Consider the following 115343-nt stretch of genomic DNA (forward strand, 5'->3'; position numbering starts at 1 on the left):
CATCACACGAATCCAGTCACGCGCCTGCTTGGACGACAGGGGCGCGCGGCGCAGTTCCGCGGTCATGTTCTCGAACTCCGACGCAGGGAATGCGTAGATGCAGTGCTCTTGTCCGCGAGTGAGGACGATTCCGCCCTCCATGTCCTCGCGAAAGCGCGCGGGCAGGAACATGCGACCCTTGTCGTCGAGCTTGGGCTCGTACGTACCGAGGAACATGTCACCGCCCTCCCCTGTTCGGAACTCTCCCCCACTTTAACCCACCAAACCCCATATTTACGCAGGAACTTACGGCGTGGCGCGAGATACATCGAGGAAAAATGGCGGAATTGCAGCGAAAAAATCAGGTGGAGAAAAGTGGGGAAATCTTGCACACACTCGGTGAGTCGCACCATCATGGACGACGGCTGTCAGAGACGATAACGAGATGCAAAACAGGTGCAATTCGTTGCTATTACAGCGTTTTCACGAGGCATGGGAGCGTTTGGAGGGCACCGGTGCCACTCTCGGGGAGGACAGTGGGGAGGGAGGTGGGGAATCCCAGGGAGCGCAGTGGGGAGCACAGTGGGGAGCACAGTGGGGAGCACAGTGGGGAGCACAGTGGGGAGCACAGTGGGGAGCACAGTGGGGAGCGCAGTGGGGAGCGCAGTGGGGAGCGCAGTGGGGAGCGCAGTGGGGAGCGCAGTGGGGAGCGCAGTGGGGAGCGCAGTGGGGAGCGCAGTGGGGAGCGCAGTGGGGAGCGCAGTGAAGCGGGGCGAGCCGGCTAAACCGGCTCGCCCCGCTTCATCAGTCGGATGGAACGCCTAGTCGTTGTCTCGACGGTCGTCCCAGCGGCGTTCCTGATCCTGGATGAAGGAACTCCATCCGCTGCTCTTGTCTACGCCACGCGCGGACGATTCGTCGGCCGACTCTGACGACGATGCCCCCGGGCGCGACAGGGCGTAGAGGATACCGGCGACCGTCAGCGCGAAACCGGCGACCCCCAGGAGGATCGAGAGGATCGAGTAGCCCAGCGACACGGCAGCGACCAGGACGACCATGCCCAGGACCGCTCCGGTCAGGCCCAGCGCGATGCGACGCGGCGCGCGCGGTCCGTGAGCCGGCTCGGGGTCCTCTTCGACCGCGGGGGCGGACATCTGGGAGGCCAACGCCGGGTCTTCCTCGCGCAGGGATGCTTCCATCTGCTCGAGGATCTTCTTCTCGTACTCGGTGAGAGCCATTGGGTGCCCCTTTCGGACGGTAGTGTCCTCAGCTTAGCGCGTGTGACATGCCGGAGACGAACTGGCCTTACAGGAGCGTTCCCTGTGTGGGCTCTTCGTTTCCGGGGTCATTCCCCTGCCCGTGCGCCGAAGCGTTGGAACCGGCGGGAGGAGCCCCGGCCTCGTTGCTATCCCCACCGAAGGAGCGCCTGCCCGGCACCTTCTTACCCAGGAGCGTGGCAGGGGCGAGGGCGCCCGCGCCGAACTTGTCACGGATCTGATCCATCGCGCGCTCGGAGGCGGCGGGCCTCTCATCGCGGTCGAGCGTGACGGCGACGCCGCCCGAGCGCGCCTGCAGCCCCTCTACGCGCACGCCGAAGAGCCGCACTCCCCCGATCGGCATGTTCTCGCGGGCAAACAGGCCCTGTGCCGCCTGCGCAATATCGCGCCCCGTATCGGTGGGGGCCACGAGGCTCACGCTGCGTGTGATCGTATGAAAATCGGTGCCGCGCATCTTGATGCCCACAGTCCACCCCACAACCCCTCCGGCGCGCAGCCTGCGGGCGCAGTCGTGCGAGGCCGCCAGGATGAAGTCTTCAATGTCGGCCCGCGAGCGCACGTCCTCCTCGAAGGTTCGTTCCATGCCGACCGATTTCTCCGCGCGTGTGGGGGCGACGGGACGCGGGTCGATGCCCCACGACAGGTCGTGCAAGTGGTGGGCTGAGGCGACGCCAAGGAGCTTGGTGAGGCGTGTGAGTGGGGCGTTGGCCAGGTCCCCGATCGTGTCGATCCCCTCCCGATCGAGGATCGCCGCGGTCTTTCCCCCGACTCCCCACAGTGCTCCAACGGGCAGTCCGTGGAGGAAGTCGACCGTGGCCGCCTGCGGGATGAGGAGCAGGCCGTCGGGCTTGGCGTGCGAGGAGGCAATTTTGGCAACCGACTTGGTGGCGGCGATTCCGACGGATGCGGGCAGCCCGACGGCTTCGCGGATACGCGTACGAATGAGTCGAGCGATCCGGGTGGGCGATCCCAGCCTGCGGCGCGCCCCGGAGACGTCGAGGAAGGCCTCGTCGATGGAGACCTGCTCGAGGTCGGGGGTAACGGTGGCGAGAATCGCCATCACCTGGCGGGAGTAGCGTTGATAGAGGCCGTGGTTGCCGGGGATGAAAGCGGCGCCTGGGCACAGGGCGCGGGCGCGCGAGGTGGGCATGCCGGCGCGCACGCCCAGGGCACGGGCCTCGTAGGTGGCGGAAGTGACGACTCCGCGCCCGGACGTGCCGCCCACGATGATGGGGCGGCCGACGAGGCTCGGGTCCTCGCGCATTTCGACCTGCGCGAAGAAGGAGTCCATGTCGACGTGCAGGATCGGCGTGGCGCTATCGTCCGATCCCCAGTCGCGTTTGGCGCGCGCGTCCCTGGGAGCGTTTGACATGTCACCTCCTGTGCCCGTGGGCGTCGTCCATGGTTACAGTGTCCACCATGGCACGCTCATCTTCGTCACGCGACGTCTCCTTCGACACGGATTTCGGTCCGGCCCGTATCCGCTGGGACGGTCCGCGCGCGACGCTGTTCCTAGGCGACGTCGAATCGTCCGCGGTCGACACGTCGGACCCCACGTACTTGGAGTTCGAGTACATGCAGCACATGGACGCCGTCGTGTCGTCCCTGTGGGGTCCCCAGGATCGTTTCCGCGCACTCCACGTGGGCGGCGCGGCCTGCGCACTTGCGTGCGCCTGGTCCTCGTCTCGCCCGAATTCGCGCCACGTCGCAGTAGAGGTCGACCGTCTTTTGGCCGAGCAGGTGCGTGAACATTTCCCCATTCCCAAGGCCCCGCAGGTCAAGATCCGCGTTGGTGACGGGCGCGCGGTCCTCGACGAGGCACGAGAGGGTTCTTTCGACGTCATCGTGCGCGACGCCTTCGCGTCGGGCGTGACTCCCGATCATCTGCGCACGGTGGAGTGCGCCGACCGGGCACGGCGCACCCTCACGGCCTCGGGGGTGTACCTCGTCAATTGCGCGCACGGAGGACCTGCCAACGCGCGCCAGGACGTGGCCGCCCTGCAGGAGGTGTTCCCCTTTGTGGCATCCATCCAGGACCCGAAGGTGGGGCGAGGGGGACGGCGCGGCAACGTCGTCGCCCTGGCGAGCGCCGCCGACGTCGTGGACGTTGATCAGATCGATCGGGCCCTGCGCACCCTGCCTCTCCCAGCCCGCATTACGAGGCCGGCCGACCTGACACGCTGGGTCGCGGGCACGCCGGCGCTGACAGACTCACTGGTGGGCTACCCGCAGGCCGACTGACTCTCCCGGCACGCGCGGGTGAATTCACGCGCACGGGCGAGCCCAGGTGCGTGGATAGAGCTCAGGCGCGGTGGCGCGGAGCCGAGGGACCCGGGCCCTGTCCATTGCGACGCGCCTCGATGCGTGCAAGCACGTCCTCGATCGTGTCGGGCTTGGAAGCTTCCACGGTTTCCTCAGTGCGCGGGGCACGCTGAACGGACTCGATCTCCTCGTCCTGGGCGCGCGAGACCTGCGCCAGATAGGCCTCGATGACGTCACCGATATCCTTCGGGGTCTTCTCCTCGCCGCCCGCCGACGGGCGCTGACCGAGTCCGGGCAGCGGGATCGCACCCTCCCCTCCGGTCCACGCGTCGAAGTGCTCCTCGAGGTTGGAGACCGTGTGGGAGATGTCGGGGTTCCCCTCCACGAGCTTGGCGATGTTCTCCTGGTCCTGCGCGGCCCCCTGTTCGAGATCACCGACGGGCAGAGACAGGTCAGCGAACTTCGCGAAGGAAGTGAGCAGGGCCGACGAGGCCGCCGGGTAGCCGGTGTCCGCCATGTAGTACGGGACCGCGCCGAGCAGCGCCAGCCCGCCAATGCCTCGTTGCCCCATGCGGATCTGCATGAAGGTGGACAGCGGCGAAGGGAACTGCATGTGATTCGAGATCGCGCCAGACCCCGGGGGAAGCAGCGACGCGTCGGTGGCCTGCACGTGCACAGGCGTCGGTCGCGTGTGCGGCACACCCGAGGGCACCCCGTGCAGCGAGAAGGTGATCTCCACGCCGGCGCGCTCACACAGCTCGTTGATCGCGTTCGTGAACGACTCCCAGTGCGCATCCGGCTCCGCGCCGTGCAGGACCAGGATCGGGTTGCCCATGTCGTCTTCGACGAGGTCAAGGACAGTCTGAGGCATCACCATGTCCGGGGAGGAGACCCAGTTGTCCACGGTCACAATCGGGCGGTGCGAACGGTAGTCCATGAGCGTGTCCGCATCGAAGGTCGCGACCCGCTCGTTGTGCAGGGAGCGCAGGAGCTGGCCAATCGCCATGCGCCCTGCGGCGCCGGCGTCAATCGCCCCATCAAAGTGGATGAGGAGAATCTTCGCCTTCGCACCGGCGGCGGGACCGTCGGCATACAGGTCAGTGGCGTTGATACTCACGTCTCCTCCTCATGCTGATTCTTCTGCCTCGCGTCTAACGTACCCGGGCAGCGCCCACCTCGTCACGCGGGAGATGGTTTTGAGCTTGCGGCGAAGTCGCGTACACACCGCACATAGAAGAGCACGCGAGACGAAAGTAGGGAACAATGGAAGGCCCATAATCGAGGAGGACCCATGGCCACGAACGAGCACCGCGAGTCGTCGACCGACCTTCCGTTGCCCGAACAGGATTTCGTGGACAGCGCCTACGAACGCCTGGACGCGCTGCGCGCGTCCTATCGGGATCGTCAGGGGCGCGTCCACTCGACCCACGGCGTCGGCAACGCCCAGGGATGGACCGAGCGCGAGGCCCTGTCGGCCCACCTCGGTGAAATGGCCGCGCGCCTCGAAGGCGTCGAGGAACGCCTCGTGTTCGGGCGCCTCGACATGGCTGATCGTTCAACCCGCCACGTGGGTCGTCTCTCCCTGTCACACGAGGACGGCACTCCCCTGCTCGTTGACTGGCGCGCACCCGCCGCGCGCCCCTTCTACCAGGCCACCTCCGCTGAGCCGGACGGCGTCGTGCGCCGCCGCCACATTTCCACCCGCGACCGACGCGTCACCGGCCTCGAAGACGAGCTGCTGGACGCCTCCCGCGCTTCCGGGCTGGAACTCCAGGGCGAGGGCGCCCTCATGCACGCCCTTAGCGAGGCCCGCGACGGCCGCATGGGCGACATCGTTGCCACCATCCAGTCCGAGCAGGACCGCATCATTCGCGCGTCCGACAAGGGCCTCCTGGTCGTCCAGGGCGGCCCCGGCACCGGCAAGACGGCCGTCGCCCTCCACCGCATCGCGTACCTGCTCTACGCCCACCGCGAGCGCCTCGAACGCTCGGGTGTTCTCCTCGTCGGTCCCTCGCGCCTGTTCCTGCGCTACATCGAGCAGGTCCTGCCGTCGCTCGGCGAGACGGGCGTCGTCTCGGTGACGCTGGGCGACCTGGTCCCGGGAGTGAACGCTCGCGGCAGCGAGGACGAGGTCGTAGCGCGGATCAAGGGCCTTCCCGCGTGGGCGAAGATCGTCAAGGAAGCCGTACGGGCGCTGGCCAAGCTCCCCGACGGCGACCAGGTGCTGCGCGTATGGAACCGCGAGGTGACGCTCACCCGCGCCGACGTGGAGAGCGCAAGGCGCCGGGCGAAGCGCTCGGGCCGCGCGCACAACGTGGCGCGAGAGTCCTTCGCGCGCGAACTCATGGACGTTTTGGCCCTGCGCTTGGCGCGCGAGGCCGGGGACGCGGACTCCGAGGGCGGCGTCGATCCCGAGGTCAAGCGCTCCTGGCTCATCGAAATCCGCGATTCCGTGGACTGCCGACGTGCGATCAACACGGCGTGGATGCCGACGAGCGCACAGACGCTGCTGCGCCGCCTCTACGCTCGCCCCGAGGTGCTTGCGGCGGCAAACCGCAAGGCCGGCTCCCCCCTGCGTCCCGACGAGCTTGCTACCCTCGTGCGCCCCCGCTCGGCGCCGTGGACGGTCTCGGACGTGCCGATCCTGGACGAGTGCGAGGAGCTGCTCGGCCCCATGCCGTCGTCTTCCTCCTCGTCGCGCGAGGCCGACGAGGGAGCGATCGAGCGCGCCCGCGAGGCGATCGAGGCCCAGAACCTGGGCGGCGGCATCGTGACCGCCCAGATGCTCGCCGAGCAGGTGGCCGGGCAGGACACCTGGACGCCGCTGTCCGAGCGCGCCGCCAAGGACCGCACATGGGCGTACGGCCACATCGTCGTCGACGAGGCGCAGGAGCTCTCTCCCATGGCGTGGCGCGCCCTGCTGCGCCGCTGCCCCTCCCGTTCGTTCACGGTCGTGGGCGACCTCGACCAGCGTCGCGGCTCCAAGCGCCCGCCCACGTGGGAAAAGGCTCTCGGGCCTGCGGCCCGCGCCCTGGCGGCCGAGTACGCGCTGACAGTCTCCTACCGCACGCCCGCGACCCTCACGACCCTCGCCGAAGGCGTCGTCGCGCGCGCCGGCGTCCCCGTCCTCTACCCGATGACGGCCGTGCGCGACGTCGAGGATTGCTACCGCGTCACCCACGTGGATGCGCCCGAGGACACCCCGGCCTCGCCGAAGGAGAACAGCCCCCTGTGGCGCGCCGTCACCCGGGCCCAGCGCGAGGCCGAGGAACGCCTCGATCGCGAGGCGGGGACCGCCCGCGGCCGCATCGCCCTCATTGTCGGCAACGAGCGTGCCCGCGCGTGGGGAGCCGACGTGGACGGCGAGACGGCCCTCTCCGAGCGCGTCAGCCTCCTGTCGGCCGTGGCCTCCAAGGGCCTCGAGTTCGACTCGGTCATCCTCGTCGAACCCGCGGAGATCCTCGGCGACGGCGTCGGCGACCTTTTCGTCGCCCTCACCCGCGCCACCCACGACGTGCACGTCGTCCACTGCGCTCCCCTGCCCACCGGCATGGAAGAGTGGTAGGAGCAACCACACCCTGACACCTTGTGTCCCTTTCCGCTCCCGTCTGCCATGATGGGGGCATGACACGCGCACTGCTCCTGGAAAACCCGCACGACGTCGCCGACGATATTTTCGCCAAGTTCGGCATCGAGGTCACCCGCGTGACGGGCGCCCTGTCCGAGGACGACCTCATCGACGCGCTCGAAGGCATGGACTACCTGGGCCTGCGGTCCAAGACCGAGGTCACCGAGCGAGTGCTGCGCGCGCGCCCCGAACTCAAGGCCATCGGAGCCTTCTGCATCGGCACGAACCAGATCGACCTGGCCACCGCCACCGAGATGGGCGTCGCCGTGTTCAACGCCCCCTACTCCAACACGCGCTCCGTCGTCGAGCTCGCAATCGGCGAGATCATCGACCTCTCGCGCCGCGTCACCGTCAAAAACTCGCGTCTGCACCGCGGCGTGTGGGACAAGAGCGCGGACGGCGCCCACGAGGTGCGCGGGCACACCCTGGGCATCATCGGCTACGGCAACATCGGTACCCAGCTCTCCGTCCTCGCCGAGGCCATGGGCCTCAACGTCATCTTCTACGACGCCGCTGAGCGCCTCGCCCTGGGCAACGCCACGCAGATGCCGACCATGGAGGCCGTCCTGCGTGAAGCCGACATCATCTCCGTGCACGTGGACGGCCAGGAATCCAACACGAACCTCATCGGTCGCGTCGAGTTCGAGCTCATGAAGCCCGGTGCCCTGTTCATCAACCTGTCGCGCGGGCACGTCGTCGACGTCGACGCGCTGCACGCGGCGCTCGTCTCGGGCCACCTGGGCGGAGCGGCCATCGACGTGTTCCCGGAGGAGCCGCGCGCCAACGGCGACCCCTTCGACTCGCCCCTGGCGACCCTCGACAACGTCATCCTCACACCCCACATCGGCGGGTCGACAGAGGAAGCGCAATACGACATCGGTCGCTTCGTGGCCGCCAAGATCGGCGAATACCAGGCCAGCGGCTCGACCGACATGAGCGTGAACCTGCCGAACCTGACGATGAACATCGGCAAGCGCTCGCGCTACCGTGTGCGCCTCATCCACCGCAACGTGCCCGGCGTCATGGCGCGCGTCAACCAGATCTTCGCCTCCTCCGAGGCCAACGTCGACGCCCAGATCCTGGCCACCGTCGACGAGGTCGGCTACGTGCTCACCGACATTTCGGCGGGCCTGGGACGCGAAGCGCTCGAGGAACTGAGCCACCTGCCCGAAACTGTCCGACTGATCGCCACGCCGCTGTAAAACTGTCGCATTCATCGCGTTCCCAGCTGGTCAAACGAGGCATAACTTACGGTATCGTAGGGGCATCGTTCCCAAAGGAGGACAGATGGATCTCACGACGAAGCTGCGCGAGCTGTACGCACCGGGAGTCGCCTACAACATCGCGATTCCCGACCGTCCGATCCCGGACATGGTCCTGGAAGTCGCCTCCCGCTACCCGGGGCGCGCCGCGATTGACTTTTTCGCGCGCCAGCTTACATACGCGGAACTTGTTCAGGAGATGCGTCAGGCCGCGGGAGCCCTCCATCAGGCGGGCGTGCGCCCCGGAGACCGCGTCGCCCTCGTCATGCCGAACTGCCCGCAGCACGCCGTCGCCGTCCTGGGCACGATGCTCCTCGGCGCCGTCGTCGTCGAACATAATCCGCTTGCCCCCGCGGGCGAGCTGGAAGGCGAGTACGAGCGCCACGGCGCTCGCGTCACCATCGCCTGGTCGAAGTCCCTGGAGAAACTCACCTTCCTCGGGCGCGGCCACACTACCTTCTGCATGGACCTGACGACGGCTCTTCCCGCCGCCTCGCGTATGGCGCTCAAGCTTCCCGTCAAGGCGGCCCGCGAGAAGCGCGAACAGCTCTCCAGCCCGCGCCCGAGCTGGGCTCGCTCCTGGACGCGCGCAATGCGCACCGCAACCCCGTGGCGCGGCGACTGCCCGTCAGCAATGGAGGACGTCGCTCTCCTCATTCACACGGGCGGCACGACCGGTGTCCCGAAGGCCGCCGCTCTCACGCACGCCAACCTCATGGCGAACGTCGAGGAATCGATCGCGTGGGTCCCCGTCCTCCACGAGGGCGCGGAGGTCTTCTACTGCATCCTGCCCCTCTTCCACGCCTTCGGGTTCACGATTGGTTTCCTGGCAGGCCTGCGCATGGGAGCAACGATCGCGATGTTCCCCAAATTCGACACTGCGCTGGTGCTGGCAGCTCAGCGCCGCCTGCCGTGCACGTTCTTCCTGGGTGTGCCGCCCATGTACGAGCGCCTGCTCGCGGCGGCGGAGGGCACGAACGCGGACTTGTCCTCGATCCACTTCTCGCTCTCGGGCGCAATGCCTCTCTCGGCGCCGCTGGCCGACCAGTGGGAGCAGGCCACCGGCGGCCTCATGATCGAGGGCTACGGCATGACGGAGGCCTCCCCGATCATCTTGGGATCACCCCTCGCCTCCTCGCGAGCACGCGGGGCGCTCGGCATCCCCTTCCCCTCCACCCAGGTGCGTATCGTCGATCCGGAGAATCCCTCCCGCGAGGTTGCCGATGGCGAGGTCGGTGAGCTCATTGCCCGCGGACCGCAGGTGTTTTCCGGCTACTGGAACCAGGACGATGAGACCGCCGAAGTGTTCACCGAGGATGGATGGCTGCGCACGGGCGACCTCGTTCAGGTGCGCGACGGCTTCATCTACATGGCGGATCGGCGCAAGGAGATGATCAACGCCTCCGGATTCAACGTCTACCCCACGCAGGTGGAAAACGCCGTACGTTCGATGCCCGGTGTTCTCGATGTCGCTGCAGTCGGCGTGCCGGCTGGCGAGTCCGGCGAGGACGTCGTCGCCGCCGTCGTCCTCGAAGCGGGCGCCTCCGTCACGCTCGCAGACCTGCGCAAGTGGGCGGAAAAGTCCCTAGCCCACTACGCGCTCCCCCGGCAGATCGTCGTCATGACGGAGCTGCCTCGCTCTCAGCTGGGCAAGGTCATGCGTAAGAAGGTCCGCGAGCAGATCATGGGTGCCCAGGCTGCCGCAACCGACGCGGTTGCCGGTGCACGCGAGGCTGTCGCCGGTGCGCGCGGCGCCGTCTCCGAGGCCGTGGCCGAGGCACGCGAGTCCATGTCCGAGAGGGTCGCCGGGGCACGCGAGGCTGTCGCCGGTGCGCGCGGCGCCGTCTCCGAGGCCGTGGCCGAGGCACGCGAGTCCGTATCGGAGAAGATGGCGGGTGCCCGAGAGACCGCCTCCGAGGCGATGGCCGGAGCACGCGATTCCGTCGCCGAGGCGATGGCTGGCGCGCGGGAGACGGTCGCCGAGGCCGTCGCCGGGGTTCGCGCTTCCTCCTCCGAGCAGCCTTCCGCGCCCACCGACGCATCTGACGCACCGGCACAGCGCCACGAGGAGACGGACGAGGAGTAGTCGTCCCACCACCGTCACAACGATGATGCCCGGCCCCTTCGCGGGACCGGGCATCATTCGTGCACGTTGATTAGTCGTCTCCCAGCAGCGTCGGGGCGTTGGAGACGGAGCGCTTGCGCGCAGCACGCGCCTTGCGAGGCTTCTTCGCGGGCGCGGGAGCCGCGGGTTCGGCGTCCGCGTGAGCACCGGCCTCGGACACCGCGTCACCGCCCTGCGCACGCTCACGCAGCGCCTGAATGGCCTGCTCGAAATCATCAAGGGTGTCGAACTGCCGATAGACGGAGGCGAAGCGCAAGTAGGCGATCACGTCGAGGTCACGCAGGAACGGGAGGATGGCTTTGCCAACTTCGTTCGTCGACACGTTGGAGACGCCGGTTGAGCGCAGCTGCTCCTCGACCTGCTGAGCAAGAATCGCGAGCTGATCATCCGAGACCGGCCGCCCCTGACAGGCCTTCTTGACACCCGACACAACCTTGTTACGGGAGAAAGACTCGACGACGCCGGAGCGCTTGACGACCTGGAACGAGGACGTTTCGAGGGTCGTAAAACGCTTCTTGCAGTGCGTGCACTCACGCCGACGCCGGATCGAGGCGCCGTCGTCCGCGATGCGCGTATCAACGACGCGCGAATCCGGGTTATGACAGAAAGGGCAGTGCACCCCTCAACGGTACACGCTCAGACCCCCATCTGTCACAGGAGTCCCACGCGTCACCATCAGCGAACGGGCACGAGAACCCGCTGCCCGGGCTGCAGGGCCCCCTGCACATCATTCATGCGCTCAATATCAGCGACAACCTGCTCGAGCGGACGATCCGTCTTGACATTCTGAGCCAGCGACCACACGGAATCACCGCTGACGACTGCCTTCGTCACCGTCGGGCCATCGTAGGCTGCGGGCTGGATGGCGAGACCGAGGGCGCCGGCCCCCACGGAGAGAACGACCGTCGCAAGTGCGCCAGCGATAATGCCGCGACGAGAGGAGCGGGTGCGACGACGCGGAGCTGCAGGAGCCCGCAGGTACGAAGGATCATCAACGCGCTGAGCCTCAACGCGACGACGCGCGGACGGAGCGGTGGAGATATCACGAACGGTCGCCAGCGGCGCATCCTCCACGGCGCGAAGCGGGTGGCGACGCGCGGGGAACGAGACGGCAGTCTGCGTTGCAACGGGAACACTCATGAGAACCTCCAGAACACTTTCATCGAACATCTGTTCGTCGAACACTTGTACGATAGCACGCTCCGTGACCAATGTCGAGACCCACTCGAACATATGTTTCATTTTGCGCGAAATCGGCTTATCCTTGACGTATCTAGTGGACGCCCACCCATGCACATTTGCGTCCACCCCGATGCGAAGGAGAGCCATGACCGAGCGTTCGATCAGCGATCGACACCGCGCGATCTTGCGAGTTATCAACGAAAAGCTGGCATCCAGCGGCTTCCCTCCGTCTGTGCGCGAGATCGCATCTGCAGTCGGTTTGGCGTCACCCTCGACGGTGAAACATCACCTTGACGCACTTGAGGACGACGGATACCTGGTCCGCGAGCCCGGCCTTCCTCGCGCCCTCGACCTCACTGATCGGGCGCGCGCCGAGCTCGGCATCACCCCTTCGTCGCAGCCGTCTGAGAAGGTCGTTCGCATCGAGGTCCCCGTCTCCCACGTGGAAGAGGAAGGAACGGCAATTCCGCTCGTTGGACGCATCGCTGCGGGTGCCCCCATCACGGCTGAGCAGCACGTGGAGGACGTTTTCCGTCTTCCCACATCCATGACCGGACACGGCGATCTGTTCATGCTCGAGGTGAGCGGCGAGTCGATGGTCGATGCGGGCATCTTCGACGGGGACTACGTTGTCATCCGCTCGCAGAACGAGGCCCGCAACGGTGAGTTCGTCGCTGCCATGATCGACGGCGAAGCGACGGTGAAGGAACTGTCCATCACGGGCGGTCACGTCTGGCTCCTGCCCCACAACGCGGACTACTCCCCCATCCCGGGCGACGAAGCCACCATCCTCGGCAAGGTCGTCACCGTCATTCGTTCACTCTGACGCACCACATAAGCGAGTGGCGCCACCCCGGAGGGTGGCGCCACTCGCTTATGTGGAGGAGACTCAGAAGCCCAGGTCGCGGGCAACCTGACGCAGACGCTGTGCCGATGCGGTCAGGCCGTCGCGCTCGTTGAGCGTGAGCGGCGGGTTGAGGACGCGCCCGGCGCCGTCGCGGCCCACGATCGTCGGGGCAGCCATGACGACATCCGAGATGCCCTCCCAATCCTCGAGCAGGGTCGAGATGGTGAGGACTCGCTGCTCGTCACGCAGGACAGCGCCCGCGATGTTCGCGGCAGACAGGCCGATCGCGTAGTTCGTCGCGCCCTTTCCCTCGATGATCTTGTAGGCGCTCTGGACGACCTCCTGCGCGATGGAGTTGCGCAGGGCCGAGTCGAAGACGCCACCGGACAGGGTCGGTCCCCACTGCGACAACGGAACGTTGCCGATCTCGGCGCTAGACCACAGGGCAACCTCGGAATCGCCGTGCTCGCCCGCCACGTAGGCGTGGATGTTCTGGGTGGCCACGCCGGTCTCGCGCGAGACCAGGTAGCGCAGACGCGAGGTGTCGAGCACAGTGCCCGAACCGAAGACCTGGTTGCGGGGCAGGCCCGTGAGCTTCAGCGCCACGTAGGTGACGACGTCGACGGGGTTCGTGACGAACATGAAGCGGGCGTCCGGAGCCACATTCTGCAGGTTCGGGACGATCTTCTTCATGAGGTTGACGGTCGAACCGGCCAGCTCCAGGCGGGACTGCCCGGGCTGCTGCTTCGCCCCAGCCGTCACGATGATCAGGTCGGCACCACGAACGATCTCAACGTCGTCCGAGCCTTCGATCGAGCCGGCGGGCGTGAACTGGATGCCGTGGGCCATGTCGAGGGCCTCGGCCTCCACCTTGGCCTTGTTGATGTCCTGAAGGACGATCGAGCGAGCATCGCCGCGCATCGCGCAGGCGTACGCGACGGCCGTACCGACGGCACCGGCACCGATGATGGCGATCTTGGAGGGACGTCCGGAGGACTTTGACGGGTACAGGGTCTGGGCTTTATTTTCCACGAGTGTCTCCTACGGTCTGCGGGCACCCCCATTGTCTCAGATAGGGGCTTGTCCGCGCCCGTTATCTGCACGACGTTTTACGTGCCCGTGGAGCGCTCGTCCCTACTGGTCAGAACCCTTCGCGAGGCGTCGCAGGGCACCGCGAACAACCTCCGGATCCGTCGTCGGCCACATGGCGGGTAGGGAACGCATGATGAAGCCGCCGTAGCGCTTGATCACCACGCGCGGATCGAGAATCGCCACGACTCCCCGGTCGTCGGTCGAACGCAGGAGGCGCCCCACGCCCTGGGCCATCATGAGCGCCGCGTGCGTGAGGGAGACCGACACGAAGCCGTTCCCTCCCCTGCGCTCGACGTCCATCGAGCGGGCACGCGAGACGGGATCATCCGGGCGCGGGAACGGGATTTTGTCGATGACGACGAGGCGGCAGGCATCCCCCGCGACGTCGACGCCCTGCCACAGGGACATCGTGCCCACCAGGCACGAGTCGCGTTCCTCCCGGAACCGCTGGATCAGCTGCGCCAGGGTCTCTTCGCCCTGCAGGTAGACGGTCAGGTCCGTGCGCTCACGCAGGGCCTGCGCTCCCGCCATCGCCCCGCGTCGCGACGCGAAGAGGGCGAGCACCCCACCGCCCGAGGCCTGCGCCAGCTCCACGAGCTCATCAAGCAGCTCCTCGGAGGGGCCGTCTCGTCCCGGCAGCGGTAGATGGGTCGCCACGTAGCGGATGCCCTGGCGACCGTGATCGAAGGGAGATCCGACGTCGATGCCGTGCCACGGCACCCCGGAGACGGCCATGCCGGCCTGGGCAGCCATGAAGTCGAAGTTTCCGCCGAGCGCGAGGGTCGCCGAGGTGAGGATCGCGGGTCGCTCGCCGATGCCGGTCCCACCGATCGCAGCCGACACGTCAAGAGGCCCGACGGTCAAGCGCGCGTTGTCCGATTCGTCCTTCGTGATGTAGGCAATCGACTGGTCGGGATCACGCCCCCACGCGTCGAGAGCGCCGATCAGCTCGTCGATAGCCGCGCGGGCAAGGAGCTTGGCGGCGGGTTCTCCCTGCGCCTCGGACACCTCGTGGCTGGCGCGACGGGCAGTGCCGTCCAGCACGATCATCGCGTCGACGAGGGCGCTCGGACGATACTCGAGGAGCCCCGCCTCCAGGGGAGCCATGGCCGCACCCAACCCGGCCCCGGCCTCGTCCAGGTCGGTGGAATCGATCGAGAGATTCGAGCGCAGGGAGCGGGCCACGCGGCTCACGCGGGCAACCGTCAGGTCGGCCGCAGCCTGGGAGCGCACGCGGTCGGCCAGCTCATGGGCCTCGTCGATGACGACGGCATCGTACTCGCCGAAGAGTTCACCCTCGCCGCACGCGTTGATACCAAACAACGAATGGTTCGTGACAACGACATCCGCGTCCGCGGCCTCCTGGCGAGCGGCCTGCGCGAAGCACTCGTCGATGAGCGGGCAGTGCTTGCCCAGGCACTCGGGTTTGGCGACCGAGGCGTGGTGCCAGGCTCGATCCGAGACGCCCGGAACCAGGTCGTCACGGTCCCCCGTCGTGGTCTCGCTGATCCACTCGCGGATACGCAGGATCTCCTTACCGAGCTCGCCCGTCGGGCCAACGCTCACGTCCTGATCCTCAAACAGCGTGCCCTCAGTGGGGTACCCGCCGTCCAGCTTGTGCAGGCACGCGTAGTTCGACCAGCCCTTAAGCACCGCAACCTTCAGGCGCGCGCCCGTGACCGAGGCGACCGCGTCGACGACCACCGGAGCGTCCTTGACGAGGATCTGGCGCTGCAGCGCGAGCGTCGCCGTCGAGACCACCCCGCGCACGCCGTTCGTCGCGCAGTACGTCAGCAGAGGCACGAGGTAGCCCACGGACTTTCCCGTGCCCGTGCCCGCCTGCACGAGGAGATGCTGGCGGTCCTCCAGGGCCGCGGCGCCTTCGGCGACCATCGAGGCCTGCCCCTCGCGCGGGGACCCACCCATCTGGGCGACGACCACGTCCAGGACGCGACCCGAGGCCTCGACCAGGTCCGCGCTCACGCTCCGCTCACCGCCGCATCGCCCACGGTGCCGCCCACCGCTTCGCGGGCGATGACGGCGGCCAGGGCCTCGTCGACGCGAGCCACGATGCGCGTGCCCATCTCGACGTATTCCTCGCGCTCGACGTCGCCCTCCTCGTGGATACGGTGCACGAGGGAGCCTGCCGAGTACGGCAGGATCGCGTCGACGGCGACGCGAGGCCGGGGCAGCATGTCTTCGAGGGCGGCGCGCAGCGCCTCCACGCCCCAGCCCGTGTGTGCGCTCAGCGGCACAGCGTTCGGGAAGACCGTGCGCAGCAGGGCGATCTGCTCGGGCGAGGCCAGGTCGGCCTTGTTCAGCGCGATCAGCTCCGGGATCTCCGAGGCTCCCTCGATGGTGTCGATGACCGAGCGGACGGCCTGCACCTGGGAGACCGGGTCGGGGTGCGCGGCGTCCACGACGTGCAAGATGACGTCGGCCTGGCCGACCTCCTCCAGGGTTGAGCGGAAGGCCTCGACCAGCTGGGTGGGCAGGTTGCGCACGAAGCCGACCGTGTCGGTGAGGGTGTACTCGCGACCGTCTGCGGCGCGCGCACGGCGCACCGTCGGGTCCAGCGTTGCAAACAGCGCGTCCTGGACGAGGACGCCCGCGTCGGTCAAGCGATTGAGCAGCGTCGACTTACCCGCGTTCGTGTACCCGGCGATGGCCACCGACGGCACTGCCCCGCGGCGGCGCGAATTGCGCTGGGTGCGGCGGGCGGGTTCCATGCGCGCGATGTCCGCGCGTAGCTTCGCCATGCGCGTGCGGATGCGGCGACGGTCCAGCTCGATCTTGGTCTCACCGGGGCCGCGAGAGCCGATACCAGCGCCGCCCGCGACGCGGCCGCCGGCCTGACGGGACATCGACTCGCCCCAGCCGCGCAGACGCGGCAGCAGGTACTCGAGCTGCGCGAGCTCCACCTGCGCCTTGCCCTCACGGGACTTGGCGTGCTGGGCGAAAATGTCGAGAATGAGGGCCGTGCGGTCGACGACCTTCGCGTCGACGACGTCCTCCAGCCCACGACGCTGGGAGGGGGCCAGCTCCTCGTCAACGATGACGGTGTCGGCCTCGACGCTGCGTACGATGTCGGCCAGCTCTCGGGCCTTGCCAGACCCCAGGTAGGTTGCGGGGTCGGGCTTCATGCGGCGCTGGATGATGCCGTCAAGCACGCGCGAACCGGCGGTCTCCGCGAGCGCGGCCAGCTCACGCAGCGAGTTCTCGGCTTCCTCTTCGCTCTGCGTGGTACGCAGGCCCACGAGCACGACCTTTTCGAGTCGGACCTGGCGGTATTCGACCTCGGAGATGTCCTCACGGTCGGAGGCGCCCGTGTCGACGCGGCGCGTGCCCGCGCGGGCCTCGCGCTCGAGGGCACCGGCGTCCTGGGAGGTGTCCTGACCCGTCGTCGATGCGAGCGCCGTTCCCGAGCGCGCGAGGATACGCGCGACAACGTCGTTGACGCGCTGGTCGCGCTCTTCGTTCGAAGAGTCCGCACCTGTGTGGGTCGTGTCCATAACCATCCTTTTCGTGGGGGCTTCTAGTGTCGCACGCGCCGCCCCCATCTGCGCCTGCGCGCGCGGGCGCGATAGGCTTTCTTCCGTGGACGAACAGTATTTCACCGACTCTTCCCCTGCGAGCGCGGAGGAGATCCGCACGATCGAGGTGAGCGCGCGCGGCTTCGACCTGTCGATGCGCGTGTCGTCGCGCGTGTTCTCGGGTTCTAAGCTCGATCTGGGCACACGCCAGCTCCTGGAGATCGCCCCAGATTTGCCCGAGGACGGGACTTTCCTGGACCTGGGCTGCGGATGGGGCCCGATCGCGACGATCATGTCGTTGGAGTCCCCGAATGCCGACGTGTGGGCGGTGGACGTGAACTCTCGCGCGGTGGATCTGACGCAGCGCAACGCCCAGTCCAACGGGGCAAAGGGCGTGCGCGCGCTCAAAGCGGAGGAGGCGCTGACCTCTTCTCAGGAGTCGGATGCCCGATTCGACGTCATCTGGTCGAACCCGCCCGTGCGCATCGGCAAGGACGCGATGCACGAGATGCTGCTGGCATGGCTGGGCAGGCTTGCCCCCACCGGCGTCGCCTATCTCGTCGTCCAGCGCAACCTGGGCGCCGATTCGCTGATCACGTGGCTGAACGGCCAGGGCTTCCAGGCCTCGAAGTACGCGTCCAAGAAGGGCTTCCGCATCATCGAGGTCCGCCCCGCCTGACGCCTTCCTCTTCCTCGACGAGGCCTGGGCCTCGTCGCGCTCTCCGGCCCCGTTGTCTGGGAGCCGGGCTCAGGGCAGGCGGATCTCGGCGACTCGGGTCGCGGGACCGGTGAGGAACACCGAGGCGTCCGTGATCCGGGGGCTCTCCCCCGACCAATCGATGACGCCGTCGAGGCCGACGATGACCGTTCCGCCCGGAATGTCGACGACCCACTGGGTGGGCGTACCGGGACCGCGACGCAGAGCCGTGGCGAGGGCCGCCGCGCAGCATCCGGTGCCGCACGCCTGGGTCTCCCCCACGCCTCGTTCCAGCACGCGCATCGCGATGTGCCCACGCTCCCCGCCCGGCTCGGTCAGGTCGACGACCAGCTCGAGGTTCGTCCCCGCCTGGGGCGCCGGCTCGTAAGAGGGGCGCTGTGCCTGCGGGATCTGGGACACGTCAACGGTGGGCAGGAAAACCTCGCGCAGGGTCTCCTCGTCGGCAAGCTCGACGACCGTGTGCGGGTTGGGCATATCCACCCAGATACCGCCGAGCACGCCGTCGATTCCCGGAACGGTCACCGTGATCGTCTCGCGCGCCGGAGAGGCCGCCGGCCCCATGTCGACGCGGTAGCTCGCTCCCTGCCCCTCGTCCTCGGATTCGGGGGTCACGCGCTTGATGCCGCCGCGCGTGGCCACATCCAGCGTCTGCCCAACCGGCAGATCCACGAGGCCCTCGCGGCGCAGGTGATCGACGAAGACGCGCACGCCATTACCGCACATCTCAGCCTTCGAGCCGTCTGCGTTGCGGTAGTCCATGAACCACAGGCCGTCGCGTTCGACGGCCCGGATGAAGCCATCCGCGCCGATCCCGAAGGCAGGCGAGCACAGCGTCGCGACCTCAGCCTCGCTGGGGTCGTAGTCGTCGTATTGGTCCGTGGCGACAACGAAGGAATTACCGGCACCGTGGGCCTTGACGACGCGGGCGTGGGCGGGCAGCTGCGTGTTCATCATGGCTCCACCGTAGCCCCCGACTCCAGTGCGCGCAGGCCCCGCCCGTGTTACGAGCGTCCCAGGGCGGCCTCTGCCTCGCGCTGCGTCAGCTCGACAACGTGGCGCACCACGGCCTCGTTCGAGTCGAAATTCTCCACGTCCAGCCAGTGCACGCGAGGATCCGGTCGCAGCCACTTGACCTGGCGGCGCGCCAGCTGACGCGTGGCCAGCGCGATAGACTCCACGGCCTCGTCCTCACTCATCTGTCCGTCGATGACCGCGAGCGCCTGGGCGTATCCCGTGGCACGGGACGCGGTCTTCGCCTCGCGCAGGCCCACATCGATGAGGCCGCGCACTTCCTCGATGAGTCCGCCGTCCATCATGGCGCGGGTACGCACCGCAATGCGCTCGTCCAGCTCCTCCATCGGGCGACGCAGCGCCACCATGAGCGAGGGCGCCACGAACTCGTGGCGAGGCATGGACGCCGAATAGGGGCGCCCGGTCAGCTCGATGACCTCGAGGGCGCGGATGATCCGGCGGGCGTTGTGCGGGTCGATGCGTTCGGCCGAGACCGGGTCGAGCTGGGTGAGGCGATCATGCAGGCCGCGCGAGCCCATCGGGCCCTCGGCTTCTTCTTCGAGTCGGGCGCGCACTGCCGGGTCCGTGCCCGGGAATTCGATGACGTCCAGGAGGGCGCGCTGGTACAGGCCTGAGCCTCCCGCGACCACCGCGACGCCCCCGCGCTCGTGAATACCAGCCACATCGGCTCGCGCGTGCTTCTGGTAGGCGGCCACCGAGGCCTCGTCGCGAACCTCCAGCACATCGATCTGGTGATGGGCGATCCCGCGGCGTTCCTCCACCGGGGTCTTAGCCGTTCCCACGTCCATGCCTCGGTAGAGCTGCAGGGCGTCCGCGGAGACGATCTCGCCCGCGCCGCTCGCGCCCAGCGCACCCGGAAGCACGCAGGCCAGCTCCAGGGCCAGATCCGACTTGCCCGAGGCCGTGGGCCCCACAACCGCGCACACGACGTCCGACGCGCGCCTCACCGATGTCTCCATGGCCACCAGTGTACGGGTGCCTCCCGCAGATACCACCCAACAACGGCTAGGCTTAAGACCATGAGCACAACTGACACTCTCCCGGTCACCCTCGACCGGATCACCCAAGCGGTCGAGGCCGTGGGGCTTATCCCCTTCGTGTCCAACACCGGCCAGGTCGCGGCCATCCTGCCGAACCGCACCGTCCGCATCGCTGTCCCCGAGGGCCACCCCGCCCAGGGCGTCGCCGACTACCCGCGTTTCTTCGATCCCTCGCACGCCGATCAGATCGCTTCCACGGTGCGTCGCCTCAACGCCTCCACCTACCTGCCGAAGGTCACCTCCGGCACAACCGAGACCGGGGCGATCGCCCTGCACCTGCAGCACACCTTCAACTGGGTCGTGGGTGCGACGGATGACCAGGTCGCCGCCGAGGTCTCCCAGTTCATCATGGCCGCCGTGGCGATGATGAACCAGCTCGACATCATGTTCCCCGACCAGTGGACCAAGGAGGGCACCAATGCCTGAGTGGAAGAGCTCTACCTTCGGCGAGGGCGGCGAGGCCGTTCCCGAGGCCACGCCCGCCCCCGCAGCCCCCTCCCCCGCGATGGAAGCCGACGAATACGCCGCCAAGTGGGGCACCGAGGTCGCCGAGGTGAGCATCGCTCGCATCGAGAACGTCCTCGAAGGTGACGGACTGCCGCACGGGTCGAGCGAGTTCATCGCCGTCACCCAGCTGGAGGACGTGCGTTTCCAGATTCACCGCGAGCCGGTCGACGCCCCCTGGCTGCAGATCGAAACCCGCATCGAACCCGAGGGCGAGGGCCACACCGAGCTGTCCCTCCAGGCGGTCGCCAACCGCTGGAACACCGAACACCTGCAGCCCACCGTCATCCCGATCGAAGACAAGGGCAAGTGGGTCCTGGTGGCCGCCTCGCGTTTCTTCGTGGGCGAGGGCCTCTCGGACCGTCAGATCCACGCGATGCTGCGCCGCGGCCTCATCATCGGCCTGTCGGCGGCTCAGGAGCTGCCCGGCCTGCTGGCAGAGTCTGCCAAGTAACGCCAGCCGCGCATCCAACGAATAGTGCCCCGTTCCTCCGTCTGGGAGGAGCGGGGCACTCTCGGTGGAGTGTGCGCCGACTACATGCGAAGGCGCGGCGCGTACCGCGTACGCGGGGAGGCCACGGGTCGCATAGGGGGGGGGCTCGAATCGACCCGCACTACCGAGAGTGCTCCCGCATGTCGATCGCCTCGTCATCGTGACGATCGCCACGACACAAAAGTAACGCAGGAGTCGTGGGTCACATGCGCATTTCAATGAGACATTTTCTCGCTTGTCACTGAGACAAACGATCAAACGTGCAGCACCCGTCGCGCGCGCCACCTCTGCAGACGTGAGCCTCCCCGGGCACATTGCCCGGGGAGGCTCACATCAGCGCAGATCAGGGTCAGCTCGGGGCGCCCACGCGCAGCGTGGGGATACCCAGCGACACCGTGTTGTCGGGTTCGTCCGAGGCCTGGCGCGCCTCCCATGCGTCACCGGCGCGCGTGCGGCGCACCTCGAACAGGCCGCCCTGTGCGCCCGAGTCGGCGATCAGGTGGTGCGGCGCGCCGTAGGTGACGGTCGCACGGATCATGTCGCCCGGGCGCGGACGATCCGCCTCGGCCATACCCTCGGGCAGGGCGACGTGCACGAGACGGTTGTCGCGGGCGCGTCCCGAAATACGGTGTGTGGCACCATCCTTGCGGCCATCCCCCTCGGAGACGAGGACCTCGACCTCGGTGCCCGCCAGCGCGGCGTTATCCTCGGCACAGATGCGCTCCTGAAGCTTGATGAGGCGCTGGTAGCGTTCGAGCGCCACATCATCGGGCACCTGATCCTCGCGGTCCGCGGCGGGCGTACCCGGGCGCGGAGAGTACAGGAATGTGAAGGCGGAGGAGAAACGAGCCTGCTCGACGACGTCGAGGGTCGCCTGGAAGTCTTCCTCAGTCTCTCCCGGGAAGCCAACGATGATGTCGGTCGTAATCGCAGCCTCCGGAATAGCCGCGCGCACGCGCTCCAGGATGCCCATGAAACGCTCACGACGGTAGGAGCGGCGCATCTGACGCAGGATCGCGTCCGACCCGGACTGCAGGGGCATGTGCAGGCTCGGCATGACAGTGGGGGTCTCCGCCATCGCGGCGATCACGTCATCCGTGAAGGCTGCGGGGTGGGGCGAGGTGAAGCGCACGCGCTCGATGCCCTCGACGCGGCCCACGGCGCGCAGCAGGTCGGCGAAGGCGCCGCGCTCACCGAATCCGACACCGTAGGAGTTGACGTTCTGGCCCAGCAGGGTCACCTCGATAGCGCCCTGCGAGGCGACGGCCTCCACCTCGGCGAGAATGTCGCCGGGGCGACGGTCGCGTTCCTTGCCGCGCAGGTGCGGGACGATGCAGAACGTGCAGGTGTTGTTGCAACCCACGGAGATGGACACCCATGCGGCGTACGCGCTCTCGCGGTGTGTGGGCAAGGTCGACGGGAAGACCTTGAGGGATTCCTCGATCTCGACGGCGGCCGCGCGGTTATGCTCGGCGCGGCGCAGGAGGGCCGGGAGCACGTCGATGTTGTGCGTGCCGAAGACGGCATCCACCCACGGAGCCTTCTCAACGATGCCGTCACGCATCTGCTGGGCGAGACAGCCACCGACCGCAATCTGCATGCCGGGACGCGCACGCTTGACGGAAGCGAGCTGACCGAGGTTACCGAAAAGGCGGGTCGCTGCGTTCTCGCGGACGGAGCAGGTGTTGATGACGATGACGTCGGCGCCCATGTCGCCGGCGTCGGTCGCGCGGGCGGCAGCCTCGGGGACCTGCTCAACGGGGACGAGGCCGGCCTGCTCCAGCAGACCCGCCATTCGTTCGGAGTCGTGTTCATTCATCTGGCAGCCGAGCGTGCGCACCGCGTAGGTGCGGGGCAGCGCGGTGCCGTCCTGCGTCATCGTATTCATCGCAGTGAAGTCTAGTCGCCCACCTGCACACCGGCGAAGTCGAGCACGTCACGCACCAGGGCGATAGCCGCGTCGATCGCACCCGCACGAACGGCCGCTCGATCACCGTCGAGGTGTAGGAGGCGGTGCTCCTCCCCCGCCGGGTGAACGCAGGCGATGTGGACGGTTCCCGCGGGGAAACCGTCGGCGGGGCCCGGACCAGCGACCCCGGTCGTCGATACGCCAATGTCTGCGCGGAACAGCTCGCGCGCCCCTCGGGCCATCTGGCGAGCAACCTGCTCATCCACCGGACCCGTCAACGCCAACTGGCTCTCCGAAACGCCCAGCACCGAGGCCTTGGTATCGACCGCGTAGGTGCACGCACCCCCGCGCACGACATGAGAGGCGCCGGGCACGTCCACAAGGCGCGCGACGAGGCCACCTCCGGTCAGCGATTCCGCCGTCGCGATCGTCAGACCGCGCTGCGTCAGATCCGCTATCAGATCGGCGAGCGCCTCATCGCTTACTGCGGTCACAGTCCCCACTGCCAGGCCTCCTCGGTACCGCTCTCCTCGTCGCCCCACGTGTCGAGGGCGTCGCGCACGGCGGCAGACGCGACAGACGGCGAATACCCCTTGCGTGCGAGCATGGAACTCAGTCTACGGTAGGCGGTCTCGCGCGGGACGCCCGCAAGGGAGCGACGTTTGCGAGCCACCAGCTGTGCCGCGCGCTCCGCCTCGTCGTCCCGATCGATCTGAGACAGGGCACGCTCGATCGTCGAGGAGTCCAGTCCCTTGCGCACGAGAACCTCGCGCAGTGCACGACCGGACGCTCCGGTCCCCGAAAAACGGGAGCGGACGAGCGCGTCCGCATACGCCTGATCATCGACGAGACCAACGGCCTCAAGACGGTCGACGACCTCGACGGCGATCTCGGCGCTGAAGCCTCGTCCTTCGATCGCGCTGGTCAACTCCGAGCGGGAACACGCGCGCGCGTCGAGCTTGCGCAGGGCGACCTCGCGCGCGGCCTCGATCGCCGCCGTGCCCGTCAGGGCCGCATTGCGTTCGCGGGCGCGCGCGAGCCTCTCGCCCGGGGAGGAACGCCGGCGACGCTCCTCCCCCAGCTCGGGATGATCTTCAGGATCCAGGTAGCGGACCACGACTCAGAAGCCCGCGTCCTCATCAGGATCGATGTCGGGCACGTCCTGGGACGCCTGGTCCGGATCCGGGGCCTCACCGATGCCCAGCGAGACGAGGATCTTCTGTTCGATCTCGTTGGCCAACTCGGGGTTGTCCACGAGGAACTGACGCACGTTCTCCTTGCCCTGTCCCAGCTGGTCGTCCCCGTAGGTGAACCAGGAGCCGGACTTACGCACGATACCGGCCTCGACGCCCATGTCGATGATCGAGCCCTCGCGCGAAATGCCCTTGCCGTAGACGATGTCGAACTCGGCCTGCTTGAAGGGCGGGGCCATCTTGTTCTTGACGACCTTGGCGCGCGTGCGGTTACCGACGGGGGCGCCGGCCTCCTTGAGGGTCTCGATGCGACGCACGTCGATGCGCACGGATGCGTAGAACTTCAGGGCCTTGCCGCCCGTCGTGGTCTCCGGGGAGCCGAAGAAGACGCCGATCTTTTCGCGCAGCTGGTTGATGAAGATCGCGGTCGTGCCGGTCGCGGACAGGGCGCCCGTAATCTTACGCAGGGCCTGGCTCATGAGGCGGGCCTGCAGGCCGACGTGAGAGTCACCCATCTCGCCTTCGATTTCTGCCTTGGGAACGAGCGCCGCGACCGAGTCGATGACGATGATGTCGATGCCGCCAGAACGGATCAGCATGTCGGCAATCTCGAGGGCCTGCTCACCCGTGTCGGGCTGGGAGACCAGGAGGGAGTCCGTGTCGACGCCCAGGGCACGGGCGTAGACGGGGTCGAGGGCATGCTCAGCGTCGATGAAGGCCGCGTTGCCGCCGGCCTTCTGGGCGTTGGCGACAGCGTGCAGGGCGACCGTGGTCTTACCGGAGGACTCGGGGCCGTAGACCTCGATGACTCGGCCGCGCGGAAGGCCACCGATACCGAGGGCGACATCGAGAGCAAGGGAACCCGTGGGGATCACCTGAACAGGCGGGCGGTTGTCATCGCCCAGGCGCATGACAGAGCCCTTGCCGAACTGCTTATCAATCTGCGACAGGGCGACTTCGAGAGCCTTATTGCGATCGTTGGTCGCGGGCTTTGCGGCGGGTGCTTTACGGGCTGCCATGGTGATCCTTTCGTCTGCGGCCTCTCCGGCCTGCGGGTGTCCTGGCCTGGAATGCCACCCCTCTCCGAGGCGACATGACGAGTATGCGACCGGCCATCGTCATCTGCGTCCCGCGCGCATCACCCCTGTGGATGACACGCGTCGGAACGTCGTCGCCCACAAGCTTAAATGGAACACATGTTCGACCGCCGATCGACACGCCGCCCACCGATCAGACGGGCATCGATCACACTGGCGACGCCAGTCGCTCAGCGCCCCCGCTCACGCGGATCGACGCGATGAATCCAGCGCGCATCCTCGCGCCCAGTTTCCTCGCACAGGGTCGCCCAGACCTCGTCGGGATTCACGCCGGCGGACAGTGCATCGCGCGCGGTCGCCCCCAGCGAGGCGAGGTAAAGATCGGAAACATACGAGCGGCCGAGGGCGGACCCGAAGGTCGCCTCGACCGCCTCGTAAAACTCAGAGTGCTTCACGCGTCAGGAAATCAGCGTGACGGGCACGATGTCATCGGGCACCGCGTCGGGAATGACCGCGCCATCGATAATCGCCATGCGCTCGGAAACCTCGCGAAGCACGAACCACAGCGGTACGCGCAGAGCCGAGGTGATCGCCTCGAGCAGCTCCGACGAGGCCTCCTTCTGGCCGCGCTCGACCTCGGACAGGTAGCCGAGGGAGACCTGGGCCTCCGAAGAGACCTCGCGCAGGGTTCGACCCTGGCGCTGGCGGATGCCGCGCAGGACATCGCCCAGTTCGCTGCGCAGCAGCGGGGTTTCGCTCAGTGTCTTTTCCATACTGTTACTGTAGCCGTTCTGTTTCGAGGGGCGCATCGTTAGTTCGCGCATCGAAACGTTGTGACGTTCCGCTTTCATTCCTCGCGTTGCATTCATACCCGTACAACGCGGGCACTTTCAGGCTTATTCCACCGACGAGTTGACTTCGATATGGGTTGCGTCACCCACGCTCAACTCTGGACGTGCTGGCCCGCAGTGCCGCGGCGTGACGGCGCGGGCTCCTCCGGAGCATCGTTGTCGCGCGAGTCCGCCACGGCCTCGCCAGCGCTCGCTCCGCGCATAAGGCGCACGCCATCGATGACGTACATGAAGCCCGAGTAGAGCGTCAGCGCGAGCGCAACGCCCGCGAAAATCTGCCCGAGGCGGATGAGAAGGACCACCCATCCCTCGTTGGCCTCATTCAACGCCGTGAAGTGCGCCCACGGGATCAGCAGGGTCCCCAGGGCCACCATCTGCATGAAGGTCTTCAGCTTGCCCGCCTGATTCGCGGACACGACGACGCCGCGGCGCAGGAAGAAGGCGCGCATCGCGGTGATGCCCAGCTCGCGCACGGCGATGAGGATCGTCAACCACCAGGGCAGATATCCCTGGTAGGACAGCAGGCCGAAGCCGCACAGGGTCAGGGCCTTGTCGGCGATGGGATCGGCGATGCGACCGAAGTCGGTGATCTGCCCCCACGAGCGCGCGAGCTCGCCGTCGAAGCGGTCCGTGATCGCGGCGACGGAGAACACGACAAAGGCCGCCCACAGTGCGGTCCACGACTGACTTTGCAGGCCCAGAACGACGAATACCGGAACGAGGACCAGACGCAAAACGGTCAGCGCGTTAGGCAGGTTCACCACGGGAACCTTGCTGTCTCGCTGCACGCGCGACACGTTCTCGCTCATGACCGTTTCCTTCCCGCTCAGCGGCCCGTGAGCTGCCAAGCGTCCTCGTTGTCCTCGGGCTCCTCGTCGACCCAGTCGGGCGAGGACCCACCAAAGTTATGACCAGAGTACGGGTCAACCCCACTGCCGCGCGAATCGCTGGCAGATGCCGTGCCCATTTCGTAACCGGAAGCGGGTGATTGAGCAGGAGCGGACGAGGCCGGCGCCCCCTCCGCGACCCCCGCCGCAGCACCGATGGCCGGGCTGGGCGCCCCCTCGGGAGCGACCGAAGCGGGCGCGGGGGCGGGCTCAGGCTCGGACTCGGCGATGCCAGCTGACTCCCCGCGCAGCATGGCGAGGACCTCGGGCAGCTGTTCGGGGGTGACGAGCACCTGGCGCGCCTTGGATCCTTCGGAGGGGCCGACGATTTCGCGCGACTCGAGCAGGTCCATGAGGCGACCGGCGCGGGCGAAGCCGACGCGCAGCTTGCGCTGGAGCATCGAGGTGGAACCGAGCTGGGTGGAGACGACAAGCTCGGCGGCCTGCAGCAGGTCTTCGAGATCGTCTCCGATGTCTTCGGCGACCTTAGCTTCCTTCTTTTCGGGCACGACGTCGTCGCGGTAGTGCGTCTCCATCTGGCTCTTGACGTGGGCGACGATCTGGTGGATCTCGGATTCGGAGACCCAGGCACCCTGGACGCGCATGGGCTTGGAGGCACCCGCGGGCAGGTAGAGGGCGTCACCCTGCCCGATGAGCTTTTCGGCGCCGGGCTGGTCGAGGATCGTGCGCGAGTCGGTGAGCGAGGAGGTCGCGAACGCGAGGCGCGAGGGGATGTTGGCCTTGATAAGGCCGGTGACGACGTCGACGGAGGGGCGCTGCGTGGCCAGGACCAGGTGGATGCCGGCGGCGCGCGCCAGCTGCGTGATGCGCTGAATCGACGCCTCGACGTCGCGCGGGGCGACCATCATGAGGTCGGCGAGCTCGTCGACGACCACGAGCAGGTACGGGTAGGGGTGCAGCGTGCGCTCCAGCCCGGGCTTGGCCTGAACCTGTCCGGCGGCCACCGCCTTGTTGAAGTCGTCGATGTGCTTGAAGCCGTAGTCCGACAGATCGTCGTAGCGCGCATCCATCTCCTTGACGACCCATTCGAGGGCCTCGGCGGCCTTCTTGGCGTCGGTGATGATGGGCGAGATGAGGTGCGGGATGCCCTCGTAGATCGTGAGTTCCACGCGCTTGGGGTCGACGAGGATCATGCGCACCTGCTGGGGCGTCGCACGCATCATGATCGACGTGATCATGGAGTTGACGAAGGAGGACTTACCGGAACCGGTCTGGCCGGCCACCAGCATGTGCGGGGTCTTGGCCAGGTTGGTGACGACGTAGCCGCCTTCGACGTCCTTGCCGACGCCGACGACGAGCGGGTGCTGGTTGCGGCGCGCGGCCGCGGAACGCAGGACGTCGCCGAGGGCCACGTTTTCGCGGTCGGCGTTGGGGATCTCGATGCCGATGGCACTCTTGCCGGGGATCGGCGCGAGGATACGCACGTCGGCGGAGGCCACCGCATAGGCGATGTTCTTCGACAGGTTAGTGAGCTTGTCAACCTTGACGCCGGCGCCGAGGACGACCTCGTAGCGGGTGACTGTCGGGCCTCGGGAGAATCCGGTGACGCGCGCGTCGACGTTGAAGTCCGCGAAGACCTGCCCCAGGGCCGCGACGACCTGGTCGTTGACGGCGGATCGGGTCATGTGGGGCGGGCCGGAGACGAGGAGGTCCTCCGACGGCAGCGTGTAGCTGATCGAGTCGTCGAGGTTGGGCTGGAAGGCCCCCTCGGGCTCGTCGGTGATCGGCGGGGGCGCCGGCTCGTCCTCGGGCTCCGGTTCGGGCTCTGGCACGTGCGCGGGCACCTGGACGGGCGCGGGGGCCACGGCGGGACGCATCTGGGTGAGCATCTCGGTGGGCGCGTCGGGCGTCGTGGCACGAGGCCGGGGCGCGGGAGTCGGGGCGGGCGCGGGGGCCGCGATGGCTCCGGATTCCAGGAGGCGGGTCTCCCCCACGGATTCCGTGTCGGTCGCCTTGCGGAAGGACTCGTCGCCGTCGTATTCGTCGAGGAAGGCGTCGTCTCCCGCTGCGAGGTCTTTGCGCGCCTTGCGGCGGGCTTCCTTGGCGGGATCGCCACCGGCCTGATCGGAGGCCTCGGCGTCGCCCTCGGGGCGCTCACCGCTGAGGTGGGCGGCGAGGTCGCGCAGGCGCGCGGGGACGTCTGCGACGGCCGTACGCGTGGCGAGCAGGATCGAGTAGGCCAGGAGCAGGATCATGAGGGCACCCGCACCCCAGCCGGAGAGCAGCAGGGCGAGGGGGCGTGCGACGAACCAGCCGAGCAGGCCACCGGCCGCCTCAATGCCGGGTTCGGTGCCCATCGCGGGGTTTCCACGCGAGATGTGGACCAGGCCGGTGAGCGCTGCGGTGATACCGATGCCGCCTGCCACGTGGTGGGGCAGCGCGGATCGCCCGGATCGCGCGGAGACGAGCTCGACGGCCAGGGCGATCAGGACGAGGGGCAGGACGACCGAGAAGATGCCGAACAGGCCGGCGGAGGCGTGGTGGATCGCGTCCCCGGCCTCGCCGGAAATCTGGAACCACTCGCGCAGCGCGATAACGATGGCCGCGGCGACAGCGACGAAGGCCGCAGCGTCACGCTTGACCTGCGAATCGGTCGCCTTCCACGCGCGCACGGCACCGACACCGGCGCGGCCGAGCGCGGAAAAGAAGCGGGCCAGGAAGCCTGGCTGCGTTGCTTCGGGCTGGGGCGCTTGGGCGGACTTGTTCGAGCCTCCCTTGGCGCGCGGGCGCGCGGGAGCCTTACCGGACGACGAGCGTGGAGACGATTGTGCCATGATCCTTCCACCATATCGCCCGCCGCGGCCCCACTCTGCCAGGCGCGCCGCGCGAGATCAGCGCAGGATGTTCGTAACAACCCCGGTTTCGAGCACATTTTCAACCTGCTCGCGCGTGGGAACGGGCAGAGCCGACTCGTGGGAGATAGCCAGCGCGGCACCCGCGTTCGCCATAAGGCACGCGGTCTCCAGGTCGTAGCCCATGACCAGGCCCGCGCACATCTCTCCGATGTGGGTATCGCCCACGCCCGCAGTGTCCGCGATACGCGACTGGAACGCGGGAATCGAGATGACCGGAGCATCCGCGACCTTCTGCAGCTCGCAGCCCCGCTCCCCCACGCGGCGAACCGTGGCCGCGTCCGGGCGCATGTAGGTGCGGATCGTGGAGCCGTGACGGTTGGCGTCGAGAATACCGGCGAGAGTGGCAGCCTCCCAGCTGCTCATTGTCACGACGTCGGCACGGGGGAAGATCACCTCCCACGCTTCAACGGGAACCTGGGCAACTGCGGGAGACACCGAGACGACGAGCGTCACGAAGGGCGGCAGGGACGCGGCCCACTCGCTCAGCTCGGAAGCCGCGTGCGCGCTCGTCATGTCTGAGGCGGCCACGTGGACCACATCCCCCTCGCGCAGCTCGATCCCCTCAAGGGAAGCGCGCGACGGCTCCGATTCGACACCGGCCGTCACGACCGAACGCATCGACCCGTCTTCGACGATGAGCTGAATGACGACGCCGATATCACCCACCAGTTCGGGGGTCAGGACCTCGACGCCGGCCTCGACCAGCTGCTGACGAACGGCGAAAGAGTTCGGACCCGTGCCGAGCGGCGACGCGGCTGCCGTCGGCACGCCCATGGCCGCAGCGGCGCACAGGGTCGTGAAGCCGCCGCCCGGGCGCGAGCTGGCGGCATCCGCATGAACGGATCCGCCGCGCTCCGGCACGTATGCGATGTGCATCGGCAACACGAGCGCAACAGAGTGCGTCGAAATAAAACGACCCGACACGTAGATTCCTTCCTTCAAGCGCACGCTACCGCCCAGCGCGCCAGGGCCTCCTCAATGAAGACTGCCAGACTACTGCTCGGTAACGACCGGAACGATCATAGGACGACGACGCAAGCGTCGCGCAACCCAGCGTCCGATCACGCGGCGCATCGCCTGCTGCAGGACGTAGGGGTCCTGCCCGCCGGGAGCAGCCGCGTCCTTGAGCGCCTGCGTGACGTCGGGGAGAATCTCCTCGAACACCGAGTCGTCCTCGGCCATGCCGATCGCGCGAATCTCCGGGCCGGCCAGGACCATGCCCGAATCGTGCTCGACGACCGCGAAGATCGAGATGAAGCCCTCCGACCCCAGGGTGCGCCGGGTCTCCAGCTCATCCTCGGAGATCTCGCCGATCGAGCGGCCGTCCACATACACGTACTCGCAGGGCACGATGCCCGACACGCGCGCGACGCCGTCCTTGAGGTCGACCGTCACGCCGTCCTCGGCCAGGACCACGTTCTGCGGGTCGATACCCGTCTTGACGGCCAGCTGACCGTTGCCTACCAGGTGACGGACCTCGCCGTGGATCGGCATGACGTTCTTGGGCTGAACAATGTTGTAGCAGTAGATGAGCTCACCGGCGCTCGCGTGACCGGACACGTGCACCTTGGCGTTCTCCTTCGACACGACGCGCGCGCCCAGGCGGGTCAGGTCGTTGATGACGCGGTAGACGGAGTTCTCGTTGCCAGGAATCAGCGAGGAGGCCAGCACGACCATGTCGCCCGGCTCAATCGTCACGGTGCGGTGCGAACCCACCGACATGCGCGACAGCGCGGCCATCGGCTCACCCTGCGAACCGGTCGCCATGTAGACGCGCTCGGAGGGCGGCAGCTCGCCGATGCCCTTGAGATCCACGATGAGGCCCTCGGGGATCGACAGGTAGCCCTTTTCTTCCGCGATGCGCATGTTGCGTTCCATCGAGCGGCCCACGAAGGCCACGCGACGCCCGTGGTGGGCGGCCGCGTTGATGACCTGCTGGACGCGGTGCACGTGCGAGGCGAAGGAGGCGACGACGATCTGGCCCGTGGCCTCTCCAAACACCTGGTCGAGGACCGGGCCGATCTCGCGCTCGGGCGTGATGAATCCGGGCACCAGGGCGTTCGTGGAGTCCACCATGAACAGGTCGACGCCCTCCTCGCCCATGCGGGCGAAGGCGCGCAGGTCGGTGAGGCGGCGGTCCAGCGGCAGCTGATCCATCTTGAAGTCACCCGTGATGAGGACGTTGCCCGCATCCGTACGGACGAAGACCGCGAGCGCGTCGGGGATCGAGTGGGTGACGGAGACGAACTCGAGGTCGAAGGGACCGACGGTGAGGCGGTCGCCCTCGGCGACGACGTTGAGGCTCGGGTCGGGCAGGCGGTGTTCGCGCAGCTTGGGGGCGACGAAGGCCAGGGTCAGGTCAGAGCCGTAGACCGGGATGTCGCTGCGCAGCTTGAACAGGTAGGGCACGGCGCCGATGTGGTCCTCGTGGCCGTGGGTCAGGACGAGACCGACGACGTCGTCCATCCGATCCTCAATCCAGGAGAAATCCGGCAGGATCAGATCGACGCCGGGCTGGCTCTCCTCGGGGAAGAGAACGCCACAGTCCACGACCAGGAGCTTGCCCCGGTATTCGAGGACGTTCATGTTGCGGCCGACCTCGCCGAGACCTCCCAGCGGGATCACTCGCAGTGCGCCATCTTCCAGGGGCGCGGGTTCGCTGAGGTTCTCGTACAAAGACTTCATGGTGCCAGTCTGCCACGTTGGCACCGCTTTGCCCGCATCGGGAGACATGTTGGGCAGGTCGGCCCTCTCACATTTGATGCGTTCGGAGGGCGCTGAGCTACTCGCTCGCGCGCAGATGGCCGTCCTCCATGACGTAGCTGCGGTCCGCGAAGCGCTGCGCCTCGGCCTCGTGGGAGACGACGAGGACGGCCGTTCCCCGGTCGGCGGCATCGCGCAGGAGGGTGAGGACGGCGGTCGCGTTCGCACTATCGAGGCCGGCGGTCGGCTCGTCTGCGACAACGACGGCCGGGTCCATGAGGAGGGCACGCGCGATCGCCATGCGCCGCAGCTCACCGCCCGACAGCTCGGTGGGCGCAGCATCGGTGAGGTCGCCCAAGCCCACGGCGGCCAGCAGCTCGCGGGCACGATCCGCGGGCGCCTCGTCCTTGGTGTAGAGGATCGAGGGGAGCAAGACATTGTCGAGGACCGTCAGGGCTCGCAGGGCCGTGTGCCCCTGGGGGACGAGGCCGATGCGCTCATTGCGCAGGCGCGAGAGTTCCTCGTCGCGCAGCGAGTACAGGTCCGTGCCGTCCAGTCGTACGTGTCCCGCCGTCGGCGTGAGGATGCCGGCGAGCATGTTCGCCAGGGTGCTCTTGCCGCTGCCGGAGTGCCCGGAGACGAGGGTCAGCTGCTGTTCCTCCAGGCCGATATCCAGCGGGTGGACGGCCGTGAAGAGGCGCTTTCCCCCGCGGGCTCGGGCGAATTCTTTCGTGAGTCCCGTTGCCTCGATGATCATGTCATTCCCCTTCCTTGAGGGCCAGGCTGGCGTCCATTGTCGTCACGTACCGTAGCGCTATCCACGAGGACACGAGGGCGACGAGGCCCACCGACGCGAGCGCTCCCAGCGCGAGCAGCGCCAGAGTGGGCAGCGACGGGACGAGGAATCCCCCTCCCAGGCTTTGGCGTACGAGGCCGGAGAAGGACACGAGGAGCACACCGGAAACGACGATGCCGCCAATGCCGCCGAGCGCGTTGACCGCAAGCGCCTCGCGAATGATGATGCGCGAAATCAGACGACGGTGGGCACCGGCGGCGATAAGGGTCGCGAATTCTCTCCTGCGCTCGACAATCATCAGGACGAACATGAGGGTGATCATGAGCAAGCCGGCTCCCCACGCGACCGCGATGAGGGTGGTGACCGTGCGCGACGTCGTTTCCAAGGACTGGGCGATACCGCTGACCAGCTTCGTCGAGGTGGCGACCGACACGCCGGGTACCTGCTCACGGATCTGCGCGGCCACGGCCTCGGCGTCGTATCCGGGTGCCACCTTGACCATGACCGAGGAGATGATGCGGTCGGTTTCGAGCGTCGAGTACTTGTTGAGTCCCTTGCGCAGCGAAGAGTCGATGACCTTCTTTGCGGTCTCGAAGTTCATGTAGACCGCATTGTCGAGGGTCGATCCGGTCGGGTCAAATTGGCCGACGACCCGCAGGGTGTTGTCGAAGAGCTGGAAGTTCTCCGGGTCGTTGGCGAGCACGTTGGCGCCGACGATCACCTCATTCTCCCCCAGCTGCGCCTGCCCGACGGCGTCGTTCATCCACGGCTGGATCGTGAAGTCGGTGGTCGGATCGTAGGCGATCACCTGGTAGCGGCCCGAGCAGCAGCTCGCCCTCGCCGAGGCGAGGAAGAGCTGGGAGGAGGCGGCCTCGACGCCGTCGACGGCTGCAACTGCCTCGCGCGTGGACGCATCCATGTAGAAGTACGACGGTTCGGCGTTGACAAGGAAGGTCTGCGCATCGAAGTCGGTGTCGGCCTCGTCGGGCGTCACCATAATGTCGGCTCCGAGGCGCGACTGGGTCGTGCGCAGGCCGTGTTCGATACCTTGGACGACCAGCGTTCCACCGAAGATCGTCATCGTCATAAGCATGGAGAAGAAGATCAGGGTCCCCGTCCGCACGGGGTAGCCGCGCAGGTTCATCCACGGTAGTCGCGACAGCGACAGCATTGCGTCATTCCTCCTTGACCGTTGTCCCTACACCAGGACAGATTTGTTCCCCGTGGCCGCCCGGCTGACCCGAGCGAGCGCGAGGCGCGTTCCGACGACGCCGACGCAGGTGACGGCGACTAGTGACAGGCCCGCGAGGGGCAGTGATGTCGCGGGGGTGGCGAGGGTTTTGACGAGGCTCCCGTCCCCCACGAATGGCATGGTCACGGCTGCGAGGCAAACTCCCACGAGGGCTCCAAACGCGTGAAGCAGGGACGATTCGCTCAGCATGACACGGCTCATGATGGAACGCGATGCCCCGATCGAGCGCCACACGGCCAGTTCCTGCATCCGTTCGTTCATGAGGCTCACCTGCACGACGATGAGGGCGCCCAGCAGGACGATCCAGGTCGCTCCCAGGACCCCGATTGCAACCCCGCGGTGCGCGCGAATGCCCGACGCAGCCCCGACGAGCGCCTCAGTGGCACGCACCGCACTGACCTTGCGCACGTAGAGGTTGATCCAATTGGTAACGCTCTCGATGGCATCGCTGTCCGAGGCACGCACGAGCGCCGCAGAGTAGTCGGTACGCGGGTCGAGGGAAGCGTCGATGTCCTCCCCCGCCGCGCGCGCGTCCGCCATCATGTCCGACAGGGTGTCCGTGGAAACGAAGACGGCGTCATCGAGCTCCGAGCCGGTGGTGAGGAGGTGAGCGCCGATCGGGCGCTCACGCCCGAAGACGGAGAGGCTCTGTCCGTCCGCGCCCGGGACGGCACTGCCGACAAGGACCGAGCCACGCGGCAGCGACGCCCCTTCCCCCTCGGCGATCCAAGGCGAGAGCGCGAAATCCGTCTCGGGTTCGAAACCAACGATCCACCGGGTGGACCCATCGGCGAGCGTCTCGGACACATAGAGCTGATAGGACACCGCGGCGATGTCCTCGTTGGACGACATGCGCGCCAGGGCCGAGCGCCGCTGGTGACAGCCCACGGGGGTCCCGAGCATGAGGAGGCGCTTCTTCTCCACCTGGTTCAGGCAGGTCGTCGGGTACACGACGAGGTCGGCGCCGAGCCTGCGCTCAGCGAGGGTGAGCTCCGCCCGCATCGCGCCCACGAGGATCAATCCACCGAACACACAGGCTGCCTGCGCGAGCGCAAGCACAGCGATGATGAGGGAACGGATGGGATGCGCGCGGATCGTCATGAGGGGAACGCGGCGCAGGGACAGCGCGTTGCTCATCGGCTCCCCTCACCGGCCCCTTCGACGTTGATCCACAGCGCGGGTCGCACCCCGTACTGCAGGTCGACGTTCGCTCCGCTGAGCGAGGGCACGCCCGTCGCGTCGACGAATTGCGTCGCGAAACCGTATGTTCCGGGAGAGCGCAGCCACCAGTCTGCCGTGCCGTCCTCGGAGACGCTCAGGGGTCCGGCGGCGGCGTGAACGCTGGCGGGCGCCGCTCCGATGTCACTACGCGCGGCGGGCGTATTGAGGTAGATGACGCTCTCGGTCTCACTGAGGGCAAAAACCCGATCGTCGGTCGCGGCTCCGCCGCTTGCGCCGGTGATCGACTGATCCGCATTCTCGTTGTGCACCGTCTCGATGAGCCCGCGCTGAACGGGGGTGAACGCACCCTCGTAGAAGTCGCCGTTCATCCACGCGCGCAGGTCGGAGTTCTCCCACGTGACCTCCTCGAAGGGCACGTGGTGGTACTGGCGCGCATCGAGGACGTCTGCGCTCAGGAGCAGGAGTTGGCCGTCGATCTTGTCGAGGACAATCCACTGAATCGGCTCGGGTCCATTCTGGGCGTTTCCGTCCTGCTCGTAGGCCCCGAACTCGACGGTGTCGCCCTTGGATACCGAGCGGTACGGCAGCGCGGGATCGGCTTCGACGAGGGCCTGCGCGCGCTGCGCCGCATCACTGTACCCGCCGAGCGCATGGAAGAGCTCGTACGCCCCCTGGGCGTCCCCGGCCTCGTCCAGGGCGACGGCCTCGCGATAGTGCACCGCGTTGCGCACGACGATCGCGAGAACGGCGACGAGGGATAGCACGAGGAGAACCGCGCCGATGCGCACGGTTTTCGATCGTCCTAGGGCCCTCACGCCGCCATTGTCTCCCATCCGGGGCGATACGTCAGGCGGAGGGCTTCGAATCCTTCTTCCATGACGCCACCAGCGCCCCAATGCCGCTGCCGGCGACCAGGACGCTCATGATGCGCACGAAGGGCTGGAAGACGGTGTGGCAGCGCATCGTCTTCATCGCGCACAGCGGGCAGATCCCGCCGGGAATGAAGAACACAACGACGCTGGCGATGACCGCGAGCGCGAGCAGGGCCAGGCGCGCGGGCTTGTTCTTGACGAGGGAGGAGGCGCCGTACAGCGCGATGAGGCCAACGGCGCTGCCGGCCACCATGTTCTGACACTGGTGACAGTGCATCCACGAGCCGTCGGCCCGTTGCTCGCACGCCGAAAAGACGGTCACGCCTCCGGCGAGCAGCAGGGCGCTGAGAGCGGCGGGGACCAGGGGAATGATGACGTCCTTCTTTGCCACGGTATCCATTCCTTGAAGACAACGATCAGTGTTGATGAGCTTTACCTAAGTATATTAAGCCTAACTTTCAACGCTCGTCAACGATCGGTAACACCACCACTGCACCCTGAACATACACCTCGCCCCCGCCGGGTCTCGACGGGGGCGAACTGTATGTCAGAGCAGGCCAGCGGTGCACAGGGCGCGACGCAGGGCCGACACCTCATCGTCACTGATGCCCACCATCGGCAGGCGCACGGCCGGGCTGTCGATAACGCCCTGGAGCCACAGGGCGTACTTCGCCATGACCGCTCCCTGTCCGCCGCCCATGATCGCGTGCACGAGGGGACGCAGCGAATAGGACAGCTCACGGGCCTCCCACACCTGGTCGCTGTCGAGCAGCTCGATCATGCGACGGTACTGGGCTGAGGCCACGTGCGTGACCACGGAAATGAAGCCCGAGGCGCCGCCCGTCATCCATGCGAAGTTCAGGCCGTCGTCGCCCGAGTAGTACTCCAGGCCCGTGCGGTGCATGCGCTCCACGCCGGTCTCCACGTCACCCGTCGCGTCCTTGACGCCCAGGATCCGCGGGTGCTGGGCGAGGATGTCGAGGGTCGCGTCTGAGAACGCGATGCCCGTGCGCCCCGGAATGTCGTAGAGCATGACGGGCAGGTCGGTCGCATCCGTCACGCTGCGCACGTGCGCGCGCAGGCCCTCCTGGGACGGGCGGTTGTAGTACGGGGACACGATCAGCAGACCGTCCGCGCCGTGCTCCTGGGCGCCCTCGCCGATGCGCACCGCGTGGGCGGTGTCGTTCGAACACGCGCCGCACAGGATGAACGCTCGATCCCCCACGGCCTCACGGACGGCGTCCGTCAGGTCGTTCTTCTCCGGCTGGTGAGTCGTCGGCGACTCTCCCGTCGTGCCGGACAGCAGAATCGTGTCGCACCCTTCGTCGACCAGCTTGATCGCCAGGCGCTGCGCGGAGGGCAGATCAATCTCACCGGTGTCGGTCATCGGCGTGACCATGGCGGCTGCGAGGGAACCGAAGCGGCGGGGAGGAATGTTGCTCATGCGTTCCATGATACGCACGCCCCTCGCAATGGGCGCACCGCGTCCCCGACGTGGACGGAGCACCACGCACGCACCCGCGTGGCGTCGCTCGCGCCGTGGGCTCTTAGTCGCGCTCCGCCCACCACATGTGCTGCGTGGGGCCATCGCCCAGCACTCGCACCGCGCCCGAGGGCGCAAAGCCCGCCGACGTGTAAAAGCGCTGGCGCTCCTCATCATTCACGCCAACCCACACGCGCAACTGGCCACTCGTCAGGTCCGCGACCGCCGACAGCAGGCGCGACGCATGCCCCGACCGGCGGAAGTTCTTATCCACCGTCAGCTCATACACCTGCGTCGCGGCCACCGCCGCCTCACCCGACTCAGCGTCGGGGGCCGAGGGCACCCCGGCCTCGTCGGGGCCGGCGAGCGCGAAACCCACGATCGTATTGCCGTGGAGGGCGACGAGGAGGGCGGTGCCGCCCGGCCGCGGAGAAGCCAGCGTCGCCTCCCACTGGGCGGCGAGCGCCTCCTCAGTGATGCCCTGAGCGTCGAGGGCGTCCTGCCCCATGAGGGAGCGCCAGGCCTCGCGCTGCAGGCGAGCGATCGCGCGCGCGTCACCGCTCTGAGCGGGGCGCACGGAGCGGTCCGGACCCGCGGCCGAGCTCACAGGCCCATCACCTGGTCGAGGCCAATGGTCAGGCCCGTGCGGCCGATCACGCGGCGCACGCCCAGCAGGACACCGGGCATGAAGGAGACACGATCGAAGGAGTCCGTGCGGATGACCAGCTGCTCGCCCGCGTTGCCCAGGAGGATCTCCTCCGAGGCGGTCAGGCCGCGCAGGCGCACGGCGTGGACGGGGATACCATCCACGCGGCCGCCGCGGCTGCCGAGCTCGTCGGTTTCAGTCGCGTCGGGCATCTCGCCCAGGCCGGCCTCGGCGCGCGCCTTCGCGATGCCGCGCGCGGTCGCCACGGCGGTGCCGGAGGGAGCGTCCACCTTGGCGGGGTGATGCATCTCGATGACCTCAGCGGACTCGAAGTAGGGGGCGGCCATAGCGGCGAACTTCATGGCGAGCACCGCGCCCATCGCGAAGTTCGGGGCGATCAGGACGGCACGCCCAGAGGCCTCGGCATGCTCGCGCACGCGCGCGTAGGACTCTTCCGTCCAGCCGGTCGTGCCCACGACGACGTCCACTCCCGCGTCGAGAAGCGCGTGTACGTTGGACTCGGTGACGCTGGGGATCGAGAAGTCGACGGCGACCTGCGCGCCATTCACGCTCTGCGGCGTGATCTCGTCGCCCGCATCGAAGAGGGCAACGACCTCCATGTCCGGGGCGTCCGTGACCGCCTGAACGACGGTCGAGCCCATGCGGCCCTTGGCTCCTGTCACTGCGACGCGAATCATTGCGCTCTCCTTCTTACGGTTATATGGCTGTCTTCAGGGTATTCCCACGTTCGGCGCGATGAGCGCGGATGGACAGGGGGTATCTCACGCCCCCGTTTCTTACTGTGCGGGCAGGACGAGGGCCCGGCAATCCAACTTCGCGATGAGGGACGCCGCCAGTGCGCGCACGTCGCCCGCCTGCACCGCGTCGAACTCGGCGAGGGACTCGTCGATGGGACGGTAACGTCCGATGATCTCCGAGCGGCCCAGTCGCATCATGCGAGACCAGTTGTCTTCGAGGCCCAGGACGACGCCGCCGCGCACCTGTCCACGCACGCGCGTCATCTCCTCCTCGGTCGGGCCGTCCGCGGCAAGGTCTTCCAGCTGAGCGCGCATGATGGCCTCAACTTCGTCGACCTTGTCGGGGCTACAGCCCGCGTACATGCCGAAGGTTCCGGTATCGGAGTAGGCGACGTCGAAGGCGTAGGTCGTATAGGCCAGTCCACGCTTTTCACGCACCTCCTGGAAGAGGCGCGACGACATAGAGCCGCCCAGCACCGACAGTAGGACACTCATGGTCGGACCCGCGGGATCCGTGGCCGACAGGCCCTCGCAGCCGATGATGACGTGCGCCTGGGTCACGTCGCGTCGGCGGGTGATGTCCTTGTCGTGGTCGGCAATCGGTGTCACGGTCGTGGATCGACGAGGCCGGGGTGAGGCCGCGCTGCCCGCGTCCCAGGGCGATCCCTCCAGGGCGGCCTGCACGCGCTCACACACTGATTCGTGGTCGACGTTGCCGGCGGCTGCAACGATGAGGGATGAGGGGCCGTAGTGGGCCTGGTAGTGCTCCCAGACGTCCGCGCGCTCGACCTCACGGATGGCCTGGGGCGTGCCGCCGACGGGGCGTCCGATCGGGCGGTCGCCGTGGACGGCTAGCTGGAAGGTGTCGTGGACCGTGTCCGTGGGCGAGTCCTCCCCCATCGCCAGTTCGTCGAGGATGACGCCGCGCTCCATCGAGAAATCTTCCTCGTCGAGGCGCGAGTCGGTGACCATGTCGGTCAGCGTCTCGATCGCCATGTCGAGGTCCGCGTCGCGCACGCGCGCCCAGTAGGCGGTGTGCTCGCGAGCGGTCTCCGCGTTCGACTCGCCGCCCACGCTGTCGAAGGCGACGGCGATGTCGAGGGCGGAACGCTTGTTCGTGCCTTTAAACAGAAGGTGCTCGAGGAAGTGGGTCGACCCAGCCGTACGCGGTCCCTCGTCGCGCGACCCCACAGGCACCCACAGGGACACGCCCGCGCTCTTCGTCGCCGGAATCGCCTGGGTCAGGACACGCGTCCCAGCTCCCAGGATCGTGCGTTCAATGCGGGTGTCGCCATCCTCGATGGACAGGCGGGCCTCGTCGAGCGGCAGCGGCTTGGGCGTCATACTTCTCCTCTTGCATCCCCCATGATCCGGGGGTTGGCACGAAACGTTCACAGTGTAGCCGTAAACGGGCCGGTGGCCGGGCGGAGCACACGCTCCATCCCGGCCACCGGTCCGATTCAGCTAACGGGAGCTACTCACTCCTCGGAAGCGCCGTCCTCGCGCTCGTCGTCACGGCGACGACGGGTGCGGGTACGGGGGCGACGCTCGCGACGCTCGGAGCGGTCGCGGCGCTCGCGACGCTGCTCGGTCTGCTCGCCCTCGGCGGCCTCGAGCTCGCCAGCCTCGCCGTCGATGACGGCGTGCAGGCTCAGCTTGCCGCGGTCGCCGATCTCAGCGATCTCGACCTCGACCTGCTGGCCGACCTGCAGGACGTCGTCCACGGAGTCGATGCGCTTGCCGCCCACGAGGCGACGGACCTGCGAGATGTGCAGGAGGCCATCCTTGCCGGGGGTCAGCGACACGAAGGCGCCGAACGAGGTGGTCTTGACGACCGTGCCGACGAAGCGCTCGCCGACCTCGGGCATCTGCGGGTTCGCGATCTGGTTGACCATCGTGCGGGCGGCCTCGGCGGAGGCGCCGTCGGAGGAGGCGATGTAGACGGTGCCGTCGTCCTCGATGGTGACGTCAGCGCCGGTCTCGTCCTGGATCTGGTTGATCATCTTGCCCTTGGGGCCGATGACCTCGCCGATCTTGTCGACGGGGACCTTGACGGTGATGATGCGAGGAGCGTTGGGGCTCATCTCATCCGGGCCGTCGATCGCCTGGTTGATCAGGTCGAGGATCGCCAGTCGGGCGTCGCGGGCCTGGGCCAGCGCGGCGCGCAGCACCTGGGAGTCGATGCCGTCGAGCTTGGTGTCCAGCTGCAGAGCCGTGATGAAGTCACGGGTACCGGCAACCTTGAAGTCCATGTCGCCGAAGCCGTCCTCGGCGCCCAGGATGTCGGTCAGGGTGACGGCCTTGAACTGGCCATCGACCTCACCGGTCATGAGGCCCATCGCGATGCCCGCGACGGGGGCGCGCAGCGGCACGCCGGCCTGGAGGAGGGACAGGGTCGAGGCGCAGACGGAGCCCATCGACGAGGAGCCGTTGGAGCCCATGGTCTCGGAGACCTGACGGATCGCGTAGGGGAAGTCCTCACGCGAGGGCAGGACGGGAACCAGGGCGCGCTCGGCCAGGTCACCATGGCCGATCTCGCGGCGCTTCGGGGAGCCGACGCGGCCGACCTCGCCCGTCGAGAACGGAGCGAAGTTGTACTGGTGCATGTAACGCTTAGCGTTGACAGGCGACAGGTTGTCGATCTGCTGCTCCATGCGCAGCATGGCCAGAGTGGTGATGCCCAGGATCTGGGTCTCGCCACGCTGGAACAGGGCGGAACCGTGCACGCGGGGCAGGACCTCGACCTCGGCGGACAGAGAACGGATCTGGCGCGGGGTACGGCCGTCCATGCGGATCTCTTCGCGCAGGGTGCGGTTACGGATCGTGGCCTTCTCGAGCGAGCGGAAGGCAGCCTTGAGGGCCTTCTCCGACTCGGGGAAGCGCTCGGCCAGGGCCTCAAGCATCTCTTCCTTGACGGCGTCAACGGCCTCGTCGCGGGCGAGCTTGCCCTCAGTCAGCAGGGCCTGGGCGACCTTCTCGGCCGCGTATTCCTCGACCGCCGCGTACTCTTCGTCGGTGTAGTCCAGGAACAGCGGGAACTCAACGGTCTCCTTGGAGGCCTTCTCGGCCACCTTGAGCTGGGCCTCGCACAGGACCTTGATGAAGGGCTTGGCGGCCTCGAGGCCGTCGGCCACGACGTCTTCGGTGGGGGCAGTGGCGCCAGCCTGAATGAGCTCCCACTGGTTCTTGCCGCCGCCGGCCTCGACCATCATGATCGCGACGTCTTCGGAGCCGTCTTCCTTGGTGACGATGCGACCCGCGACAACGATGTTGAACACGGAACGCTCGAGCTCGCTCCAGCGCGGGAACGCGACCCACTGGTCGTCGATGAGCGCCAGGCGGGTGCCGCCGATCGGGCCGGTGAAGGGCAAGCCGGCGATCTGGGTGGACATGGACGCGGCGTTAATCGCCAGAACGTCGTAGGCGTCGTCCGGATCGATCGTCAGGACGGTCTCGACGACCTGGACCTCGTTGCGCAGGCCCTTGACGAAGCCGGGGCGCAGCGGGCGGTCGATGAGGCGGGCGGCCAGGATGGCCTCGGTGCCCGCGCGGCCTTCGCGGCGGAAGAAGGAACCGGGGATGCGACCCGCGGCGTACTGACGCTCTTCAACGTCGACGGTCAGCGGGAAGAAGTCGAACTGGTCCTTGGGGTTCTTGCCCACCGTGGTGGCGGACAGAACGGTGGTGGAATCGTCCAGGTAGGCCAGGGCGGAGCCGGCGGCCTGCTTGGCGAGACGGCCGGTTTCGAAGCGCACGGTGCGCTTGCCAAAACGGCCGTTATCGATAATCGCCTCTGCGGCGATGATGTCGGAGCCTTCCATCATGGGGCGTTTCTCCTTGGTTTGTTGGTGTCGCGCTCCACTTCGGCCTTCGATCGAAGCCCACGGATAAACGCTCCGTAGGCCACTGTCGAAAACCGGCGGCTTTCGCGCGAGAATTAACGGTTTGCCCGAGGCGGGCGTGTGAAAACCGGCCCGTCTCCGCTACGGGAGGCGGGCCGGCCCAAAATCAGCGGCGCAGGCCGAGACGCTCGATGAGCGAGCGGTAACGCTCGATGTCGATGTCAGCCAGGTAACCCAGCAGGCGGCGACGACGGCCGACCAGCAGCAGCAGGCCACGACGGGAGTGGTGGTCGTGCGTGTGGGTCTTGAAGTGCTCGGTCAGATCCTTGATGCGGCGGGTCAGCAGCGCGATCTGCACCTCGGGGGAACCGGTGTCGCCCTCGTGGGTCGCGTACTCGGCGATGATCTGGTCCTTGACGTCCTTGCTCAGCGGCACAGGCTTCTCCTTTGTGTTCGTTGCGCGGGGCATCCGGGCTCTTCCCGGGTGCTGACAGTCCGCGGCCGGTGTACGGCCTTTCTACAGTAGCACGCCACCGGCATTATCCCCACAATGAGCGACCAAGCTAACGATTCTTCCTTCTCACGAGGACTTTCCCCTCTCCCCGCTCTGCGCTCCCCCGGCCTCGGGCTGGATGTGTGCCCCTGAAGCGCGGGGCCAGGCGAAGAGGATGGTGCCCTATCGGGCGGTGACGGAGTCCGGGTCGACGCGCCCGGCGACGCCAATGCCGAGGACGGAGGCCGTCTGGCGCAGGTCGTCGTCCATCTGGGTGAGCAGTTCGTCGAGGGAGTCGAAGGAGAGCATGGGGCGGATGCGCGATACGAAGGTCACCGCGATACGTTCGCCGTACAGGTTGAGGTCGGAGCGGCCCAGGACGTGGGCTTCGACGGTGCGTTCGACGCCGTTGAACTGGGGGTTGGTGCCCACGGAGATGGCGGCGGGGAGGAACTCGGCGGACTGGGTGCCGGGCACGGCGCGCACGACCCACCCGGCGTAGACGCCGTCGGCGGGGATGACGCCTTCGACGTCCTCGGACAGGTTTGCGGTCGGGAAGCCGAGGGTGCGGCCGCGCTTGAAGCCGTGGCACACGGTGCCGCGGATGCGGTGAAGGTGGCCGAGGACGCGGGCGGCACCGGACACGTCGCCGGCGGCGAGGAGCTCGCGCACCCACGAGGAGGACCAGCGGCGCCCCTCGGGGGCCTCGATGTCGGTGACCGTAATGACGTTGAAGCCGTAGCGGCGCCCGAGCTCGCGCAGCGTGTCGATGGTGCCCGCGTTGCCGCGTCCGAAACGGAAGTCTTCGCCGACGACGACTTCGCGCGCGCCGCAGCGCTCCACCAGGTATTCGTAGACGAACTCGTCGGCTTCGAGGCTGTAAACGCTCGCGTCGTAGTGGGCGACGAGCGTGGCGTCGAGTCCGGCGGCGGCCATCGCGTCGAGGCGGTCGCGCAGCGGGGAGATGAGCTGGAGGCCCACCTCGGGCTTGTGGACCTGGATGGGGTGCGGGTCGAAGGTGATGGCGACGGCGTCGACGCCGAGTTTGTGGGCGCGCTCGATGCAGGTGGAGATGACCTTCTTGTGTCCGTTGTGCATGCCATCGAAGTTGCCGATGGTGACGACGCTGGCCTCGTTGCCGGGAATGTCAGAGAGTGAATACCAAACGTTCATGAGTCTCTTTCTAGAAAACCAGGACGGTGCGCAGGCGAGCCGCATCAATGCGGAGCAGGCCAAGGACGGTGCCGTCGGGCGCGACGGCGGCGATCGGCGCGGCCTCCTCCTCGGGGTCGCTCTGCGGGCAGTAGGCTGCCTCGGCCGCCCACTGCGCCAACTCACCGCGAGAACGCCTCGGGGCCTGGCCGTGGGCGAACGCTCGGGCCTCGGCCTCGGTCATGAGCAGGGAGGGGAACATGGTGCGCGCAGCATCCCCAAGTGGGACGAGGGGTAGGACCGGTTCCGCGTCCGGCTCCCCTTCCGGACTGGCTGCCTCGACGGCGGCACTCAGTTCCTCGAGCGTCATCGCCGTCTCCAGGGGAACGTCGCCCACGCGCGTGCGGCGCAGCGCGGTCAGGTGGGCACCCACGCCGAGCGCCTCACCGGCGTCGCGCGCGAGGGCGCGCACATAGGTGCCCGAGGAGCACTCGACGACGACGTCAACATCGACCACGCGAACGGGGCCGGAGGGAACCTGTTCGTCGGGCGCATTGTCCGCGTCGGACTCCTCCAGCACGCACTCGACGGGGCGCGGGGGCGCGAGGACCTCCAGGCGCGAAATGCGCACCGGACGCGCCGCCAACTCGACGTCTTCACCGGCGCGGGCAAGCGCGTAGGCGCGCTTGCCGTTCACCTTGATCGCCGAGACGGTCGAGGGCACCTGCATGATGTCCCCGCGCAGCGGCGCAAGCGCAGCCTCAAGCTGCTCCTCGCTCAACGAGGCACAGCCAACGGCCGCGGTCGCGACCCCCTCGGCGTCGTCCGTATTGGTGGCGACGCCGAAGCGGATCGTCGCCCGATATTCCTTCGAATGACCGCTCACCCAGGTGAGCAGCTTCGTCGCCTTGCCGATGCCGATCACGAGGACTCCCGTGGCCATCGGGTCCAGGGTGCCGCCGTGCCCCACCTTGCGCGTGTGGGCCAGGCGTCGCACGCGCGAGACCACGTCGTGGCTGGTGAGCCCCTGCGGCTTGTCGATGACAAGCAGGCCGGGACGCGGATTATCGGGTCGACGAGCCATGAGGGTCAGGCCCAATCCTTCGCGTCAGCCTCGTCCTCTTCGTCGTCGTGACGGTAGGGGTCGGCGTCGCCGGCGTAGGTGGCCCCAGCAGACGCGGCAGCGATTGCCTCGTCCTTCGCCTTGGCCTTGGCCAGGGCGTCCTCGAGCGCGGCGGCGCTCTCGGGCAGGGCGTCGAGGATGAACTCCAGGGTCGGGGTCAGGCGCAGGCCCAGGGCCTTACCCACGCGGGAGCGGAAAAGACCCTGCGCGGACGCGAACGCGCGCGCGGCCTTCTCGCGCTGCTCGTCGTCGCCGAGCACCGTGTAGAAGATGGATGCGTGCTGCAGGTCGCCCGTCACGCGCACGTCCGTGATGGTGACGAGCTCCAGGCGGGGATCCTTCACGTGGCGTCCAATCATCGACGCGACGGTCTGCAGGATTCGCTCCTGCACCTTTCGAACGCGAGCTTCATCAGCCATCGCGCCCTCCTTTCGGGCGGTGTCGCCCTCTTAGAAACACTGGTGAGAGAAGATCGGGGTCCGAGCGTGCCCGGACCCCGATACTTCAAGCCATGCGATCAGTCACGAGCCTTCTCGCGCATCTCCCAGGTCTCAATGATGTCGCCTTCGGCGATGTCCTTGTGACCCAGCGTGATACCGCACTCGTAGCCCTCGCGGACCTCGGTGACGTCGTCCTTCTCGCGACGCAGGGACGCGATCTCGAGGTTATCGGCGACAACCACACCATCGCGCACCAGGCGAGCCTTGGTGCCACGCTTGATCGTGCCGGAGCGGACGATCGAACCGGCGATGTTGCCGAACTTGCCGGAGCGGAAGACCTGACGGATCTCCGCGGTACCCAGCTGGACCTCCTCGTAGATCGGCTTGAGCATGCCCTTAAGGGCAGCCTCAATGTCGTCAATCGCAGAGTAGATGACGTTGTAGTACTTGATCTCGACGCCTTCGGCATCCGCCATCTCGGCCACGCGCTCGGCGGGACGGACGTTGAAGCCGATGATGACCGCGTTGTCGACGGTCGCCAGGTTGACGTCGTTCTGCGTGATCGCACCGACGCCGCGGTGGATGATACGCAGCGCGACCTCATCGCCCACGTCGATGCGCAGCAGCGAGTCTTCCAGGGCCTCGACGGCACCGGACACGTCGCCCTTGATGACCAGGTTGAGGGTGTCGACCTCGCCCTCGGCCAGGACCTTGTCGAAGTCCTCCAGGGAGACGCGCTTGCGACGCTTAGCCAGCAGGGCCTGACGCTCGGCGGCCTCACGCTTATCGGCGATCTGGCGAGCCGTGCGGTCATCCGGCGCGACCAGGAAGGAGTCGCCGGCGCGCGGGACGGACGTGAGACCGAGGACCGCGACGGGCATCGACGGGCCGGCCTCGGAGACGTCGTTACCGGCGTCGTCGAACATGGCGCGCACGCGGCCGTAGGACGAGCCGACCACGAGGGAGTCGCCCACGTGGAGCGTGCCGCGCTGGACCAGCATGGTCGCGACGGCGCCGCGGCCCTTGTCCAGGTTCGCTTCGATGGCGACGCCACGCGCGTCGGTGTTCGGGTTGGCTTCAAGGGTCAGCGCCGCGTCGGCGGTCAGCAGGACAGCCTCGAGCAGCTCGCGGATACCCTTGCGCTGCTTGGCGGAGATGTTCACGAACATGACGTCGCCGCCGTACTCTTCCGCGACCAGGCCGTACTCGGTGAGCTGGGAGCGGATCTTCTCCGGGTTCGCCGTGTCCTTATCGACCTTGTTCACCGCGACGACGATCGGCACGCCAGCGGCCTGCGCGTGGTTGATAGCCTCAACCGTCTGGGGCATGACGCCGTCATCGGCAGCGACCACGAGGATCGCGATGTCGGTGACCTGGGCACCACGAGCACGCATGGCCGTGAAGGCCTCGTGACCGGGGGTATCGATGAAGGTGATCGGACGGGCGGTGCCGTCCTCAGCCTTGACCGTGACCTGGTAGGCGCCGATGTGCTGGGTGATGCCGCCGTGCTCGGTGTCGACGACGTCGGTGTGACGGATCGCGTCGAGCAGCTTGGTTTTACCGTGGTCGACGTGACCCATGACGGTGACGACCGGCGGACGGGGCACCATGTTCTCGGCGTCGTCGAGCTCTTCGGCTTCGAGGTCGATGTCGAAGGACTCGAGCAGCTCGCGGTCCTCGTCCTCGGGGGAGACGACCTTGACGTCGTAGCCGAGCTCCGCGCCCAGGGCCTCGAAGGTGTCCTGGTCGAGGGACTGCGTGGCGGTCGCCATCTCACCCAGGGCGAAGAGGACCGTCACGAGCGCTGCGGGATTGACGTCGATCTTCTCGGCGAGGTCAGCAAGGGATGCGCCCTGGCGGATGCGGATCTGCGCGCCGTTGCCGCGCGGGATCGACACGCCGCCGATAACGGGCGCGTTCTGCTGCTCGTACTCTTGACGCTTCGCGCGCTTCGACTTGCGTCCGCGCTGCGAGCGGCCGCCTCCGCGACCGAATGCGCCCGGCGTGGAGCCGCGACCGCCGCGGCCACCGCCGCGAGGACCGCCGAAGCCGCCGCCGTTGTTCTGGGGCGCGCCGCCGCCGGCACCTGCACCCGCACCGCCGGGACGTGCGCCGCCGCGACCGCGTCCACCGCGGCCGGTGCGCTCACCGCCGCCGTTACCGGAGGCAGCGTTACGTGCGAAGTTCGCCTGGCCGGGCATCATGCCCGGGTTCGGACGGTTGCCGCCGGGGCGCGGGGCGCCGGGACGCGGACCGCCGTTGCCGGAGGCACCCTGACGCGTGGCACCGGGGCGCGGGCCACCGTTGCCGGAGCCGCCCGGACGCGGGGCGCCGGGACGAGGGCCGCCGGAGCCGCCGGGGCGAGGCATGCCCTGCGAGGAGGCGTAGGGGTTGTTGCCCGGGCGCGGGCCACCGGGGCGCGGGCCGCCGGGGCGAGCCGGACGCGGGGCGTCAGCACGACGAGGCGCGGGCTTGGGGGCGCCGCCTTCCGCGCTCTTGCGGGTGGCGGGCTTGGGGGCGGCGTCGGCCTTCTTCGTACGAGGCTTGGGCGCGCCGGGCTTGGGCGCGTCGCCCTTGGGGGCCGCGGCCTTGGGGGCAGCGTCGGCAGCCGCCGCGGCGGGAGCCTCCGCCTTGGGGGCGGCGGGCTTCTTCGCAGCGGGCTTGGCCGCGCTGGGCTTGGGAGCCTTGGCGGCGGGCTTTGCGTCCGCCTTCTTGGTCTTGGGGGCCGTCGCGAACTTCTCGCGCATCTGCCGCACGACGGGCGGTTCGAGCGAGGACGACGACGACTTGACGAATTCACCTGCTTCCTTCAGGTGACCCATCAGTTCTTTGCTGGTGATTCCGAGCTCTTTGGCGAGCTCGTGGACACGCAACTTTGCCACATTTCTCCATTCCGGAAGCGTCTCCGGTCCGGAGACGCCTTACTGATATTGCTGGCAGCTCATCGCTGGGTACTCATCGGGTGCCCATCAGCTTCCAACCCGCTTCCATTTTCTCGGCGTTGATGGCGCGTGGCCATCACTGGTGGTTGATCAACTCCTCCACGTCGTCCCACACGCCGTCCGTAACGTTTCCCATTCGGAACGAGCGCGCAAGGCCGCGCCTGGCTCGGGCTTTCTGGACGCACCCCGCATCGGGGTGAATCCAGGCCCCTCGGCCCGGAAGAGTGGCCGTTCGGTCGAGGCGAATCGAACCGTCCGGCGAGCGAGCGATCCGCACGAGAGCGGATCGTTGCGCGTGTGCGCCGCATCCAATGCAGGTGCGCTGGGGCCCAGAGGTGGGCACTGGCGGCACAGAATACGACACAATCCCCTAGCTTAGTCCAGCTAAGGGATTGCTCGTCTCAGATTCTATGAGCGACTTGTCACGTCGTCGGGGGTCGAGACGCGCGAAGCAATCGCGTCGTCGCCGGTTTCCGTGTCGGCGTGGATGTCGATGTGGTAGTTCGTCAGGCGCGCGGCGAGGCGAGCATTCTGGCCTTCCTTGCCGATGGCGAGGGAGAGCTGGAAGTCGGGGACGATGGCCGTCGCCGTGCGGTTGTCCACGGAGTGGACGACGACGCGGGTAACGCGCGCGGGCGACAGCGAGTTCGCGACGAAGCGCGCCGGATCGTCGGAGTAGTCGACGATGTCGATTTTCTCCCCGCCCAACTCGGCCATGACGGAGCGCACGCGCGCGCCCATCGGGCCGATGCAGGCGCCCTTGGCGTTGATGCCTTCGCGGGTGGCGGCCACGGCGATCTTCGTGCGATGGCCGGCCTCGCGGGCGATGGCCTTGATCTTGACGAGGCCCTGCTGGATTTCGGGAACCTCACGCTGGAAGAGGCCGGCGACGAGGTTGGGGTGGGTGCGCGACAAGGTGATGCGCGGGCCGCGCTCGGTGCGCTCGACGCCCACGATATAGGCGCGGATGCGGTCGCCATGGCGGTAGGACTCGCCGGGGACCTTTTCACCGTCGGGCAGGACGGCCTCGAAGTCGTCGGAGACCTGGACCATCGTGGGGCGGCCGGGGCGCGGCGCCTGGACGGTGCCCGTGATGATCTGGCCTTCACGGCCAGCGAAGTCACCGAAGACGCGCTGGTCGTCGGCGTCACGCAGGCGCTGCATGATGACGGAGCGTGCGGTCGACTGGGCGATGCGGCCGAAGTTCTTCGGAGTGTCGTCGAACTCGCCGATCGGGTTGCCGTCCTCGTCCTCGTCCATGGCCATGACGGTGACGCGTCCGGTCTTCTTGTCGATTTCGATGCGGGCCTGGGAGATGGCGCCGGGCAGGTTGTGGTACGCCTTGAGCAGCGCCTCCTCGATGGCGTCGACGAGGGTTTCGAGGCTGACGCCCTTCTCGTTTTCCACCATCCGCAGAGCGGTCATATCGATTTCCATGGTCTCCTACTTCCCCGTTCCAAAGTCGACGCGGGAACGCGCCTTCCTCATGTCCTGATAGTCAATGGTAGTCGTTTCGCCGTCGACATCGATCGTTGCGCTGGTCTCGTTCGCGGCGATGACGCGTCCGGAGACGTAGCCGCCGGCTCGCAGCTTGATGCGCACGAGGCGTCCGATCTGCCGCATCCAGTGCCCGACCTTCGTGAGCTCGCGTTCGGCTCCCGGCGTGGAGACTTCGAGCAGGTATTCGCCGTCGATCGGGTCCGCAACGTCCAGGGCTTTCGAGACAGCGCGGGACACCTCGGCGAGGGTGTCCGAGTCAATTCCGTCGGCACCGATGGGCGCTTCGACGATGACCCGCAGGAGGGGCATCGCGTCGGAGCGTGAGCGGGTCACTGAGTCCAGTTCCAGTCCCGACTGTGCGACCACGGGAGCCAGCAGCTCCTCGAGCGGTCCCTCTGACGTGGACGATGCCATATGCGCCTATCTTTCTCTCGCGTACGCGGGTCAGTTCCCTATCCTACCCGGGGGTGTGGGATGATGCGGGTGTGCGTTTCGCAAAACTGACTTTGACCACACACCGCATCCCCGGCCTCGTCATGACGTCGGCTGCGGTTTTCGCGCTGTCCGCGTGCGGCGCGTCGTCACTGCCCACCCTGTCTGGTTTCGCGACGGTTCGCGACCAGGCAGCGCGCACGGAGGCCGCCGCTGCGGCTCGCGCGACCCAGCTGGCAGATATCGCGACGGATTGCGCGTCCTGTTCGTCCGCTCTACGCGACGCAGCTTCATCGTCGCAGGCTCGACTCGAGGCGCTCGGCGGACTGTGGGACCCGTGGGGCGGGGCGACACCCGAGGGCGAGTCCGCTCCGGCAGCCGTATCTGAGGCGCCTACCGACGTCTCGGCGTACGTGTCGTGGCTGGCGCGCACGGCCACGCGCGACCTTGAGATCGCCGCCAACCCGGACAAGACCTCGGCCGAAGAGGCACGCACGCTCGGCGCCTCCGCGCTCGGGCGCTACGCGAGCGCAGCGCGCCTCGCCTACGTCTACGGTATCGATCTCGAGGCCGGTGATGATGCGGCGCTGCTCATCAACGACCGCGTGAACATTGCGTCGCGTCAGGGCGTTCAGACCTGGGCGATTGACCTGTTCAATGAGTCGTCCATCTCCCCCACATTCGCCCCTTCCGGCAAGGATCTCGCTTCTTCGGCGGAGCTCTCGCAGGCTGTCGCCACGTGGGATTGCACCGCCTCGTCACTGCCGAAAGCGCAGGTGAGCGCGGGGACGCTGAGCGACGCGTACAGCGTGTCCGGCGAGTTGCTCGTCCGCGTCGATACCGCTTTGCGCGCTGGCGCTGCGGATACTCGCACGTCACGCTGCACGCTCGATGCGCTTGATGCCGCCTCTCTGGCCTCCAATCTGCTCGCGGCTGACGCCGCGATGCTCGCGAGCGACTCCGCCAACGTGCGCGCGGCGGGTGCCAGCGCCGCCCTCATCGATGTCGCGCAGTGGGCGTCACGCACTCCCCTGCCCGCCCTCATCGGCACGCGCTAACACGCGCTGCGAGGCCGCCACTCCAACAGATAGAACAACAGGGCCGCTCCCCATCCGGGGAGCGGCGCTCGTCGTACTAATGCCTCAGACCCTGGCTGCGATGTCGTCGCCGATCTGGGAGGTGGAGCGCACGAGCGGCGTTCCCGCCGCCGCGGCCTCGGCGCGCGCCGCCATGTCGGCGTCAATCGCCGCGCGCACACGCTCTGCTTCCTCGGCGAATCCCATGAAGTCGAGCATGAGCGCGACCGAGGAAATAGTCGCGGTCGGATCTGCCTTTCCCTGCCCCGCGATGTCGGGAGCGGATCCGTGCACGGGCTCGAACATGGAGGGGAACTCGCGCGAGGGATTCAGGTTGCCCGACGCGCTCAGGCCGATGCCGCCGGTGACTGCCCCGGCCTCGTCGGTGAGGATATCGCCGAAAAGGTTGTCGGTGACGATGACGTCGAAGCGGCCCGGGTCGGTGACCATGTAGATGGTGGCGGCATCGATGTGGCAGTAGTCGACGCTCACATCGGGGTATTCCTCCCCCACCTCGTCGACGATGCGGCGCCACATGTGTCCGGCGTTCACCAGGACGTTGTGCTTGTGGACGAGGGTGAGGTGCTTCTTGCGCGAGGCGGCCGCCTCGAAGGCGTAGCGCACGACGCGCTCGACGCCGTAGGCGGTGTTGACGCTGACCTCGGTCGCAATCTCATGCGGGGTGCCCACGCGCACAGCGCCACCGTTGCCGCAGTAGAGGCCCTCGGTGCCTTCGCGAACGACGACGAAGTCGATGTCGCCGGGGTTGCCCAGGGGGCTGGGCACGCCCTCGTAGTACTTGGAGGGGCGCAGGTTCACGTAGTGGTCGAGGGCGAAGCGCAGCTTGAGGAGCAGACCGCGCTCGAGGACGCCGGAGGGCACGGAGGGATCGCCGACCGCACCCAGAAGGATGACGTCGTGGCGCTTGATCGCCTCAAGGTCCTCGTCGGTCAGGGTGTCGCCGGTGGCATGCCAGCGCTCGGCACCCAGGTTGAAGTGGGTGGTGGAGTAGTCGATGCCCTTGTCCGCGAGGACGCGGTCCAGGACCTTCAGGCCTTCGGGGACGATTTCCTTGCCGATGCCGTCACCGGGGATTACTGCGATGTTCAGTGTCATGACTCCATCTTCCCCCGCGTCTACGCCGCGCGTCCGCACGGGTCCAACCCGTGGTCTCTTTGGGCCGTGACGTCCCCCATAGACGAGGCCGGGGCCGAGAGGGCATACACGCTCCCCCGGCCCCGGCCGCGATAGATATGGATCAGATCCACGCACCCGAAGATGCGAAGTAGTACCAGCGGCCGTCGATCATCTGCCAGCCGGTGACCATGTGGCCATCACCGGCGAAGTAGTACCAGGTGACGCCGATGTGCTGCCAGCCAGTGAGCATGGCGCCCGAGGGAGCCAGGTAGTACCAGCTGCCGGCGTGCTGCCAGCCGGTGAGCATCGCGCCGGAGGCGGAGAAGAGGTACCAGGTGCCGTCGACCTGCACCCAGCCGGTCGCCATAACGCCGGTCGCGGGATCCAGGTAGTACCAGGAACCGTCCTTGACCCAGCCGCTCACGCGAGCGCCGTAGGCGTTGTAGTAGCTCCACTTGCCGTCCTGGAGATCCCAGCCGGTGACCATCATGCCCGCCGAGTTGAAGCGGTAGGTGGCGTCACCGATCGTGATGGTCTGGTTGGTCGCGTAGCTGGAGTCCTCCAGCTGCCACTTCCAGCCCGAGCCGGTGTTCACCCAGTGCGCGGGAGTGACCGCGGGGGCGGGCTCAGGGGTGGGCTGCGGTTCCGGAGTCGGATCCGGGGTGGGCTGCGGCTCGGGAGTCGGATCCGGGGTCGGCTGCGGCTCGGGAGCGGGCTCCTCGCCGGGGTCGGTCAGGCCGAGGTAGGCGGCGTCCAGGCGCATGAACTCGATGTTCTTGTAGCCGCCGGACTCGTACAGCAGGCCCCAGGTGCCGTCACCGAGGGGGTGCAGCGTCGAGTAGGCCATCTCGCCGCTCTCGAATACCTTGCCATCGTTCCAGGTGAAGCCGTCGTCGTAGGAGACGCGGATGGTGCCGTTAGCGCGGGCGCTGGAGGAGTCAGCGTTCGAGAAGAGCAGGACGCGAGCGCGCGCGGAGCCCTCGGGGGCATCCGGGTAGGCGCGCACGATGGAGGCGTTGTTACGCGGGTCCGTCAGGTCCCAGTTGTGGCGGAAGGGACCCCAGGTCTGACCGCCGTCGTAGGAGATGGCTTCGAGGCGCTGGCCGGCGGTGCCCTGCGTGCGCGAGTTGAGCAGCAGGCGACCGTCGGAGAGCTCGACGACCTTGTTCTCGTCGGCGCTGCCCTCGGTGGGTGCGCCGGGCTTCCAGGTCTGGCCGTGGTCGTCGGAGTAGACGGAAACGGCCATGAGCGAGGTCGTGCCGGAGTTGGCGACGGCGTACTGCTGGATGAGGCGGCCGGCGTGGGCGCCGTAGCGCAGCTGGATGCCTTCACCGGAGGAGGCGAAGCGGGTGAACCACTGGCCCTCGTATCCAGCGGTCACCTGGTCGGTGATGGTGCGCGGGTTCACCCAGGTCTCGCCGTTGTCGTGGGACTCGACGACGTGGGCGTGCAGGATGTTACGCGCCGCAGGATCGGTGCCCAGCTGGGACTGGAAGAGGCCGGCGTCGTAGGACTTGACCGAGAACAGGAAGATCGTTCCGGTGGTGCGGTCCACGACGAAGGAGGGGTCGGAGTAGCCGATCTTCTGGGCGCCAGGGGTGCCGGCGAGGGCGGTCTTAATGGGGGTCCAGGACTTACCGCCATCCTTGGAGATGCGGTAGACGATGGAGTTGGCCTGAGGCGCGTCCTGACAGGTGTTGGGGCGACCGTCCCACGAGGCGATGATCCAGCCGTTGTTGGCGGTGGTCAGAGCGGGGATGCGGTGGCAGCTGAATCCGGCGAGGCCGGGGGACGCGAGGCGGACCTTGTCGCCGATCGCGTAGTCCTGCGGGGTCTCCAGCGGATCCGGGGCCGGGGGACGATCGCCCTGGGCGACGGTCACCGGGTCGGCGTTGGCGGTAATGCCACCGGCGATGACGTCGGTACCGTTGCGGTCACGGGTGGCCGCCCACGTGGTCATCGGGGTGAAAGTGCCGGCCGCTACGTCGTCAGCGGTCACGGTGTGCGTGGCGGTCGTGCACTGCTTGGTGGTGTGCGCGGCGAGGTTGTGCCAGCGGCAGTTCGGAGCGCCGGTGGTGAGGACGCCGGAGAGGTTCGAGTCCACCGGGAAGACGGTGAGCGCGCTGTCGGTGTTGTTGGTGTAGGTGACGGTGACGGTGATCAGGTCACCTTCGTACACCTTGTCTCCGTGGGAGTCGGTGCGCGTGACGGTGACGGTGATGGGGGCCGAACCTTCGTCGGTTGCCGAGGCCGCCACCGGAGCAGCTGCACCGGTGTCACTGGTCGGGGTCGCGAGCGCGGGAACCGAGAGAGTCGCGCAGAGCAGCACGGCTCCCGAGGCAGCCGCGAGGGCGCGCCCGTAGTGGCGGAGGGTCATCATTGGTCCTTCCGATATGGGTTGTCAATCAGCGGTCAGTGAGTCATGACTCACTATCCACGAGATTCATCATACAAATTTAGATGCTCGCTAACCAGTTATACGACAGACAACTTTTATCAACGTCTAGGACAATTACCGCAGAACTACGGAAAAATACACGCGCCTGCCAGACCTTCACCACCAAACTGGGCAACACGCACAGAACCCCCACGCCCACACCTCCCAACAGCAACATCCCCTCTCCTGTCAAACAACCCAGCCCACCAAGCAATGTGCCTCACCAGGACATAGTGACCGACATTGAACAATGGAACAGACCATAGCTAGTTGCTCAGCAAGCACTTACCTGTAAACTAGTCCTGTCAATCAGTCTTTCACAGTAAGGAATGAGCGTGCGCCCCTCCCGTCGAACTCTGACGCGCGTCGCGTCGGCAGCCGTCGCTTCCCTCGTGATCGTCGCACCGATCTCCACCGTCTCCAACGCGGATGCCCTCTCCCCCACTTCCCTTCCGTGGACGAACGGCGCGGACGAGGCACCGGCGAACTGACCCCGCGGAAACCCTGCCGAGCGTACCCACGCCTGTCAGCACAAAAGAGCCCCGGCCTCGTCCCATGTAGGAACGAGGCCGGGGCTTGAAGCTATCCGAAACGGAGCTCGAGATCAGCGCGCGGCACTGCCCTCGGTGTAGTCCTCGTCGGAGTCGGTCCAGCCGAAGGCCTTGCGCAGCTTCTGGCCGGTCTTCTCGATCGGGTGGGCCTCTTCCTCGGCGCGCAGCGCCTTGAACTCGAGGGCGCCGTTATCCTGATCGGCGATGAACTTGCGGGCGAAGGTGCCGTCCTGAATGTCGGCCAGAACAGCCTTCATGGCCTCCTTGGAGGACTCGTTGATGACGCGCGGGCCGGAGACGTAGTCGCCGTACTCAGCGGTGTCGGAGCAGGACCAGCGCTGCTTGGTGATGCCGCCCTCGTTGATGAGGTCGACGATCTGCTTCATCTCGTGGCAGACCTCGAAGTAGGCGATCTCGGGCTGGTAGCCAGCCTCGACCAGGGTCTCGAAGCCGGCCTGGATCAGGTGGGAGACGCCGCCACACAGGACAGCCTGCTCGCCGAACAGGTCGGTCTCGGTCTCTTCGGTGAAGGTCGTCTTGATGACGCCGGCGCGGGTGCCGCCAATGGCCTTCGCGTAGGACAGGACGAGGTCCCAGGCCTGGCCGGAGGCGTCCACCTCAACGGCGACGACGTCCGGGGTGCCCTTGCCCTGGGTGTAGGTCTCGCGGACCTTGTGGCCGGGGCCCTTGGGGGCGACCATGACGACATCGTGGCCCTCGGGGACCTCGATGTAGCCGTAGCGGATGTTGAAGCCGTGCGCGAAGAGGAGGGCGGCGCCTTCCTTCAGGTTGGGGGCAATCTGCTCGGCGTAGACGTAGCGCTGGACCTGGTCGGGCAGCAGCACGGAGACGACGTCGCCCTCGGCGACGGCCTCGGCCACGTCCTTGACCTCAAGGCCGGCAGCCTCAGCCTTGGCCCACGAGGAGGAACCGGGGCGCAGGCCGACGACCACGTCAACTCCGGAATCCTTCAGGTTCAGCGCGTGCGCGTGACCCTGCGAACCGTAACCAATGATGGCAACCTTCTTGGACTGGATCAGCGACAGGTCTGCGCCGTCGTCGTAGATGATTTCTGCCATTTTCATTTCTCCTTCAGTTGATCCGTGATCGAGCGCGACCCGCGGCCGATAGCCACGGCGCCCGACTGGACGAGTTCGGTGACGCCGTAGGGCTCCAGGGCCCGCAGCAGCGCCTCCAGCTTGGATAGGGAGCCGATCGATTCGATAACGACCGACTCGGGTTGCACGTCGACGACGTGTGCGCGGAAAAGGTCCACGATCTGCAGGACCGAGGTGCGACGGGTCTCGTCAGCCTGGACCTTCATCATGAGCAGACGCCGTTCGACGGAGTCTTCGGGTTCAAGCTCGACGACCTTGAGGACGTTGATGAGCTTGTTGAGCTGCTTGACCACCTGCTCGATGGGCGCGGAGTCTGCGTCCACGATGATGGTCATGCGAGAGATTTCGGGGTGTTCCGTCTCTCCCACGGTCAGCGACTTGATATTAAAGGCACGGCGGGCGAAAAGCGCGGCGACGCGAGTGAGCACGCCAGGCTTGTTTTCGACCAACACGGCCAGAGTGTGACGATTCGTCATCAGTCTTCCACCTCCCAGTCGGGCGCCATGCCCTTGGCGTAACGAATCTCATCGTTGGACACGCCCGCAGCGACCATCGGCCAGACCATCGAGTCCTTGGAGACGCGGAAGTCAATGAGAACGGGGCGATCGTTGATCGACATGGCCCATTCGATGGCCTCGTCGACCTCGTCGATGGAGCGAACGGTGCGCGCAGCCATGCCGTAGGCCTGCGCGAGCATCTCGAAGTTGGGGATCTGCTCACCCTCGACGGGGTTGAGCGTCGTGTTCGAGTAGCGCTTGCCGAAGAACAGGGACTGCCACTGGCGGACCATGCCCAGCACCGAGTTGTTGATGAGGGCGACCTTGATCGGAATGTTGTTGATCGTGCAGGTGGCCAGTTCCTGGTTGGTCATCTGGAAGGAGCCGTCGCCGTCGATCGCCCACACGACCTTGTCGGGGGCAGCGACCTGGGCACCCATGGCTGCGGGGATGCAGTAGCCCATGGTGCCGGAGCCGGACGAGGAGATGAAGCTGCGCGGGTTGTCCAGCGTGATGAACTGGGCGGCCCACATCTGGTGCTGACCCACGCCCGTCACGTAGATGGCCTCGGGGCCGACCTTGTCGGAGAGCTTCTTGAGGACCTCCTGGGGCGCCATCATGCCGTCTTCGGGCTCGGCCCATCCGATCGGGTACTTGGTACGCAGGCGGTCGAGGTAGCGCCACCATCCGGAGATGTCCGCCTTGTTGTCCGACGAGGCCTGGGCGATTTCCTCGGTGAGGATCGGCAGGGCGGTCGCCAGGTCGGCGACGATCGGGATGTCGGCGTGGCGGTTCTTCGAGATCTCCGCGGCGTCGATGTCGATGTGCACGACGGTGGCGCGGGGCGCGAAGGAGTCGAGGCGGCCCGTCACGCGGTCGTCAAAGCGAGCGCCGAGGGCCACGATCAGGTCGGCGCGCTGGAGAGCACCGACGGCCGCCACGGTGCCGTGCATGCCGGGCATGCCGAGGTTGTGGCGATCAGAGTCGGGGAACGCTCCGCGGGCGGTCAGCGTGGTGACGACGGGGGCGTTCGTGACCTCGACGAGGTCGGCGAGGGCGTCGGTGGAGCCGGAGCGCACGATGCCGCCACCCACGTAGAGCACGGGGGCCTGGGCATCGGCGATCGCGCGTGCGGCCGCGCGCACCTGCTTCATGTTCGGCTTGTCCGCGACGCGGTAGCCGGGCAGGTCGATGGCGGGAGGCCAGGAGAAGTCCATCTCCGCAACCTGCGCGGACTTGGTGATGTCCACGAGGACAGGGCCGGGGCGGCCGGTGCCCGCGAGGTGGAAGGCCTCGGCCAGGCGCGCCGGGATCTCCGCAGGATCCGTGACGAGGAAGGAGTGCTTGGTGATGGGCATCGACGCACCCACGATGTCGGCTTCCTGGAAGGCGTCACTGCCGATCAGAGATGCGCCGACCTGGCCCGAGATCACGACGATCGGGACCGAGTCCATACAGGCGTCACCCAGGGCCGTCAGCACGTTGGTGGCGCCGGGGCCGGACGTCACGATCGCGCAGCCGACCTTACCGGTGGCCAGGGCGTAGCCTTCGGCGGCGTGGCCCGCGCCCTGCTCGTGACGGACAAGAATGTGGCGGATAGACGTCGACGCCATCAGCGGGTCGTAGGTCGGCAGAATCGCGCCGCCGGGCATACCGAACACGTCGGTGACGCCCAGGGCCTCGAGGCTGGCCACGATAGCCTCGGCTCCGGTCATGCGGGTGGTGTTGGCGGTGTCGCTCACCATTCGTCCTCTCAATCGTTGGGACCGTCTCAAAGAAAAAACCCCGTCAGATCCGGCAGAAGCACGGATGCGGGGAATTCGGCGTGCGATCCATCCTCACGTTACACGGCAGGCATCGCACGCCCGGGTACGATGACCAGGGCGAGGACTCCAATTCCGCGAACGTCGAGCATGCCTTTACCGTATCGCTCCCACGCTCTCCGCTCCTTACCCATCTCATTGTGCGGACCTTTGGACGCTGATCGCCATCTAGGACGATGGACTGAGATACACAGCACGTATTGCTGCTTTAATTGATACATACCTCATATCACAATCCACAACACGGAGATTTCATCGTGCATCAGGTCTTTGAGATTCTGAGCGAACAGCCAGTTCTGTTCCTCTTCCTTCTCATCGGTATAGGCATGGCGTTCGGCCATGTGAAAATCAAGGGCATTGGCCTCGGCGCCGCCGCCGTTCTCTTCTTTGCCATCGCGTTGGCTGCGTGGGCGCAGTCCTACGGCATTGAGCTGCGAGTCACCCCCCAGCTGGGCACTCTCGGCCTGACGCTCTTCACGTTCGCGATCGGCATCAACTCGGGTGCGTCGTTCTTCCACAACTTGAAGACCGCCGTTGGCCCGATCCTGACGATGGTTGCCCTCTACGGCATCACCGCCACCGTCGGCCTCTACGTCGGTAAGGCCATGGGTATGGACGTTCCGCTCATCGCCGGTACCTTCGCGGGTTCGGTGACGAACACACCCGCTCTGGCCGCTGCCGGCGAGGCCTCCGGCGATCCTGCACGCGCAACCGTCGGTTACTCGATCGCCTACCTCTTCGGCGTCATCGGCATGCTTGCTGCTTCGATGGCTGCACTGCACTACGGCCGCAACGATAAGGATGCCCCCTCTCCCCTGTCGAACCGCACGATCCGCGTCGAGCGCGACGACCACCCCTTCGTCGGCGACATCTACGAGAAGCTCGGCGAGAAGGTCTCCTTCTCCCGTCTGCGCCGCGGCGAGACCGGCCCGATTACCCGTCCCCAGATGTCCGACACCCTGGATCCTGGTGACCTCGTGACTGTCGTCGGTCCCCGCGAGCTCGTCGCTCGTGCGGCAACGGAGCTCGGCCATGCATCCTCTCACTCCCTCATGCAGGACCGCTCCTACCTGGACTTCCGCCGCATGACGATCTCCAACCCGAAGGTCTCGGGCCGCACGGTCGCCTCGCTCGGCCTCGCCAAGGAGTTCTCCGCGACTATCTCGCGCGTGCGCCGCGGCGACGTCGACATGGTCGCCGAGCCGGGCCTCGTCCTCCAGGAGGGTGACCGCGTGCGCGTCGTCGCCCCCACGTCCAAGATGGCTGAGATTACGAAGTTCTTCGGCGACTCGTCCCGAGGCCTCACGGACCTCAACCCGATCGCCCTGGGCATCGGCATGGCGCTGGGCATCGCGATCGGCGAGCTGCCGATCCTGACCCCCTCCGGCGAGTACTTCTCGATCGGTTCCGCCGCCGGCACGCTCATCGTGGGTCTCATCTTCGGCCGCGTCGGCCGCATCGGCCCCATCGCGACGGCTCTTCCCTTTACGACATGCCAGGTGATGGCTGAGCTCGGCCTGCTGATCTTCCTCGCGCAGGCGGGTGCCAAGGCAGGCGGCCAGATCCTCGAGGCCTTCACGTCGGGCGACTGGATCCGCATCTTCGCACTGGGCATCGTCATGACGTCGATTATGGCGGTCGGCCTGTACTGCACGATGCGCTGGGTCTTCAAGATGGGCGGCACGAAGCTCGCCGGCCTGCTCGGCGGCGCGCAGACGCAGCCCGCAGTCCTCGCCTTCGCGAACGGCCGTACCAACGCCGATCCTCGCGTGTCGCTCGGCTACGCGCTTGTCTACCCGGTCGCCATGGTCGGCAAGATCATCGTCGCCACGATCCTGGGCGGCATGTAGCGGCAACCTCTCAGCGGGTTCAAACCTGCGACAACAGTGGGGCCGGCCCTTTCGGGCCGGCCCCATTCACATGCATTGACGCCCTCTCCAAGCCCATCCCGGGCACCGCGCCGCTCATGTGGAGGCCGTGGCCTGCACGAGCTGCAAGGCCGAGCTGCGCTACACGCAGGCGGTCACGGGGGTTCCAAAAGCCGACACGTGGCCTGCTAGGCCTGGCTGCGGTGCCCGCGGGCGGTGGCGGGGCCTGGCCGGGCTTCGAGATCGACCACTCCGAGCCGAAGGCTCGCGTGTGGCGATCTCGCGGGCGGGCCGCCGCCCGCAGGCACACAAAGCAGCCCGGCCGTGGCCACAGGTTGCCCGCAGGCCCTGCGGCGCCCTCCACAAGGGCGACGCTTGCTCAGTACGTTGTCATAACCCTCTATGCCTGCCAACTCGGCCTACGTACAAACGAGGCCGCGACCGGTTTCCCGGCCACGGCCTCGCCGATGAACGCGTGTCAGCGCTGAATCAGCGCAACGAGCACTCGAGCGGTCACTGCCGCCACACACACGATCGCGATGTTGCGACCGACGGCGCGGATCTCGTCGCGGTCGATCGCGTACTCAAACTCGAATGACGGCGGCTTCAGGCCGGCTTCGATCTCAAACTTCATGAGTTCTCCTCCTCGTATTCCCACAGGTTCGGGACTCGTTCTTGCTTTTCGACGAGCCAGTTCTTATCCGTCAGCATACGGGAGAGCGCCAGGCCCATGCCGATCGCCACGATCGTGAACATGACCGTGAAGAGCGCAGCGAGCGCATCGTCGATCTGCTGGTTGTTCAGGTAGGTCAGAGCACGATAGAGCGGCACACCGGGGATCATGATGACGACAGCAGGCACGGACAGGGTCACGCGCGAGAAGCGCGTCCTGCGGGCCACGAAGACGGCGAGAAGGCCAGCTGCGAGCGCGGCGAGGCCGACGCAAGCCGGGGCAGGAACGCCGAGTTCCAGGTGCAGGGCGATACGAGCAGTGTTGATAACGGCACCGATGAGCGCGGCCGTCGCGCACACACGTTGCGGTGAATTGAAGAGCATCGCAAACCCGTATGCAGCAACGAAGCTGGCGAGGAAGCGCAGAAGGTAGTGGCACCATGGAACGAGCGAAACACCGTACTCGGGCGTCACCGACCAGCCGAAGACAGCCGAGATCGCCCAGACAGCCACACCCGCTGACATGACGAGCATCGTCACGTAGACGAGGCGACCGACTCCACCTTGGAAGTCTTGCCGCACCAAATCGATAAGGCCAGTCACGAGCGGGAAGCCAGGGACCAGGAAGAGCAGCGCGGAAATAAACCCGGCCTGGTGCGTCGATTCGATACCGAGGAAATGCTGTGCGGGAGCAACGAGAAGGATGTAGATCATTGCTGCGAGAGCACCACAGGCCATCCACACGCCGAAGTGGTTCATGTGGCGGATCAACATCTGGCGACGCAGTGCCTGCCCGAAGAACGAGGCGACGGCGACGGCGGAGCACTCGACCCATCCCCCGCCATTCAGGAATGCGAAGGCTGCACAGGCGAGGCCGGAGGCAAGCGCATTAGAGAACCAGTCGTAGAGGCCAGGAACCTTCGCGATCTTGTCGAGCTCATCGGACACGTCCTCGACTCGGACGGACTTGCCGTTCAAAGACGCCACGTAGTTGTTGATGCGATCAATCTTGTCTGCGTTCACGCCCATCAGGCGCTGCTCAGCGAGCTCCGTGCGGAATGTACCGTTCGCGTACGCAGTCGCGATGATCTCCGTGTAGGTGACCTGTGCGCGGTGCTCAGAAATTCCGACAGCGCGCGCGAGGTCTGCCATCGACTTTTTGACGCGGTACGCACTCGCACCAAACGACAGAAGCATCTGGCCGAGTCGGAGAACTACCTGAGATTGATGGGCAAGGCGATCGTGCGCCGCCATACGTTGAGCGAGAACCTCGTCTTTGCCACCGTGGTGGTGAGGCCCGTGCGGGTGTGCAGAAGTGACCATGGATATAGCATCGCACGCGATACAGCGATATGCGGGCGACGTTAGTCCGTGACGTGCGATTTTTCATGTGGTGGACACTTGGCACAGTACTGACCGTCGGTACCAGGCGATCAGGCTGTTTGGCAAACGAAGGTCGGCCGAGAAACGAAAAGAAGCGGCCGGAGACTTGAGTCTCCGGCCGCTTCCGTACGTGTGTTGTGGCGGTGTCCTACTCTCCCACAACCTGGCGGTTGCAGTACCATTGGCGCTGCCGGGCTTAGCTTCCAGGTTCGGAATGGAGGCTGGGCGTTTCCCCGGTGCTATGACCACCACAAGTTTGGTGTTCAACACGCTCCCCACTATGGTTCGTGTGGGGGTGTGGGTTGATCGTGGTTTGTATAGTGGTTGCGGCACGACGTTTTGTTCGTGTTTTTTGCTCTTACCCGTTGTGTTGGGTTGTTGTTTAGTGTTGGCCCATTAGTACCAGTCGGCTCACGAGCACATTGCTGTGCTTCCACCTCTGGCCTATCAACCCGCTAGTCTGGCGGGGGCCTCTCACCCCACGGGGGGGCGTGGAAATCTCATCTTGAAGCAGGCTTCCCGCTTAGATGCTTTCAGCGGTTATCCCTTCCGAACGTAGCCAACCAGCCATGCACCTGGCGGTACAACTGGCACACCAGAGGTTCGTCCATCCCGGTCCTCTCGTACTAGGGACGGCCCTTCTCAAATTTCCTGCGCGCACAGAGGATAGGGACCGAACTGTCTCACGACGTTCTGAACCCAGCTCGCGTACCGCTTTAATGGGCGAACAGCCCAACCCTTGGGACCAACTCCAGCCCCAGGATGCGACGAGCCGACATCGAGGTGCCAAACCATGCCGTCGATATGGACTCTTGGGCAAGATCAGCCTGTTATCCCCGGGGTACCTTTTATCCGTTGAGCGACCACGCACCCACGTGCCATGGCCGGATCACTAGTTCCTGCTTTCGCACCTGCTCGACCCGTCGGTCTCACAGTCAAGCTCCCTTGTACACTTGCACTCGCCACCTGATTACCAACCAGGCTGAGGGAACCTTTGAGCGCCTCCGTTACATTTTAGGAGGCAACCGCCCCAGTTAAACTACCCACCAGGCACTGTCCCCAACCCGGATTACGGGCCAAGGTTGAGGTGACCGCTTGAACCAGAATGGTATTTCAACGACGACTCCACCACCGCTGGCGCGGCAGCTTCACAGTCTCCCACCTATCCTACACAAGTCCAAGCGAACACCAATACCAAGCTATAGTAAAGGTCCCGGGGTCTTTCCGTCCTTCTGCGCGAAACGAGCATCTTTACTCGTACTGCAATTTCACCGAGTTCGCGGTTGAGACAGCGGAGAAGTCGTTACGCCATTCGTGCAGGTCGGAACTTACCCGACAAGGAATTTCGCTACCTTAGGATGGTTATAGTTACCACCGCCGTTTACTGGGGCTTAAATTCACCGCTTCACACCCACAAGGGGTGTTGACGGTTCCTCTTAACCTTCCAGCACCGGGCAGGCGTCAGTGCGTATACATCGCCTTACGGCTTCGCACGCACCTGTGTTTTTGATAAACAGTCGCTTCTCCCTATTCTCTGCGACCCCACAACCCAACACCCACGCAATGGCGGGCGCAAGTCACGGGGTCCTCCTTATCCCGAAGTTACGGAGGAATTTTGCCGAGTTCCTTAACCACGATTCACTCGAACGCCTCGGTATACTCTACCTGACCACCTGAGTCGGTTTAGGGTACGGGCGCGTTATGCCCTCACGTCGAGGCTTTTCTCGGCAGCTTAGGATCACCACAAGTCCACACACGCGTGTGTCCCTCATCAGTTCTCACCCTTAGTGCCTCCCGGATTTGCCTGGGAGGCGGGCCACAACCTTAAATACGCACAACCATCGGCGCACTGCAGCTACCTGTCTGCGTCACCCCTGTTAACACGCTTGCCTACAATCACCGGGGCCCCAAGACCCACACACACCACGCGACCCGAAGGTCATGTGGGGGCGTGAGCAAATTGGTTAGCACAATGACTTCAGCATGGGCGGTCATAACGCGGTACCAGAATATCAACTGGTTGTCCATCGACTACGCCTGTCGGCCTCGCCTTAGGACCCGACTAACCCAGGGCGGATAAACCTAGCCCTGGAACCCTTAGTCAATCGGCGCTGCGGATTCTCACCGCAGATTCGTTACTCATGCCTGCATTCTCACTCCCACACAATCCACCAGAAGTTCCCTCCAGGCTTCACCTCGTGCAGGACGCTCCCCTACCCAACAACACACCGACATCCAGTTCCTGGCGCCAGCATCCTGTGTTGTTGCCACAGCTTCGGCGGTACGCTTGAGCCCCGCTACATTGTCGGCGCAGAACCACTTGACCAGTGAGCTATTACGCACTCTTTCAAGGATGGCTGCTTCTAAGCCAACCTCCTGGTTGTCACCGCGACTCCACATCCTTTCCCACTTAGCGTACGCTTAGGGGCCTTAGCTGATGATCTGGGCTGTTTCCCTCTCGACTACGAAGCTTATCCCCCGCAGTCTCACTGCCGCGCTACACCTAATGGCATTCGGAGTTTGGCTGACGTCAGTAACCCATAGGGCCCATCGGCCATCCAGTAGCTCTACCTCCACCAGGGACCACGCGACGCTGCACCTAAATGCATTTCGGGGAGAACCAGCTATCACGGAGTTTGATTGGCCTTTCACCCCTACCCACAGTTCATCCCCCAGGTTTTCAACCCTGGTGGGTTCGGTCCTCCACACAGTCTTACCTCTGCTTCAACCTGACCATGGGTAGATCACCCCGCTTCGGGTCTAGAACACGCGACAAACGCCATATTTCAGACTCGCTTTCGCTACGCATACCCCACACGGGTTAAGCACGCCACGTATCACTAACTCGCAGGCTCATTCTTCAAAAGGCACGCCATCACCCCTCAAGGCTCTGACGGCTTACAGGCACACGGTTTCAGGTACTATTTCACTCCCCTCCCGGGGTACTTTTCACCATTCCCTCACGGTACTATGCACTATCGGTCATCAAGTAGTATTTAGGCTTACCAAGTGGTCTTGGCAGATTCACACGAGATTTCACGAGTCCCGCGCTACTCGGGTACCACACCCACACCACACGCCACCGGTCCGTTTACACGACTATCACGCTCTACGGTCAGACTTCCCAGACTGTTCAACTCCCAACAACAAGTGGTGCGATCCCCCGGCAGAAGGATCAGATGTGGCCCCACAACACCAAACACGCAACGGCCGCCGCCTCTCACACGCATCTGGTTTAGCCTCCTCCGCTTTCGCTCGCCACTACTCACGGAATATCTTTTCCTGCGGGTACTGAGATGTTTCACTTCCCCGCGTTCCCCCCATCACCCTATACACGTTCAGATGATGGTAACCCAGCACAACCCAGGTTAGGTTCCCCCATTCGGACACCCTCGGATAATAACGCTCGCTCGCCAGCTCCCCGAGGCATATCGCAGGCCGCAACGTCCTTCATCAGCTCTTGATGCCAAGGCATCCACCGAATGCCCAATAAAACTAAACAAAACACAAAAAACAGTACAGAACAAATATGCTCGCAACCACTATACAAATCACAAACAACCCACCACACACAACCCACACCAACAACTGCTGGCTGGCTGCGCAGGCAACCACCACCACAACGGATGGCGGACGCTCACACGGTGTTGAACGTGAACCCGACAGTGTGTTCATCTGCTAGAACTTTTTATGCCCAACCCAAAAACACGCACCCACACCCACCACCCACCATGAGTGGCGAACACATGCAGGCACAAGAAAACAACCAGGCACAACCACGACAAGCCATGCCGAACTGTTCCCCAAAAATGGGCTCCCTAGAAAGGAGGTGATCCAGCCGCACCTTCCGGTACGGCTACCTTGTTACGACTTCGTCCCAATCGCCAATCCCACCTTCGACCACTCCCCCCGATAAACGGTTAGGCCATGGGCTTCGGGTGTTACCAACTTTCGTGACGTGACGGGCGGTGTGTACAAGGCCCGAGAACGTATTCACCGCAGCGTTGCTGATCTGCGATTACTAGCGACTCCACCTTCATGGGGTCGAGTTGCAGACCCCAATCCGAACTGAGACTGGCTTTAAGGGATTCGCTCCACCTCACGATTTCGCAACCCTCTGTACCAACCATTGTAGCATGCGTGAAGCCCAAGACATAAGGGGCATGATGATTTGACGTCATCCCCACCTTCCTCCGAGTTAACCCCGGCAGTCCCCCACGAGTCCCCACCATAACGTGCTGGCAACATAGGGCAAGGGTTGCGCTCGTTGCGGGACTTAACCCAACATCTCACGACACGAGCTGACGACAACCATGCACCACCTGCACACGACCAACTAAATGCCACCACATCTCTGCAGTGTCGCCGTGCATGTCAAGCCTTGGTAAGGTTCTTCGCGTTGCATCGAATTAATCCGCATGCTCCGCCGCTTGTGCGGGCCCCCGTCAATTCCTTTGAGTTTTAGCCTTGCGGCCGTACTCCCCAGGCGGGGCACTTAAAGCGTTAGCTACGGCGCAGAAACCACGGGTGGCCCCCACACCTAGTGCCCAACGTTTACAGCGTGGACTACCAGGGTATCTAATCCTGTTCGCTCCCCACGCTTTCGCTCCTCAGCGTCAGTAACGGCCCAGAGACCCGCCTTCGCCACCGGTGTTCTTCCTGATATCTGCGCATTCCACCGCTACACCAGGAGTTCCAGTCTCCCCTACCGCACTCAAGTCAGCCCGTACCCACCGCACGCCCCCAGTTAAGCCAGAGGATTTCACGGCAGACGCGACCAACCGCCTACAAGCCCTTTACGCCCAATAATTCCGGACAACGCTCGCGCCCTACGTATTACCGCGGCTGCTGGCACGTAGTTAGCCGGCGCTTCTTTACCCACTACCCTCACCACAACCATTGTTGCGGCTTGACCATGAGCGAAAGAGGTTTACAACCCGAAGGCCGTCATCCCTCACGCGGCGTCGCTGCATCAGGCTTTCGCCCATTGTGCAATATTCCCCACTGCTGCCTCCCGTAGGAGTCTGGGCCGTATCTCAGTCCCAATGTGACCGGTCACCCTCTCAGGCCGGCTACCCGTCAAAGCCTTGGTAGGCCATCACCCCACCAACAAGCTGATAGGCCGCGAGCCCATCCCCCACCAGAAAAAACCTTTCCACCAACCCCCATGCGAAGGCCAGTGAATATCCAGTATTAGCACCCGTTTCCGGGCGTTATCCCAAAGAAGGGGGCAGGTTACTCACGTGTTACTCACCCGTTCGCCACTCATCCACCCAGCAAGCTGGGCTTCAGCGTTCGACTTGCATGTGTTAAGCACGCCGCCAGCGTTCGTCCTGAGCCAGGATCAAACTCTCCGAACAAAAACAAAAACGTTAAAGCCCAGAAAAACCAACCAACCAAAAAAGGCCAGCCAGCAATCCCAACCAAAAACACTCAAAAACAAAAAACAGGCATAAAAAAACAAACAAACACACTATCGAGTTCACAAACAACACCCACACACCCCAGACAACCAAGCCAAAAACCCAGCCACCAGAGCGGTGAACCACCACCACAAACCCACTCACAAGCTCGCGGCGACAGGTGAATAATCTACTCACCCCCACACCCAAAGTCAAACCAAAACACCGTGACCCCCACCATACAAGCCACAAACCCACCAAACACAACGAAAAGTCTGGGTCGATTCAGCTTGCATGACCGTGCACAGTCAACGAAAAGGCGGGCCCGACCGCGCATCACCAGCGCGATCGGGCCCGTCAAACAGCCGAAATGACTCTCAGTTCACATCCATGTCGGGCTGAACGGGGATATCAACAGTCGGCAGGTCGCGCACGGCGCGACGCACGGCCTTGGAAACGGCGGGAGCAACCCGCTTATCGAAGGCGCCGGGGATGATGTAGGAGGGCGAGAGCTCGTCCTCGGAGATCACGGACGCGATAGCCACGGAAGCAACGCGCAGAACCTCGGTCGTAATCTCCTTGACCTTGGCGTCCAGGAGGCCACGGAACAGACCCGGGAAGGCCAGAACGTTGTTGATCTGGTTCGGATAGTCGCTGCGGCCCGTGGCGACGACGGCGGCGTACTTGCCGGCGCCGATCGGGTCGACCTCTGGTGTGGGGTTGGCCAGCGCGAAGACGATGGCGTCGTCCGCCATGGTCTCGACGTCGGAGGGATCGAGAATGTTGCCGGAGGAGACGCCGATGAAGACGTCCGCACCCTTCAGGACCTCCTTGAGGGAGCCGTGGACGTGGCGGGGGTTGGTCGCCTCGGCCAGCGCCTTACGAGAGGGGTGCATGCCCTCGGTCGCGTCTCCGGACAGCGCGCCATCGCGGCCGCAGCCGATGATGTCGCGCGCACCCTGGGCGAGCAGCAGGCGGATGATCGCGTTGCCGGCGGCGCCAACGCCGGAGACGACGATACGCACGTCTTCGATCTTCTTGTTCACGATCTTCAGCGCGTTGATGAGTGCAGAGAGGACCACGATCGCGGTGCCGTGCTGGTCGTCATGGAAGACGGGGATGTCGAGCTCGGCGCGCAGGCGCTCTTCGATCTCGAAGCAGCGGGGCGCGGAGATGTCCTCCAGGTTGATGCCGCCGTATGCGGGGGCGATCGCCTTGACGATCGAGATGATCTCTTCGGTGTCCTTGGTGTCCAGGACGACCGGCCACGCATCCACGCCGCCGAACTCCTTGAACAGGACGGCCTTTCCTTCCATGACGGGCAGAGCGGCCTCGGGGCCGATGTCACCCAGGCCGAGGACCGCGGTGCCGTCGGAGACGACCGCGACCGTGTTGGCCTTCATGGTCAGCAGGTGGGCCTTCTGGGGCATGTCGTGGATGGCGGTGCACACACGGGCCACGCCGGGCGTGTAGGCGCGCGAGAGGTCGTCACGGTTACGCAGCGGCACCTTGGAGTGGATCTCCACCTTGCCGCCGATGTGGCTCATGAAGGTCTGGTCGGCGACCGAATCGGCGGTCACGCCGGGCAGCGCGCCGATGGCGTCGCGGACCTCGCGGCGGTGCTCGGAATCGCGCATGTCGCACGTCAGGTCGATGATGATGCGCCCGCGGTCGGAGTCGGCCACGTCGAGGCCCTTGATCTCCGCTCCAGTCGAAGAGACTGCGTCAACAATGGACGCGATGGAAGTCGTCTTCTCGTCCACCTCGATACGGTAGGAGGCGGTGTACGACGGCGATGTGCGCATGTCTGTCCTTTCGTTGGGCGCCCGGCCACAGTCGGCCCAGCTGTCCTCAAGCGCTCATCCTAGGTAACTTTCCGCTCCCCCCGGAAGAGGAATGCCACAACGTGGACACGTGCGAACGATCAGGGACGAGGCCGGGGCTCCTCCTCGGGAGATCACCACGAGGCCGGGGCGTCCAGTCCGGAGACGACGACGGGGGCCGGGATCGCATTGATCCCGGCCCCCGTGACGCTCGTGCGGAGTAACCTCAGGCGCCGACCATTTCCATGATCAGCTCACGCACGCGGGCGGCGTCAGCCTGCCCGCGTGTGGCCTTCATGACCGCGCCGACGAGGGCGCCGGCCGCCTGGACCTTGCCGCCCTTGATCTTCTCGACGATGTCGGGGTTGGCGTCCAAGGCCTCCTGGACGGCAGCCGTCAGGGCGCCGTCGTCGGAGACGACCTCGAGACCGCGGGCCTCGACGACCTGCGTCGGATCGCCTTCGCCCGCGAGGACACCCTCGAGGGCCTGGCGCGCCAGCTTGTCGTTGATGCGACCCGAATCGATGAGACCCTGCAGCTCAGCGACCTGAGCGGGGCTGACCCCGGCCTCGTCGAGGGAAACCTCGCGCTCCTTGGCGCGACGCGAGATCTCACCCATCCACCACTTGCGGGCGGAGGCGGGATCACAGCCCGCGGCGACCGTGGCCTCGATGAGCTCGAGGGCGCCGGCGTTGATGACATCGCGCATCTCCATGTCCGCATACCCCCACTCGGTGCGCAGGCGGCGGCGCTTGGCGACGGGCAGCTCGGGCAGCGAGGCACGCAGCTCCTCCACCCATTCACGATCCGGGCGGATCGGAACCAGATCCGGCTCGGGGAAGTAGCGGTAGTCCTCGGAATCCGACTTCTCACGGCCGGACGACGTCGAGCCGTCCTCCTCGTGGTAGTGACGGGTCTCCTGCAGGATCGTGCCACCCTCGGACAGGATCTGGGCCTGGCGCTGCATCTCGTAGCGCACGGCCGAGGCGATGCCGCGGAAGGAGTTCACGTTCTTCGTCTCGGTGCGCGTACCCAGCGGGGACTCCGGCGTGGGGCGCAGCGACACGTTGATGTCGGCGCGCACGTTGCCGCGCTCCATGCGGGCCTCGGACACGTCGAGGGCGCGGAAAATATCGCGCAGGGCCTGCACGTAGGCGGCAGCCACCTCGGGCGCACGCTCGCCGGCGCCCTCGATCGGGCGCGTCACGATCTCCACGAGCGGCACGCCCGCGCGGTTGTAGTCCACGAGCGAGTGGTCCGCGCCCTGGATGCGGCCATCAGCACCACCGATGTGCGTGTTCTTACCCGCGTCCTCCTCCATGTGCGCGCGCTCAATCTGCACGCGGAACATGGTGCCGTCCTCGAGCTCGACGTCCACGTAGCCGTCGTGAGCGATCGGCTCGTCGGACTGAGAGGTCTGGAAGGCCTTCGTCAGGTCCGGGTAGAAGTAGTTCTTACGCGCGAAACGGCAGTACTCCGCGATCTCGCAGTTCAGCGCCAGGCCGATCTTGATCGCGTACTCGACGGCCTTGTGGTTGACGACCGGCAGGGAGCCAGGCAAACCCAGCGATACGGGGGTCACGAAGGTGTTCGGGTCGCCGCCAAACGCGTTGGGGGCGGCGTCGAACATCTTGGTCTTGGTGCCCAGCTCGACGTGCACCTCAATGCCGAGAACCGGGTCGAAGCGGCGCGCCGCCTCGTCGTAATCCATGAGCTCAGTCATCACTTTTCCTCCCAGTTAGCTGCGGGGCACTGACCCGCGACGTCGTCGCTGAGCGCCTCCACCAGGGACGCCACCTTGTACATGACCAGGTCGCCGCGCGCGGGGGCCAGCACCTGGAAGCCGATGGGCAGGCCCTCGGAGGACACCGCGTTAGGCACGTTCACGCCGGGGATGCCCGCCAGGTTCGCGGGGATCGTCGCGACGTCGTAGAGGTACATGGCCAGCGGGTCGGAGGTCTTCTCGCCGAACTTGAAGGCCGTCTCGGGGGCCGTGGGCGACACAAGCACGTCGACCTGCTCGAATACCGCGTCGAAGTCGCGCTGGATGAGCGTGCGCACCTTCTGGGCGCTGCCGTAGTATGCGTCGTAGTAGCCGGCCGAGAGCACGTGCGTGCCCAGGATGATGCGGCGCTTGACCTCGTCGCCGAAGCCGGCCTCGCGGGTGGCGGCCATGACGCGCTCGGCGGTCACGGGGCCCTCGGTGGGCTCGACGCGGATGCCGTAGCGCATGCCGTCGAAGCGGGCCAGGTTCGAGGAGACCTCGGCGGGCATGATCAGGTAGTAGGCGCCCAGCGAGTACTCCAGGTGCGGGCAGGAAACCTCGACGATCTCAGCGCCGGCCTCGCGCAGCTTCTCGACGGTGGCATTGAAGGCGTCGATGACGTCCTTCTGGTAGCCCTCGCCGCTCAGCTCCTTGACGACGCCGACCTTCAGGCCCTTCATGGAGCCCTGCGCGGCGACGGACTCGACGGCCTCGGTGAGCGCGGGGACCGGCTCGTTGAGGGAGGTCGAATCGTTGGGGTCGTAGCCGCCGATCAGCTCGGTCAGGGCGGCCGCGTCGGCGACCGTGCGGGTGACGGGGCCGATCTGGTCCAGGGACGAGGCCATGGCCACCAGGCCGAAACGCGACACCGCGCCGTAGGTGGGCTTGGCGCCGACCGTGCCGGTCACGAACGCGGGCTGGCGGATCGAGCCGCCCGTGTCGGAACCGAGGGCCAGGGGCACCATGTAGGCCGCGACAGCAGCGGCCGAACCGCCGCCGGAGCCGCCGGGGATGCGCTCGGTGTCCCAGGGGTTCTTCGTCGCACCGAAGGCGGAATGCTCGGTGGACGAGCCCATGGCGAACTCATCCATGTTGGTCTTGCCGACGATGGGCAGGCCGGCTTCCTTGATCTTGGCGGTGACGGTCGCATCGTAGGGAGGCTCCCAGTCGCCCAGGATCTTCGAGGCGCAGGTGGTGCGCAGGCCGCGCGTCACCACGTTGTCCTTCACGGCGATCGGCACACCCGCCAGGCGGTGCAGGGTCTCCCCCGCCGCTCGGCGCGCGTCCACGTCGGCCGCGGTCGCCAGGGCGCCCTCGCGGTCGATGGTGATGAAGGCGTTGACGCGGTCCTCGATGGCGTCGATGCGGTCCAGGCACGCCTGGGTCAGCTCGACGGAGGTGATCTGGCCGGCGGCCAGCATGTCCGCCAGCTCGAGGGCGCTCTTCTTCAGCAGCTCGTTCATCAGTCCTCCCCCAGAATCTGCGGAACCAGGAACATGCCGTCCTGGGCGGCGGGCGCCTGAGCGAGCACCTCGTCGCGGTCCACGGTCTGCCCAACCTCGTCTTCGCGCCACACGTTGGTCAGCGGAATCGGGTGGGACGTGGCGGGAACCTCGGGGGTGGCGACCTCGGACACCTTGGAGACGGCGTCGGCGATCGCGTCGAGCTCACCCGCGAAACGCGTGATTTCCTCGTCGGTCAATGCGATGTGGGCCAGGCCCGCAACGCGGGCGACCTCGTCAGTACTAATGCGTGACATGTGTGGCATCCTACCCGTATGGCCTTTTCACAGCGACGCCAACTCACCAGGCAGACGTGGTCCATTGTCAAAAAAGCGGGAATCGCGCTGCTCGCCGCCCAGGCGGCCGCAGTCGTGACCGTGCACGCGATCGACCGCATGCGCACAGCCCGTATCCCCGGTGGCGTGCACGGTTTCCCCACCCTGCCTCCCGCCGACACGCAGATCGGCAACACCGTGGCGCGCACGTACACGGAGGGAACCTCCCTGTACGCGGACATGCTGGAGGCCATCGAAGGGGCAACGCATCACATTTATTTCGAGACCTTCATTTGGCGCTCAGACCGCTGGGGACAACGATTTAAGGACGCACTCATCGCCGCCGCCGAGCGCGGCGTCGAGGTGTTCTGCGTGTGGGACGGCTTCGGCGTCCTCAACCAGGATCCGCGCTTCTACAAGTTCCCCGTCATGCCGAATCTGCACGTGCGTAAGTTCCCGACGCTTCGCTCGGGCTTCTTCACCCTGAATATTCGTCGCACGGGCCAGGATCACCGCAAGATTCTCGTGGTCGACGGCGAGGTCGGCTTCGTGGGCGGCTACAACATCGGCGATCCGTTCGCGAATGAGTGGCGCGACACCCACGTGCGCATCACGGGCGAGGCCGTGTGGGAGCTGGAAAACGGCTTCGTCGACTTCTGGAACCACTTCCGCCCCGCAACCAGCCCCGAGCTACCGGATCAGGGTGCGCGCGCGTGGAGCGCGGACGTGACCGCGCAGTTCAACCTGCCGCACTACCTCCTCTTCCCGATCCGCGGCATGTACATCGACGCGATCGAGCGTGCGACCGACCGTGTGCTCATCACGACGGCGTATTTCATCCCTGACCGCGAGGTCCTCGGTTCCCTGATCGCCGCCGCCCGCCGTGGCGTGCGCGTCCAGGTGTTGATCCCCGAGTATTCCAACCACATTCTGGCGGACTGGGTGGCGCGCCCCTACTACGGCGAGCTGCTGCGCGAGGGCGTGGAGATCTGGTTGTACCGTCACGCGATGGTCCACTCCAAGACGATGACGGTGGACGGTCGCTGGTCGACGATCGGCACGGCGAACATCGACCGCCTGTCGATGCGCGGCAACTACGAGGTGTGCCTGCAGTTCTTCTCTCGCCCGCTGGCTGCGCGCATGGAGGAGATTTTCGCGAACGACCTGACGACGGCCCGCCGCCTGACGATCGACGAGTGGGAGAAGCGCTCGATGATCACCCGCGTCGGCGAGGTGCTGCTGGGTCCCTTCGAGCCCTTCGTCTGAGCCCCGGCCTCGTTACAGGCCGACGGCTGCCAGGCCTCCCTCGAGGAGGTCCGCGAACTGCCGCTCGGTGATGACCGGGACGCCCAGGGCCTCGGCCTTCGCGGCCTTCGAGCCTGCGCCCGGGCCCGCGACCACGAGCGAGGTCTTCTTCGAGACCGAGCCCGCGGCTTTGCCGCCACGCGAAGTGATCGCCTCCTTGGCGCCCTCGCGGTCGTATCCGGGCATCGCGCCCGAGACGACGATCGTCAGACCAGCGAGCACGTCCGAGGCCGGCTCGGGCGCCTCGTCGGCCATGCGCACGCCCGCGCGCGCCCACGCCTCCAGCACCTCCAGGTGCCAGTCGACCGTAAACCAGTCGCGCAGCGATCGGCCGATCTCCTCGCCCACGCCCTCGACGGCGGAGAGTTCCTCGACCGAGGCGGCGCGCAGAGCATCCATCGTCAGGAACTTCTCTGCGAGCGCTCGGGCCGCCGTGGGGCCGACGTGGCGGATGGACAGGGCGACGAGGACGCGCGCGAGGGGCTGGCTCTTGGCCTTGTCCAGCTCGGCGAGCATCTTCTCGGTGCCCTTGGAGGCGCTGGGCTCGATGGGCTCGAAGATGGTCTGTCCGCGCAGCTTGCGGGTCTTGTAGGCCTTCGTCCAGAAGTAGCGAACCTGCTTCCAGTCCCCGGTTTCCTCGCCCTTCTTCTTGACGGGCTTCCACACCATGACGTCGCGCAGATCCTCGGCGCGCAGGTCGAAGAGCGCAGCCTCGGTGCGCAGGGCGGGTGCCTGCGGGGCGGGCAGGAGTTCCTCGGCGCGGGTGATCTGCTCGCCGTGGGGCAGCTCGCGGCCGCCCTCAAGGATGAGGACGGTGCCGTCCTCCAGCGTGACACTGTGGCCGGCGACCAGGGCGGCCGCCACCTCATCACGGTCGTTTTCGGGCTGGGTCATGGCGAGCGCAGACTCGTCGCCGAGGCCCTCCACATCCAGGGCGGATCGGGCGCCGACGTGGGCGAGGCGCTCGGTGATCTGCGCGGGGCACAAACCCTTGTTCGGGCAGCGCAGGTCGACGTCGCCTTCCTTCTCCTGAACGAGCGTCGTCCCGCAGGAGGGGCACTCGGTAGGCATGACGAAGGGACGCTCGGATCCGTTGCGCGCATCCTCGACGGGGGCGACGATCTCGGGGATGACGTCACCGGCCTTGCGCAGGACGACGAGGTCGCCGATGAGGACGCCCTTGCGGGCGACCTCCTGGGCGTTGTGCAGGGTCGCGCGCGCGACGTTCGAGCCCGCAACCAGCACGGATTCCATGACGCCGTACGGGGTCACACGGCCGGTGCGGCCCACCTGGACGCGGATGTCGAGCAGGCGCGTGTGGACCTCTTCGGGCGGGAACTTGTAGGCGGCCGCCCAGCGCGGCGTGCGCGAGGTTGAGCCAAGGGAACGCTGCAGGTCCAGGTCGTTGATCTTGACGACGACGCCGTCGATCTCGTGGACGAGGCCGTGGCGGTCCGCCCCGATCTCGGCGATCCGCTCTTCGATGGCCTCCCGGCCCGTGAGCACGCGGGTGTAGGGCGAGACGGGCAGGCCCCAGTCACGCAGCTGCTCGTACCAGCCCATCTGAGTGGTCGGTTCGGTGAAGTCCTCCCCGGCCTCGACGAAGCCGATGCCGTGCGCGACCATCGCGAGGGGACGCTTGGCGGTCTCGGTCGGGTCTTTTTGGCGCAGGGATCCGGCGGCGGCGTTGCGCGCGTTGACGAAGGTCTTTTCGCCGGCCTCGACCCTTGCCTCGTTGAATGCGGCGAAGTCGGCGACCGGGAAGTAGACCTCGCCGCGCACCTCGATGCGCGTGGGGACGGTGCCGGTCAGGGTCTGTGGAATCGACTTGATCGTCCGGGCGTTAGCGGTCACGTCCTCGCCGACGTAGCCGTCGCCTCGGGTCGCGGCGCGCACGAGACGGCCGTTCTCGTAGAGGAGGTTGATGGACAGGCCATCGACCTTGACCTCGCTCGTCATCTCGAGGTCGGAGATGCCGGTGGCCTCGGCCATGCGGGTCTCCCACCCGGCGAGCTCCTCAAGGGAGAAGACGTCGTCGAGGGACATCATCTGGGCGAGGTGGCGCACCTCGGAGAAACCGGAGTCGACGCTGCCGCCCACGCTCATCGTGGGTGAGTCGGCACCGCGCAGCTGCGGGTATCGCTCCTCGATCTCCTCGACCTCGCGGTACATGCGGTCGTAGTCCGCGTCCGCGAGGGTCGGCGAATCACGGTCGTAGTAGGCGGCGCGGGCCTCGTTGATGCGGTCAACGAGGTCGTTGTAGCGGTCGCGGGTCGTCTCGAACGTGGAGTCAGCCATGGGGTCCATTCTTGCATTTGACGAGGCTGGCGGACCGGCGGGCGGGGCGCTTGGGCGGCGGAGGTGGTCATAGCCACACGGGTCTGCGGGGTGGTTATCCACAGGGGCATGCGAGCGCCTCGGGTTATCCACAGGGCTTCTGTCGCCGCTTGATCGGCCGCAAGCGCAGCGGGATCGTTGGGGCATGAAGGATTCCGGTTGTCTCGCCCGATCGGCCTTGCGAGCCGACGTTCACCTGGCCTGCGTCGCGGGTCCGGACGTCGGCGTCGTGCTCGCCCCCGGCACGGTCGGGCGAGCGGGGGACCTGCCACTGACATGCGCGTCCGTTGCTCGAGAGCACCTCCGATTCTCGACGCGGGACGGCCGAGCAGTCCTGCGCGTGTTGCCCGGCGCTGCACCCGTGCGCGTGCGCGCTCGGCTCCCCCTATGGCGCCGCCATCGGGACGCCCATCCTCTCCCTGCAGGGACCCGCATCCGCCTGGGGGAGGACATTTTCGAGGTGCGGGGACGGCCTCGGCGCCTGGCCTGGCCCGCACCTTCTGGACGAGGCCGGGGATCGCTGACGGGATCATCTCTCCTGCGAGGAGCTCCCCTGGTCTCAGTGCTCGTCATGGGAGGGTTTCTTCTGTGGAGGCTGCGCTCGTCCGTCTCGCTGTCCTCTATGCTCGCGCCGGCCTGCGCGGGTGTTGTACTGGTCGCGATCATCGCCGCGGTCGTCCTGGCGTGGCGGGCACGTCGGCGTCGCCTGGGCTGGGATGGAGGGGCACTGTCCCTGATCCTTGCGGGGCTTCCAGCCTCGTCCGCTCCTCCACGCTCTGCGCGGGCTGCCGTGTGGCCGGGGCAGCCCACGCGCGTGGGACGGCGCGTGCGGCTGGCGGCGTCCGGTGATGCGAGAGAGCCTGGTGAGTGCGAGGCGATCGGCATCGTCGGCGTCCACGCGTCCCAGTGCGCGCTGTGGTGCGCCGGCCAGATCGCCGCTCAACTCGGCGGGGCGCGCGTGTGGTGGAACAGCGCCACTCCCGTGCTCATGGGGAACGCGGGCGTGGATATCCACGTCAGCGACCACGACTCCTGCCCGCACTGTACGCGCGACGCCGCCCACCCAACGCTCCACATCGGATACGCCTCCTCGCTGTCGCTCCTTCCGGCGTGGTGCGCGCAGGTGTGCGTCACCAATGACGCACCCGTGAGCTCGCACTGGTGGTGGACCGTCACCAGGGCAGACGCGCAGGACAGCCTGCCCGCGCGGCTCGACTGGGATCCGGCCTCGGCGAGGGGACGCGGCGGTGGGCTGAGTGTGCGAATCGGCCTGGGAGAGGAGGGGCCCGTCGACCTGGACCTGGTCGCCGACGGGCCGCACGCGCTCGTCGCCGGGTGCACCGGATCGGGGAAATCAGAGGCGCTCCTCGGGTGGCTTGCCGCAATCGCACACTGCTACAGCCCCGAACAGGTCCGCTTCATCCTCATCGACTACAAGGGCGGGGCGACGTTCGCTCGCCTGGAGGCGCTTCCACACACCCAGGTACTCCTCACCGACCTCGACGCCGGGGCCACAACTCGAGCGCTGGAGGGGATCGCGTCGATCCTCCAGCGACGCGAGGAGACGCTCGGGGAGCTCGGTTTCCCCGACCTCGCCACCTGGGAGAGCGCTCACGAGGAGGAACCCGTCAGCGTGAGCGCTCCCCCGCCTCGTCTCATCGTCGCGATCGACGAGTTCCGCGTTCTCGCCCAGGCCCACCCCGATTCGATGGAAGTCTTGCTCCGTCTCGCCGCGCAGGGACGCAGCCTCGGCTTGCATCTCATCGCGGCCACCCAACGCCCCTCGGGCGCAGTGAGCGCACAGATGCGCGCAAACATGGACATTCGGCTGTGTCTGCGCTGTGTCAGCGCCTCGGACTCCACCGACATCATCGGGGACGGACGCGCCGCTTCACTGCCGCGTATCCCCGGTCGCGCGGTTCTGTCGGACGTGGGCACGATCCAGCTGACCTACCTCGCCGACATCGCGTCAGTGGTCGAGCGCTGCAACGCCGCGTGGCCTCGTACGGGCACCGAGCCCCTGTGGGCGCCGCCCCTACCCCAGGAGTTGAACTGGGAGGATGTCGACGACGCCGCACAGAGCTTCGTCGATCACGCCCCGGAGGGGAACGAGTCCCACGACGGACTCCCTGGCGGCACCAACGTGTCTCTCGGCCTTGCGGAAGGCATCGAGCGTCACTCCCCCATCGTCTGGGACGGAGGAAGCATCCAGATTCAGACCAGCGCGCACGAGGCGCGTCTCGCCGCGCAATGGGCTCTGTCCCTCGCGACCCGAATCGCTCACGATACCCGCCGCCCTCTCCACGTGATTGGCGAGGACGCGGCGGGAGGCGCGACTTCCCAGCTGCCTGCGGACGCACCCAGCGTCATCGACCTGCTGGAAGGCATCTGCGACCACGCGCCAGCGGTCCTCGCGCTCACGGATGCCCCGCAGCTGCGCTCGTATCTATCGCAGGCGCTCGCTGCTCCCCAGGCGGAGGCGCTGTGGACCTCGCTCCTGGCCAAGGCCAGGCGCGCTGGCATCGTCATCGTCGCAGCCTTCGCGGGCAGATTCACCCCGTCGAGCGCGGCAATGGGAGCGTTCTCGACGCGTATCGTGCGTGCGAGGGACGCGGACGAGGCCGTCCACGCCGGGATCGCGCCCGGGGAGCTGCGCGCTCTCGGTGAGGGGCAGGCGCTCGTCGTGCGACCGGGAGAGAGACCTCGCCTCGCCACCATCCCCCGGCAGGCCGTTCGTGGCCGGGGCGATCACCCGGATACCGAGAACGACTGGCGCATCCCCTCCCCCTCGCAGGTCGCTGCGCTGGTCAGAAATACCCGCTGTCCCATCCTAATCGGCCCCACCTACACCACCCCCACCTGGGCACACGCCCTGCCGTGGATCATCGTCGGGCACAGGGATGACGCCCGGGTCGTCGAGGCCATCCACGCCCACCTCGGTTGGGAAACACCAAAGATCTCTGACGTAATTCCCGAAGAAGCGTGGACTCGTATCACCAGATGGGACAAGCACAGGGTCCTCGCGCTCAACCCCACACACAACGTAATTCGCGCATTAATTCAACACAGCCACACGCCCCCGCTCGCCCTGACGGCACGACGGTGGGATATGACCTGCGGACTGATCAGCGAGGGTGATACCGTCAGTACTGTCCAACTGACCGCAGGGTCAGTTAACACCTAAGTCCCACCTTATTGGCCGGTCGTGAGCAGCCACATAGTGACATCTCCATTTCACTGTTGACACGACCTTGCGCGACTAAGATGACCTAGCGGACACTGAAAAAGAGTAAAAGAGAACCAGGCGCACAGGACGCGAGGAGCGAAAGACAGATCATGGATTGGCGCAGTAAGGCAGCATGCCTGACCGTAGACCCGGAACTTTTCTTCCCCATCGGGAACACGGGTCCGGCTATTACGCAGGTCGCCGAGGCCAAGGCTGTGTGCCGCGAGTGCGAGGTCGTGGGCATCTGCCTGCAGTGGGCCATCGACAACAACCAGGACTCCGGCGTGTGGGGTGGCATGAGCGAAGAAGAACGCCGCTCCCTCAAGCGCCGCGCCGCGCGCGCACGCCGCGCAGGCTGCTAACAAGCCACAGCGCCCGCACGCGCCGTACAAACGATCAAGGCCGAGGATCCACAACGGATCCCCGGCCTCGTTCGTTGATCATTCACACCGCCTGGGCGACTCCCCGATCAGGCGGGATCCAGGTTGGCGTGGAGCGTGACGAGCGTGCCGCCGCCCTCGCGGGGCGCCCACTCGATCGACCCCTTGAGCTCGCCGCGCACCATCTGGTGCACGATCTGCGTGCCCAGGCCGCTCATGGGCGTGCCCGGCACGAAGCCCACGCCATCGTCTGCGACGGTCACGGTCATGGACGTTCCCTCGCGCTCGGCGCGCACCTCGATGAGGCCGTCGCGGTCCGCAAGGCCATGCTCAACCGAGTTGGCGACCAGCTCGTTGAGGACTGTCGCCAGGGCCTGAGCCTGATCGGCCTGAATGGTACCGAAACTGCCGGTCGTGATGACCTCGACGGCGTGGTCCGTGGAGGCGATCGCACCGGCCATGCGCACGATCGTGCGTGCGACCTCGTCGAAGTCAACCGACTCATCGACGTTCTGCGACAGGGCGGCGTGCACGGTCGCGATCGCCTGCACGCGGCGCTCGGCCTCAGCGAGCGCGACCTTGACGGCTTCCTCGGAGGAGCGGCGCGACTGAAGGCGCAGCAGGGCGGATACGGTCTGCAGGTTGTTCTTGACGCGGTGGTGGATCTCGCGGATCGTCGCGTCCTTCGTCATGAGTTCCTGCTCGTGACGGTGAACCTCGGAGACGTCGCGCGTCAGGATGACGGCGCCCAGGCGCTTACGTCCGTTGACGAGGGGCAGGGCACGCATGCTGACGGTGGATGCGCGCGCGGCGATCTCGACGCGCCAGGAGGCACGGCCCATGACAACGACCGCCATGGATTCCTCGATGAGGGTGCCATCCCCGATGACCTCGGTAATCTCCTGAGCGAGAACCTTTCCGGTCACGTGCGTGCGGATGCCGAGGCGGCGCAGGCACGACACAGCGTTGGGGGTCGCGTGCTGGACGCGGCCCTCCGCATCCAGCAGGACGGCGCCGTCGAGGACTCGCGGGACGCCATGGGAGGTGACCTGCGGTGTTGAGTCGTAGGGGTATTCGCCGCGCGCCATCATCTGGCACAGGGTGTCGGCCGCGGCGACGGTCCACCCCTCGAAGCCGAGGGACAGACGCGGACTCGACAGGTTGGCCTCGCGCGTGACGACGGCGATGATGCGCCCGTCGTGGCACACGGGCACGCAGGTTTCCATCATCGAATAGGTGCCGGCCCAGCGGGCGGCGGGCGAACGCACGACCTGACCGGTCTGCAGAGCGCGCCGCAGGTCGATTTCGCGGGCGGCGGGCAGGTGGAGGCCGATGATGTCGTCCACGTGGACGGTTGTCGAAGTCGCGGGACGGCAGTGGGCGGCCGCGATGAAGCGTCCGTCGTCGGCGGGCAGCCACAGAACAAGGTCGGCGGCCGCCAGATCGGCGAGCACCTGCCAGTCCGCGAGGAGGAGGTGCAGCCAATCGATGTCCTGCTCCGACAACGGCGTCGAAGAGGCTTCTTCAGCTAACTGCATGAGACTACGCATGCATCTACTCTAAAGGGAGAGGGGCCGCAAGGGCGGACCTTAGTTGTAAATGAGCGCCGGGACACGCTTCGGCGCCGCTTCTTTCGTCAGGAGAACCATGCAATTCACGCAGTCCATGTCGTATCCCGGTACGGTCGACGAGGTCGTCACCATGTACCTGACCCCCGCCTACCTGGAGCGACGCTTCGGCCAGTTTGTCGTCGAGGGTTCCTCCACCGTGTCGGTGGAGGGCCAGCGCGTGTCATTCGCGGGCACCGTGCGCCCGGAGCTGATTCCGGCGGCGGCCGCGCGCTTTGTCAAGTCTGATCTGCGCATCGCTTTCACCGAGGAGTGGACGACGAACGAGGCCGAGGCGACCTCGCGCACGTCCGTGACCGTGGACAGCGCCCCGGTGTCGGTCGAGGCCACGTCCACGCTGGCGGGCACCGAGGCGGGAAGTGTTCGCGTGGTGACCGGCAACGTGTCGGTGCGCGTGCCCCTGTTCGGCGGGCGCATCGAGAAGGAAGCGGTGGCGCACCTGGGCCGCGTCGTGGAGCGCGAGCAGGCGCTGGCTGCGCAGTGGCTGGAGGAGCATCGCTGAACCCGCGCTACGCTCTGCGAGGAACCCCGCCCGCCCGGCGTTGCATTTCGGGCGGGCGGGGTCTTTTCGGGCCACAATAGGGGCCATGAGTGATACCCCTAAGTCTCTGTACATGCAGCGTACGGGCGTGCGTCAGTACGTCGCCCGCAACCAGGACGGCGCCGAGATCCGCATCGGTCACGGCCCCGGCCTCTTCTCCCCCGGCGACCTGCTCAAGCTCGCGATCGCGGGCTGCAAGGCCATGAGCTCGGATGCGCGCCTGACGGCTCGCCTGGGCGATGACTTCGAGCAGTTCGTCGGCGTGTCCGCCGACTACGACCAGCAGAACGATCGCTTCACGCACGTGGACGTCGAGCTGGTCCAGGACCTGTCTGCCCTGTCCGAGGAAGAGATCGCAGACCTGACGCGCCGCGCCGATTCCGCCATCGAGCGTAACTGCACGATCGCGCACTCGGTCGTCGACCAGGCCCTGCCGGCCTCGCACACGTGGACGAACGAGCGGATCGACTGACGTGAGCGCCGTCGACCGCCAGTACGAGGACCTGCTGGCGCGCATTATGCGCGAGGGCACCCCCAAGGGTGACCGCACCGGCACGGGCACGCGTTCCATGTTTGGGGCGCAGCTGCGCTACGACCTGTCCAAGGGCTTCCCGCTGATCACGACGAAGCGCGTGCACCTCAAGTCGGTGGTCGGCGAACTCCTGTGGTTCCTGTCGGGTTCGTCGAACGTGTCCTGGCTCCAGGACAACGGGATCCGCATCTGGAACGAGTGGGCGGACGAGGACGGCGAGCTGGGCCCGGTGTACGGCGTCCAGTGGCGTTCGTGGAACGCCGGGGAGGGTCGCCATATCGACCAGATCTCCCAGGTCCTCGAGACACTGAAGACAAACCCGGATTCGCGCCGCATGGTGGTGTCCGCGTGGAACGTCGGCGACCTGCCGCAGATGGCGCTCGAGCCCTGCCACGCGTTCTTCCAGCTGTACGTGGCCGACGGCCGCCTGTCGCTGCAGCTTTACCAGCGCAGCGCGGACATGTTCCTGGGCGTTCCCTTCAACATCGCGTCCTACTCCCTGCTCACCCACATGTTCGCCCAGCAGGCGGGCCTTCAGGTCGGCGACTTCATTTGGACGGGCGGGGACTGCCACATCTACTCCAACCACACGGAGCAGGTGACCGAGCAGCTGAGCCGCGAGCCCTACCCATTCCCGCGCCTAGAGCTCGCGAAGGCTCCCTCGATGTTCGAGTACTCCTTCGATGACATCTCGGTGACGGACTACCAGCATCACCCCACGATCAAGGCTCCGGTCGCGGTATGACGAAGCTGGGAGCGATTTGGGCGCAGGATTGCAACGGGATCATCGGGACGGGCACGGCCATGTCCTGGCATGTTCCCGCTGATTTCCGGCACTTCAAGGAGTCCACGATGGGCTGCCCGATCATCATGGGCCGCCGCTCGTGGGAGGCTCTCGGGCGCGCTCTGCCGGGTCGCACGAACATCGTCATCACCCGTACGCCCGGGTACGAGGCCGAGGGCGCTCTCGTCGTCTCTTCCGTCGACGAGGCACTGCAGATCGCACGCGAGGAAACGGCGCGAACGGACGCCCCCTACATCTGGATCACGGGCGGGGCTCAACTGTACGCGCAGACCCTTCCCCTTCTGGACGAGGCCGTGGTGACCGACCTGGAGCTGGACGTGGCCGCGAGCGCACCCGAGGGGTCGTCCTTCGTGTACGCGCCGCCGCTGGATCCGGCGCTGTGGCGCAGGGACGAAGAGCGCAGCGACGCCGAGTGGCGTGAGCGCTCCGGCGATGCTCGCTGGAAGGTGAGCACCTGGGTGCAGCGCTAAACGCTCCTCCCCCATTTCGAGAACAATCCGGCAAGGCCCCGCGCATCGCGCGGGGCCTTCGTCGTAGGATGCACTGTGCCCTCATCACCTTTGCTGACGAATCCGACGCTGCGCGCGCTCGTGGCGATCGCGCTGTTCACGTACACGGCGCAGAACATGCTCAACGTGTCGATCGCTCCCCTGTCGCGCGCCCTTGACCTGCCCGAGTGGATCGTGGGCGCGGCTGTTTCGTTGGCGGCCGCCGCAGTGACGGCGCTCAGCCAGTTCTGGGGGCGCCGTTCGATCGCCTGGGGACGCAGGCGCGTCATCCTGCTGGCGCTCTTCTTGGCGCTCACGGCGGGCACGCTTTTTTCGGCGGCCGTGTGGGCGCGGGCTGCCGGTTACATCGGCGCTTTCCTCGCGGCGGGTGCCATCATGGCGGCGCGCGGCCCCTTTTTCGGCGCGGCCGTCGCGGCGATCCCGCCGACGGGCCAGGCCCTCGTCGCCGAGGTGACCCCCGACGAGGCCTCGCGCGTGCGCGGCACATCCGCATTCTCCGGCGCGATCAACCTGTCCGTCATGGTCGGTTCCCTCGTCTCGTCGGCGCTGGGTGCCTGGTGGATTTTCGGCCCCGTGCACGCCACCCCGATCTTCGTCCTCATCGCCCTGGCCATCGCCCTCATCTGGCTGCCCCGCGACGGTGCATCCACGCGCCCAAGGAGGCGCTTGCTGCACCTGACGGCCAAGGACACACAGCCCGAGCAGGCGGCCCCGGCCTCGTCGACTGAACCCGCGACCGATAACGCGAGCGGGGCGACAGCAACCACCGAGCTACCCCCGCGCGTGCGGTGGACCGACCGGCGTATCGCCCCGTGGATCGCCTCGGTGTTCGGCATCTATTTCGCGAACGGCGTCGTTCAGATCACGATGGGCTTCCTCGTCCAGGACCGCGGCGGACTCGAGCCCGCGCCCGCCGTTTCCATCACCGCCCTCATGCTGCTGGCCAACGCCGCCGGAGCCATGCTCATGCAGCTGATCGTCGTGCCGCGCCTCGGATGGAGTCCACGCACGCTGCTGCGCACGGGCATGACGCTCGCCGTCGTGGCTCTCTCGTGCCTGACGATCGCGCCGTCGCTGTGGGCGCTGGCAGTCTCAACGTTCGCGATGGGCGTCGCCTCGGGCATGGCCTCCCCCGGCTACTCGGCGGGAGCGTCCCTGGCGGTGAGCGCGCGCGAGCAGGGCGGCATCGCCGGCGTCATCAACGCGACCGGCGCTATCACGTGGATCGTCGCCCCCGTGAGCGCCACTGCCCTGTACGGCTGGATGCCGCTGTCGCCCTTCCTGCTGGCGCTCTCGCTCGTCGCCCTGTCGTGCACCTGCGCCTGGTGGCTGCTGCACCGAGCAAAGAGCGCGGCCCGGCCCCTGGACTAGGACGCGACTAGGACGAGTGCCCCACGCCTCAACGCGCGGGCGGCGCTATCCTAGAGGGGTACGTAAGCCCTACGCGAAGGAGCCACCTGTGGCACAAGAAACCCGTACCGAAACCGACTCGATGGGCGCCGTTGAGGTCCCCGCGAACCGCTACTGGGGCGCTCAGACTGAGCGTTCACTGCACAACTTCGACATTGGACGCAACACCTTCGTGTGGGGCCGCCCGATGGTGCGCGCCCTTGGCATCCTGAAGAAGTCCGCGGCCCTGGCCAACGCCGAGCTGGGCGAGCTGCCCGCCGACATCGCGAACTACATCGCGCAGGCCGGCGACGAGGTCATCTCCGGCAAGCTCGACGACAACTTCCCGCTGGTCGTCTTCCAGACCGGTTCGGGCACGCAGTCGAACATGAACGCCAACGAGGTCATCTCCAACCGCGCCATCGAGATCGCGGGCGGCACCATGGGCACCAAGTCCCCCGTCCACCCCAACGATCACGTGAACCGTGGCCAGTCCTCGAACGACACGTTCCCCACCGCCATGCACATCGCGGTCGTCTCCGAGCTGCACGACATGTACCCGCGCGTGCGCCAGCTGCGTGACACCCTGGACAAGAAGGCCAAGGAGTTCGAGGACGTCATCATGGTGGGCCGCACCCACCTGCAGGACGCCACCCCGATCCGCCTGGGCCAGGTCATCTCCGGCTGGGTTGCTCAGATCGACTTTGCCCTCGACGGCATCGAGTACGCCGACACCCGTGCGCGCGAGCTGGCCATCGGCGGCACCGCCGTGGGCACCGGCCTGAACGCTCACCCGAAGTTCGGTGAGCTCACCGCCAAGAAGATCTCCGAGGAGACCGGCATCGAGTTCACGCAGGCCGACAACCTGTTCGCCGCCCTGGGCGCGCACGACGCGCTGGTGCTGGTCTCGGGCGCGCTGCGCGTCCTGGCCGACGCCCTCATGAAGATCGCGAACGACGTGCGCTGGTATGCCTCCGGCCCGCGTAACGGCATCGGCGAGCTGATCATCCCCGAGAACGAGCCGGGCTCGTCCATCATGCCGGGCAAGGTCAACCCGACCCAGTGCGAGGCCATGACCATGGTCGCCACCCAGGTCTTCGGCAATGACGCGACGGTCGGCTTCGCCGGCTCGCAGGGCAACTTCCAGCTCAACGTCTTCAAGCCCGTCATGGCGTGGAACGTCCTGGAGTCCATCCGCCTGCTGGGCGACGCTTGCGTGTCCTTCGATACGCACTGCGCGTACGGCATCGAGCCCAACTACGAGAAGATCCAGCACAACCTGGACATCAACCTCATGCAGGTGACGGCCCTGAACCGCCACATCGGCTACGACAAGGCCTCCAAGATCGCGAAGAACGCGCATCACAAGGGCCTGTCGCTGCGCGAGTCCGCCCTCGAGCTGGGCTTCCTGACCGCCGAGGAGTTCGACGCGTGGGTCGTTCCCGCCGACATGACACACCCCAGCGCCGCCGACGAGTGATCCGCTTCAGGCGCGCTAGCGGCTGAGAGCACGGCCCCGGTCTCGTATCTACGAGGCCGGGGCCGTTTCGTTTAGCCCTGGACGCGCGCTTTCTTGCGCATCGTCAAGATCGTCGAGGCGATGATGGAGAGCAGGAAGATGTTGAAGAGGATCGCGCCCACGCTCGGGGATACGAGCATGGCCACGAGGCGCCCGAAGGGGGTCGTGGCTGCCGCGGATACGCCGACGATGAGGCCGACGCGCAGGTCGACCATGCGGTGGCGCAGGTTGGTGACGGTGCCGGCGATGCCGGTGGGGATCATGACGAGGAGAGACGTGCCGCGCGCGATGAGGTCTCCCGCGCCGACGGCGAGCTCCATGCCGGGCACGATGACAGATCCGCCGCCCACGCCGACCAGGCCAGAGAGGATGCCGGCGCACAGGCCGACCAGGATCATGAGGGCGCACGAGGCCGATGTCAGCGACACGCTTCCCTCTCGTGTGGGGACGTGCAGGTATTGGGAGACGATGACGAAGACGGTGAAGCCGATGAGGATCCAGGGCAGCGCGGGCGCGGGGAGGCGGCGCAGGAGCCACACTCCGATCTGTGAGCCCGCGAGCGCGCCGACCACGAGGAGGGCGGCTCCCGCCCAGGAGACCTCGCCGTACAGGGCGTAGTTACCCGAGCCGACGGCAGCGGTGACGATGATGGCGGCAAGCGACGTGGCCGAGGCTCGGCGCTGATCCATGCCCAGGACGGCCATCAGGGCGGGCACAATGACGAGGCCGCCTCCCACCCCGAAGAGTCCGGAGAGGAATCCAGCGCCTACGCCTGTCACGATGACGAGGAGGATGCGGCTTGGGGTGAGGGGCTGGGAGTCGGTGTTGGCCATACTTCTACTGTAGTACTGCGTTGTTTTGCGTTCTGGGACAGGGCTTCACCCCGCGCGAAATGGAAGTCCAAGCCCTGTTCACGGGCCACGGGCGGGCGTAGACTCCTCGCATCAACGAAAGGAAATGCGATGTCCAACGTGCTGATTGTGTCGGGACACCCGCGCACCGGCGATGATTCGGTTGCGAATAAGACGATCCTGGAGGAGCTTGCGGTCCTGCTTCCTGGCGCCGAGATTGATCATCTCGATGACCTCTATCCGGAGTACACGTTCGACATTGAGGCGGAGCAGGAAAAGCTTCGCGCCGCGGACGTCATCGTGTTGCAGTATCCGCTGTGGTGGTACGGCTGGCCGGCGCTGCTGCAGAAGTGGATGGAGGACGTGTTTGTGCGCGGTTTCAGCCACGGGTCTTCGGGTACGGCTCTGCGCGGTAAGAAGCTGGTCGTGTCGGTGACGACGGGTGCAGCGGAGGCGTACTACGCTCCGGATTCCGTCGATTTCAATGACTTGCTGACGCCCGCGAAGGCGACGTGCGCGCTGACGGGCATGGAGTTTACGGGGAGCCTTCCCCTGTACGGGGTGTCGTACGCGAATCGCACGGATGAGGCGGCGCGCGCCGACATGGTGGAGCGTTCGCGCGAGCACGCGAAGCACCTCGCGGAGTTCGTCTCCTCCCTCTGAGCTTCTGCTCCCCTGCCGCCAGGCAGGACACACTACTCAGCCCCGACCTCGTCGTCACGAGGCCGGGGCTGCGTCTACTTTTTCTTCCTTTGCTTCGGCGCAGGTAGCTCCTCCCACATGGCTGAGATTACGTCGAACAGCGCGTCGCGGTCCTCTATCTCGACGAGGAGCATCTCCTTCGCTCCCTCGTAGGGGATGACGCGCGGGGCCTCGGGCAGAAGCCGTTCGGAGGCGGGCGTGACCTTGAGCAGGAAGCGGTCATCGTAGATGCCACCCACGACCTTGCTCCGGTAGTAGAGAACATATTCGCCCATCATCTTGCGGTGCGCCACATCGTCCAGCTCGCCTAGCAGGTCGAGCACGAACTCCAGATATTGGTCGGTGGACGACATCTTTTGTCCTCGCTTTCCCACTCAATGCCACGCTCGCCTGATCCTGCGCTGCATTCAGCGGCCTTTCTCTTTTGTGGCGGACGAGAACAGTATAGGAGCCTGTGAGCGGCCCGGTGACCGCGTTCGTTCATTGATCAACGAGGCCGGGGCCGGGAGCAGGTGAGGCTGGTGTCGCCGAGACGCAGGGAGCGTGAGGGACCGAACTTCACATCTGAGTGCTCCGTTAGGATGGTGGCATGACAGATACGCGTGACCCGCGAGGGATTATTACGTTCATCGTCCGTTTCATGCTGTTCTACGCGGTCGTCCTGTTGTTGTTTTCTTTTCCATTACTGCCGGTACTGCCGGGCCTCACCAATTTGTTTTCTTATGGCCTCATGGGCTTCTTCAGTTTCGCCCAGGTGATGGCATCCATATCGCGTAAGTTCCTCGATCAGCCCGTTGTATGGAAGGCCGCAGTGATCACGGGTGCCATCGCCTTCGATGGGGCTGTCCTATGGCTATTCGGACTGTCACTGGTTGTTGTATTTGACGGCGGGTCTCCCTGGTTCGCCGTAACTGAGTGGCTCCCCTCGCACGCCGTCGCCGCCCTGTGCGCGTGGGGTCTGCGCGAGATCATCCATGCGTTGGCATCACGAAAAACTGCGGCCCCAAGTACCCTGGATGCTGCCGCCGAACCGGCTGATTCCGCTTCCAAAGACACAGACGCCTTGACGGACACCCCCACGAGCACGAAAGCCGACACCGCGGACGATCGATAACCTTTTTCTCGACAACAGCTTCGATCGCTCCCCTGCCGCTAGACAAAAGACGAAAACTGACCCTGTACTCGTCCATTCACGAGGCCGGGACAGCAAGCAGATCGGGGTTGGTGGCGCTACGACGCAGGGAGTCGTGAGGGGGGCTTGGCCCGTGACTAAGCCCGTTAGGATGGGGGCATGATTGATATGCGGGACCCTCGAGGGATTATTACGTTCATCGTCCGGTATCTGATGCTCCAAGTGGGCCTCCTGGTCTTACTCGTACTCTCTTTGTCATCCAGCCTCGTTCTGTTGACTTTTTTCGGTCTCATGGGCTTCTTCACCTTCTTCCAGGTGTTGGCATCTATCTCGCGGGATTTTCTCGACCGCGCCGGGTTGTGGAAGGCTATCGTGATCGCGGTTACTGTTCTCATCGACGTACCCATGCTGTGGTGGTTCGGACGACTGGGGGCGGGCATTGCCGGCGGCGGGTCCGACTGGTGGCTCGTGACTTCATGGATGCCCTTCCACTTCTTCGCTGCCTTCTTCGCGTGGGGACTCCGCGAGATCTTCCACTCGCCGGACCCTCAGCAAACTGCCACGCCCAGCGCCTCTGGCACTCCCACCGATCCGGCTGAAACCGAGAAACCTGGCGATTCCAACGTTGCAGACGCCCCAACAGCGACCACCGGGGTTACCGACACCGACAAGCAGTAGTCCGTTGTCTCGGGAGCAGCTTCTACCGCTCCCCTGCAACCAGACAGAACGCACAACCCAGCCCGGACCTCATCGATAACCGTCAAGCGAGGGAAACGGACTCAGAAAACCCAACTTTTCAGGATACTCCCCCACCCCACCCCTGTTAGACACTTTCAGAAAAGAACAACAGGATCCCTCACGCCCACACAACCAAAGCAGCAGCTCACGGGCGCACAACACCTAGCAAATACTTAGAAATTCAACCGACCCACAATTTTACTTGTCCGCACTGCGGGACATTTTCGCTCAGCATCACCATATTGTCGGTTAATTTACTGAAAAATCGCTTTACCGTTGAATGGGCGCATTTTCACGCGCATGACTCCCCACCGGGCAGTCCCGTCAACGATTTCGAGGACACACACGTCATGGAGACACGACATCCCCTGACCATCCCCGCGGCCATCGTGCTGGGCACCGCGGTCGTCGCCACCGCTCTGCCCCTGCCGAGCAGCACCCCGGCAACCGCCACTGGCACGGCGCACGTCACCCGCGCCTACACGGACAAGTCCACGCACGAACCGGGTAAGCAGGCAACGATCACGGCCGAGGCCTCGACCGAGGGAACCGTCCACTTCTCCGTCAGCCACCTCGGCGTCGAAATCGACTCGGGCGACGCCACCGTGACGAACGGCAAGGCCACCTGGACCTACACAACGCCGAACGAAGACGGCCAAGGGTACCTCGTCACCGCGACCGGTGGGGACGGCACCCACGCAGAAACAGCCATCGACGCCTCCACAAGCTGGACGAGCTTCCCACGCATGGGCTACCTCTCCCACTTCAAGCCCACCGCACCCGAAGGCACTGGCGGACACACCACCTACGAGGCGTTCCTCTTCCAGAAGCCGCAGGACTACATCGACAAGCTCAGCCGGGACTACCACATCAACGCGCTGCAGTACTACGACTGGCAGTACCGCCACGAGCAGCCCGTCGCCACAGGCAACCTCGAGAACGAGTGGCCCCTGTGGTACCGGGACACCTACGCGTCGAAGAACACGATCAACAATTACATCCAAGACGCGAAGAACGCCAACATGGGCTCACTCGCCTACTCGATGGCGTACGCGGCCAACGACAACTACGACACGAACACCATCAAGGACGAGTGGCGTCTGCGTGAGGACAACGGATCCTATTGGGTTCGCGACCTCGGCGAGCAGTGGTGGGTACCAACCCCCAAGGGCGTGGACAAACCCAAGAGTCACCAGTTCATGATGAACGTCAACAACGAAGACTGGCGCACCTACATCACCGGGCAATACAAGACGCAGAAGACCGAATTCAAATTCAACGGCACTCACATCGACACGCTCGGGCAAACCTCGAAGAAGGACGCCTCCGGCAATCCTGTTGACCTAACCGACGGCCTGGCAGCCCTCGTTGATGACACGCACAAGAACGTCGGCGGCCAGGTAGGCATCAACCTGCCCGACGGTGCAGGAAGCGAGAAGATCAACAAGGCGTCCGCCGCCTACATGTACACGGAATTGTGGGACCACAACGAGACAAACGCACAGGTTGCGTCTTACCTGCAGAGCGCTCGCAACAATGCCGGTAACAAGCCGCAGATCGTGGCCGCATACGCAAACAACTACGACCCCACAATCTCCTTGCCCGATCCGAAGGATTCTAAGAAGACGATCCATCCGGGCGTGACTCCGGACGAGGGTACGCGCATCGAGGCCGAGTCCGACCAGGCGAGCGTGAGCGGCGGCGTCCAGATCCTCTCCGGCGACGATTCCGCGTCGGGTGGCGCCTACGCGGGCAACTTCTCCGGGGGCGGCAGCACCGTCACCTTCACCGTCGACGCCGGTCAGGGCGGCACCTTCACGCTTGCGACGCGATACGCCAGGCAGGATGCGGACGCCGGCTTCCACCAGATGATCCTTGACATGGGTAAGACCGAGCAGAAGCTCATCAAGTACGCCCACTTCGACGCCACGGGCAGCTACTACACGTGGAAGGACATGACGGAGACCATCGAGCTCACGCCCGGTACCCACACGATCTCCTTCTGGGTCCCCAACGACATGAATTACACGCCCGTCAACATCGACTGCATCACCTTCCGCGAATTCAACGCGGATTCCGTCAAGCTCGCAGACGCGGCATTCGCGGCGAACGGCGCGCACCACCTGGAGCTCGGCGACTACGGGCGCATGCTGGACAACGAGTTCTTCGTGAACTCTGGGCGCTCCATGTCCGCTGACCTCCAGACGTGGATGAAGAACTACTACAACATCTCCACCGCCTACGAGAACCTGCTCTTCGGTGACAACCTGACGCGCAAGGAACGCCAGGTCGAGGTCTCGACGAATGGCGTGGGCCTGCCGACCTCGACGGACGGTGCCGCGAACACGATCTGGGCGAACACGATGACGTCCAAAGCGGGCACGGCCCTGCACCTGATCAACCTGCGCACCAACGACAACGAGGGCAACGACGAGTACTGGCGCAATGCCGCCAAGCCGATCCTCGCCTTCGATAACACGTCCGTCACCTACCACTTGGAGGACGGCGAGGCGATCCCCGGTTCGATCTTCGCCGTCAGCCCGGACGTTGACGGTGGCCGCCCGACGCCCCTCGACTTCACGACGGGCACGGATGATCAGGGCCGCACGACGATCACCTTCAACGTGGGCCGCCTGGCCTCGTGGGACATGGTGGTCTTCTCCCCCGCCACCTACGCGGACCGCGCAGCTGCTGCACCTCAGGCAGTGGACACGTCCGACAACGCCGCCACAACTGACGCGGACGACGCGGGCCTCGTGCCCGCGACGATCGTCGGCCAGCTGCGCAACGGCCTCGGCCAGTGCCTGACCTCCCAGGATCCGAAGGGATCCAACGGCACCCCCGTGGCGAACAGCAAGTGCGCCGGGAACAGCGCCGCGCAGACGGTCATCTACGAGGGCGACGGGCACATCCGCATCGGCGACCGCTGCGTCGACGTCCTGGGCGGCTACACCGAGGAGGGCACGGTCGCGCACATGTGGACCTGCTACCCGGCTTTGGAATCCCAGAAGTGGGATCTCAACGAGAACGGCCAGCTCGAAAACCGCGCGTCCGGCCTGTGCCTGACGATCCCGGGCGACACGACGCGCGACGCCACGCAGGCGGTCATCTCGCAGTGCTCCGACTCCTCCAAGTCGCAGCGCTGGACGCTCACAGACACCTCCGGACAGTAACGTCCCCCTCCCCGGCACGGGCACGGCCGGGGAGGGACGCAGTGCCCGCGCGCTGCACACAAGACTCGGCCCCGGCCTCGTCACTATGAACGAGGCCGGGGCCGAGCCTGACGCTCGCGGGCCGTCAGGAGCGAGCGACCTCCACAGCGGTGGTCTGCGCGAGGTTGGACAGAGCGGTCACGAACTGCGCGATCAGCTTGCGGTTACGGCTGTCCTGCATGAGGTTGGGCAGGCCCTTGGTCGTGCAGGTGACCTCAACGACGGTGCCGGCCTCGGAGGGAATAAAACCGACGACGATGTTCTCGCCCCAGGACATCATGCCCATCGGGGTATCGAAGGTGACAACCTGACGGTTGGGGTCGGCGAGCGTCACGGTCGCCTTCGGAACGGACTGCGCGGCCGGGATAGCGAGCTGGAACAGCTGCTCGAACGGCACGTCGAACTGGAATGCCTGGGTCGTGGAACGCATACCCATGGGAGTGTCTCCTTAAGGATCTCAGTGTGCACAGTCGGCGCGCACGGGTGACGCGTCAACCGGTGAAGAAGGGGCCACGCGCACGATCGCGGACACCTCGGTGTGGCGCTGCGGATGCGCGACTTCTTCCAGCTGGTTCAGCGTAGCAGCACGCGCACAAATCTCCTATTCCGTCCCCAGAAATGACCGCAACCTTCGTTGAGAAAGCAGATGCCGGGCCCATAGACGCAGGCGGGCGGCGAGACGTCATCCGTCTCGCCGCCCGCCCTGTTCACAGAAGTGACAGCGCCTTACTCAGGACCGCGGCTCAAAGGGGCTGACCGACACCGAGGGCATCTCCTGGCACACGCGCAAGGTCAGCTGCAGGCTCGTCGCGCCGGTGCCAGCCTCGGGCATGATGTCGACCAGCTCCGAATCAGCGGGGTTGCAGCCTTCGACGCCGTCCGTCGATTCTGCCGTCAGGGTCACGCCCAGGCGGCCTCCCTGAGCGATCGTGTAGACGTTTCCGGGATCCTCGCCGTCGCGCACGGCGGTGGAGATGACGGAGCCGCCGCCGGAGAAGATGATCTGCGGGAAGCCGTCAATCCAGCACGAGGGCCCCTCGTTTATGAAGCCGATTTCCACGTACGTGGTGCCGCCCGCCTCCTGCTGAGAGTCGATGGAAGGCTGCAGGTTCGTTAGGTCGCAACGCTGGTCGTTGTCGGCAACGTTCACCTCGGGGGCCTGGTTACCCTCGTCGGGCACGCCGCTCTGGGGGCCAGCGCCGCTCTGGGCGGGCATGTCGTTCTGCGAGGCAGAAGCGCTCGGGGAAGCGGACGAGGCCGTCGACCCCGACTGGGGCTGCGTGCCCTGCGGGGAACAGGCGGCGATACCCAGGGCCAGGGCGGACAGGGAGGTCACGGCAAGAATGCGTCGCGTGTTGATCATGGCCCCATCCTATGAAGTGCCACGCCACTCACGCACAGCCACGCCGGGCAGAGCCCAGGGGTGACAAGGGGCGCACCGGGCGTTAACTGCCCACCCGGCCCCGGCCTCGTCCCCTCTATCGAGTGACCGGCTCAATCTCCACGGGCGCCACGTCCATCTCAGCCAGAGGCACCACCCGATCCTTGCGCGCGACGTGGTAGCCCCACCAGACCGCGCCGAACAGCGGCAGGCCGATGTAGGAGGAGGCGACCTCCCAGACCTGGCCATGAAGCACGGCTTCATAGTTCTGTCCCGCCATGACCACCAGGCACATGACGAAAGCGATGATCGGGCCCGCCGGGAAGAACGGCGATCGATACGGCAGGTCCTCGAGGCGATATCCCTGCAGCAGGTACGCGCGGCGGAAACGAATATGACTGACCGCGATACCCAGCCACATGATGATGCCGGAAATACCGACGATGTTCACCAGCCAGATGTACGCGTCGTTGAAGACCAGCTGCGTGAGGAAGCCGAGCGCCGCGGTCACCGTCGTCACCGCCATCGCGTACGCCGGCACGCCGCCCTTGGTGACGCGGGCGAAGATCGCGGGCGCCTGGCGCTTGAGGGCCATCGAGTGCAGCATGCGCGAGGCCGCGTACAGGCCCGAGTTACCCGCGGACAGGATCGAGGTCAGGATGACCGCGTTCATGACAGCGGCCGCCGCGCCAATCCCCATGCGCGCGAACACGAGCGTGAAGGGCGACTGGGCGATGTTGTTCGCCGAGTCATCGGCCGCGCTCAGCAGACTCGGATCCGTGTACGGCAGCAGCGTGCCGATCACGGCGATCGCGCCAATGTAGAAGAACATGATGCGCCAGAACACCGTGCGGATCGAGCGCGGCACGTCCCTGCGCGGATTCTCAGACTCGCCCGCTGCAACGCCCACCAGCTCGGTGCCCTGGAAGGAGAATCCGGCGATCATGAAGACCGCGATAACGCCCACGAAGCCGTTATGGAAGGGCGCGTCCCCGGTCGTCCAATTCGACAGACCCGGAGAGTTTTCGCCCATCACGCCGGCGATCATGAAGACGCCCGACAGGACAAAGACGATGACAATGACGACCTTGATGGCGGCCAACCAGAATTCGGCCTCACCGTAGACTCTCGCCGAGAGCGCATTGAGCCCAACGACGATCACGAGGAAGCCCACCGCCCATATCCACGAAGGAACGGACGGGAACCAATAGGCCATAACCAAGCCCGATGCCACAAGGTCCGCGGCGACCGTCACCGCCCAGTTGAACCAGTAGTTCCACCCCATCGCGAAGCCGAAAGACGGGGAAATGAACTTCGTGGCGAAGGTCTGGAAGGACCCCGCAACGGGCTGGTGCGCGCTCATCTCACCTAGGGACTGCATGAGCAGCAGCACCATCAGGCCAATCGCCGCGTAGGCGAGAAGGGCACCGCCCGGACCGGCGTTCGCGACTGTCGCACCGGAGGCCAGGAAGAGGCCCGTGCCGATCGCGCCGCCGATGGCGATCATCTGCATATGACGCGACGCCAGGCCGCGCTTGAGCGCCGTGTTGGAGCGCTCGCGCACATCGCTGGCGATGTCGTCGGGAGTGGGGGTAGCCATGAGTCGGTTCCTCATCTGTTGATCGTCGAGTCCCATCTTAGTCCCACAATCGCTTGTGTCGACGTTTGCAGATTCTTTTCTCATTCTTTAACGAGGCCGGGGCTCTCCTTCCGCTTTTGTCACCCCGTTGCCTACCACGGCCTCGGCCGCACCAAACGAGCCACACACACGCTGGGCAGTTACACTAAACCCACCCACGCCACCGCAGGAGGTTCCTATGACGCAATCCCTTATGAGCATCGGTTGGATGCTCCTCGCCCTCGTCCTCTCTGCATCCATCGGCCTCGAACGCCAGATCCGAGGCAAGAGCGCGGGCATTCGAACGCAGGCCATCGTCGGCCTCACCGCCTGCCTCATGATGCTGATCTCCAAATACGGCTTCTCCGACATCCTCGTCGACGGGATCACTCGCTACGACCCCTCTCGCGTCGCCTCACAGATCGTCTCGGGCATCGGCTTCCTCGGCGCGGGCATCATCCTCACCCGCCACGGTGCGATTCGAGGCCTCACGACCGCGGCCACCATCTGGGAGACCGCGGCGATCGGCATGGCGTGTGGGGCGGGCCTGTGGTGGCTTGCCGTGGCCGGCACGGTTTTACATTTCATCGTCATCGCCCTCCTGACGCCCCTCGTTCAGTTCATCCTCATGCGTACCCATGGCCACAAGGTAACGCTCACTATCCATTACACGCCGGGGCACGGCGTCCTCTCCACGATTCTGAGCCAGGTCTCTTCCCTGGGCTGGACGGTCTCGGCGGTATCGACCCACACGGATTCAAGTGACCGCGCAACCACCGCGCGATTCACTGCTGCGACGCGCCAGGACCTCTCACGCTCCCTGCTGGTGACCACCCTGGCCGACCTCGATGGCGTCGCGGGCGTCGACATCAGCGAAGACGACGACGAATAAAGTCCACAGCGTAGACGAGGGGCCCGCGGATCACCGCAGGCCCCTCGTTCATGCCATCAGGCTCTCAGCGCATCACGCCTGAGGACCGAAAGGATTGTAGGGCTTGTCCCCCAGCTGGGGCTGCTGGCCCTGCTGCTGGCCAAACTGAGCCTGCTGGCCGAACTGAGGCTGACCGCCCTGCGGAGCCTGGAAACCGCCCTGCTGCTGGCCGAACTGAGGCTGACCGCCCTGCGGAGCCTGGAAGCCACCCTGCTGCTGGCCGAACTGAGGCTGACCGCCCTGCGGAGCCTGGAAGCCACCCTGCTGCTGGCCGAACTGGCCCTGCTGCTGCCCCATCTGCACACCGGCGAACGCGCCACCAAAGGCATTCGGGTTGTTGATCGGTGCGACCGCACCGGTCTTCAGCTCCATGAGCAGGAAGCCGCCCGCAGCGCCGAGCGCGACGGAGAACAACCCCAGCATGAACGCGCCAAAGCTGGCATCGAAGTAATCACTACTAACCGCGTCGATGAACTGAATAACACCTAGCAATGCCATCACAAGCGCGCCGATGCCAGCCGACAGGTACGCCCACTTCTGGTTCGTGAACCAGTAGGCGGCACCCAGGCCGACGACAGCCATCAGCATGACGAGGTGGAATGCCGAGTATCCACGGTTCGCGGTGAACATCGACATGCTGCCATAGCTAGTACTGAAGTAAGGCAGGAACATCGAGACGAGGATCAGCACCGCCGACGCGGCGATACCGATGAGCGAGTAGGTCGCGCGAACAGAACGACCGCTCACCTTACCCGTTTCGGCCACGACGGCCGTCTGGAACTGGTTGAACGCCGAGTTCGCGGCAGCACCGAACTGCTGGGCGGCAGCACCGAACTGCTGACCCGCCGACGGACCCGCCGGAGCGTAACCCGGCTGACCGTACTGCTGCTGGCCGGGCTGGCCGAAGGGAGCCTGCTGACCCTGCTGCGGCTGGCCACCAAACTGCTGCTGGCCCTGCTGGCCGGACTGGCCAAAGGGGGCCTGCTGGCCCTGCTGCGGCTGGCCACCAAACTGCTGCTGGCCCTGCTGGCCGGGCTGGCCGAAGGGAGCCTGCTGACCCTGCTGCGGCTGGCCACCAAACTGCTGCTGGCCCTGCTGACCGGGCTGACCAAAGGGAGCCTGCTGGCCCTGCTGCGGCTGGCCACCAAACTGCTGCTGGCCCTGCGCAGGGGCTGTGCCGTACTGGGGCTGGCCGAAGGGGGCCTGCTGGCCCTGCGGCTGAGCATCCACCTGCGGCTCACCCTGCGGCTGAGCATCTGCCTGCGGCGGGTTGCTGAAGGGAGACTGCGCGATCTGTTCTTCGGTCGACAGGGCGGGAGCGGCCTCGTCGCCCGCAGGGGCCTCGGACTGCGCCGTGCCCTCGAGGATCGCCTTTTCAAGGTTGTCGTCGGAGGCCTCGGCCACGGGAGCCTCGGGCTCGACGTGGGAAATCTCAGGTTCTGCGGGAGCCTCAACATGCGGCTCTTCGACCGCGGGCTGCTCGACGGGGGCCTCAGTCGGTGCGGCGTCGGCCTCGGGCTGCGCTTCCTCGTGGCCACCAGCAAAAGGCTCGGCCTGCTCGCTGGTTTCCTCCGCGGGGGCCTCGGACTCGGAGACCGCAGGTTCCTCAGCAGCCGGGGGCTGCGCGGGAACGACACCCTGGTCCGCTAGCCACTGCCCGAGGGCAGGGTACAGCGACGGGTGCGTTGCGACGTAGGGACGCAGGTCCGGGCGAGCGGCAGTGATATCCGCGAGATCCTGGGCCGAAAGCGCCGGATTGCTCAAGTCGGCAGCGGTGAGCTGCGACGGATCGATAGTGCTCATCTGTATTCCTCTCGCACCCGTAGGTGCAGTTCCTGATGGCGAACAGCCAATACTATCGCGCCGAGGGTTGTATACGTCAAGACGTTCACACCATGAAACATCGGCGTGAAACAAAAGACCCGGCCCCTCACGGGACCGGGTCTGTGGTGGTAGCGGGGACAGGATTTGAACCTGCGACCTCCGGGTTATGAGCCCGGCGAGCTACCGAACTGCTCCACCCCGCGTCGGCTCTAGATACTCTAGCGCATCGACCGGGAGGGCACAAACCGTGCGCGGTGATTTACGTCCCAGCGGTCAGTATCTGTCAGCCGGGACACATCCACACATATCCAATGCGTTCACTGGGGCGCGGCGAACCCTGACACGTTCGTCGCCTGAGCGGACGAGGCCTCGGGCGCCGCCTCGGACGAAGCACCCTCGGGCGCCATCGACGGCGACGCGACGTGGCCGACCGGAGCCGCTCCTGGGGCAGGGACGGGAACGCTCATCGCATAGGGCGAGGGCGTCGACTTGAAGTCCGGGATCGCGAGCAGGATCGCGGCGATGACACAGATCCAAGCAATCGCCCGCATCAGGAGCAAGCGCGCACCCAAGAGTCCGAGCTCATAAATCCCGGGCTCAGGCACGAACGCGTGGTACCAGACAGAATCATTAGCAACGAACATGACCGGTGTGACGATGAAGAACAGCACCAAAATGATGGACGCGGCGACGTAGCGCGCAATGACAGCGCCCTTGCGGATGTAGAGCACCGCAAGCGTGATGACAACGATGTCAATCAGACGCCACAGCCAGAACAACGGGTTCGAGAACTGGCTTACGTAGTCGTCGAGATGATCGAAGTGATAGGGAATGAATCCATTCACCAGGGAGATCCCCTGGAGGATAATGATCATCCACGCGGCGATGCGTCCGCGCATGGATAGCGACGAACGAGCCGTATTCGATGGACCAGCATACAGGGGCGCCGCGCCATAAGGATCGGCGACCGGCGCCACCATCACGGGAGCACTCATCGGTGCAGGCAGCGAGGAAGTACCCGCCGGAGCCTCGCTCGGCTGAGGCACGCCCGAAGGCGCAGAGAAGGGGTTGTTGGGGAGAGTCATCGTCTTCCTTCCACGATGTCGATGGGTCCCAGGGACAGATGCCCTCACCATAGCAACGACGCACCGGGGCATGCCGGTCGACAACTCACGCAGGGAAAGCGCCCCTCACGATGCTCCCCCGAACGGCCGCGCGCCCGGCCCCCTCACGACGTGTAATCGGCGGGACCGGGCGCGCGGCGGCTTCCGTCAGCAGTTATGAGCCGCTTTGGGCACCACTCGTGGCAGATGGGCTCGGGCTGGGCGTCGGTGTGGGCGTCGCCGCACCGAGCTCCTGCTGGGCAGCCTCGGCGCGGGCCAGGGCGTCGCGCAGACGAGTCTGAGCCTGGCCGAAGGCGGTCCAATCGGACTTGCTCATCGCCGAATCGGCGTCACGCATGGCCTGAGCGGCATCGTTGATGGCCTGCGTCAGGCGGGCGTTCGCGTCGCCCGAGGCGGCCGGCGGGGTCGCACCCGACTGGCTGCCGTCGTCGCTCGCTGGCGGCGTCTGCGGCGTCGTCGCACTACCATCGTCGGCGACGAGCTGGCGCAGCGATTCCTCAAGGGTGGGCGCGAAGCCGACCTTGTCACCGAAGGCGGTCAGAACCGAGCGGAGCACGGGGTAGGACGCGGAGCCGGTGCCCTGCACGTAGACGGGCTGGACGTAGAGGAGGCCGCCGCCGACCGGCAGTGTCAGGAGGTTACCTCGGATCACCGTCGAGTCGGCCTGGTTCAGCAGGTTGAGCTGGGTAGCGATCTTCTCGTCGGAGTCGTACTTGTTCTGTACCTGGCCGGGGCCGGGCACGGTCGTCGACGAGGGCAGGGCGAGCAGGCGGAGCTTGCCGTATCCCTCACGCACCTGGCCGGGGGTGTTACCGGTCTCAGAGTCGACGGCGAGGAAGCCCGCCATGGCCTCGCGCCGGCCCTCGCCGCCACCACCGGGCACGAAGACCGAGGTCAGGGAGAACTCAGCACTGTCCTGGCCGGGCATCTGCATGGTCAGGTAGTACGGCGGCTGCAGAGCGGTCGGAGCGGGCACGGGGTTGCCCGCCGCGTCCACGCGCGTGGAGGAGTCGGAGCTGGAGGCTGCGCCGTGGGTGGAGGTCTCCTCGGCCAGGCGCCAACGGTCACCGCCGGAGTAGAAGCCGGCAGCGTCGGTCACGTGGTACGTGGCGAGCAGGTTGCGTTGGACCTTGAACATGTCCTCCGGGTAGCGCAGGTGGCTCATGAGATCGCCCGAGATCGCCGAGACGGGCTCGACGCTGCCGGGGTAGATCTTTTCCCAGGTGCGCAGGATCGGATCCTGGTCATCCCAGCGGAACAGGCGCACGGAGCCGTCGTAGGCGTCGACAATGGCCTTGACGGAGTTACGCATGTAGTTGATCTTGTTGGCCTGGACGTACTGGCCAACCTCAGTAGAGCGAGAGTCAACGGTCGCATTCGAGAGGGTCTCGTGCTGCGCGTACGGGTAGTTGTTCGTAGTCGTGTACGCGTCGACGACCCACACGAGGCGCTTGGGGGTCGAGGCATCACCATCCATGTCGACGACCGCCGGGTAGGCGGACTGTTCGAGCGTCAGGTAGGGCGCGACCTTCGCGACGCGCTGGAGGGGATCGCGATTGTAGAGGATCTGCGAGGCCTCGTTCGTCTGCGAGGAGAAGAACAGGTCCGTGGATCCGAACTTGATCGCGTACAGGAGCTTGTTCCACACGTTGCCCACGGAGGGGCCACCGTTGCCGACGAATGTCGTGGAGACCTGGCCGCCGACCGCGGTGTCGTCCGGGTAGTCGAGCTCCTGAGGCTCGGAACCCTCGGGGGCGCCGACGATCGAGTAGTCGGGCGAGCCGGGGCTGAAGTAGACACGCTCCTCGTAGTCACCCATCTCGCCGACGGAGGGCACGGACTGCTCCCAGTAGGAGGGCAGGCCGTCACTGGTCAGCTGGTTGCCGTATGCGGCAACCGCGCCGTAGCCGTGAGTGTAGACGGTGTGCTGGTTCACCCAGGTCTGCTGCTCGGCGGACAGGCCCGAGAGGTTGAGCTCACGCACAGAGATCACGGTGTCGCGGCGCTCCCCGCCCACGTTGTAGCGGTCGACCTTCATGCCCGAGTTGAAGCCGTAGTACAGGCGAGACTGCTGGAGCTGCTGAACGGTCTTTGTGATGACCTGCGGGTCGAGCAGACGCACCTGGGAGGTGAGGGACTCGGTGTCAAACTGACCGGCCGAGGCCGTGGTGGCCGCGTCGTAGTTCGTCTGATAGTCGACGTCCTGCAGGCCGTAGGCGGCCAGCGTGGCGTCGATGTTGCGCTGAATGTACGGAGATTCAAGGCTGCGCTGGTTGGGGCGCACGCGGAACTGTTCGACGAGGGCCGGGTAGGCGCCGGCCAGGACGAGGGCCGCGATCACCGTGACCGCGACGCCGGTCACCGGCAGGCGCCACGTGCCCTTGAAGGCCGCGACGACGAAGAGGACCGCGACGAGTCCGGAGATGACCGCCAGGATGGAGTGCGCGGGCAGCGTCGCGTTGATATCGGAGTACATGGCGCCATGAATGGAGCCGGAGTCCGAGGTGAGCAGCTCGTAGCGGCCCAGCCAGTAGTTCACGGCGATGAAGAGCGACAGGCAGGCGGCCATCAAACCGGACTGCAGGCGCGCCTGCTTCGAGGCGTGGGGGCGCGGCGCCAGGCGGATCGTTCCGTACAGGTAGGACACGATGAGGGCCGCAATGAGGGCGATGGCGGTGACGGTCAGCAGGAAGGACACGAGGACCTTCAGCGCGGGCAGGACGAACACGAAGAACGAGATGTCCAGACCGAATTGGGGATCAACCTGATCGAAGGAGGAGCGGTTGAGGAACTGGAGCAGCGTCTGCCACTCCGTGGCCAGGCGAGCACCGTTCGTGAAACCGAAGAACAGAGCAACGCCCCAGAACGCGAATCGGCGCACGGGCTCGAGAGCCTTCTGGTAGGCGCGCAGGGAGGCCGACGCCTGCCCGCGCGTCGAGGAGGCGCGATGCCGGTACGCGTAGGACATCGAGAAGAAAATGAGGGCCGTGGCCACGACGAATCCGACGACGAACAGGCCGATGTGCGCTCCCCACTGGGTGAGGATGACGCGGGTGGCGCTCATCTGGCGGAACCACAGGATCTCGGTCCACACGATCGACGCAGCGTAGATGATCGCGCCGATCGCGATCAGGACGCCCAGAGTGATCGCTCCGGGGCCGGGCTTATGCATCTTCAGCTCGACGGGTCGACTATCGGGGTCTCGGGGCGCACGCGCTCCCCCCGGGGGGAAGACCGAAAAATTGAAGCTCACGGCAGTCCTCTCTGTAAAACCGTTCGGCTCCGATCCAGTGTAGCCGCGCACATGCACTTCTTCGTCTCTGTCTTATTCGCTCTCCGTGAGATTATGGGGGCATGACTGTTGAAATGATGCCGAGCGCGCGCGAGATCGCGCTGGCCAACGTGGTTGTCGATATCGAGAAGGGCGCGGCCCGCGTGGGCTGGGATCACGCCCCGTCCATCTACGCGCTGGTGCCCACTGCGATGCTGCTGGCCGACCCGAATCTGCCTGCTGACATTGCCGAGCAGCTGCGCGCGGGCTGGGATGGGACCGAAGACCACCTGAGCGCGATCATCCAGGAGGACCTGGCTGACGACGACATCGAGCAGGTTCTGGCGCATCTGGCCTGGCCCGAGACCGTTCCGGGCGCCGCACTGACCGTCGAGCGCATCGTCGTTCCGCCGGAGGTCGAGGACGAGGCCCCCGAGGACCCCGACGAAGCCCTGGCCTTCATCTCGAATCACCCCCTGCGCACGGACGTGCGTCTGGCCGTTGGCGTGATGCGTACGGGCGAATCGTGGTGCGCGCTGCGCACCCGCGCCTTCGACTCTGACGACAAGGTCGGGCAGGGCTCGGCGCTCGTCCCCGCGCTAGTGGACGCCCTGCGCGCGTCTCTCGAGCCGGTGACGGACGAGCAAGCCTGACAGCGTTGAGAGGCCCCGGCCTCGTCCGGACCAGATGGACGAGGCCGGGGCCCTTTGTCGCCCACCTGACGAAAGTCGGTGGGCGGGCTTGAGAGCGCCCCCGCGCTACTGGCAGGTCGGCAGGGCGTCCCCGGTGCCGTCGGCGATGGAACGCACGGCGTTCACTGCCTCGTCGAGGGTGGACACCGAGACGACGCGCAGCCCATCGGGGACGTGTCCGACGACCTCGTTACAGTTTTCGGAAGGGGCGAGGAACCACTGGGCCCCGTCGCGGTGCGCGCCCCACAGCTTCTGCTGGATGCCGCCGATGCCTCCGACTTGCCCGTCGTAGGACATGGTTCCGGTGCCCGCGATAACGTTGCCGCCGGTCATGTCACCGGGGGTCAGGCGATCGATGATGCTGAGTGAGAACATCATGCCGGCGCTGGGGCCACCCACGCCGTCGATGTTGACGGTGATGTCGACGGGCAGGGCGGGGTCGACGGAGAGGTAGACGCCGAGCTTGGAGCCGCTCTCGGTGGCGGACGCGGCGACGGATGCGAAGGAGACGTCCTGCGTGGCGCCTTCTCGCTCGATCGTCAGCGTCATCGTGGAGCCGGCCGGCACCGAGCGCATGAGCGCGAAAGGAGTTGCGGCGCTGGTGATCTCGTGGCGTACGCCGTCGGGGGTCATGATCGCGCGGAGGATGTCTCCCTGTTGGACGACCCCTTCCGCGTTGGTTCCCTCGACCGCACCCTCAATCGTGACCGTCGCGGGGACCTCCCACCCGAGGTACTCGAGGGCGGCGACCTGCGAGGTCGTCTGCGAGTTGCGCATCATGGCCAGCTGAGCCGCGCTCGACCGTTCCTGCGTCAATCCCTTGGGATACACCGACTCGTAGTCCACGATCTTGCTGTGCGGGTCAAAGTACGCGGCGATGAGCTGCGCGAAGTTCAGGCGAGACTTGGGGTTTCCCGATTCGGAGACCGTCACCATGCGCAGCTGCCCCTGCCCCGGCTTCGCGGGTGCCTTGTACGAGGTGGACTGAGGCTCGTCCTGCTGGATCGGTTCCCCCGTTGCGGGGTCGGTTCCCTCGATCTGAAGCATGGGAACTCCGTTGTCGGATCCCAGCACATTGAAGGTCGGGCCGGGGCTGTTGACCACGAAGGGAACGGGGATCCAGAAGAGGATCGCCACCATGGCGAGCGCGGCGAGGACCGCCGTGACGATCCGCCAGCTGACGATGGGGATACGCCGGGCGGAGTCGTCCTCCTGCAGGGGCACCAGCTCGATATTCTCCGAGGTCATCTGCGCATCGTTCACCGTGTCATTGTGTCCCACCCGCTCCCCCTGCGCACGCGCGCCGCGCGCCACCCCTTCAGCTCTCAGCGTTTTTACAGAAGATTGTCAGCCCTCGCGAACAACGGGCGGCTAGTCTGTGGTCATGAACGAGTTTGACTCCGGCACCCCGTTTGAGGACTTCCTGCGCTCGATCCTGGGCGAGGAGGCGGCAGCTGAGGCCGCACGCGCCCTGCAGGCTCAGGGTTTCGATCCCGCGAATCTTCCCCCGGAGTTTTCCGATCCCGCGCGTATGCGCGCGGCGATGGGTCAGTTCCAGTTCCTCATGAACACGACGGCCGGCCCCGTCAACTGGCGCATGGTGGAGGACAGTGCAAAGCAGGCGGCGTACGCGAGCGGCGATCCCTCCCCCACAGCCACGGAGGCCGAGGCCGCGCGTCAGGCAATGACGGTCGCGGACCTGTGGCTCGATGCGGTCACCGATTTCGCCTCCGGCCCGGTCACCCGCGACGTGTGGAGCAAAGTCGCGTGGGTCGAGCACACGATTCCGACGTGGAAGCGTATCTGCGAGCCCGTCGCACTCAACGTGTCGCGCGCCCTGTCCGCCGCCCTCTCGGAGCAGTTCGGTCCCGAGGGCCTGGGGGACGCAGCCTCCCTGCCGGACGGCATGGCTGCAATGCTCGGCAAGACACAGGAAATGATGCCGCGCCTGTCGGCGATGATGTTCTCCGCGCAGATCGCACGCGCGCTGGCTGCCCTGGCCGGTGAGTCGTTCGGCACCTTCGACACGGGCATCCCCCTGTCGGACACGTCGCACGCCGCCCTGCTGCCGCACAACGTCGCGCAGTTCTCCGAGGGGCTCGACATCCCCTTCGATGAGGTCCGTCAGTTCCTCGCCGTGCGCGAGGCGGCGCATCGCCGACTCTTCGCCTCGGTCCCGTGGCTGGAGGGCGATCTGGTGCGCGCGGTCGAGCGCTACGCGTCCCAGATCGCGATCGACACGGAGGCGATTTCCGAGGCTGCGCGCTCGGTGGATCCCTCTGACCCGTCGTCCGTCGAATCGGCGCTCAGCGGCGGCGTGTTCGCACTGTCGACGACGCCCGATCAGCGTCGTGCACTCACACGCCTGGAGACGATGTTGGCCCTCATCGAGGGCTGGGTCGAGGTCGTGACGGCCCGCGCTACCCTGCCCTACCTGCCCCACGCGGATGCGCTGCGCGAAATGATGCGTCGCCGCCGCGCGTCGGGCGGCCCCGCGGAGGAGATCCTCGGGACACTCATGGGTCTGCAGATGCGCCCGCGTCAGGCGCGCGGCGCCGCGTCGATCTTTGCGCTGGTGGAGGCCGACGGCGGGCGCGACGCTCGCGAGGCCCTGTGGTCACACCCGGATATGGTTCCCTCCGAGACGGAGCTGGCCACGCCGGACACCTTCCTGACGCTGCGCCGGGCTGCGGCCGAGGAGGACGCGGATATCGACGCCGCACTCAACTCGCTCCTGGATGGAACGCTTGGCTGGGCGGATGGCCTGGAACCCGGGGACGAGGCCTCGGCCGGCTCGGATGACGCACCCGAGGACCCCGAAGCATCCACCCCCAAGGACGCGACAGACTGATACATACGGGAACGATCTGACAAGTTATCCACAGATTTTCCAAAACACCACGCGGGCGACACACATAGGTTCATCATGTCTCTAACAGTCACAAACTGAAGGAGACCATCATGAACCTGATGCATCACACGGCGATCCTGTGGCGCGGCCCGGGCAGCGTCCAAATCGGTGGTGACCGCGCCCGACACGTGCGCCTCGACGACCTGCACGCAAGCGACCAGCTCTGGCTCGCCAGCCAGGCCAGGCCCGTTCACGCGTCGGACTCTCCCAAGGCTTCCCCCAGCCTCCTCGCTGCGCTGGCCGCGGCAGACCTCGTGGAGCATCCCGACCGACGCCCACTCCTGTCCGTAGGCGTTCTCGGCGCGGTACCAGCCGCTATCCTCGCGCTCCGTTCGCTGGTCGACACCCTCGCACTGCGGCTCCGTATCGACGCGCCCACCCTGGTGGACGGCGACTGGGATCACGTGTTCGGCGGCGCCTACACGGGTACGCCGCGCTCGCGTGCGGTGCGCCGAGAACTCTCCTCACTGATCCCGCTGCCCGACCTGCACGCCCAGGACGCGCCGGACGTCGCCCTCGTGTCGGCGGATCGGGCGCAGGATCCCGGCATCCCCTTCGAACTGATGGCCGCAGACACACCCCACCTGCTCATCACGCGCGGAGAGCACTCATACGAGATTGGGCCGTTCGTGATTCCCGGCTCCACGCCATGCTTCCACTGCATCGAGCACGCGCGCGCCGAGCAGGACCCCTACCACCTCACCCACCTGCGAGAACTCGCCCAGTGGCCACTCGGACCGCTCCCCCAGCTGGCACACTTCGCGGCCGCCCTGCGGATTGCCCGCCTGCTGCGCGACTTCGCCTCAGGGGCACTCACCCCGCACCTGTGCGCCGAGATCGCCACGGTCGACGAGGACGGAACCATCACCGTCGAACGTGCGATCGGCGCCCACGAATGCGTCTGCGGCATCGACGGCGTCGCCTGCTAGCTCAGGCCCCTTCGTCGACGATGACCTCTTCGCCGCGTACCAATGCGAGCACCGGGGCGGCAAAGCGTTGCACCTTCACGTCACCGATGCCACGGATAACGCGCAGCTGCGTCGTGTTCTTTGGCATGGCCTGGGCGATATCACGCAGGGTCTGATCGGTAAACACGGCGAAAGGCGGCACGCCCGCCTGGCGCGAGACCTCGAGACGCCACGCCTTGAGGCGCCCGAAGAGCTCGATCGCCTGGGGTGAGGCCTCCTCCTCGAAGGCCTGGTTGAGGGCGCGCGTGGAGGCACGCGCCTTCTTCTTCGGCGCGCCCACGCCCACTTCCTCGGGCCAGATACCGTCGAGCAGGCGACTGCGCTTGCGTTTGCCGCGCCCATCCGCGCCCCGCGAGCGCGCCCACGACAGGGTCAGCAGGTCGCGGGCACGGGTGACGGCCACGTACAGCAGGCGACGCTCTTCCTCGCGTGCGGCGGCGGTCTTTGCGTACGAGATCGGCAGGAGGCCTTCGGCGACGCCGACGAGGAAGACGGCGTCCCATTCGAGGCCCTTCGCCGCGTGGATCGTGGCCAGCTCGACACCAGCCTTGTCCGGTTCGACCTGGTAGGCGACGCGTTCGTCGAGCTCCGCCACAAAGGCGGCGAGCGTCTCCGCCTCGCTGTCGTCCGCCCAGCCGACGATCGCGTTCATGTTGGACCAGCGCTCTGATCCCGCCTGGCCGGAGGGTGCCTCGGGTGCCCAGCCGACGCCCGAGAGGACGTCGCGCACGATCTCGCCCACGCTCCCGTCGTCGGTGGCGGCCGCCGCCGCGGCCCGCAGGCGCGAGATGGCGGTACGCACGTCGTCACGCGCAAAGAAGGGCTTTCCCCCGGCGACGGCGACGGGAATACCGCGCGCTCCCAGGGCCTCTTCGAAGGCCTGTGACTGGCCGTTGGTGCGCATGAGGACTGCGATCGAATGGGGTGCCATCCCGCCCGCGATGAGGTCTGCGATCGAGGCTGCGACGCCCTCGGCCTCGGCTCGATCGTCGTCGTAGGTGCGGTAGGTGACCTGGGCGCCGCCGTCGCGCTGGCTGGACAGGCGCACCGTGCCCTCACGCTGGGTCGAGCGGGCCAAGACGTCGTTCGCCAAGCTCACGATCTGCGGGGTCGAACGATAGTCGCGGGTCAGCTCGACGATGCGTGCGCCCGGATGCTTGCGTCCGAAACCGGTCAGGTAGTCCGGGGACGCGCCCGTAAAGGAGTAGATGGTCTGCGCGACGTCGCCGACGACGCACACGTCGTGGCGCCCACCCAGCCACAGGTCGAGCAGGCGAGCCTGCAGAAGGTTGACGTCCTGGAACTCATCGACCACGAAGGAGCGGTACTGCTTGCGCACGATCGAGGCGACGTCGGTGCGTTCCTGCAGCATGCCGCACAGGTAGATGAGGATGTCCTCAAAGTCGATGACGCCGCGTTCGTTCTTCGCGTCCTCGTACACGTCGAGGAGGCGCGCCATGTCGCCCGCATCCAGCCCGGCGGGCACGTCGCGGCGCAGGCGAGCCACGCGCGAAGCGTAGTGGGCGGCGTCGATCATCGAGACCTTCGCCCATTCGACCTCGGCCGCGATATCGCGCACGCTCGTGCGGTCGATCGTGATCCCCAGGCGCGCAGCGGAAGCCGCGACGAGGGAGGCCTTGTGCGGGATGACGTCCGGCAGCGGGCCACCCACGACGGTGGGCCAAAAATGGCGCAGCTGGCGCAGCGCGGCGGAGTGGAAGGTGCGCGCCTGAGCCTTTGGAACACCCAGCTGGGCCAGGCGGTGGCGCATTTCGAAGGCTGCGCGCTGCGTGAAGGTCACGGCGAGCACGTTGGACGGGTCGAAGGCGCCAACGGCCGCCCCGTACGCGATGCGGTACGTGATCGCGCGGGTCTTGCCGGTGCCCGCACCCGCCAGGACGGCGAGCGGGCCAGCGACCTGCGTGGCGACGGCGCGCTGATCGGGGTCCAGGGCCTCCAGCAGTTCCTCGGGGTTCATGGTCCCCATTGTTCCATCGCCCATGCTCAGTTGCGTCCCGCGCCGTCCGGGCCGCTCGGCAGCTCCTCGCCGTACCATTCCCGCAGCAGCGCGTAGGCGATCGAGGCACGACCGGGGGCACTAATCTCTCCGGATTCCAGCGCGTGGGTCAGCTCGTCGCGGCTGTAGAAGCGCGCCCACTCGATCTCCACGCCGTCCGCCTGCGGGGTGGGGCGCGGCGAGGCGGTGCGAGCCCGGTATCCCATCATCTGCGAACGCCCGAAGGGCCACGGCTGCGTCGCGACGTAGGTAGGCGTCTCGATCTCGACGCCCACCTCCTCGGCGACCTCGCGGGCAACCGTGACGTCCGGGGACTCCCCGGCCTCGACGTAGCCGGCGATGATCGACACGAAGCCGGGCCGCCACAGCGCGTTGTGCGCCAGGAGAACGCGCCCGTCATGATCCTCGACGAGGACGATGATCGCCGGGTCCTGGCGCGGGTATTCCAGCCGATCACACGTCTCGCATCGCGCGGCCCACCCGCCGGACACCAGCTGCACCGGAGCCCCACAGCGCGGGCAGAAGCGGTAGTTGGCGTGCCAGCCCGCGAGCGCGAGCGCGGTCAGCGCCAGGGCCGCGTCGTCACCGTCGAGCTGCCACCCGACCGCGCGCAGATGCTCCCAGCGACCCCGGGCCTCGTCCCGGCTCGTCTCGATCGCGACGACGGAGCGTCCCCGCGCGACCCCGATGAACGAGGCCGTGGCCCCCTCGAGCGCATGCACGGCCTCGTCCCCACTCAGGCGCCGCAGGACAGGGACTCCCAAGGGGGATGCCTCGGCCTCGTCGAGGAGAACGAAGCCGGCGCCGTCCACGAGGATGACATCGGCCTCACCGGCACGTACCAGGGCAACGGGAGCCACGGATTCGCGCAGGGCGACAGCCGGGTCGACGTGACCACGGACGAGAGGTAGATCAAGACTCATAACTCCACGGTAACGCGGTGGGCTACCCTAGGCACTATGACAAATACTCCCCTGCGCGCCGATGGGCGCACCCCCTCCCAGCTCCGCCCCGTCTCTATTACCCGCGGCTGGTCGGGTACCGGTGAGGGTTCCGTCCTCATCGAGTTCGGTAACACCCGCGTCCTGTGTGTCGCCTCTTTCACTGAGGGCGTGCCGCGTTGGAAGCGCGACTCCGGCGAAGGCTGGGTCACCGGCGAGTACTCGATGCTCCCGCGTGCGACTGAGCAGCGCTCCTCCCGAGAGTCCGTCAAGGGCAAGGTGGGCGGCCGCACCCAGGAAATCTCGCGCCTCATTGGCCGCTCCCTGCGCGGCATCGTCGACGTTTCCGCGCTCGGCGAGAACACGATCGTCCTGGACTGCGACGTTCTGCGCGCCGACGGCGGCACCCGCACCGCGGCGATCACGGGCGCTTACGTGGCCCTCGCCGACGCCGTGAGCTGGGCGAAGGAGCAGGGCATCCTCAAACCCTCCGCCAAGGTCCTCACCGACTCGATCTCCGCGATCTCCGTGGGCATCATCGACGGCACCCCCATGCTGGACCTGCCCTACGTCGAGGACGTGCGCGCCGAAACCGACATGAACGTCGTCCAGACGGGCGACGGCCGCTTCATCGAGGTGCAGGGCACCGCCGAGCACGCCCCCTTCAACCGCGATGAACTCAACGAGCTGCTGGACCTGGCGACGCTGGGTAACGCCCGACTCGCGGAGGCGCAGAAGCTCGCGCTTGAGGCTCCCCTCATGGAGCGCGTCGAGGTGCGCCCGTGAGCGCGCGCCTGGTCTTCGCAACCTCCAACGCGCACAAGGTCAGCGAGCTCGAGGCCATCCTGGCCCCCGCGTGGGAGGGCTTCGAGGCCGGCTGCGTGGCGCGCATGAGCGATTTCGACGTGGCTTCCCCGGTCGAGGACGGTGTGACCTTCGAGGAGAACTCCCTCATCAAAGCCCGCGCGCTGGCTCGCGCCACCGGCCTGGCTGCCATCGCCGACGACTCCGGCATCACGGTGGACGTGCTGGGCGGAGCGCCCGGTATCTTCTCCGCGCGCTGGGCCGGCTCCCACGGGGACGATGCGGCGAATCTGCGTTTGCTCATCGATCAGCTCTCCGACGTTCCCGACGCCCACCGTGGTGCGGCCTTCGTGTCGGCTGCTGTCCTCGTCACCCCGGACGGTCGCGAGTTCGTCGAGCGCGGCGAGGTGCGCGGCACCCTGACGCGTTCCCCTCGCGGCGAGGGCGGGTTCGGCTACGACCCGATCTTTGTCCCCGAGGGCTTCGAGGTCACGACCGCTCAGATGAGCGCGGAACAGAAGAACGCGATCAGCCACCGCGGCATCGCCTTCCGCGCCCTCATGCCCCACATCGTGGAGTACCTGCGCGGCTGAGAAGCACCGCAGACACAAATGTGCCGGGCACCCGAGGGTGTCCGGCACTTGTGTGTTGCGCCCGCAGGCGCGCCATCAACGGGCGACGAGGTTGCCGAAGATGGGGCGGTCCATCGAGAACTGCAGGGGGTTGCGCTGTTGGCGCCACCTGCGGTGATGGGCGAGGCGATGAAGGAGTGATGCGACGAAACGAGACATTGTGTGCTCCTCTTTGAGTACAGTGCGATGGATCTGTCACCGCGTCGTACTGCCATAGTGCGCCTGATTGTCCATGTTTTCCATCGATATTTTCTTATTTTTCTATGAAGCGTTTCTTACGGACTTTTCCTTGGTGCAGCTTGGAAAATTCTTGACTGAAGAGGGTCACTTCTCTTAATTAATCAGCCGGTGGATACAGTGAGGGGGCAGGCCCACGGCCTGCCCCCTCACCACCCCAATTCAGCGAAGAGTCAGCGAGCGCGCGCCAGGCGCGCACGACGCGGCAGGAAGCGGCGCACGTCGAAGAAGCGAACGACCTGCATGATGCGGCGCGCGAGGCGGTCACGCACGCGCCAGATCATGGTGCAGCCGACACCGATGAAGATGGCGTTCGTCAGGAAGGACGGCCACGCGCCGGTGGATGCACATGCGAGGGCCAGCAGAATGCAGCTGGAGACATTGAGAGAGTGGTAGCGCAGGGAGTCGGGAGCGAAGCGCTTGGAGGAAACCAGGTAGTAGGCGGCGATAGAGGCGCCCGCACCCAGCCAACCGAGGACCGGAATTACAAGAGATGAGATCGTCATGACTCATA

96 protein-coding genes, 1 tRNA gene and 3 rRNA genes (1 of these 100 only partly in view) are annotated in these 115343 nt (G+C 66.3%); 31 read left to right on the top strand and 69 right to left on the bottom strand.

The window, feature by feature from the left end; translation table 11 throughout:
* Positions 1–216: the 5' end (the start) of a division/cell wall cluster transcriptional repressor MraZ gene (gene mraZ, locus FBF35_RS06580; protein WP_003792696.1), read on the bottom strand. 216 nt of this gene lie to the left of the window's left edge; 216 of the gene's 432 nt are visible here — the first part of the coding sequence; it begins with the start codon at positions 214–216; its stop codon lies beyond the left edge, outside the window.
* 255 nt (positions 217–471) lie between these two features.
* Here mraZ and FBF35_RS10490 point away from each other — a divergent pair, with 255 nt between their 5' ends.
* Positions 472–804 (top strand): glycine zipper domain-containing protein, encoded by a 333-nt coding sequence (locus FBF35_RS10490; RefSeq protein ID WP_410060462.1) that lies wholly within the window; start codon positions 472–474, stop codon positions 802–804.
* On the opposite strand, the gene FBF35_RS06590 is transcribed toward FBF35_RS10490, so the two are convergent.
* Positions 801–1217 (bottom strand): DUF3040 domain-containing protein, encoded by a 417-nt coding sequence (locus tag FBF35_RS06590; RefSeq protein ID WP_060567476.1) that lies wholly within the window; start codon positions 1215–1217, stop codon positions 801–803. The two genes, FBF35_RS10490 and FBF35_RS06590, sit on opposite strands and share 4 nt — an antisense overlap.
* A gap of 67 nt (positions 1218–1284) precedes the next feature.
* Positions 1285–2628 (bottom strand): DNA polymerase IV, encoded by a 1344-nt coding sequence (gene dinB, locus FBF35_RS06595; RefSeq protein WP_060567477.1) that lies wholly within the window; start codon positions 2626–2628, stop codon positions 1285–1287.
* 29 nt (positions 2629–2657) lie between these two features.
* Here dinB and FBF35_RS06600 point away from each other — a divergent pair, with 29 nt between their 5' ends.
* Positions 2658–3497, top strand: coding sequence for a spermidine synthase (locus FBF35_RS06600; RefSeq protein ID WP_060567478.1), 840 nt, complete (start codon positions 2658–2660; stop codon positions 3495–3497).
* 61 nt (positions 3498–3558) lie between these two features.
* Here the strand turns inward: FBF35_RS06600 and FBF35_RS06605 are convergent, their stop codons facing one another.
* Complete coding sequence (locus tag FBF35_RS06605) at positions 3559–4635, bottom strand: PAC2 family protein (RefSeq protein WP_060567479.1); 1077 nt, start codon at positions 4633–4635, stop codon at positions 3559–3561.
* A 174-nt stretch (positions 4636–4809) separates the two neighbouring features.
* Between FBF35_RS06605 and FBF35_RS06610 the strand changes: the two genes are divergently transcribed.
* The 3 genes from FBF35_RS06610 to FBF35_RS06620 all read left to right on the top strand — a co-directional run bounded on the left by FBF35_RS06610 (position 4810) and on the right by FBF35_RS06620 (position 10494).
* Positions 4810–7083 carry a HelD family protein gene (locus FBF35_RS06610; RefSeq protein ID WP_138134118.1) on the top strand — a complete coding sequence of 758 codons (2274 nt, stop codon included), beginning with the start codon at positions 4810–4812 and terminating at the stop codon, positions 7081–7083.
* 59 nt (positions 7084–7142) lie between these two features.
* Entirely contained in the window at positions 7143–8348 is a 1206-nt protein-coding gene (gene serA / locus FBF35_RS06615) for a phosphoglycerate dehydrogenase (protein ID WP_060567481.1), read from the top strand.
* A gap of 85 nt (positions 8349–8433) precedes the next feature.
* Positions 8434–10494, top strand: coding sequence for an AMP-binding protein (locus FBF35_RS06620; protein WP_060567482.1), 2061 nt, complete (start codon positions 8434–8436; stop codon positions 10492–10494).
* A 70-nt stretch (positions 10495–10564) separates the two neighbouring features.
* On the opposite strand, the gene nrdR is transcribed toward FBF35_RS06620, so the two are convergent.
* A complete protein-coding gene (gene nrdR, locus FBF35_RS06625; RefSeq protein WP_060567483.1) occupies positions 10565–11152 on the bottom strand; it encodes a transcriptional regulator NrdR in 588 nt (195 codons plus the stop codon).
* Positions 11153–11208: 56 nt separating this feature from the next.
* Positions 11209–11673: a LysM peptidoglycan-binding domain-containing protein gene (locus FBF35_RS06630; RefSeq protein ID WP_060567484.1), complete on the bottom strand. Its 465-nt coding sequence runs from the start codon at positions 11671–11673 to the stop codon at positions 11209–11211.
* A gap of 187 nt (positions 11674–11860) precedes the next feature.
* On the opposite strand from FBF35_RS06630, the gene lexA reads away from it, so the two are divergent.
* Positions 11861–12541 carry a transcriptional repressor LexA gene (gene lexA / locus FBF35_RS06640; RefSeq protein WP_060567485.1) on the top strand — a complete coding sequence of 227 codons (681 nt, stop codon included), beginning with the start codon at positions 11861–11863 and terminating at the stop codon, positions 12539–12541.
* Positions 12542–12604: 63 nt separating this feature from the next.
* Here the strand turns inward: lexA and FBF35_RS06645 are convergent, their stop codons facing one another.
* From FBF35_RS06645 to hflX, 3 genes are all read right to left on the bottom strand, one after another.
* Entirely contained in the window at positions 12605–13594 is a 990-nt protein-coding gene (locus tag FBF35_RS06645; RefSeq protein ID WP_007587840.1) for an L-lactate dehydrogenase, read from the bottom strand.
* 102 nt (positions 13595–13696) lie between these two features.
* Positions 13697–15637, bottom strand: a complete 1941-nt coding sequence (locus tag FBF35_RS06650; RefSeq protein ID WP_060567486.1) for an ATP-dependent DNA helicase — start codon at positions 15635–15637, stop codon at positions 13697–13699.
* Positions 15634–17166 carry a GTPase HflX gene (gene hflX / locus FBF35_RS06655; protein ID WP_060567487.1) on the bottom strand — a complete coding sequence of 511 codons (1533 nt, stop codon included), beginning with the start codon at positions 17164–17166 and terminating at the stop codon, positions 15634–15636. Before hflX ends, FBF35_RS06650 begins: the two co-directional genes overlap by 4 nt.
* An 85-nt stretch (positions 17167–17251) precedes the next feature.
* On the opposite strand from hflX, the gene FBF35_RS06660 reads away from it, so the two are divergent.
* Entirely contained in the window at positions 17252–17866 is a 615-nt protein-coding gene (locus tag FBF35_RS06660; RefSeq protein ID WP_060567488.1) for a class I SAM-dependent methyltransferase, read from the top strand.
* 69 nt (positions 17867–17935) lie between these two features.
* Here FBF35_RS06660 and dapF read toward each other — a convergent pair whose 3' ends face one another.
* Positions 17936–18859 carry a diaminopimelate epimerase gene (gene dapF / locus FBF35_RS06665; RefSeq protein WP_060567489.1) on the bottom strand — a complete coding sequence of 308 codons (924 nt, stop codon included), beginning with the start codon at positions 18857–18859 and terminating at the stop codon, positions 17936–17938.
* 47 nt (positions 18860–18906) lie between these two features.
* On the bottom strand, positions 18907–19896 hold the full coding sequence (gene miaA, locus FBF35_RS06670) for a tRNA (adenosine(37)-N6)-dimethylallyltransferase MiaA (RefSeq protein WP_060567490.1): 990 nt from the start codon (positions 19894–19896) through the stop codon (positions 18907–18909).
* Between the two features lie 60 nt (positions 19897–19956).
* On the opposite strand from miaA, the gene FBF35_RS06675 reads away from it, so the two are divergent.
* On the top strand, positions 19957–20403 hold the full coding sequence (locus tag FBF35_RS06675; RefSeq protein ID WP_060567491.1) for a histidine kinase: 447 nt from the start codon (positions 19957–19959) through the stop codon (positions 20401–20403).
* Complete coding sequence (locus FBF35_RS06680; protein WP_060567492.1) at positions 20396–20935, top strand: histidine kinase; 540 nt, start codon at positions 20396–20398, stop codon at positions 20933–20935. Before FBF35_RS06675 ends, FBF35_RS06680 begins: the two co-directional genes overlap by 8 nt.
* Before the next feature lie 388 nt (positions 20936–21323).
* Here FBF35_RS06680 and miaB read toward each other — a convergent pair whose 3' ends face one another.
* From miaB to rimP, 28 genes are all read right to left on the bottom strand, one after another.
* On the bottom strand, positions 21324–22862 hold the full coding sequence (gene miaB, locus FBF35_RS06685; RefSeq protein ID WP_060567493.1) for a tRNA (N6-isopentenyl adenosine(37)-C2)-methylthiotransferase MiaB: 1539 nt from the start codon (positions 22860–22862) through the stop codon (positions 21324–21326).
* Between the two features lie 11 nt (positions 22863–22873).
* A complete protein-coding gene (locus FBF35_RS06690) occupies positions 22874–23386 on the bottom strand; it encodes a CinA family protein (protein WP_060567494.1) in 513 nt (170 codons plus the stop codon).
* Positions 23374–24000: a regulatory protein RecX gene (locus FBF35_RS06695; RefSeq protein WP_060567495.1), complete on the bottom strand. Its 627-nt coding sequence runs from the start codon at positions 23998–24000 to the stop codon at positions 23374–23376. The genes FBF35_RS06690 and FBF35_RS06695 overlap by 13 nt, the downstream gene beginning before the upstream one ends.
* A 3-nt stretch (positions 24001–24003) precedes the next feature.
* Positions 24004–25095 (bottom strand): recombinase RecA, encoded by a 1092-nt coding sequence (gene recA / locus FBF35_RS06700; protein ID WP_003796169.1) that lies wholly within the window; start codon positions 25093–25095, stop codon positions 24004–24006.
* Between the two features lie 248 nt (positions 25096–25343).
* Positions 25344–25568 carry a DUF3046 domain-containing protein gene (locus FBF35_RS06705; RefSeq protein ID WP_034464084.1) on the bottom strand — a complete coding sequence of 75 codons (225 nt, stop codon included), beginning with the start codon at positions 25566–25568 and terminating at the stop codon, positions 25344–25346.
* 3 nt (positions 25569–25571) lie between these two features.
* Positions 25572–25886 (bottom strand): helix-turn-helix domain-containing protein, encoded by a 315-nt coding sequence (locus FBF35_RS06710; protein WP_003792723.1) that lies wholly within the window; start codon positions 25884–25886, stop codon positions 25572–25574.
* Positions 25887–26056: 170 nt separating this feature from the next.
* The gene (gene pgsA, locus FBF35_RS06715) at positions 26057–26773 is read right to left on the bottom strand and encodes a CDP-diacylglycerol--glycerol-3-phosphate 3-phosphatidyltransferase (protein WP_060567496.1); all 717 of its coding nucleotides are present in this window, start codon (positions 26771–26773) and stop codon (positions 26057–26059) included.
* A 17-nt stretch (positions 26774–26790) separates the two neighbouring features.
* Entirely contained in the window at positions 26791–29646 is a 2856-nt protein-coding gene (locus tag FBF35_RS06720; protein WP_060567497.1) for an FtsK/SpoIIIE family DNA translocase, read from the bottom strand.
* 57 nt (positions 29647–29703) lie between these two features.
* Positions 29704–30603, bottom strand: coding sequence for a PfkB family carbohydrate kinase (locus tag FBF35_RS06725; RefSeq protein ID WP_060567535.1), 900 nt, complete (start codon positions 30601–30603; stop codon positions 29704–29706).
* Between the two features lie 117 nt (positions 30604–30720).
* Positions 30721–32412: a ribonuclease J gene (locus FBF35_RS06730; RefSeq protein WP_060567498.1), complete on the bottom strand. Its 1692-nt coding sequence runs from the start codon at positions 32410–32412 to the stop codon at positions 30721–30723.
* Positions 32413–32509: 97 nt separating this feature from the next.
* Positions 32510–33187 (bottom strand): ABC transporter ATP-binding protein, encoded by a 678-nt coding sequence (locus FBF35_RS06735; RefSeq protein ID WP_060567499.1) that lies wholly within the window; start codon positions 33185–33187, stop codon positions 32510–32512.
* Position 33188: 1 nt separating this feature from the next.
* The gene (locus FBF35_RS06740) at positions 33189–34397 is read right to left on the bottom strand and encodes an ABC transporter permease (RefSeq protein ID WP_060567500.1); all 1209 of its coding nucleotides are present in this window, start codon (positions 34395–34397) and stop codon (positions 33189–33191) included.
* Between the two features lie 27 nt (positions 34398–34424).
* Positions 34425–35615 (bottom strand): FtsX-like permease family protein, encoded by a 1191-nt coding sequence (locus tag FBF35_RS06745; protein ID WP_060567501.1) that lies wholly within the window; start codon positions 35613–35615, stop codon positions 34425–34427.
* Positions 35612–36493, bottom strand: a complete 882-nt coding sequence (locus FBF35_RS06750) for a DUF6273 domain-containing protein (RefSeq protein ID WP_060567502.1) — start codon at positions 36491–36493, stop codon at positions 35612–35614. The genes FBF35_RS06745 and FBF35_RS06750 overlap by 4 nt, the downstream gene beginning before the upstream one ends.
* A 13-nt stretch (positions 36494–36506) precedes the next feature.
* Complete coding sequence (locus FBF35_RS06755; RefSeq protein WP_060567503.1) at positions 36507–36932, bottom strand: DUF4418 family protein; 426 nt, start codon at positions 36930–36932, stop codon at positions 36507–36509.
* A 147-nt stretch (positions 36933–37079) separates the two neighbouring features.
* Complete coding sequence (gene dapA / locus FBF35_RS06760) at positions 37080–37976, bottom strand: 4-hydroxy-tetrahydrodipicolinate synthase (protein ID WP_060567504.1); 897 nt, start codon at positions 37974–37976, stop codon at positions 37080–37082.
* 103 nt (positions 37977–38079) lie between these two features.
* Positions 38080–38622: a GNAT family N-acetyltransferase gene (locus FBF35_RS06765; RefSeq protein ID WP_060567505.1), complete on the bottom strand. Its 543-nt coding sequence runs from the start codon at positions 38620–38622 to the stop codon at positions 38080–38082.
* On the bottom strand, positions 38619–39359 hold the full coding sequence (gene dapB, locus FBF35_RS06770; protein ID WP_060567506.1) for a 4-hydroxy-tetrahydrodipicolinate reductase: 741 nt from the start codon (positions 39357–39359) through the stop codon (positions 38619–38621). Before dapB ends, FBF35_RS06765 begins: the two co-directional genes overlap by 4 nt.
* 99 nt (positions 39360–39458) lie before the next feature.
* Positions 39459–40763 (bottom strand): M16 family metallopeptidase, encoded by a 1305-nt coding sequence (locus tag FBF35_RS06775; RefSeq protein WP_060567507.1) that lies wholly within the window; start codon positions 40761–40763, stop codon positions 39459–39461.
* Positions 40764–40897: 134 nt separating this feature from the next.
* Complete coding sequence (locus FBF35_RS06780) at positions 40898–43243, bottom strand: polyribonucleotide nucleotidyltransferase (protein WP_060567508.1); 2346 nt, start codon at positions 43241–43243, stop codon at positions 40898–40900.
* Between the two features lie 184 nt (positions 43244–43427).
* Positions 43428–43697 carry a 30S ribosomal protein S15 gene (rpsO, locus tag FBF35_RS06785; RefSeq protein WP_007587851.1) on the bottom strand — a complete coding sequence of 90 codons (270 nt, stop codon included), beginning with the start codon at positions 43695–43697 and terminating at the stop codon, positions 43428–43430.
* A gap of 240 nt (positions 43698–43937) precedes the next feature.
* Positions 43938–44927: a bifunctional riboflavin kinase/FAD synthetase gene (locus tag FBF35_RS06790; RefSeq protein WP_003792741.1), complete on the bottom strand. Its 990-nt coding sequence runs from the start codon at positions 44925–44927 to the stop codon at positions 43938–43940.
* Between the two features lie 10 nt (positions 44928–44937).
* Positions 44938–45990, bottom strand: coding sequence for a tRNA pseudouridine(55) synthase TruB (truB, locus tag FBF35_RS06795; protein ID WP_060567509.1), 1053 nt, complete (start codon positions 45988–45990; stop codon positions 44938–44940).
* A 5-nt stretch (positions 45991–45995) separates the two neighbouring features.
* Entirely contained in the window at positions 45996–46448 is a 453-nt protein-coding gene (rbfA, locus tag FBF35_RS06800) for a 30S ribosome-binding factor RbfA (RefSeq protein ID WP_003792743.1), read from the bottom strand.
* Positions 46449–46546: 98 nt separating this feature from the next.
* The gene (gene infB / locus FBF35_RS06805) at positions 46547–49351 is read right to left on the bottom strand and encodes a translation initiation factor IF-2 (RefSeq protein ID WP_060567510.1); all 2805 of its coding nucleotides are present in this window, start codon (positions 49349–49351) and stop codon (positions 46547–46549) included.
* Positions 49352–49487: 136 nt separating this feature from the next.
* Positions 49488–49775, bottom strand: coding sequence for a YlxR family protein (locus FBF35_RS06815; protein WP_316043214.1), 288 nt, complete (start codon positions 49773–49775; stop codon positions 49488–49490).
* A 44-nt stretch (positions 49776–49819) separates the two neighbouring features.
* Entirely contained in the window at positions 49820–50848 is a 1029-nt protein-coding gene (nusA, locus tag FBF35_RS06820; RefSeq protein WP_060567511.1) for a transcription termination factor NusA, read from the bottom strand.
* A 6-nt stretch (positions 50849–50854) separates the two neighbouring features.
* Positions 50855–51325 (bottom strand): ribosome maturation factor RimP, encoded by a 471-nt coding sequence (rimP, locus tag FBF35_RS06825; protein WP_060567512.1) that lies wholly within the window; start codon positions 51323–51325, stop codon positions 50855–50857.
* A gap of 71 nt (positions 51326–51396) precedes the next feature.
* Between rimP and FBF35_RS06830 the strand changes: the two genes are divergently transcribed.
* Complete coding sequence (locus FBF35_RS06830) at positions 51397–52401, top strand: hypothetical protein (protein WP_060567513.1); 1005 nt, start codon at positions 51397–51399, stop codon at positions 52399–52401.
* An 84-nt stretch (positions 52402–52485) separates the two neighbouring features.
* On the opposite strand, the gene FBF35_RS06835 is transcribed toward FBF35_RS06830, so the two are convergent.
* Positions 52486–53535: a 3-isopropylmalate dehydrogenase gene (locus tag FBF35_RS06835; RefSeq protein WP_060567514.1), complete on the bottom strand. Its 1050-nt coding sequence runs from the start codon at positions 53533–53535 to the stop codon at positions 52486–52488.
* Between the two features lie 142 nt (positions 53536–53677).
* Positions 53678–55933, bottom strand: a complete 2256-nt coding sequence (locus FBF35_RS06840) for a sialidase family protein (protein ID WP_060567515.1) — start codon at positions 55931–55933, stop codon at positions 53678–53680.
* Positions 55934–56328: 395 nt separating this feature from the next.
* On the opposite strand from FBF35_RS06840, the gene FBF35_RS10495 reads away from it, so the two are divergent.
* On the top strand, positions 56329–56484 hold the full coding sequence (locus tag FBF35_RS10495) for a hypothetical protein (protein ID WP_187348941.1): 156 nt from the start codon (positions 56329–56331) through the stop codon (positions 56482–56484).
* A 113-nt stretch (positions 56485–56597) separates the two neighbouring features.
* On the opposite strand, the gene ilvC is transcribed toward FBF35_RS10495, so the two are convergent.
* From ilvC to FBF35_RS06855, 3 genes are read right to left on the bottom strand one after another with little or no spacing between them, the layout of a single operon-like run.
* Positions 56598–57623, bottom strand: coding sequence for a ketol-acid reductoisomerase (gene ilvC / locus FBF35_RS06845; protein WP_039929700.1), 1026 nt, complete (start codon positions 57621–57623; stop codon positions 56598–56600).
* A 2-nt stretch (positions 57624–57625) separates the two neighbouring features.
* The gene (gene ilvN / locus FBF35_RS06850) at positions 57626–58138 is read right to left on the bottom strand and encodes an acetolactate synthase small subunit (protein ID WP_003792759.1); all 513 of its coding nucleotides are present in this window, start codon (positions 58136–58138) and stop codon (positions 57626–57628) included.
* The gene (locus FBF35_RS06855; RefSeq protein ID WP_060567516.1) at positions 58138–59904 is read right to left on the bottom strand and encodes an acetolactate synthase large subunit; all 1767 of its coding nucleotides are present in this window, start codon (positions 59902–59904) and stop codon (positions 58138–58140) included. Before FBF35_RS06855 ends, ilvN begins: the two co-directional genes overlap by 1 nt.
* Positions 59905–60239: 335 nt before the next feature.
* On the opposite strand from FBF35_RS06855, the gene FBF35_RS06865 reads away from it, so the two are divergent.
* Positions 60240–61832 carry an aspartate:alanine exchanger family transporter gene (locus FBF35_RS06865; RefSeq protein ID WP_060567517.1) on the top strand — a complete coding sequence of 531 codons (1593 nt, stop codon included), beginning with the start codon at positions 60240–60242 and terminating at the stop codon, positions 61830–61832.
* Positions 61833–62328: 496 nt separating this feature from the next.
* On the opposite strand, the gene FBF35_RS10500 is transcribed toward FBF35_RS06865, so the two are convergent.
* The 9 genes from FBF35_RS10500 to gatC all read right to left on the bottom strand — a co-directional run bounded on the left by FBF35_RS10500 (position 62329) and on the right by gatC (position 74654).
* Complete coding sequence (locus FBF35_RS10500) at positions 62329–62484, bottom strand: hypothetical protein (protein WP_176748690.1); 156 nt, start codon at positions 62482–62484, stop codon at positions 62329–62331.
* A complete protein-coding gene (locus FBF35_RS06870) occupies positions 62481–63776 on the bottom strand; it encodes a threonine/serine exporter ThrE family protein (protein WP_060567518.1) in 1296 nt (431 codons plus the stop codon). The genes FBF35_RS10500 and FBF35_RS06870 overlap by 4 nt, the downstream gene beginning before the upstream one ends.
* A gap of 264 nt (positions 63777–64040) precedes the next feature.
* Positions 64041–64158, bottom strand: a 5S ribosomal RNA gene (rrf, locus tag FBF35_RS06875).
* 124 nt (positions 64159–64282) lie between these two features.
* Positions 64283–67407 (bottom strand): 23S ribosomal RNA (locus FBF35_RS06880).
* Positions 67408–67727: 320 nt separating this feature from the next.
* Positions 67728–69265 (bottom strand): 16S ribosomal RNA (locus FBF35_RS06885).
* The 16S, 23S and 5S rRNA genes sit together here, the layout of an rRNA operon.
* Positions 69266–69684: 419 nt before the next feature.
* Positions 69685–71112 (bottom strand): NAD-dependent malic enzyme, encoded by a 1428-nt coding sequence (locus FBF35_RS06890; RefSeq protein WP_060567641.1) that lies wholly within the window; start codon positions 71110–71112, stop codon positions 69685–69687.
* Positions 71113–71356: 244 nt separating this feature from the next.
* Positions 71357–72853 carry an Asp-tRNA(Asn)/Glu-tRNA(Gln) amidotransferase subunit GatB gene (gatB, locus tag FBF35_RS06895; protein WP_060567640.1) on the bottom strand — a complete coding sequence of 499 codons (1497 nt, stop codon included), beginning with the start codon at positions 72851–72853 and terminating at the stop codon, positions 71357–71359.
* Positions 72853–74358 carry an Asp-tRNA(Asn)/Glu-tRNA(Gln) amidotransferase subunit GatA gene (gene gatA / locus FBF35_RS06900; protein WP_060567639.1) on the bottom strand — a complete coding sequence of 502 codons (1506 nt, stop codon included), beginning with the start codon at positions 74356–74358 and terminating at the stop codon, positions 72853–72855. Before gatA ends, gatB begins: the two co-directional genes overlap by 1 nt.
* Positions 74358–74654 (bottom strand): Asp-tRNA(Asn)/Glu-tRNA(Gln) amidotransferase subunit GatC, encoded by a 297-nt coding sequence (gatC, locus tag FBF35_RS06905; protein ID WP_060567638.1) that lies wholly within the window; start codon positions 74652–74654, stop codon positions 74358–74360. The genes gatA and gatC overlap by 1 nt, the downstream gene beginning before the upstream one ends.
* Before the next feature lie 18 nt (positions 74655–74672).
* Between gatC and FBF35_RS06910 the strand changes: the two genes are divergently transcribed.
* Positions 74673–75938: a phospholipase D-like domain-containing protein gene (locus tag FBF35_RS06910; RefSeq protein ID WP_060567637.1), complete on the top strand. Its 1266-nt coding sequence runs from the start codon at positions 74673–74675 to the stop codon at positions 75936–75938.
* 12 nt (positions 75939–75950) lie between these two features.
* On the opposite strand, the gene ligA is transcribed toward FBF35_RS06910, so the two are convergent.
* Positions 75951–78284: an NAD-dependent DNA ligase LigA gene (ligA, locus tag FBF35_RS06915; protein WP_060567636.1), complete on the bottom strand. Its 2334-nt coding sequence runs from the start codon at positions 78282–78284 to the stop codon at positions 75951–75953.
* A 601-nt stretch (positions 78285–78885) separates the two neighbouring features.
* On the opposite strand from ligA, the gene FBF35_RS06920 reads away from it, so the two are divergent.
* Entirely contained in the window at positions 78886–81498 is a 2613-nt protein-coding gene (locus tag FBF35_RS06920; RefSeq protein WP_082632921.1) for an FtsK/SpoIIIE domain-containing protein, read from the top strand.
* Between the two features lie 152 nt (positions 81499–81650).
* Positions 81651–81902 (top strand): WhiB family transcriptional regulator, encoded by a 252-nt coding sequence (locus FBF35_RS06925; protein ID WP_007587459.1) that lies wholly within the window; start codon positions 81651–81653, stop codon positions 81900–81902.
* A 107-nt stretch (positions 81903–82009) separates the two neighbouring features.
* Here FBF35_RS06925 and FBF35_RS06930 read toward each other — a convergent pair whose 3' ends face one another.
* Complete coding sequence (locus FBF35_RS06930; protein ID WP_003789912.1) at positions 82010–83470, bottom strand: sensor histidine kinase; 1461 nt, start codon at positions 83468–83470, stop codon at positions 82010–82012.
* Positions 83471–83567: 97 nt separating this feature from the next.
* On the opposite strand from FBF35_RS06930, the gene FBF35_RS06935 reads away from it, so the two are divergent.
* The 6 genes from FBF35_RS06935 to fumC all read left to right on the top strand — a co-directional run bounded on the left by FBF35_RS06935 (position 83568) and on the right by fumC (position 88804).
* A complete protein-coding gene (locus FBF35_RS06935) occupies positions 83568–84050 on the top strand; it encodes a DUF2505 domain-containing protein (RefSeq protein ID WP_187348942.1) in 483 nt (160 codons plus the stop codon).
* A gap of 85 nt (positions 84051–84135) precedes the next feature.
* Entirely contained in the window at positions 84136–84561 is a 426-nt protein-coding gene (locus FBF35_RS06940; protein ID WP_060567633.1) for an OsmC family protein, read from the top strand.
* Position 84562: 1 nt separating this feature from the next.
* Positions 84563–85366 (top strand): thymidylate synthase, encoded by an 804-nt coding sequence (locus FBF35_RS06945; RefSeq protein ID WP_060567632.1) that lies wholly within the window; start codon positions 84563–84565, stop codon positions 85364–85366.
* A complete protein-coding gene (locus tag FBF35_RS06950; RefSeq protein WP_060567631.1) occupies positions 85363–85896 on the top strand; it encodes a dihydrofolate reductase in 534 nt (177 codons plus the stop codon). Before FBF35_RS06945 ends, FBF35_RS06950 begins: the two co-directional genes overlap by 4 nt.
* Before the next feature lie 75 nt (positions 85897–85971).
* The gene (locus tag FBF35_RS06955; RefSeq protein WP_060567630.1) at positions 85972–87306 is read left to right on the top strand and encodes an MFS transporter; all 1335 of its coding nucleotides are present in this window, start codon (positions 85972–85974) and stop codon (positions 87304–87306) included.
* An 88-nt stretch (positions 87307–87394) separates the two neighbouring features.
* On the top strand, positions 87395–88804 hold the full coding sequence (gene fumC / locus FBF35_RS06960; RefSeq protein WP_060567629.1) for a class II fumarate hydratase: 1410 nt from the start codon (positions 87395–87397) through the stop codon (positions 88802–88804).
* Between the two features lie 71 nt (positions 88805–88875).
* Here fumC and FBF35_RS06965 read toward each other — a convergent pair whose 3' ends face one another.
* Positions 88876–89676 carry a sulfite exporter TauE/SafE family protein gene (locus tag FBF35_RS06965; RefSeq protein WP_060567628.1) on the bottom strand — a complete coding sequence of 267 codons (801 nt, stop codon included), beginning with the start codon at positions 89674–89676 and terminating at the stop codon, positions 88876–88878.
* 129 nt (positions 89677–89805) lie between these two features.
* On the opposite strand from FBF35_RS06965, the gene FBF35_RS06970 reads away from it, so the two are divergent.
* Positions 89806–90357, top strand: a complete 552-nt coding sequence (locus FBF35_RS06970) for an NAD(P)H-dependent oxidoreductase (protein WP_060567627.1) — start codon at positions 89806–89808, stop codon at positions 90355–90357.
* Between the two features lie 74 nt (positions 90358–90431).
* On the opposite strand, the gene FBF35_RS06975 is transcribed toward FBF35_RS06970, so the two are convergent.
* On the bottom strand, positions 90432–90749 hold the full coding sequence (locus FBF35_RS06975; protein ID WP_060567626.1) for a TfoX/Sxy family protein: 318 nt from the start codon (positions 90747–90749) through the stop codon (positions 90432–90434).
* A gap of 236 nt (positions 90750–90985) precedes the next feature.
* On the opposite strand from FBF35_RS06975, the gene FBF35_RS06980 reads away from it, so the two are divergent.
* From FBF35_RS06980 to FBF35_RS06990, 3 genes are all read left to right on the top strand, one after another.
* On the top strand, positions 90986–91510 hold the full coding sequence (locus tag FBF35_RS06980) for a hypothetical protein (RefSeq protein WP_082632917.1): 525 nt from the start codon (positions 90986–90988) through the stop codon (positions 91508–91510).
* 177 nt (positions 91511–91687) lie between these two features.
* Positions 91688–92206 (top strand): hypothetical protein, encoded by a 519-nt coding sequence (locus tag FBF35_RS06985; protein ID WP_060567625.1) that lies wholly within the window; start codon positions 91688–91690, stop codon positions 92204–92206.
* 410 nt (positions 92207–92616) lie between these two features.
* Positions 92617–95439 (top strand): glycoside hydrolase family 66 protein, encoded by a 2823-nt coding sequence (locus FBF35_RS06990; RefSeq protein ID WP_060567624.1) that lies wholly within the window; start codon positions 92617–92619, stop codon positions 95437–95439.
* Between the two features lie 124 nt (positions 95440–95563).
* Here FBF35_RS06990 and FBF35_RS06995 read toward each other — a convergent pair whose 3' ends face one another.
* From FBF35_RS06995 to FBF35_RS07005, 3 genes are all read right to left on the bottom strand, one after another.
* The gene (locus FBF35_RS06995; RefSeq protein WP_060567623.1) at positions 95564–95914 is read right to left on the bottom strand and encodes a hypothetical protein; all 351 of its coding nucleotides are present in this window, start codon (positions 95912–95914) and stop codon (positions 95564–95566) included.
* A 294-nt stretch (positions 95915–96208) separates the two neighbouring features.
* Positions 96209–96841, bottom strand: a complete 633-nt coding sequence (locus FBF35_RS07000) for a DUF4232 domain-containing protein (protein WP_060567622.1) — start codon at positions 96839–96841, stop codon at positions 96209–96211.
* A 115-nt stretch (positions 96842–96956) separates the two neighbouring features.
* A complete protein-coding gene (locus FBF35_RS07005; protein WP_060567621.1) occupies positions 96957–98459 on the bottom strand; it encodes an amino acid permease in 1503 nt (500 codons plus the stop codon).
* A 217-nt stretch (positions 98460–98676) separates the two neighbouring features.
* On the opposite strand from FBF35_RS07005, the gene FBF35_RS07010 reads away from it, so the two are divergent.
* Positions 98677–99369 (top strand): MgtC/SapB family protein, encoded by a 693-nt coding sequence (locus tag FBF35_RS07010; protein WP_060567620.1) that lies wholly within the window; start codon positions 98677–98679, stop codon positions 99367–99369.
* Between the two features lie 72 nt (positions 99370–99441).
* Here FBF35_RS07010 and FBF35_RS07015 read toward each other — a convergent pair whose 3' ends face one another.
* The 4 genes from FBF35_RS07015 to FBF35_RS07030 form a co-directional block, all read right to left on the bottom strand.
* Entirely contained in the window at positions 99442–101211 is a 1770-nt protein-coding gene (locus FBF35_RS07015; RefSeq protein ID WP_060567619.1) for a hypothetical protein, read from the bottom strand.
* Positions 101212–101358: 147 nt separating this feature from the next.
* Positions 101359–101435: transfer RNA gene (locus FBF35_RS07020), tRNA-Met, on the bottom strand.
* A 114-nt stretch (positions 101436–101549) separates the two neighbouring features.
* Positions 101550–102317: a hypothetical protein gene (locus tag FBF35_RS07025; protein WP_241772586.1), complete on the bottom strand. Its 768-nt coding sequence runs from the start codon at positions 102315–102317 to the stop codon at positions 101550–101552.
* Between the two features lie 193 nt (positions 102318–102510).
* Positions 102511–105528 carry a UPF0182 family protein gene (locus FBF35_RS07030; protein ID WP_060567618.1) on the bottom strand — a complete coding sequence of 1006 codons (3018 nt, stop codon included), beginning with the start codon at positions 105526–105528 and terminating at the stop codon, positions 102511–102513.
* Positions 105529–105710: 182 nt separating this feature from the next.
* Between FBF35_RS07030 and FBF35_RS07035 the strand changes: the two genes are divergently transcribed.
* Positions 105711–106280, top strand: a complete 570-nt coding sequence (locus tag FBF35_RS07035; RefSeq protein ID WP_034464220.1) for a PPA1309 family protein — start codon at positions 105711–105713, stop codon at positions 106278–106280.
* Between the two features lie 105 nt (positions 106281–106385).
* Here the strand turns inward: FBF35_RS07035 and FBF35_RS07040 are convergent, their stop codons facing one another.
* Positions 106386–107567 (bottom strand): PDZ domain-containing protein, encoded by a 1182-nt coding sequence (locus FBF35_RS07040; protein ID WP_060567617.1) that lies wholly within the window; start codon positions 107565–107567, stop codon positions 106386–106388.
* A 136-nt stretch (positions 107568–107703) separates the two neighbouring features.
* On the opposite strand from FBF35_RS07040, the gene FBF35_RS07045 reads away from it, so the two are divergent.
* Positions 107704–109170 carry a zinc-dependent metalloprotease gene (locus FBF35_RS07045; protein ID WP_060567643.1) on the top strand — a complete coding sequence of 489 codons (1467 nt, stop codon included), beginning with the start codon at positions 107704–107706 and terminating at the stop codon, positions 109168–109170.
* 110 nt (positions 109171–109280) lie between these two features.
* The gene (locus FBF35_RS07050) at positions 109281–110159 is read left to right on the top strand and encodes a hypothetical protein (RefSeq protein ID WP_060567616.1); all 879 of its coding nucleotides are present in this window, start codon (positions 109281–109283) and stop codon (positions 110157–110159) included.
* A 1-nt stretch (position 110160) separates the two neighbouring features.
* Here the strand turns inward: FBF35_RS07050 and FBF35_RS07055 are convergent, their stop codons facing one another.
* Both FBF35_RS07055 and nudC read right to left on the bottom strand, forming a co-directional pair.
* Positions 110161–112176: an ATP-dependent DNA helicase UvrD2 gene (locus tag FBF35_RS07055; RefSeq protein WP_082632920.1), complete on the bottom strand. Its 2016-nt coding sequence runs from the start codon at positions 112174–112176 to the stop codon at positions 110161–110163.
* A 26-nt stretch (positions 112177–112202) separates the two neighbouring features.
* Positions 112203–113138: an NAD(+) diphosphatase gene (gene nudC, locus FBF35_RS07060; RefSeq protein WP_060567614.1), complete on the bottom strand. Its 936-nt coding sequence runs from the start codon at positions 113136–113138 to the stop codon at positions 112203–112205.
* Positions 113139–113174: 36 nt separating this feature from the next.
* Between nudC and rph the strand changes: the two genes are divergently transcribed.
* Both rph and rdgB read left to right on the top strand, forming a co-directional pair.
* Positions 113175–113942 carry a ribonuclease PH gene (rph, locus tag FBF35_RS07065; protein ID WP_060567613.1) on the top strand — a complete coding sequence of 256 codons (768 nt, stop codon included), beginning with the start codon at positions 113175–113177 and terminating at the stop codon, positions 113940–113942.
* Complete coding sequence (rdgB, locus tag FBF35_RS07070) at positions 113939–114553, top strand: RdgB/HAM1 family non-canonical purine NTP pyrophosphatase (protein ID WP_060567612.1); 615 nt, start codon at positions 113939–113941, stop codon at positions 114551–114553. Before rph ends, rdgB begins: the two co-directional genes overlap by 4 nt.
* 75 nt (positions 114554–114628) lie before the next feature.
* On the opposite strand, the gene FBF35_RS10635 is transcribed toward rdgB, so the two are convergent.
* Complete coding sequence (locus FBF35_RS10635) at positions 114629–114751, bottom strand: hypothetical protein (RefSeq protein ID WP_256323451.1); 123 nt, start codon at positions 114749–114751, stop codon at positions 114629–114631.
* A gap of 251 nt (positions 114752–115002) precedes the next feature.
* Positions 115003–115335, bottom strand: coding sequence for a CBU_0592 family membrane protein (locus FBF35_RS07075; protein WP_034464201.1), 333 nt, complete (start codon positions 115333–115335; stop codon positions 115003–115005).
* Positions 115336–115343 lie beyond the last annotated feature (8 nt).

The sequence above is a fragment of the Schaalia odontolytica genome, assembly GCF_005696695.1.
In the GTDB taxonomy this organism is placed as follows: Bacteria; Actinomycetota; Actinomycetes; order Actinomycetales; family Actinomycetaceae; genus Pauljensenia; species Pauljensenia odontolytica_C.

What these genes read in the sequence shown, in the direction of transcription:
- FBF35_RS06775 (WP_060567507.1), bottom strand. Translation starts at nt 40,763, where the DNA reads ATGACGCCCAAGCCGCTGCCGCTCGACGAGGCCCGCCTGTCCATCGAG.
- FBF35_RS06680 (WP_060567492.1), top strand. Translation starts at nt 20,396, where the DNA reads ATGCCTGAGTGGAAGAGCTCTACCTTCGGCGAGGGCGGCGAGGCCGTT.
- FBF35_RS10500 (WP_176748690.1), bottom strand. Translation starts at nt 62,484, where the DNA reads ATGAAGTTTGAGATCGAAGCCGGCCTGAAGCCGCCGTCATTCGAGTTT.
- FBF35_RS07045 (WP_060567643.1), top strand. Translation starts at nt 107,704, where the DNA reads ATGAACGAGTTTGACTCCGGCACCCCGTTTGAGGACTTCCTGCGCTCG.
- truB (WP_060567509.1), bottom strand. Translation starts at nt 45,990, where the DNA reads ATGGCTCGTCGACCCGATAATCCGCGTCCCGGCCTGCTTGTCATCGAC.
- FBF35_RS06970 (WP_060567627.1), top strand. Translation starts at nt 89,806, where the DNA reads ATGTCCAACGTGCTGATTGTGTCGGGACACCCGCGCACCGGCGATGAT.
- serA (WP_060567481.1), top strand. Translation starts at nt 7,143, where the DNA reads ATGACACGCGCACTGCTCCTGGAAAACCCGCACGACGTCGCCGACGAT.
- FBF35_RS07015 (WP_060567619.1), bottom strand. Translation starts at nt 101,211, where the DNA reads ATGAGCACTATCGATCCGTCGCAGCTCACCGCTGCCGACTTGAGCAAT.
- FBF35_RS10490 (WP_410060462.1), top strand. Translation starts at nt 472, where the DNA reads ATGGGAGCGTTTGGAGGGCACCGGTGCCACTCTCGGGGAGGACAGTGG.
- pgsA (WP_060567496.1), bottom strand. Translation starts at nt 26,773, where the DNA reads ATGAGCGAGAACGTGTCGCGCGTGCAGCGAGACAGCAAGGTTCCCGTG.
- FBF35_RS06790 (WP_003792741.1), bottom strand. Translation starts at nt 44,927, where the DNA reads ATGAACGTTTGGTATTCACTCTCTGACATTCCCGGCAACGAGGCCAGC.
- FBF35_RS06710 (WP_003792723.1), bottom strand. Translation starts at nt 25,886, where the DNA reads ATGGAAAAGACACTGAGCGAAACCCCGCTGCTGCGCAGCGAACTGGGC.
- FBF35_RS06835 (WP_060567514.1), bottom strand. Translation starts at nt 53,535, where the DNA reads ATGACACTGAACATCGCAGTAATCCCCGGTGACGGCATCGGCAAGGAA.
- miaB (WP_060567493.1), bottom strand. Translation starts at nt 22,862, where the DNA reads ATGAATACGATGACGCAGGACGGCACCGCGCTGCCCCGCACCTACGCG.
- lexA (WP_060567485.1), top strand. Translation starts at nt 11,861, where the DNA reads ATGACCGAGCGTTCGATCAGCGATCGACACCGCGCGATCTTGCGAGTT.
- FBF35_RS06925 (WP_007587459.1), top strand. Translation starts at nt 81,651, where the DNA reads ATGGATTGGCGCAGTAAGGCAGCATGCCTGACCGTAGACCCGGAACTT.
- FBF35_RS07000 (WP_060567622.1), bottom strand. Translation starts at nt 96,841, where the DNA reads ATGATCAACACGCGACGCATTCTTGCCGTGACCTCCCTGTCCGCCCTG.
- gatA (WP_060567639.1), bottom strand. Translation starts at nt 74,358, where the DNA reads ATGAACGAGCTGCTGAAGAAGAGCGCCCTCGAGCTGGCGGACATGCTG.
- FBF35_RS06840 (WP_060567515.1), bottom strand. Translation starts at nt 55,933, where the DNA reads ATGACCCTCCGCCACTACGGGCGCGCCCTCGCGGCTGCCTCGGGAGCC.
- ilvN (WP_003792759.1), bottom strand. Translation starts at nt 58,138, where the DNA reads ATGACGAATCGTCACACTCTGGCCGTGTTGGTCGAAAACAAGCCTGGC.
- FBF35_RS07050 (WP_060567616.1), top strand. Translation starts at nt 109,281, where the DNA reads ATGAACCTGATGCATCACACGGCGATCCTGTGGCGCGGCCCGGGCAGC.
- FBF35_RS06590 (WP_060567476.1), bottom strand. Translation starts at nt 1,217, where the DNA reads ATGGCTCTCACCGAGTACGAGAAGAAGATCCTCGAGCAGATGGAAGCA.
- FBF35_RS06610 (WP_138134118.1), top strand. Translation starts at nt 4,810, where the DNA reads ATGGCCACGAACGAGCACCGCGAGTCGTCGACCGACCTTCCGTTGCCC.
- rph (WP_060567613.1), top strand. Translation starts at nt 113,175, where the DNA reads ATGACAAATACTCCCCTGCGCGCCGATGGGCGCACCCCCTCCCAGCTC.
- FBF35_RS06755 (WP_060567503.1), bottom strand. Translation starts at nt 36,932, where the DNA reads ATGGATACCGTGGCAAAGAAGGACGTCATCATTCCCCTGGTCCCCGCC.
- FBF35_RS06870 (WP_060567518.1), bottom strand. Translation starts at nt 63,776, where the DNA reads ATGGCGGCGCACGATCGCCTTGCCCATCAATCTCAGGTAGTTCTCCGA.
- FBF35_RS07025 (WP_241772586.1), bottom strand. Translation starts at nt 102,317, where the DNA reads ATGACTCTCCCCAACAACCCCTTCTCTGCGCCTTCGGGCGTGCCTCAG.
- dapA (WP_060567504.1), bottom strand. Translation starts at nt 37,976, where the DNA reads ATGAGCAACATTCCTCCCCGCCGCTTCGGTTCCCTCGCAGCCGCCATG.
- FBF35_RS07075 (WP_034464201.1), bottom strand. Translation starts at nt 115,335, where the DNA reads ATGACGATCTCATCTCTTGTAATTCCGGTCCTCGGTTGGCTGGGTGCG.
- nusA (WP_060567511.1), bottom strand. Translation starts at nt 50,848, where the DNA reads ATGGAAATCGATATGACCGCTCTGCGGATGGTGGAAAACGAGAAGGGC.
- ilvC (WP_039929700.1), bottom strand. Translation starts at nt 57,623, where the DNA reads ATGGCAGAAATCATCTACGACGACGGCGCAGACCTGTCGCTGATCCAG.
- FBF35_RS07030 (WP_060567618.1), bottom strand. Translation starts at nt 105,528, where the DNA reads ATGCATAAGCCCGGCCCCGGAGCGATCACTCTGGGCGTCCTGATCGCG.
- FBF35_RS06745 (WP_060567501.1), bottom strand. Translation starts at nt 35,615, where the DNA reads ATGAGCAACGCGCTGTCCCTGCGCCGCGTTCCCCTCATGACGATCCGC.
- gatB (WP_060567640.1), bottom strand. Translation starts at nt 72,853, where the DNA reads ATGACTGAGCTCATGGATTACGACGAGGCGGCGCGCCGCTTCGACCCG.
- FBF35_RS06910 (WP_060567637.1), top strand. Translation starts at nt 74,673, where the DNA reads ATGGCCTTTTCACAGCGACGCCAACTCACCAGGCAGACGTGGTCCATT.
- FBF35_RS06720 (WP_060567497.1), bottom strand. Translation starts at nt 29,646, where the DNA reads ATGGCACAATCGTCTCCACGCTCGTCGTCCGGTAAGGCTCCCGCGCGC.
- hflX (WP_060567487.1), bottom strand. Translation starts at nt 17,166, where the DNA reads ATGGACACGACCCACACAGGTGCGGACTCTTCGAACGAAGAGCGCGAC.
- FBF35_RS06995 (WP_060567623.1), bottom strand. Translation starts at nt 95,914, where the DNA reads ATGGGTATGCGTTCCACGACCCAGGCATTCCAGTTCGACGTGCCGTTC.
- dapB (WP_060567506.1), bottom strand. Translation starts at nt 39,359, where the DNA reads ATGATTCGCGTCGCAGTGACAGGAGCCAAGGGCCGCATGGGCTCGACC.
- FBF35_RS06855 (WP_060567516.1), bottom strand. Translation starts at nt 59,904, where the DNA reads ATGGTGAGCGACACCGCCAACACCACCCGCATGACCGGAGCCGAGGCT.
- FBF35_RS06750 (WP_060567502.1), bottom strand. Translation starts at nt 36,493, where the DNA reads ATGGGAGACAATGGCGGCGTGAGGGCCCTAGGACGATCGAAAACCGTG.
- FBF35_RS06725 (WP_060567535.1), bottom strand. Translation starts at nt 30,603, where the DNA reads ATGCACATCGCATACGTGCCGGAGCGCGGCGGATCCGTTCATGCGGAT.
- FBF35_RS06975 (WP_060567626.1), bottom strand. Translation starts at nt 90,749, where the DNA reads ATGTCGTCCACCGACCAATATCTGGAGTTCGTGCTCGACCTGCTAGGC.
- FBF35_RS06965 (WP_060567628.1), bottom strand. Translation starts at nt 89,676, where the DNA reads ATGGCCAACACCGACTCCCAGCCCCTCACCCCAAGCCGCATCCTCCTC.
- FBF35_RS06920 (WP_082632921.1), top strand. Translation starts at nt 78,886, where the DNA reads ATGGGAGGGTTTCTTCTGTGGAGGCTGCGCTCGTCCGTCTCGCTGTCC.
- FBF35_RS06675 (WP_060567491.1), top strand. Translation starts at nt 19,957, where the DNA reads ATGAGCACAACTGACACTCTCCCGGTCACCCTCGACCGGATCACCCAA.
- nudC (WP_060567614.1), bottom strand. Translation starts at nt 113,138, where the DNA reads ATGAGTCTTGATCTACCTCTCGTCCGTGGTCACGTCGACCCGGCTGTC.
- FBF35_RS06600 (WP_060567478.1), top strand. Translation starts at nt 2,658, where the DNA reads ATGGTTACAGTGTCCACCATGGCACGCTCATCTTCGTCACGCGACGTC.
- ligA (WP_060567636.1), bottom strand. Translation starts at nt 78,284, where the DNA reads ATGGACCCCATGGCTGACTCCACGTTCGAGACGACCCGCGACCGCTAC.
- FBF35_RS06985 (WP_060567625.1), top strand. Translation starts at nt 91,688, where the DNA reads ATGATTGATATGCGGGACCCTCGAGGGATTATTACGTTCATCGTCCGG.
- gatC (WP_060567638.1), bottom strand. Translation starts at nt 74,654, where the DNA reads ATGTCACGCATTAGTACTGACGAGGTCGCCCGCGTTGCGGGCCTGGCC.
- dapF (WP_060567489.1), bottom strand. Translation starts at nt 18,859, where the DNA reads ATGATGAACACGCAGCTGCCCGCCCACGCCCGCGTCGTCAAGGCCCAC.
- FBF35_RS06630 (WP_060567484.1), bottom strand. Translation starts at nt 11,673, where the DNA reads ATGAGTGTTCCCGTTGCAACGCAGACTGCCGTCTCGTTCCCCGCGCGT.
- miaA (WP_060567490.1), bottom strand. Translation starts at nt 19,896, where the DNA reads ATGGAGACATCGGTGAGGCGCGCGTCGGACGTCGTGTGCGCGGTTGTG.
- FBF35_RS06950 (WP_060567631.1), top strand. Translation starts at nt 85,363, where the DNA reads ATGACGAAGCTGGGAGCGATTTGGGCGCAGGATTGCAACGGGATCATC.
- rbfA (WP_003792743.1), bottom strand. Translation starts at nt 46,448, where the DNA reads ATGGCTGATGAAGCTCGCGTTCGAAAGGTGCAGGAGCGAATCCTGCAG.
- FBF35_RS07040 (WP_060567617.1), bottom strand. Translation starts at nt 107,567, where the DNA reads ATGACCTCGGAGAATATCGAGCTGGTGCCCCTGCAGGAGGACGACTCC.
- FBF35_RS06935 (WP_187348942.1), top strand. Translation starts at nt 83,568, where the DNA reads ATGCAATTCACGCAGTCCATGTCGTATCCCGGTACGGTCGACGAGGTC.
- FBF35_RS06730 (WP_060567498.1), bottom strand. Translation starts at nt 32,412, where the DNA reads ATGAAGTCTTTGTACGAGAACCTCAGCGAACCCGCGCCCCTGGAAGAT.
- rimP (WP_060567512.1), bottom strand. Translation starts at nt 51,325, where the DNA reads ATGGCATCGTCCACGTCAGAGGGACCGCTCGAGGAGCTGCTGGCTCCC.
- FBF35_RS06890 (WP_060567641.1), bottom strand. Translation starts at nt 71,112, where the DNA reads ATGCGCACATCGCCGTCGTACACCGCCTCCTACCGTATCGAGGTGGAC.
- dinB (WP_060567477.1), bottom strand. Translation starts at nt 2,628, where the DNA reads ATGTCAAACGCTCCCAGGGACGCGCGCGCCAAACGCGACTGGGGATCG.
- FBF35_RS06735 (WP_060567499.1), bottom strand. Translation starts at nt 33,187, where the DNA reads ATGATCATCGAGGCAACGGGACTCACGAAAGAATTCGCCCGAGCCCGC.
- FBF35_RS06990 (WP_060567624.1), top strand. Translation starts at nt 92,617, where the DNA reads ATGGAGACACGACATCCCCTGACCATCCCCGCGGCCATCGTGCTGGGC.
- FBF35_RS06980 (WP_082632917.1), top strand. Translation starts at nt 90,986, where the DNA reads ATGACAGATACGCGTGACCCGCGAGGGATTATTACGTTCATCGTCCGT.
- FBF35_RS06930 (WP_003789912.1), bottom strand. Translation starts at nt 83,470, where the DNA reads ATGCGTAGTCTCATGCAGTTAGCTGAAGAAGCCTCTTCGACGCCGTTG.
- FBF35_RS06740 (WP_060567500.1), bottom strand. Translation starts at nt 34,397, where the DNA reads ATGCTGTCGCTGTCGCGACTACCGTGGATGAACCTGCGCGGCTACCCC.
- FBF35_RS07010 (WP_060567620.1), top strand. Translation starts at nt 98,677, where the DNA reads ATGACGCAATCCCTTATGAGCATCGGTTGGATGCTCCTCGCCCTCGTC.
- FBF35_RS07035 (WP_034464220.1), top strand. Translation starts at nt 105,711, where the DNA reads ATGACTGTTGAAATGATGCCGAGCGCGCGCGAGATCGCGCTGGCCAAC.
- FBF35_RS07055 (WP_082632920.1), bottom strand. Translation starts at nt 112,176, where the DNA reads ATGAACCCCGAGGAACTGCTGGAGGCCCTGGACCCCGATCAGCGCGCC.
- recA (WP_003796169.1), bottom strand. Translation starts at nt 25,095, where the DNA reads ATGGCAGCCCGTAAAGCACCCGCCGCAAAGCCCGCGACCAACGATCGC.
- FBF35_RS06940 (WP_060567633.1), top strand. Translation starts at nt 84,136, where the DNA reads ATGAGTGATACCCCTAAGTCTCTGTACATGCAGCGTACGGGCGTGCGT.
- FBF35_RS07005 (WP_060567621.1), bottom strand. Translation starts at nt 98,459, where the DNA reads ATGGCTACCCCCACTCCCGACGACATCGCCAGCGATGTGCGCGAGCGC.
- FBF35_RS06780 (WP_060567508.1), bottom strand. Translation starts at nt 43,243, where the DNA reads ATGATGGAAGGCTCCGACATCATCGCCGCAGAGGCGATTATCGATAAC.
- FBF35_RS10635 (WP_256323451.1), bottom strand. Translation starts at nt 114,751, where the DNA reads ATGTCTCGTTTCGTCGCATCACTCCTTCATCGCCTCGCCCATCACCGC.
- FBF35_RS06620 (WP_060567482.1), top strand. Translation starts at nt 8,434, where the DNA reads ATGGATCTCACGACGAAGCTGCGCGAGCTGTACGCACCGGGAGTCGCC.